Below are 115,343 nucleotides of genomic sequence, written 5' to 3' on the forward strand. Positions count from 1 at the left end.
TACGCGGCGAAGCCCGCGGTCTCGGTGGCCCGCTACAAGCTGACCCGTGAGGTGCCCACCCTGCGGGAGGCCGAGATCGCCTCGGTGGCCCGCTACGAGCGGCTGTTCACGCGTTATCTGCTGGGCCACTTCGACGAGCGCGACCACCATGTCGGCAACGACGACCCGCTGCTGGCGGAGGTCGCGGCGTCCGCCGTGGTCACCGCGCACAACCACGTGCTGCGGCGGTGGCTGCGGGTGGACGGCCAGGGCGATGTGGAGGCGCAGCTGGACCACGCGTTCGCCATCGTCCGCGACACCTTCGGCACCGGGATCGGCGCGGGCCGCACGGCGGGCAGCGAGCCGGCGAAGCCGCCCGCCGCCTCGGTGAGCGCCGAGGGAGAGGTGCTGGTCGCGGTGGCGCGCACGGACGCGCCGTTGGACGAAGTGATGCGCACGATCCAGCAGGCGCTCAAGGAGCGCTGAGCGGGGCGCACGGCTCCCGGCGGCCCTCAGAGCCACGGCGGCGGTGCGGTTCCGTCGTTCCAGGCCACGAGCGCCTCGCCGTCCACACAGAGGATCGCGCACTGCTCCGCGTACTCCAGGGCAGGAGTGGTGTAGGCGCTGGTGGTGACGCAGACGGCGATCTCGGCCTCGTGCACGGCGTAGCAGGTTCCGCCGAATCGCTGGAGGTCCTGTGAGCCGACCTTGTTGTCCGGCCCGTAGTACTTGCACTGGACGACCAGTCGCCGTCCGTCGGGGGCGGTCGCGATCACATCGGCCCCCAGGTCGCCCGCTCCGCCGACGACCTGCACGTCGGAGCAGCCGTCCCGCTCGCAGAGCGCGGCGATGGCGTCCTCGAACCCGGTGGCGTCCAGGGCCTCGTGGCCCTGCGTCTCCTCCTCGGGCCCGGCCGGTTCCCATTCCTGTTCCGGCAGCGGTTCCGGTTCCGGCAGGACTGCCGTGCGCCCCATGCCGTCGTCGTCATGGAGGGGCCGGAATTCCGGGCTCGGGGAGGTCCCGGGCTCCTGGGGCGGCTCGAAGAGCTCCTGGACGGCCTCGGAGAGCGGGCCGGGGCCGCCGCGCGGGCGGCGACGCGTCCGGCGGAGGTACAGGAGAAGGACGCCCGCCGAGGCGAGCACGACGGCGGCCGGATGCCTGAGCATCCCCTCCCAGGCGATGCGCACCATCAGTCCTCCACCGCAGATCAGCAGGGCCACGGCCCCGAATCCGCCGGCGGTCGTGCGTACGCTGAAAGCCTTCGGGGAGCCGCCGGAGCCCCGTCCTCGCACCGGTACCGTCATGCGCGCCGCCCCGATATGCCTCTTCCAAGATCATTCATGTCTGGCATCTGCCCCGCCCGGCCCGATCCAGCGGCCGCAAATCCGGTTGCCGGTGAACCGGCCCGGTGCTGTGGTGTGCGGATGAGCGATCAGACAGCCGCGCACCGTGAAGAACTACTGGCCGTCTTCGACCGGGAGATGCGCGAATTCGCCCGCCCCGACGGCCCCGGCGTCCGCGTCGAGCGCACCGGTGACGTCGTACGCCAGACCGGCGCGCCCCACGACTGGAACGCGGTCGTGTGGTCGTCCCCGGACCTGGACGCCGCACGGGCCGACGCGGCGATCGCCTCCCAGGTGGCCCATTGCGTGGAGCACGGGTACGACGAGTTCGAGTGGAAGCTGTACGGCCACGACCGCCCGGCCGATCTGGGGGACCGGCTGCTGGCGGCCGGTTTCGCGGCGGAGGAGCCGGAGACCCTGCTGGTCGCGCCGGTCGCGGACCTGCCCACGGAGGTCGTGCTCCCCGAAGGCGTACGGCTGCGCACCGTACGCGACGAGGCCGATGTGGAGCTGATGGCCCGCGCCCACGGGGAGGCGTTCGGCTCGGACTGGACCCGGCTGCGGCAGCAGGTGCTGTCCCGGCTGGAGGAGGACCCGGACCACTTCGTCGGGGTGCTGGCCATGGCGGGCGAGGAGCCGGTCAGCTCGGCCCGTATGGAGCTGTACCCCGGTACCGGCTTCGCGGGGCTGTGGGGCGGCGGCACGGTGGAGGCGTGGCGCGGCCGGGGCGTCTACCGGGCGCTGATCGCCTTCCGGGCCCGGATCGCCGCGAAGCGCGGCTACCGCTACTTCCAGGTCGACGCGACCGAGGACAGCCGCCCGATCCTCCAGCGCCTCGGGTTCACGGCCCTGACCACGACGACCCCGTACCTCTACCGCCCCGCCTCCTGACCTCCCACGACGGCGCACAACACAACGGGGCACAACGCACCAAAACACCCCTCGTGTTGCTCATGCGTGGCACCCGGACGACAATTGAGGGAAATTGCTGGCACCCAGTGCCTTGCCAGCTGTCACGGAGTGCCATACGTTGAAGTCGTCCGGGCGGCCGGCGTGCTGAGACCTCACGTACGCCGGCTGTCCCCGCAAGCCAGGTGCCTGCGTGCCCGGAAGCCTGCGTCACAGGCAAACCCTTCCGCTCCACAGAGCGAACAGCCGAAGCACCACCAGCCGAACCGACGGCACACCTCCACGCAACACCGCTCCCCCTGCTTCGCAGGACCCTCAAGCGTTCCCTCAAACGCAGCTCCATCGGAGGCACACCGTGAAGGAAATCCTGGACGCGATCCAATCGCAGGACAGCAGCGCCGCGGACTTCGCGGCCCTGTCCATCCCCGAGTCGTACCGCGCGGTCACCGTGCACAAGGACGAGGCCGAGATGTTCGCCGGCGTCGACAGCCGCGACAAGGACCCCCGCAAGTCCCTCCGCATCGAGGACGTGCCGGTGCCCGAGCTCGGTCCGGGCGAGGCGCTGGTGGCGGTCATGGCCAGCTCGGTCAACTACAACTCCGTGTGGACGTCGATCTTCGAGCCCGTCTCGACCTTCGGCTTCCTGGAGCGGTACGGAAAGCTCAGCGACCTCAGCAAGCGCCACGACCTGCCATACCACGTCATCGGCTCGGACCTGGCGGGTGTCGTCCTGCGCACCGGCCCCGGCGTCAACTCCTGGAAGCCCGGAGACGAGGTCGTCGCGCACTGCCTCTCGGTCGAACTGGAGTCCTCCGACGGCCACAACGACACGATGCTCGACCCCGAACAGCGCATCTGGGGCTTCGAGACCAACTTCGGCGGGCTGGCCGAGGTCGCCCTGGTGAAGTCGAACCAGCTGATGCCGAAGCCGGACCACCTCAGCTGGGAGGAGGCCGCGTCTCCCGGACTGGTCAACTCCACCGCGTACCGCCAGCTCGTCTCGCGCAACGGCGCGGGCATGAAGCAGGGCGACAACGTGCTGATCTGGGGCGCCAGCGGCGGACTCGGCTCGTACGCCACGCAGTTCGCGCTGGCCGGTGGCGCCAACCCGGTCTGTGTCGTCTCCAGCGACCAGAAGGCGGAGATCTGCCGGAAGATGGGCGCGGAGGCGATCATCGACCGCAACGCCGAGGGCTACAAGTTCTGGCAGGACGAGCACAACCAGGACCCGCGCGAGTGGAAGCGGTTCGGCAAGCGCATCCGCGAACTGACCGGCGGCGAGGACGTCGACATCGTCTTCGAGCACCCCGGCCGCGAGACCTTCGGCGCCAGCGTCTACGTGACCCGCAAGGGCGGCACGATCGTCACCTGCGCCTCGACCTCGGGCTACACCCACGAGTACGACAACCGCTACCTGTGGATGTCGCTCAAGCGCATCATCGGCTCGCACTTCGCCAACTACCGCGAGGCGTGGGAGGCCAACCGCCTGATCGCCAAGGGGAAGATCCACCCGACGCTCTCGAAGGTCTACTCGCTGGAGGAGACCGGCCAGGCCGCGTACGACGTGCACCGCAACCTCCACCAGGGCAAGGTCGGCGTCCTCGCGCTGGCGCCGCGCGAGGGCCTGGGCGTGCGCGACCACGAGATGCGGGAGCGGCACATCGACGCCATCAACCGATTCCGGAACATCTGACATGACCGGCCGTCAGAAGGACCGCCCCTGGCTCATGCGGACGTACGCCGGTCACTCGACCGCGGAGGCGTCCAACGAGCTCTACCGGCGCAACCTCGCCAAGGGCCAGACGGGCCTGTCGGTCGCCTTCGACCTGCCCACCCAGACCGGGTACGACCCCGACCACATCCTCGCCCGAGGCGAGGTGGGCCGGGTCGGCGTGCCCGTCTCGCACCTCGGTGACATGCGCCGGCTGTTCCAGGACATCCCGCTGGAGCAGATGAACACCTCCATGACGATCAACGCCACCGCGATGTGGCTGCTGGCGCTCTACCAGGTGGTCGCGGAGGAGCAGGGCGCCGACGCGGACAAGCTCCAGGGCACCACGCAGAACGACATCGTGAAGGAGTACCTCTCGCGCGGGACGCACGTCTTCCCGCCGGGCCCCTCACTGCGGCTGACCACCGACATGATCACGTACACGGTCAACCGCATCCCCAAGTGGAACCCGATCAACATCTGCAGCTACCACCTCCAGGAGGCCGGGGCCACCCCGGTCCAGGAGATCGCGTACGCCATGTCGACGGCCATCGCGGTCCTCGACGCCGTGCGCGACTCCGGGCAGGTGCCGCAGGAGAAGTTCGGCGCCGTCGTCGCCCGGATCTCCTTCTTCGTGAACGCGGGCGTCCGGTTCATCGAGGAGATGTGCAAGATGCGCGCCTTCGGCCGCATCTGGGACCGGATCACCCAGGAGCGCTACGGCATCACCGATGCCAAGCAGCGCCGATTCCGCTACGGCGTCCAGGTCAACTCCCTCGGCCTGACCGAGGCCCAGCCGGAGAACAACGTCCAGCGCATCGTGCTGGAGATGCTGGCCGTCACCCTCTCCAAGGACGCCCGCGCCCGCGCGGTGCAGCTGCCCGCCTGGAACGAGGCGCTGGGGCTGCCGCGCCCCTGGGACCAGCAGTGGTCGCTCCGTATCCAGCAGGTGCTGGCCCACGAGAGCGATCTGCTGGAGTACGAGGACATCTTCGCCGGGTCCCATGTGATCGAGGCCAAGGTGGACGAGCTGGTCACCGAATCGCTCGCGGAGATCGACCGGATCCAGCGGATGGGCGGCGCCATGGCGGCCGTCGAGTCCGGCTACCTCAAGTCCGAGCTGGTCTCCTCGCACGCCGCCCGGCGGGCCCGGATCGAGGGCGGCGACGAGAAGATCGTCGGCGTCAACATCCACCAGGGCACCGAGCCCAATCCGCTCACCGCCGACCTCGACGCAGCGATCATGACGGTCGACCCGGCCAACGAGGCCAAGGTCGTCGCCGCGCTCCACGAGTGGCGCGACAACCGCGACGAGGCCCGCGCCACCGAGGCGCTGGCCGCTCTGAAGAAGGCCGCCGCGGGCACCGAGAACATGATGGAGGCCACCGTCGAGTGCGCCCGCGCGGGCGTCACCACGGGCGAGTGGTCCTGGGCGCTGCGCGATGTCTTCGGTGAGTTCCGCGCCCCGACCGGAGTGTCGTCCGCCCCGGTGGCGGTGACAGCGGAGGAGGGCACCCCACTGGCCCTGGTACGCGAGAAGGCCGCCCGGACCGCAGAGGACCTGGGCGCGGGCCGGCTGCGGCTGCTCGTCGGCAAGCCCGGTCTGGACGGGCACTCCAACGGCGCCGAGCAGATCGCGGTACGCGCCCGCGACGCCGGATTCGAGGTCGTCTACCAGGGCATCCGCCTGACGCCCGAACAGATCGTCTCGGCCGCCGTCGCCGAGGACGTGCACTGCGTCGGCCTGTCGATCCTGTCCGGCTCGCACGCCGAGCTGGTGCCCGACGTACTGACCCGGCTCCGCCGCACCGGCGCCGGTGACATCCCGGTCATCGCGGGCGGGATCATCCCGCCCGCCGACGCCGCGGCTCTGATCAAGGCCGGTGTGGCCGCCGTATTCACCCCGAAGGACTTCGGCATCACGGAGATCATCGGCCGTATCGTCGACGAGATCCGGAAAGCGAACAAGCTCGACCCTCTGGAGGTCCCCGCATGACAACCCCCGTGAACCGCCCTCCCGTCTCCCACCACCACCCTCAAGAGACGTCCCTGCGGGACGGCACCTCACGTCTGCGCCCGCGCCGCTCCTGTCTCGCGGTACCGGGAAGCAACCCCCGGTTCCTGGAGAAGGCCCAGGGCCTCCCGGCCGACCAGGTCTTCCTGGATCTGGAGGACGCCTGCGCGCCGCTCGCCAAGGAGGGCGCCCGGCGCCACATCGTCGACGCGCTGAACAACGGCGACTGGACGGGCAAGACCAGGGTCGTCCGGGTCAACGACTGGACGACGCACTGGACGTACCGCGACGTCATCACCGTCGTCGAGGGCGCGGGCCCCAACCTCGACTGCATCATGCTGCCGAAGGTGCAGGACGCCCAGCAGGTCGTCGCCCTGGACCTGCTGCTCACCCAGATCGAGAAGACGATGGGCTTCGAGGCCGGGAGGATCGGCATCGAGGCGCAGATCGAGAACGCCAAGGGCCTGGTGAACATCGACGACATCGCCGCCGCCTCGCCCCGCCTGGAGACCCTGATCTTCGGCCCGGCCGACTTCATGGCGTCGATCAACATGAAGACTCTCGTCGTCGGCCAGCAGCCGCCCGGGTACGGCGCCGACGCCTACCACTACATCCTGATGCGCATTCTGATGGCGGCCCGCACGCACGATCTCCAGGCGATCGACGGCCCGTTCCTCCAGATCCGCGACGTGGACGCGTACCGCGAGGTCGCGGGCCGTGCGGCGGCGCTCGGCTTCGACGGCAAGTGGGTGCTGCACCCCGGTCAGGTCGACGCGGCGAACGAGGTGTTCTCGCCCTCGCAGGAGGACTACGACCACGCCGAGCTGATCCTCGACGCCTACGACTGGTGCACCTCCGAAGAGGGGGGCAAGAAGGGTTCCGCGATGCTCGGCGACGAGATGATCGACGAGGCCAGCCGCAAGATGGCCCTGGTCATCGCGGGCAAGGGCCGCGCGGCCGGCATGGAGCGCACCTCCAAGTTCGAAGCTCCGGAGGCCTGATATGCAGTTCGGGCGCACATATGAGGAATTCGAAATCGGTGTGGTCTACAAGCACTGGCCGGGAAAGACCGTCACCGAATACGACGACCACCTCTTCTGCCTGCTGACCATGAATCACCACCCGCTGCACATGGACAGCAACTACGCCGAGAGCACCACGGATTTCGGTAAGAACGTTGTCGTCGGCAACTACATCTACTCGTTGCTGCTCGGCATGTCGGTGCCGGACGTCTCCGGAAAGGCGATCGCCAATCTGGAGGTCGAATCGCTGAAGCATGTCGCGCCGACCTTCCACGGCGACACGATCTACGGCGAGACGACGGTTCTCGACAAGACTCCGTCGAGGTCCAAGACCGACCGGGGAATCGTTTACGTGGAGACCAGGGGCTACAAGCAGGACGGCACGCTGGTCTGTGTCTTCCGTCGCAAGGTAATGGTCCCCACGGAGACGTACATCAAGGAGCGGGGCGGGGAACAGCCCGGCCGCCCGGAGCCGAAGCAGCCCTCGCAGAAGAACGTGGAGAAGTAGCCATGGCCCGACTCGCCCAGACCGCAGGCCTCAGCGATGTCCAGCAGGAAATTCTCTCCACGGTCCGCGATTTCGTCGATAAAGAGATCATTCCGGTCGCCACTCAGCTGGAGCACCGCGACGAGTACCCGGCCGAGATCGTCGAGGGTCTCAAGGAACTCGGACTCTTCGGGCTGATGATCCCCGAGGAGTACGGCGGGCTGGGTGAGTCCCTCCTCACGTACGCGCTGTGTGTGGAGGAGATCGCCCGCGGCTGGATGAGCGTGTCCGGGATCATCAACACGCACTTCATCGTCGCGTACATGCTCAAGCAGCACGGCACACAGGAGCAGAAGGACACCTTCCTGCCCCGGATGGCGCTGGGCGAGGTACGCGGCGCGTTCTCGATGTCCGAGCCGGCCCTGGGCTCCGATGTCGCGGCGATCACTTCGAAGGGTGTGCGGGAGGGCGACGAGTACGTCCTGAACGGCCAGAAGATGTGGCTGACGAACGGCGGCACGTCCAATCTCGTCGCCGTGCTGTGCCGGAGTGACGAAGGCCACCCCGAGGGCACCCCGCCGCACAAGTCGATGACCACGTTCCTGGTGGAGAAGGAGCCCGGATTCGGCGAGGTCCGGCCCGGCCTCACCATCCCCGGGAAGATCGACAAGATGGGTTACAAGGGCGTCGACACGACCGAACTCATCATGGACGGGCTACACATTCCAGCCAATCGTGTACTCGGCGGCACCACCGGCCGAGGGTTTTACCAAATGATGGACGGAGTGGAGGTAGGCCGGGTAAATGTCGCCGCACGTGGCTGTGGCGTCGCACAGCGTGCATTCGAGCTGGGCGTTTCCTACGCACAGCAGCGCCACACCTTCGGAAAACCGATCGCCCAGCACCAGGCGATCCAGTTCAAGCTGGCCGAAATGGCCACCAAGGTCGAGGCCGCGCATGCGATGATGGTAAATGCAGCGCGCAAAAAGGACTCCGGGCAACGAAACGACCTGGAGGCAGGGATGGCGAAGTACCTCGCCTCCGAGTACTGCAAGGAAGTCGTCGAGGACGCCTTCCGGATCCATGGCGGTTACGGCTTCTCCAAGGAGTACGAGATCGAGCGCCTCTACCGGGAGGCCCCGATGCTGCTGATCGGTGAAGGTACCGCCGAGATCCAGAAAATGATCATCGGGCGCCGACTCCTTGAGGAGTACCGGTTCCAGGGTTGATTGCCCCATTCGCGGTGATTTTACCGCGAAGAAGATCACACCCTGTCACCCTCATGCGGTGCCTTCCAGACGTCCGACTCGGCTGCTGGCTTGCCCAGTTGCGGTCCGCAACCGATAACATCGCCGGAAAAGCCGCCGTCCCCCGTTGCCAGCGCGGCATCATCCGCTACGAAGGTCATCCATGCCCGACAGCCATACCTCTGCACCACGCGGCGGGGTCCGCCTTGCACGCGGAGCTTCGCCGTGGCTCCTCCCGACCGTCGCCACCGCCGCACTCAGCCTGTCCCGGGCCCGCAGGTCCGGGCGCTGGGCGGCCGTGGCCGTGCCCACCACCGCGCTCGCGGCGGGCATGCTGTGGTTCTTCCGCGACCCCGAGCGCGAGATCACCCAGGGGCGCGTCATCTCACCGGCCGACGGCGTGGTGCAGAGCATCATGCCGTGGAAGGACGGACGCACCCGCGTCGCGATCTTCATGAGCCCGCTCAACGTCCACGTCAACCGCGCGCCACTGGCCGGCACGGTGACCTCGGTCGAGCACATCCCCGGCGGCTTCGTTCCGGCGTTCAACAAGGAGAGCGAGAACAACGAGCGCGTTGTCTGGCACTTCGACACCGAGCTCGGCGACATCGAGATGGTGCAGATCGCGGGTGCCGTCGCCCGCCGCATCGTCCCGTACGTCCCGCAGGGTACGAAGGTGGATCAGGGCGAGCGGATTGGCCTGATCCGGTTCGGCTCCCGGGTCGACATCTACCTTCCGGAAGGTATCGATGTCGCGGTCGAGGTCGGCCAGGCCACCACCGCGGGGGTGACTCGAATTGACCGTGATTGATCCTGAGACACAGGCGGGCTGGGTACCCGAGGCGGAGGCCGAGGACGACACCGAGGACATGCCGCTCTCAATGCGGCTGTCGATAGCGGACACCCTCACTCTCGGTAACGCCACGTGCGGTTTCATGGCGGTGTACTTCACCACCACGGGCATCCTCATCCCGCACCTCACCGGCAGCGACGAGAGCGGCATGGCGCGGCACTCCGCGGCCACCGCCGTGATCCTGATGCTCATGGCCGCGATCTTCGACCTGTTCGACGGACTCGTGGCCCGCAAGCTGCGCTCCTCGCCGATGGGTGCCGAGCTGGACAACCTCTCGGACCTCGTCAGCTTCGGGCTCGCCCCGGCGTACTTCGTCCTCGTGTACGGCATGGTCGCGGACGACGCACACCAGCGGGTCTCGGCACTGGCGGCGATCGTCGTGCTGCTGGCGGTGGTGCTCAGGCTTGCCAGATTCTCCTGCGTGACCTTGAAGGACGGCATGTTCCAGGGCATGCCGAGCCCCTTCGGAGCGCTCACGGTGATCTCCATCGTGCTGCTGGAGCTGCCCTTCGTACCGACGCTGCTCGCGATCGTCGGAGTGGCGTGGCTGATGGTCAGCCGGGTCGAGTACCCCAAGCCGCGAGGTGTCCTCGCGGTGGCGATGCTCGGCTGGATCGTGGCCGCGATGGGCCTGCTGGCCGCTTGGGCGTTCGACGCCCCCGGCGGTCAGCTGCTGCTCCAGACCGGCTGTGCGCTCCAGGTGGTCCTGGGTGCGGTCATCCCGCTCTTCGCGACCGCCCGCCGGGTGAACACCTTCCGTGACAACCGGCGCGAGGCACGGGCGGCGCAGCTGCCGTAACGGCTCACGCACGTCATGCACGAGGGCCCGGATGCTCCCCAGCATCCGGGCCCTCGTGCATGCCCGGGGACAACCCCGGGCTCTCGTGCGTGACCGGGTCATCCCCCGATGACCGAACGGATCCAGCCGAGCTGCCGGGAGATCTCCCCCGCCCCCGCCGTCCGCTCCCGGTCGGAGCCGTCGAAGACGCCGAGGAGGGTCTCGGTGCCGCGCGGGCCGATGCTCATCACCGGGCCGCCGGAGTCGCCGCCCGCGGGGATCCCGGACACCCTCGCCATGCAGAAGTCCGATCCGCCCGGCACGGTGTAGTTCTCGCAGCGCGGGTCGGCCGGGCGCAGGACCCGGAGAACCGACTGCTTGAGCAGGGGTGACTGACAGCTGTTCTCGTCCCCGGTGCAGGTGGCGCCCCAGCCGTACTGCCGCGCGAGCCGGCCGGGGTGCACCCCGGCCGTGGCGAGCCGCGCGGTGCGGATCTTCATCGGCGGCATCTTGACGAGCATCATGTCGGCCCGCGCGCTTCCCACCCGGCCGCGCGGCACGGGGTCCAGCGTGGTGCTCTTGCGCACGTCGAGACTGCCGACCCGGAACGAGATCCGCTTGTCCGCGACGGGCTGCCCCTGCTCGAAGAAGCAGTGCGAGGCAGTGATGATCCACCGGCGGGCGATCGCCGTACCGGTGCAGGCCGGGGCGCCGTCGACGAACGTGCGCACCGCCCACGGACCGTAGGCGCTTTTCGATCCGCCGATCACGGCGGAGGCGGACGGTGACGACATCACCGAAGCCGTCACCGCCAGTAAGGCGGTCACCAGCAATACACGCATGCGACGAACCATTCGGAACAGCTCCTCTGATCGGGACACGGGCCGTACTGCTGGTCAGATACCCGGCCGGGACGAAAGGTTCCGATTGGAACGAATGAATCGAATAAAGCGAATGGCCCGAATGAACTTTCGCATTCAATCTCCGATGCGAAACCCCTGATTCCAATTGCAAACACGTGGCCGAATATCACCCCGCATTACGGCCGTCCCCCATACGGAAACTCCGCCGATTTCCCGCCGCACCGAGCGGTACGGTGCAGCGCGGAAGCACCGTCGTGCCCCGGCGGGACGGGAAAGAGGGGGCGTTCAGCGGATGTCGGACTGGCCACTGGCGATCGGTGTGCTCGGCACATTGACGATGCTGTTCTTCTTCTGTGCCGGTGACCGGCTCATCGGCAGAGCGGGCGGCCGCACCCCCTGAGGCATCCTCGGTTTCGTCGTCTCGCAGATGGTGGAGAAAGGGATCTGGCTCTTCCCCGGCTCCACCCCCGCCTGATACGGGCCGTCGATCTACGTCTCCGCGATGGTGGCCGGTTTCGCGGGCGTCGCACGCCACCAGCTGACCAGCGCGGAGCAGCGTGCCAACCCGGACGACAATCCGTTGGCGGCGAACGAGCACGCGGCCGCCGGCGAGGACCGGCTGCGGAGCTACGCCGTATCCGACGATCTGGCGGTCCTCGACTCGGCCGTGGACGACTTCCGCACCGCCGCCCGGCAGAGCGTGGGACACGCCAACCACCTCGTCCACGTCACCGGCCTCATCCGGGCGGCCCGGATGAGGTACGCGCGGCTCGGACGGCTCCAGGACCTCGACGAGGCCATCGAAGCCGGTGAACGGGCGATCCCGGCCCGGGGCGCCGGCCAGGCCAGGGGCCGGATGCTCTGCCAGCTCAGCACCGCGTTACGGCTGCGCTACGACCACCTCGGCGCGGCGGACGATCTCGCGCGGGCCGTGACCACCGGGCACGAGGCCGTACGGCTCGTCCCGTCCCGCAGTCCGCACTTCCCCGGTACATGCGGCCAGTTCGGCGCCGCCCTGCACAGCGAGTTCCTGCGCACCGACGACATGGACGTCCTGGAACAGGCCGTCGCCCAGGTGTCGGCCGCGGTGGACTGGTCCGACGGACGCGGCTACCGGCGCGCGGCGGACCGGGCCGCCCTCTGCTACCTGCTGGTGCAGCGCGGGAAGCGCACCGGGAGCCTCGTGGACATCGACCGGGCCGTGCGGACGGGGCGGGAGGCGCTGGAGACGATCGCGCCGGGCGAGGCGCTGTACGGGACGTGCCTGAGCAACCTCGGCCTGGCGCTGCGCACCCGGCACGGGCTGCGGGCGGGCACGGAGCGGGAGCCGGCCACGGACGATCTGGACGAGGCGATCAGCCTGAGCGAGCGCGCCCTGAGCACGGCGCCGACGGATGCCCCGGAACGGGCGGTGTACCAGGTCGTCGCGGCACTGGCCCTGCGCGACCGAGGCCAGTACGACACGGCCCGCGCACCGGGCCCAACGGCCGGTGGCGGCGCGGGTCCCACGGCCGGTGACGGCCGCACCGGAAGGCTGGACCTCGCCCTCGACGCGGCACGGGCCGCGGCGACCCACCCGAGGGCCGATGTCCCGACACGGATGCGGGCCGGACTGCTCTGGAGCGATATCGCGGCCTCCCGAGCCCGCTAGCGGGACGCGATGACGGCGTTCGGGACCGTCATCGATCTGCTCCCCCGGCTGGCCGGCCGCGAGCTGCGCAGGGCGGACCAGGAGGACCGGCTCGGCCGGTACAGCGGTATCGCGGCGGACGCCGCCGCGTGTGCCCTCTTCGAGGGGGCGCCCAGCGGGCGGTGGCGATGCCGGAGCTGGGGCGCGGGGTGCTGCTGTCGCGGGAGCTGGATCTGCGCTCCGACATCGGTGAGCTGCGGGACCGCAATCCCTCGCTGGCCGGGGAGTTCGAGGAGCTGCGGGCGTCCCTCACCGAGGGGCGCGCCGAGCGGCCCGCCGGCGACGCGGCGGACTCACGGTCCCGGCGGCGTGCGGAGGGCGAGCGCTGGGATGAGCTGCTGCGCGAGATCCGTGCGCTCGACGGGCTCGCGGACTTCGCGGGGCCGCCCTCCCCGCAGCGCCTGCTCGCCGGCGCGGCCGAGGGCGCCGTCGTGTATCTCAACGTGAGCCGGTTCCGCTCCGACGCGGTCATCATCGCCCCCGACGGGATCCGCTCCGTCCCGCTGCGGGTCACCCCGGACGAGGCCGAGCACCGGCACCGCACGCTGGACGCCGCCCTGGCCGCCGGGCACGGTGGCGAGGCGGAACGGGCGGCGGCGTTGCACGAGGTGCTCGGCTGGCTTTGGGACGCCCTGGCCGAGCCGGTGCTGAACGCCCTGAAGGACCTGCACGCGGCACATCGCGGGCCGGGGCTGCCGCGTGTGTGGTGGGTGCCGACCGGGTCGCTCGCGCTGCTGCCCGTCCACGCGGCGGGGCACCGCGACGGTGCCCGCTCACTGCTCGACCGGGTGATCTCGTCCTACACGCCCACGATGCGCTCCCTGGCCACCGCCCGGACCGCCGGAGCCGTTCCGGGCCGACGGCCGGTGCCCCTCGCGGTCACCATGTCCAGCACTCCCGGAGCGGGGCCGCTCACCGGGGCGGAGGCGGAGGCGCGGATGGTGCGGGGGCTGTTCCCGGGGACCGTCCGCCTCACCGACGCGGACGCGACCCGGGAGCGGGTCCTGAGCGCGCTCCCGCAGCACCCCTGGGCGCACTTCGCCTGCCACACGGCAACCGATCCCGACGTCCCCTCACGCAGCGGGCTGCTCCTGCACGATCACCAGCGGCGGTTGCTGACCGTCGAGGACGTGTCGCGGCTGGAGCTGGGCAGCCCGGAGCTCGCCTATCTGTCCTCGTGCGACACCGCCCGCACCGCGCCCCGCCACGCCGATGAGGCCATCCACCTCGCCTCGGCCTTCCAACTGGCGGGCTACCGGCGGGTCATCGCGACTCTGTGGCGGGTGGAGGACGAGGTCAGCTCCGTGTTCGCCGAGAACGTCTACGCGGAGCTGGCGCGGGCGGTACGGACCGGCGCGCCGGTCGACGCCGCGGCCGCGGTGCGGCGCGCCACCCTGGCAGTCCGTGAGCTGTGCCCCAACCTGCCTCGGTTCTGGGCGAGTTATCTGCACGTCGGATGCTGAAGGGCACCGGCCGGCCGCTCAGGACCCGGCCGGCGGCGCACCGGCCGGGTCGGCCGGTGCCGGGGCCCGAGGGTCCTCCGGGGGCTGCGACGGCCGCGCGGGCGCGACGGCCTCCCCGGCGCCCGCTCCGGTCCGCCGGACGAAGCGCACCAGCCGGGGTCCGGCCGCGACCAGGTACAGGGTGTCGAGCACGACGGACGCCGCCACGGCGCGCAGCACCCGCTCCCCCAGGTCGCGTTCGCCGGGGACCGGGCCCCGCCAGCGCTCCCGCAGGAACTGGTAGGTGACACCCGGCAGGACGAACAGCACCAGCACGGCGATCTGGAGCGGGGTGGACGGGGACTGCCCCATCACATGCCCCGCAGGCCCTCGGACGGATCGTGTGCGATCAGCCTGGCCCGCCGCGCGCGGAGCGCCAGTACGGCCGCCGCCACCAGTGACGAGATCGCGGCCCAGGGTCTCGCGTGCACGATCAGCGCGGCGGTCTCCGACAGCCGCGCCGCGGCCAGCGCGACCAGCAGCCCGCCGACCATCCACAGGGTCCCCGACAGCCGCCTCGGCGCGGTCATCTCCGCGAGCAGCAGCAGCGCTCCGAGCAGCGCGGTGACCGCCACCACCAGAGTGAACGGGTCACTCGCCACGAGCACCCGGTACTCCCCGATGTTCAACAGGCTCAGCACGGCAAGCCACTTGGTCCGGCCGAAGCCCAGGAGGGGCGACAGGACCACAAGGCCCAGCACCAATCCGTACACCACAGACTCCGGTACCCGCATGAACCGACTCTGCCCGCCCGGCTGTACGCCCATGAGCGTCCTGCCCTCGAATGCTAGTCACGCCCGGGGAACATCGCGGTCCCTCGTTCGGGTGATCGCGCCGCCGGAGGGTCCCGGTCCACCACGACCTGCGCGTACCGCTTTTTACGCATGGATGCAAATCTTTTACACAGGAGCCACGACCCGTGAGCCACCTGGGAACCCGCCACCTGAGCCTCGCGCGGCCCTTCGCGCCACGGGCGACCAAGTACCGCATGTCACACCCTATTCACAGGTTTGAGTCACAAAATTAAGTATCTCAAGCAGAATTTTGCGCACCAGCATGGACTTCCTTGCGGCATCGCTCCTAGCCTGTGGCACGTCCGCAGAGCCCCCACGAGCCGCAAGGACGATCCCTCAGTGACGCCACCACCCAGACGCCAGTTGCTCAGACGCTCCATATCCGCCTCTCTCTCGCTGGCACTCGCCGCGGTCGGCACCGCTGCCGCCGTGGTCCTGTCCAGCGCTCCGGCCGCCCAGGCGGCGGGGGTCCCCGCCCCCTCCCCCGTCGCGGTCCCCGGTCGCGGTGCGACCGTCCCGTTCAAGGAGCAGGAAGCCGAGTACGCGGCCACCAACGGCACGCTGATCGGCCCGAACCGGCTGTACGGCACGCTGCCCTCAGAGGCTTCCGGCCGGCAGGCGGTGACGCTGGACGCGGTCGGTGAGTACGTGGAGTTCACGCTCACCGCACCCGCCAACGCGATGTCCTTCCGCTACTCGCTGCCGGACAGCGCCGCAGGATCGGGCCGGGACGCCTCGATCAACGTGCTGGTGAACGGCGCATCGCCGAAGTCGGTACCCGTCACCTCCAAGTACGGCTGGTACTACGGCGGTTACCCCTTCAACAACAACCCGGGCGACACCAACCCGCACCACTTCTACGACGAGGCCCGGACGATGTTCGGGTCGACCCTCGCCGCCGGGACGAAGGTCCGGCTGCAGGTCTCCTCCACCTCCGCGTCGCCGTCGTTCACCATTGACCTGGCGGACTTCGAACAGGTGGCCGCGCCCACCGCGAAGCCCTCCGGCGCACTCGACGTCGTCTCCGACTTCGGCGCCGACCCGACCGGAGCCGCGGACTCGACCGCCAAGATCCAGGCGGCCGTGGACGCGGGGAAGGCGCAGGGCAAGGAGGTCTACATCCCGCAGGGCACCTTCCAGGTCCGCGACCACATCGTCGTGGACAAGGTGACGCTGCGCGGCGCCGGTCCCTGGTACTCCGTGCTGACGGGGCGCGATCCCTCCAACCGGAGCAAGGCCGTCGGCGTCTACGGGAAGTACGCCAGGGACGGCGGCAGCAGCAACGTCACGCTCAAGGACTTCGCCATCATCGGTGACATCCAGGAGCGGGTGGACGACGACCAGGTCAACGCCATCGGCGGGGCCCTGTCGAACTCCACCGTCGACAACATCTGGATGCAGCACACCAAGTGCGGCGCCTGGATGGACGGCCCGATGGACAACTTCACCATCAAGAACAGCCGCATCCTGGACCAGACCGCCGACGGCGTGAACTTCCACTACGGCGTCACGAACTCCACCGTCACCAACACCTTCGTCCGCAACACCGGTGACGACGGACTGGCGATGTGGGCGGAGAACATCCCGAACGTGAAGAACAAGTTCACGTTCAACACGGTGATCCTGCCGATCCTCGCCAACAACATCGTGACGTACGGCGGCAAGGACATCACGATCTCCGACAACGTCATGTCGGACACCATCTCCAACGGCGGCGGTCTGCACATCGCCAACCGCTACCCAGGTGTCAACTCCGGCCAGGGAACGGCCGTCTCCGGCACCACGACGGCGGCCCGCAACACCCTGATCCGCACCGGGAACAACGACTACAACTGGCAGTTCGGCGTCGGTGCCGTCTGGTTCAGCGGTCTCAACGAGCCGATCAACGCCACCATCAACATCACCGACACGGAGATCCTGGACAGCTCCTACGCCGCGATCCACTTCATCGAGGGCGCGACCGACGGAGTGCACTTCAAGAACATCAAGATCGACGGCGCCGGTACCTACGCGCTGCAGGTCCAGTCCCCCGGCACGGCGACCTTCGACAACGTCGTGGCCACGCACATCGCGCAGTCCAACCCGATCCACAACTGCGTCGGCAGCGGCTTCCAGATCACCCGGGGCGCGGGCAACTCCGGCTGGTACTCCGACCCGCCGGCCTGCACCGGCAACTGGCCGGCCCCGGTGTGGACCAACGGCGGTGTGCCGCAGGGCGGCAGCGGCCCGACGGATCCCACGGACCCGACAGATCCGACCGACCCCACCGATCCGCCCACCGACACGGGCAACCTCGCCCAGGGCCGTAGCGTGACCGAGTCCGGCCACGCGGACGTGTACGGCGCGTCCAGGGCCGTGGACGGTGACGCGAACACCTACTGGGAGAGCACCAACAACGCCTTCCCGCAGACCATCACGGTCGATCTGGGCGCGGCCAAGGCGGTCAAGCGGCTGGTCCTGAAGCTGCCGCCGGCAGCGGCCTGGGCCCCCCGTACGCAGACCCTGAGCGTGTCGGGCAGCACCGACAACAACACGTTCAACTCACTGAAGGGCTCTGCGGGTTACACCTTCAATCCGTCGAGCGGCAACAAGGCGACCGTCACCCTGCCCGGCACGTCGGCCCGCTATCTGCGGCTGACGTTCACCGGCAACACCGGGTGGCCGGCGGCGCAGCTCTCCGAGCTGGAGGCCTACACCACCACCGGCTGAGCCGTAACAGGCCGGCCGCCGGACGGACGCGTGAGACGTCCGTCCGGCGGCCGGCGCGGCGGTAGCGAGGCCCCTGCGGGCGGGTCAGCGCAGGAAGTCCCGGGCGATGTTCTCCGCCGCCCGCTCCAGCAGCGGCCCCGCCTCCGCCATGCACACCGCCGGATCCGGCTCCAGCTCGGTGAGCGCATACGCACGCCGGATCCCGGCCCGGCCGAGCGCCTCCGGGGGCAGCGCGAGGCGGCCGCAGACCGCGACGACCTCGATACCCGCCGCGCGGGCCGCCGCTGCGACCCCCGCCGGGGCCTTGCCGTGCAGGGTCTGCTCGTCGAGCGAGCCCTCGCCGGTGATGACCAGCGTGGCGCGGGCCAGCGCGGGGGCGAAGCCGAGAACGTCGAGCATCACCTCGATGCCGGGCCGGAACCGCGCGCCGAGGGCGACCAGCGCCCCGTACCCGATACCCCCGGCCGCACCCGCGCCGGGCAGCCGGGCGTGGTCCGGTCCCAGCACCGACGCGTAGTGGGCGAGCGCCGCGTCGAGGACCGCGATGTCCTCCTCGGTGGCGCCCTTCTGGCGCCCGTACACCTCGGGGGCGCCCTTCGGCCCGGTCAGCGGGTTGTCGACGTCACTCGCGAGGATCAGGTCGACCCCGGTGAGCCGCGGGTCGAGCCCGGAGAGGTCCGCGGAGGCGAGGTCGGCGAGCCCGCCGCCGCCCGGACCCACGGGCTTGCCGTCCGCGTCCAGGAACCGCGCGCCGAGCGCGGCCAGCATGCCCGCGCCGCCGTCCGTGGTCGCACTGCCGCCGACCCCGAACACGAGGGTCCGCGCGCCCGCTTCGAGCGCGGCGAGCAGCAGTTCGCCGGAGCCGTACGTGGTCGCGGTGAGCGGGGCGAACACCCCCTCGGGAAGGTGCTGGAGGCCAGAGGCCTCGGCCATCTCCACCACAGCCGTGGTGTCGCGCAGGGCGTACGCCGCCGTCACGGGGTCACCGAGCGGCCCGGTCACGCGCGCCTCGCGGCGCTCGAATCCGGCGGCCACGGCGGCGGCCACCGTGCCGTCGCCCCCGTCGGCCACGGGAAGGGTCTCGACGGGCACCTCGGGCGCGATGCGCCGCAGCCCCGCCGTCACCCGCTCCGCGACCTGTACAGCCGTGAGCGAGCCCTTGAACTTGTCCGCCGCGACGAGCACGCGTGCGGTCTCCATCACTGCTCCGTCCGTCACCTTGTATCCCTTTGCTTTCGAACAGGCAGTCGCGCCGCCCCGACCTTATCCGGATCACCCGCTCCCTGCCCATGGATGTCCGTGCCCTGGACCTGCGCCCGAAAGAACCTAGGCTGCTCTTGTGACCACCGATGACTACGCCACGTATATCGACGGACTCCCCAAGGTGCTCGCGGGCGCCGCCTGCGTCTTCCGGGACGCGGAGGGCAGGCTGCTGCTCGTCGAGCCGAACTACCGGGACGGCTGGACCCTGCCGGGCGGCACGATCGAGTCGGCCGACGGCGAGACCCCCCGGCAGGCGGCCCGGCGCGAGTCGGCCGAGGAGATCGGCCTCGATCTGGAGCCGGGCCGGCTGCTCGCGGTCGACTGGGCGCGCGGCACCGCGCGGCCGCCGATCGTCGCCTACGTCTACGACGGCGGCGTGCTCGACGAGGAGCAGTTGAAGGCGGTGCGCGTTCAGGAGGACGAGCTGCTGTCGTGGAAGCTGGTCGACCGGGCGGAGCTCGGCAGCTATCTGCCCGCCGGGCTCCTGCGGCGGGTGCGGGCGGCACTGGAGGTGCTGGATTCGGGCGCGGGCGCGGCGGAGCTGGAGGACGGGCTGCCCGCCGGCTCAAACGGGTGATCGCCCCCGCTGCCGGTTGAGGTAGTGTTGATGGCTGCGAAGGGGAGTAGCCCCGCAAACCGGTCGTCGACACACTGGAACCTCCGGGTTCCCGGTGGCCGGGTCCGTGGAAGGTCACGGACGGGCGAGACCTTCGGTCAGGTATGACACACCCGCGTCCCGCGGGTGGTGCCGTCATGCCGGGCCGAGTGGTCCTCCGAAAAGCCCGAGTGGCACTTCGCGGAAGATCCGGGGCCCGGCTCTTACAGAAAGCCACCCGGAATGCATCTCGATCCCCTGGCGATCCTCACCGCTTTCGGGCTGATCTTCCTCGCGGAGCTCCCCGACAAGACGATGTTCGCGTCGCTGGCCATGGGCACCCGCATGCGCCCGCTCTACGTCTGGTTCGGTACGTCGTCCGCGTTCATCGTCCATGTCGCCATCGCGGTCGGTGCGGGAGGTCTGCTCGGGCTGCTGCCCGACTGGATCGTCAAGCTCGTCTCGGCCTCGCTCTTCGCGTTCGGGGCGTTCATGCTGCTGCGGGCCGGCGGGGGCGACGACGATGACGGGGACGCCCCGAAGACCGTGACCGGTTTCTGGCCGGTGTACTCGACCGCGTTCATGGCGGTGTTCATCAGCGAGTGGGGCGACCTGACCCAGATCACGACGGCCAACCTGGCCGCGAGCAACGGCGCCTGGTCCACCGCGATCGGGTCCGCGGCGGCCCTGATGTCCGTATCGGCGCTGGCGCTGCTCGCCGGGCGGTTCATCGCCAAGCGCGTACCCCTCAAGACGGTCCAGCGGATCGGCGGCCTGTGCATGCTGGGGCTGGCGATCTGGACGGTCGTCGAGATCTTCACCGGCTGACCCACCCACACCCAGAGGAGCGCCGGGGTGGTGTCCCGTCCAGAAGAGCGTCGGGGTGGTGTCCCGCGTGCCGTTCTCGAACGCCAGCAGCCGCTGTTTGCGGTCGAGTCCGCCGCCGTAGCCGATGAGGCTCCCCGACGCTCCGATCACCCGGTGGCAGGGCACGATGATGCCGACCGGGTTCTTGCCGTTGGCCAGCCCCACCGCCCGCGAGGCCCCGGGCTTGCCGAGGATCTCCGCCAGTTCCCCGTACGAACGCGTCTCGCCGTAGGGAATGCGCTGGAGCTCGGCCCAGACGGTGCGCTGGAACGGGGTGCCGGCGAGGTGCAGCGGGAGGTCGAACTCCCGCAGCTCACCGGCGAAGTAGGCGTCCAGCTGCTGGATCGTCTCGTCGAAGAGGCCGGGATCGGGCGTGCCGAAGGTCTCCTCGGGCGGACGGTGCCGCTGACCGGTCATGTAGAGGCCGGCGAGGACCCCGTCGGTGGCGACGAGGGTCAGCGGGCCGTAGGGGCTGTCGGTCACGGTGTACCGCCGGGCCGCCGCGACAGTGCTGGTGCGTGCTGAGGTCACGATGAACTTCCCTGTGCCGGAAGGTGGTTGATGGGGTGGTCGTCGACGGTCCACAGGTACTGGACCGCGTACGCCCGCCAGGGGCGCCAGCCCGCCGCACGGGCGGTGAGCGCGGCCGGTGTCGAGGGGCGGCCGAGCCGGTGCGCGGACCGCCGGATGCCGAGGTCCGTCGGCAGGAACGCGTCCGGGTCACCGAGTGCCCGCATGGCGATGACCTCGACCGTCCACGGCCCGAATCCGGGCAGCGCGCCCAGTTCGGCCCGCGCCTTCTCCCAGTCGGTGTCGGTGCCGAGCCGCAGCGAACCGTCCGCCGGCGCCCCGACGAGCGTGGTCAGCGTCCGGCGGCGGCTGCGCGGCAGGGCCAGCTGCTCCGGGTCGAGTCCGGCCAGCGCGTCCGGGGCCGGGAAGAGATGGGTCAGGCCGCCCTCCGGGTCCTCGACGGGGGTGCCGTGGGCGGTGACCAGCCGGGCCGCGTGGGTGCGGGCCGCGGCGGTCGACACCTGCTGGCCGAGGACGGCCCGTACGGCGAACTCCGCGCCGTCCACGGTTCTCGGCACCCGCCGTCCCGGTGCCTTGTCGACCAGCGGGGCGAGCAGCGGATCGGTGCGCAGCTGTTCGTCGACGGCGACCGGGTCGGCGTCGAGGTCCAGCAGCCAGCGGCAGCGGCTGCTGGCCCGAGTGAGATCGCGCGGGTCGGTCAGCGAGAGCCGGCAGGCGATGTGGTCGGGGTGCGGGGTGAGGGCGACGACGCCGTGTCCGTACGGCAGGTCGAGGGTGCGGCGGTAGGCGCCGTCGCGCCACTCCTCCACGCCGGGCACGGCCGTCGCGGCGAGGTGTCCGAAGAGGTTGCTGGGGTTGAGCGGGGCGCGGTAGGGCAGCCGCAGCGCTATCACGCCGGGGGTGGCAGGGGGTTTCGCGGACCTGGCGGCGCGGCCGCACAGTTCGCCGTGGGCGAGGGCGAAGACTTCGCAGACGGTGTCGTTGAAGGTGCGGATCGAGGAGAATCCGGCGGCGAACGCCACCTCGGCCATGGGCAGCGCGGTGGTCTCGATGAGCACCCGCGCGGTCTGTGCCCGCTGCGCCCTGGCCAGGGCCAGCGGCCCCGCCCCCAGTTCGGCGAGCAGCTGCCGCTCGATCTGGCGGGTCGAGTAGCCGAGCCGGGTGGCGAGACCGGTCACCCCTTCGCGGTCGACGACCCCGTCCCGGATGAGCCGCATCGCACGGGCGACGGAGTCGGCGCGGGCGTTCCACTCGGGCGATCCCGGGCTGGTGTCGGGCCCGGCAGCGCTTGCAGGCCCGTAATCCGGCCTGCTGGCAGGCGGCGGAGCTCGGGTAGAAGGTCATGTTCTCGACCTTGGGCGGCACGACGGGACAGCTCGGCCGGCAGTAGATCCTGGTGGTCAGGACCGCCGTGAAGAACCAGCCGTCGAAGCGGAAGTCCTTGGAGCGGACGGCCCGCACGCAGCGCTCGGTGTCGGTGTGCATGGTCCAAGCATGGGGCACCGGGACTGTCAGGGCTGGCGAGAATCCGACATCAGCCTTGAGCTGCCTGCGCCGCCGCGATCCGCCCCTGCCCGCCCCGCTCAGCGCTCTCCCCTCGCCCCGTTCCGCACTTCGCACGAGAATGGAACGGGGCCGCTGCGGGGAGCGACGAGAAGGAGGCCGACGATGACGGACGAACAGGCGGCGCCGCCGCTCTGCTCCCACCTGGACCAGGTGCGGCGGGTCGCCCCGGACAGTGCCGACTCCTGCACGGAGTGTGTCGCGATGGGTGACACCTGGGTGCATCTGCGCGTGTGCCCGACCTGCGGCCATGTCGGCTGCTGCGACTCCTCCCGCAACAAGCACGCCACCGCCCACCACTCCGCCACCGGACACCCGCTCATCCGCTCCTACGAGCCGGGCGAGACCTGGTGGTGGTGTTACGAGGACGAGCTGACCTTCGACGTCGAGGGCGCGGGCCCAGCGCGGGCGCTTCAGTAGACGTCCCGGACGTACCGCTTGTCGGCGGCGAGCTGCTTGACGTACAGGGCCGCCGCCTCCTCGTCGAGGCCGCCGTGCGCGGCGGCGATGTCGCGCAGGGCCTGGTCGACGTCCTTGGCCATGCGCGCGGCGTCGCCGCAGACGTGGAAGTGGGCGCCGTCCTGGAGCCAGGACCAGAGCCGGGCGCCGTGTTCACGCATTCGGTCCTGGACGTAGACCTTGGCACGCTGATCACGCGAGAAGGCGGTGTCCAGGCGGGTGAGGGTGCCGTCGGCGAGGTAGTCGGTCAGCTCCTGCTCGTAGGTGAAGTCGGTGGCCCGGTGCTGTTCTCCGAAGAAGAGCCAGTTGGGTCCCCGGTGGCGGCGGGCCCGGCGCTCCTCCAGGAAGCCGATGAAGGGGCCGACGCCGGTCCGCGGGCCGACCATCACCAGCGGGGTGTCGGGGCCGGCCGGGGGCCGGAAGTCCGGGGCGCGCCGCACGGTGACCGAGACCGGGGCGTCGGGGGCGGCGTCCGCGAGGAAGGGCGAGCACACCCCGTGGCGGGGGCGGCCCCGCAGGTTCTCGTAGCGGACCACGGAGACGGTCAGGGACACCAGGTGGGGGTCGGTGAGCGGGCTGGACGGGATCGAGTACAGGCGGGGCTGGAGCCGCCTGAGGATGCCGGCCCACTCCTGCGGTGCGGCGCGGACCGGGTACTCGGCCAGCACGTCCGCCGCCTGGCGGCCCCAGGACCAGCGGGCGAGTTCGCCCTTGTTGTCGGGGCGCAGCATCTTCTTCAGGGCCCGGTCGCCGGTCCGTTCTGTGATGAACCCGAGCAGGGCGGGGGTGAGGGCGGTGATGTCCAGCCGGCGGTGCAGGGCTTCGGCCAGCCGCATCTCGCCGAGCCCCGCGACCTCGACGGGGGCGTCGGCGTCGAGGCCGGTGACCGCCAGCCTTTCGGCCACCAGCTCGGTGCTGTTGACGGGGTGCACGGCGAGGGCGTCACCGGCCTCGTAGGCGAGGGGCCCGTCCGGGCCGCGGGTGTCGAAGGTGAACCGGCGGACCTCCTTGCCCGCGCCGGGGAGGCTGAGGAGCCGGTTTCCGACCAGCCGGGCCGTGACGGGCACCGGCTTGGTGCCGGGCTCGGTCACGGGTGTGGGTGCGGGTGTGGGTGCGGGTGTGGGTGCGGGTGCGGGTGTGGGTGCGGGTGTGGGTGCGGGTGTGGGTGCGGTGCCTTTGCCGGGCGCCGCGGCCTGCGGCGGGGCGGCGGGTGCCGGGGCGGCGGGTGCCGGCTGGGCGGTGAGGCCGGTGAGCACCTGGTCCAGCCGGCGGCCGTGGCCGCAGAAGTCGTCGTACGAGGAGTCCCCGAGGGCCGGGACCGCGTACCGCATGCCGTCCAGGGTCGGGGTGTCGGCGGCGGTCAGGGCCTCCCAGAACCCGGACCCGTTGTCGGGGGCGTCGCCGTCGCCGAAGGTGCTGGTGATCAGCAGGAGGTCGGCGGCGGGCGGGAGGGCACGCGGGTCCGCGTCGGCCATGCCGACGAGCCGGGCCCGGTGGCCGCCGGCGGTGAGCCGCTCTGCCGCGGCCGTGGCGAACTCCTCCGCGTTGCCGGTCTGCGACGCCCACAGCACGACCACCTCGCGGCTGCCGGAGGGGTCCGCCGCGGCGGGTTCGTCCGTGGTCCGCGGAGCGCGTGAGTACATCCCGGCGAGCACACCGTTCACCCATCGCGCGTGCTCCCCGGTGAACGGCGCACCGGCCGGCAGCACCGGGACGCCGGGCGTGCCCGCACGGAGGCGACCTTCGCGAGCGTCACCGCGCACATCTTGAACTCCGGCTGGAAGGAGACCGGGTCGACCGCGTCGCTGGTCACCGCGTTGACACAGCGGTACTCCCCGAACAGGTCGTTCCAGTGGAAGGGCGCGAAGCAGCAGCCCGGCCGCACCCGGTCCGTGACGACGGCCGGGAGCACGGCCCGGCCGCGCCGGGAGGCGACCTCGACGGAGTCACCCCCGGCGATCCCGAGGCGTCGCGCGTCCTCGGGGTGGAGTTCGACGAACGGGGCCGGGTCGAGCCGGGCAGCACCACATCGGCGTAGGCGTTGGTCTCGGTGTCCGCGAACACGTCCTGGGTGATGACGAGGTCGGCGGTCTCCAGGGCCTCGATGACGGTCCGGCGGTTGGCGACGGAGGCGACGGGGTTGGTGCAGATGATCCAGCAGGCCTTGATCTCGCCCGCCGCCATCCGCCGGCACATATCGACGGTGCCCTCGCCGGAGCCGTCCTCGCGCACGGTGCCGGGTTCCAGGCCCCAGAGCGCGTCGGCGAAGGCGCGGTCCTCGTCCACCAGCACCGACCGCTGCCCCGGCAGACCGGGTCCCATGTAGCCCATCTGGCGGCCGCCCATGGCGTTGGACTGGCCGGTCAGCGAGAAGGGTCCGCTGCCTGGCCGGCAGATCGCCCCGGTGGCCAGGTGCAGGTTGATCAGCGCGTTGGTGTTCCAGGTGCCGTGCGTGGACTGGTTCAGCCCCATCGTCCAGCAGCTCATCCACTCCCCCGCCCCGCCGATCCACTGCGCCGCCTGCCGGATGTCCGCCTCCGGGATGCCGGTGATCTGCGCGACGGGCGGCGGGCCGGTAGTCCGTGAGGAACTCCGGCATCGCCTCCCAGGCCTCGGTGCGCTCCGCGATGAACGCGGTGTCCGTGTGGCCGTTCTCGTGGAGGAGGTACAGCAGTCCGTTCAGGAGGGCGAGGTCGGTGCCGGGTCTGATCCGGAGGAAGAGGCCGGCCTTCTCCGCGGTGGCGGTGGGACGGGGGTCGACGACGATCAGCCGGGCGCCCGCCTTCACCCGTTCCATCATGCGCAGGAAGAGGATCGGGTGGCAGTCGGCCATGTTGGAGCCGATGACGAGGAAGACGTCGGCGTTCTCGAAGTCCTGGTACGAACCGGGCGGCCCGTCGGCGCCCAGGGAGAGCTTGTAGCCGCTGCCCGCACTGGCCATGCACAGCCGCGAGTTGGACTCGATGCGGTTGGTACGGACGAAGCCCTTGGCCAGTTTGTTGGCGAGGTACTGGGCTTCCAGGCTCAGCTGCCCCGATACGTAGAAGGCGACGGCGTCGGCTCCGTGTTCGTCGATGACCGCCCGCAGCCGCCGGGCCGTGTCGGTGATCGCCTCGTCCACGCCCGCCGGTACGGGCTCGGCGCCGCGCTCGGGCCGGATCAGCGCGGTGGTCAGCCGTCCGGGGGCGGCGAGCATGTCGGCGGTGGTCGCGCCCTTGGTGCACAGCCGGCCGCGGTTGGCGGGGTGGGCCTTGTCGCCGGACGCCTTGAGGACCTTGCGGCGGCCGTCGGGCCCTGAGCCGATGTCGAGGACCATGCCGCAGCCCACCCCGCAGTACGAGCAGACCGTCCGTACCTGGGTGACGGCGGCCGACGAGCTCTCTGGGGGCACCGGGGGACCTTCCCGTGGATCGGATCGTGGTCCCGACGGTACGAATGGCCCATTACACCGGTGTGACCCGGGCGGATCACAGGCGGTAACGCTCGCCGCACAGCCGCAGGCCCGGTGCTGTGAGACGGGTGCGGTGCCTCAGGCGCGGGAGCGCAGCCGGCGCCACACCGCCTTCGCCGCGTGGTGCCCGGACATGCCGTGCACACCGGGTCCGGGCGGGGCCGCGGAGGAGCAGATGAAGACCGCCGGATGCGCCGTCGCGTACGGCACCCGGGCGAGCTTGGGGCGGATCACCGTCTGGAGTCCCGCGAACGCGCCGCAGGCGATGTCCCCGTCCACGTAGTTCGCGTTGCGCGCGGCGATCCCGGGTGGTCCCGCCACGCAGCGGGCCAGCACCAGATCGCGGAAGCCGGGGGCGAAGCGCTCCAGCTGGCGTTCGATGACCTCGGTGGCGTCGCCCTGCCAGCCCGCCGGTACGTGCCCGTACACCCAGAACACCTGCTTGCCCTCGGGGGCGCGGGACGGGTCGACGAGGCTGGGCTGGGCGGTGATCAGGAACGGCACGCTCGGGTCGCGGCCGGTGACTGCGGCGTGCAGGGCGGAATCGATCTCGCCGGCCGTGGGGCCGATGTGCACCGTGCCCGCCCGGCGGGCCTCCTGCGCGGTCCAGGGCACAGGGCCCGACAGGGCGTAGTCGATCTTGAAGCAGGAGGCGCCGTAGCGGTAGCCGCGGTAGGCGTTGCCCAGTCCGGCGATCCGGGCCAGCGCGGTCGGTGAGGTGTCGAAGATGTAGGCGCGGGCCGGCGGGAGCTCGTCCAGCCGCTTGACCTCCGTACCGGTGTGGATGACCCCGCTCTGCTCCCGCAGGTAGGAGGCGAGGGCGTCGGCGATGGACTGGGAGCCGCCGCGCGGCACCGGCCAGCCCTTCTCGTGCGCGGCCAGCGCGAAGAGCAGGGCGATTCCGCCGGTCGCGATCCCGCTGGTGGGGGCTATGGCATGGGCGGCGAGCCCGGCGAAGAGGCCGCGCGCCTTCTCGTCGCTGAAGCGGCGGGACAGCAGGGTGGCGGGCTGGATGGCGTTCAGCCCGAACCGCACCCAGCGGTACGGGTCGCGCGGCAGGCCGTCCCACGGGGTGCGCAAAAAGTCCTGGGCGAGGCTGTCCCAGTGGCCGAGGAACGGTGCGACGAGCCTGCGGTACGCCCCCGCGTCACGCGGCCCGAGGGACATGGCGCTCTCCCCCACCGAGTCGGCCAGCACGGCGGCGGAGCCGTCCGGGAAGGGGTGGGCCAGGGCCAGCCGGGGCTGGATCCACTCCAGGCCGTGCCGGGCGAGCGGCATCGCGTCGAAGGCGGGTGAGCCGATGCCCAGCGGGTGGACCGCGGAGCAGGGGTCGTGGCGGAAGCCGGGGAGGGTGAGCTCCTCGGTACGGGCTCCGCCGCCGACGGTCCGCCCGGCTTCGAAGACCTCCACGGCGTAGCCGCGGCGGGCCAGTTCGGCCGCGGCGGTCAGCCCGTTGGGGCCGGCCCCCACGACGACTGCGTCAAGCATCGACGGCACCTTCGGACTCCTTTGTCAGCCGACGGTCGGAGGCCCCAGGATATTCACAGGCGCGGCCGGTCCGGGCGCGGGTAGGGTTCCCGCTCGATGACCACTCCGAACCCCGCGCGGCCTCCGCACCCCGGCCCGCGCCCGCAAGCGCCCTCCGGCCCGCCCGCCGCCCCCGGGGCGGCCCCGGAGGATTCCGGGACGCGGCGGCGGATCGACGCCATGGCCGAACGGCTCGTCGCCGTACCAGGGATCCACGCCGTCGCCCTGGGCGGCAGCAGAGCCCGGGGCACCCACCGCCCGGACTCCGACTGGGACCTGGGCCTGTACTACCGAGGCGCCCCGGACCTGGCCGCGCTGAGCGCGCTGGCGCGTGAGGTGCAGGGTTCAACGGTCGAGGTGGCCGGGCCTGGCGGCTGGGGGCCGTGGGTCAACGGCGGGGCGTGGCTGCGGGTGGACGGCACGCCGGTGGACTGGATCCTGCGCGATCTGGACCGGGTGGAAGCGGTCTGGTCCGACTGCCGCCGGGGGCGCTACGAGGTGGGCGTCCAGCCCGGCCACCCGCTCGGCTTCTGGTCCCCCGCCTATCCGGGCGAGGTCGCTCTCGGCCACGTACTCGCCGATACCCGGGGCGAACTGACGAAGCTTCGGGCCGAGACGCTCGACTATCCGGAACCGCTGCGCAAGGCGCTTGCCGACGCGGCCTGGGAGGCGGACTTCTCGGTGGTGTCGGCCCGCAAGTCGGCCCCTTCCGGTGACCGGCTGCACGTGTCGCTCTGCCTCTCCCGGGCGTTCGGCATCCTCGCCCAGTCGCTGCACGCCCACCATCGCACCTGGTGCCTCAACGAGAAGGGCGCGCTGGCGGCGGCCGCCGCCCTGCCGGACACCCCGGCGGGCTTCGCGGACCGGGCCGGCGAGGCGCTGTGCGGTCTGGACGCGGCGGCGGTGGAGACGGCCGCCGAGGTCGTGAACGACGTACGGGCGGTCCTGACCGGCACGTCAGCGGCCTGAGGGAGTTCAGTCGCGCCGAATGGCCGCGACGCAGCGGCTGAGCAGATCCCGCAGGGCGTCCCGCTCCTGCGGGGTGAACTCGTCGGCGATGCGGCGTTCGATCCGCACCGCCTGCTCGTCGGCCCGGCGCAGCGTTTCGGTACCGGCCTCCGTCAGCCGGGTCTCCAGCATCTTCTGGTGCCACGGGTGCGCGGTCCTGACGACCAGTCCGCGCTCCTCCAAGTGCTTGAGCACCGCCGCCATGGCCTGCGGGGTGACCAGGCAGGCCCTGGCCAGCGCGGCACCCGGCATTCCGGGGTGCTCTGCGAGGGCGAACAGCGCCGCGTACTGGGCGACGGTGAGGTCGGTGCCCTTCAACGCGGCGCTCTTGGCTGCCATGAGGGCTTGCTCCGCGCGCTTGATGTCCGCGCCGAGACGGTCGCCGGCGGTCATTCCCATGCTCGCGAGCGTACAGCCACGGGCACCTGACAGAACACAGGCTCGTAACAGACATAGAAGCTGAATCAAGGTCTTGATATAACTCAACAAATGGATACTCAAGATGTGTACAGCGCTGCGCCTTCCGCGTTCGAGCGGACCGTTATCGTCACCGGCGCCACCCAGGGGCTCGGCATCCACCTCGCCCGCGATCTGGCCGGACGCGGCGCGACGCTGATCCTGCACGGGCGGGACCGGGGACGGCTCGACAGGGCCGCCGACGAGGTGCGTACGGTCTCGGCCGGCCGCGGCGAGGTCCGCACCTGTCTCGCCGATCTGTCCGATCCGGACCAGGTACGGTCCATGGCAGCCGCCCTGCGGGAGGCCGAGCCCCGGCTCGATGTCCTGGTCAACAACGCGGCGGCCGGCGGGGGCGCGGACCCGCTGCTGCGCGAGGTGAGTACCCAGGGACACGAACTGCGGTTCGCCGTGAACTATCTGGCGCCCTGCCTGCTGATCAGGGAACTGCTTCCGCTGCTGTCTGCGTCGGCCCCGGCGCGGGTCGTCCAGGTGGCGTCGATCGGACAGTCGGCCGTCGACTTCGACGACGTCATGATGGAGCGCGGCTACGAAGGCCTTGAGGCCTACTGCCGGAGCAAGCTCGCCATGATCATGTCGACGTTCGATCTCGCCGCTCAGGAGACGTCCGGCAGCGGGGTCACGTTCAACGCCCTGCGCCCGGCCCATCTGATGGACACGCGAGGCGTCCGGGAGTACGGCTTTACCCCGGAGGTCTCCGTCGAGGAGGGCGTACGCCCCACGGTCCGGCTGATCACCGATCCGCGCGCCCGCGAGCGCCTCGCCGCGCTGACCCGCGACCTCCTGGCCTGAGCGGCCGCCGGGAGCGGCCGATGCCCGGCCCGGCCTGTCAGGCCCCGGCGCGGAGCGCGGTCAGGACGGTGTCGGCCGTCGCCCGGTCGCGGGCCGCCGTGAAGGGCAGGTCGTTGCCCCCGGCGATCCGGAACGGCGCACCGGACAGCGTGGCCTGGGCACCGCCCGCCTCCGTGACCAGGAGAAGCCCCGCCGCGTGGTCCCACGCGAACTCCCAGTTGAAGGCGGTCGCCTCCAAAGCACCGCGGGCGACGGCGAGGTATTCGAGGCCGGCCGATCCGCAGGGGCGGGCGTCGATACCTTCGGTGCGCAGGCCCAGCAGGGCACGCTTCTGGGCGTCGGTGGTGTAGTCGGGGTGCGACATCGCGACCCGCAGGACATCGCCGGGCACGGGCGAACCGGCTTTCAGGGGTACGCCGTTGAGGGTCGCTCCCCGGCCCCGTACGGCCACGGCCATCTCGTCCAGGGCGGCGGCGTACGTCCAGGAGGCCAGGGTCTCGCCGTGGTGCGCGAGCGCGACCAGGGTGCAGAAGCCGGGCTCGCCCCGGACGAACTGCCGGGTGCCGTCGACCGGGTCGACGATCCATACGGGTGCGTCGCCGCCCAGCGCCCCGTACACCTCCGGATCGGCGTGGACCGCCTCCTCGCCGACGACCACGGAGCCGGGCAGGAGCCGGCTCAGGGAGGCGGTGAGGTGTTCCTCTGCCCGCCGGTCCGCCGTGGTCACCAGGTCGTGCGGGCCGTTCTTCTCGACTATCTCGTGCGCGGCGAGCTGCCGGAAGCGCGGCATGATCTCGGCGGCGGCCGCTGCGCGGACCGCCGCCTCGACCTCGGTCAGGTCCCCGGCGAGGAAGTCATCGATCATGCCCCCAGCTAAGCACGGCCGGCCGGAGCGCCGACGACCCGGTCGTGACGGGAAGGTGGCCGGTCAGCGTCCGACCGCGTACCCCTGCATTCCGCGCGGGTTCGCGGCGGCGGACAGCACCCCGGTGCGCGGGTCGCGGGCGACCGCGCACATCCGGCCCTCGGACCACGCGTCGCCCACCGTGACCTCATGGCCGCGCTGCCGCAGCCCGGCCACCACCTCCGGGTCCATGCCCGCCTCGACGGTGACGCTGCCCGGCCGCATTCCGCGCGGGAAGAAGGAGCCGGGGAAGCTGTCGTTGTGCCAGTTCGGCGCGTCGATGGCGCCCTGGAGGTCGAGGCCGCCGCGGACCTCGGCGCGCAGCGCGACGGCGAGGAAGAAGTGCAGCTGCCACTGGTCCTGCTGGTCGCCGCCCGGCGTGCCGAACGCCATGACGGGGACGCCGTCGCGCAGGGCGAGGCTCGGGGTGAGGGTGGTGCGGGGGCGGCGGCCGGGGGTGAGGGAGTTCGGCAGGCCCTCGTCCAGCCAGGCCATCTGGAGACGGGTGCCGAGCGGGAAGCCCAGCTCGGGGACGACCGGGTTGGACTGGAGCCAGCCGCCGCTGGGCGTGGCCGAGACCATGTTGCCCCAGCGGTCGACGATGTCCACGTGGCAGGTGTCCCCTCGGGTGGCGCCGTCCGCGCCGACGGACGGCTCTCCGGTACGGTCCGCGGTCGCCGTGGGCTCCCCCGCGCCTTCCTTCGCGACCGTAGGCTCTCCGGCACCGACGACGGGGAGACCCGTCACGTCGAAGCCGTCGGCCACGGCGCGGGCGTGCTCGCTCAGGACGGGGACCCGCCCGTCGGGGCTGCCCGGCCGCAGCTCGCGCGAGGCCTCGTCGGTGATCAGGGCGCGACGGGCGGTGTTGTACGGCTCGGAGAGCAGGGCGGCGAGCGGGACCTCCTCCGCGTCGCCGTACCAGGCCTCGCGGTCGGCCATGGCGAGCTTGCAGCCTTCGATGAGCAGGTGGACGTACTCCTCTGAGCCGTAGCGGGGCAGCTCGGCGGGGAGCAGGGCGAGTTGCTGGAGGAAGGCGGGGCCCTGGCTCCAGCCGCCGGCCTTGGCGAGCGTCCAGCCGTTCCAGTCGTACGTGGCGGGCGCCTCGTAGGACGCCGACCAGCCGGCCAGGTCGGCGGCGGTGAGGGTGCCGGTGTGGCGGTTGCCGCTGGTGTCCATGGTGGGGACGGCGGACTGGCGGACCAGCGCCTCCGCGATGAAGCCCTCGCGCCAGATCGCGCGGGCCGCCTCGATCTGCGCGGTGCGGTCCTCGCCGCCGGTCTCCTCCGCCTCGGTTATCAGCCGGCGCCAGGTCGCGGCGAGGGCGGGGTTACGGAAGAGCTCGCCCGGCCTCGGGGAGGCGCCGCCGGGCAGGTACACGGCGGCGGAGGACGGCCACTGCGTCCCGAAGAGCTCGCGGACACTCTCGACGGTCCGGCCGACCCGCTCCACGGGCGGGTGACCGTCCTCCGCGTAACCGATGGCGTACCGCAGCACCTCGGCGAGGGTTCGGGTGCCGTGGTCCCGCAGCAGCAGCATCCAGGCGTCGAAGGCGCCCGGCACGGCGGCGGCGAGCGGCCCGGTGCCGGGGACCAGTCCGAGGCCGAGCGAGCGGTAGTGGGCGATGCTGGCCCCGGCGGGGGCCGGGCCCTGGCCGCACAGCACCTGGACCTCGCCGTCCGCGGGCGCCAGGATCACCGGCACTTCGCCGGCCGGTCCGTTCAGGTGCGGTTCGACGACGTGCAGGACGAATCCGGCGGCGACGGCTGCGTCATAGGCGTTGCCGCCGTCCTCCAGGACCGCCATCGCTGACTGCGAGGCGAGCCAGTGGGTGGATGACACCATGCCGAAGGTGCCCTGGAGGGTGGGCCGGGTGGTGAACATACGGGGTCTCACCTCGTTGTATACGTGCGCCGAACGGTCGCCTAGCAGGTAGCGAGGGTACCCGTGACGCTGTCCCTCGACCGGCCCGCCGGCCCGACGCCGGAACGGCGGGCCGGCGATGGCGAGGGGCGCCACAGTGTCCGGCCCCGGATCAGCCCGAGACGCTCGCCCGGCCGTTCTCGATGTGCCCCATCAGCCGGCGCCGGAAGGCATCGTCCCCGTCGACGGTGACGTCCAGGTCGTACCAGCCGTGCGCGTCGGCCGCCGAGTGCACCACCGTGCGGCTGCGCCCCGGCTTGACCTTGATGGTCCTGGTCCAGTCGCGCAGGTCCGCCTCGTCGACGTACCCCCTCGGCCGCACCGTGAAGGTGAGCACCGTCCGCCCCGTGTTGCGCAGCGTGAGATGCAGGTCGCGCTCACGGGCGTCGACCCGCGACGCGACCTCGGCCGGGGCGCCGTCCTTCGCCGACCCGGCGAACTCGCGCCGGAAGCCGTTCGGCCCGGTCACCGTGAACCGGTACGCCGGGCCGGTGAGGGGCACCGTCCACCGCGCCGTGCCCTTCACATCCCGGTGCTGCGGTACGGGGAACTCGCCCGCGTACGGATACAGCACGAAGTGCGCCGACGAACGCCCCGTGTTGCTGAGCGCCACCCGCACCGCGCCGTCCGCCACCTTCGCCTGCGCGTCCGGCTGGTACGGCAGGGCACGGGCCGAGCGCGTCCCCGGCTCCTGCACGGGCATGTGCTGCACGAGCGGCGGCACCGGCGACCAGCGGCCGCTGAACGGCGGAATGGCGCCCGGCTGCTCCGTCTCGGGCCGGCGACGTGCTCGCGAGAAGTCGAAGGCGGAGGTCAGGTCGCCGGTGACGGTGCGCCGCCAGTCGCTGATGTTCGGTTCCCTCACCCCGGTCCAGCGCTCCAGGAAGCGGATCACGGAGGTGTGGTCGAAGACCTCGGAACAGACGTAGCCGCCGATGGTCCAGGGCGACACGACGAGCATCGGCACCCGCATGCCGAGACCGGTGGGCTTGCCCTCCCACTGCTCCTCGGTCACCTCCGGCGGGGCGACCGGCGGCGGCACGTGGTCGAAGAAGCCGTCGTTCTCGTCGTAGTTGATGATGACGGCGGTGTGCCGCCACACGTCGGGGTGCTTGCCCAGCGCGTCCAGGACCTTGTAGACGATCGTCGCGCTGTGGACCGGCGAGGAGACGCTCGGGTGCTCCGAGTCGACGGCGGAGGGCACCAGGTAGGAGACCTCCGGCAGCGTGCCCGCCGCCACGTCCTTGGCGAACTCGTCGGCCAGCGTCCCGGTCTCCACCCGGCGCAACGCCCGCTCGAAAAGCCGGCGTTCGGCCTTGTCGAGGGTGGCGACACCCTCCTCCAGCAGGCCGAACAGCCGCTCCCGGCCGGCCGCGTCCGCATCCCGCACGGCGGAGTAGAACGACTCCATGTACGTGTGCCCGCCAGTCTTCGTCAGCACCTTGCGGGCGACGGCCTTGAAGGTGGCGAAGAACTCGATCTGGTTGTCGGTGAAGTTCTCCCACTCGGTGTACGTGCGCCAGCTGCGCCCGGCCTTCTCCAGCCGCTCCGCGTAGGTGCCCCAGTCGTACCCGGGGTGGGTGCCCTCGTCGTAGGCGTCGTTGCCGACGGCCCGCTTGCCGTTCGGCTCGTTGCCCGTCTTCCCGCTCCACAGGTGGTTGCGGTTGGGGCTGGTCGAGGAGTGGATGGAGGAGTGGTAGGCGTCGCAGACCGTGAAGGTGTCGGCCAGCTCGTAGTGCAGCGGGATGTCACGGCGGTCGTAGTACGCCATGGTGGCGGCCGTCTTCGCGGATACCCAGCCGTTCATCCACCCGTCGGCCCACGCCTTGCCGCCGCCGCTCCAGGAGTGGTCGAGCGCACCGATGTACTGGAGATCCTTCTTCTGCGTCTCGGCGGCGCCGCGCACCGGGAACGGCAGGACGGAGGTGCCGCCCAGCGGTGCGGGCTGCTCGAAGACCGGCTTGCCGGAGGGCAGCTCGACGGCGTTGCGGTCGCCGAAGCCGCGTACGCCCCGGAGCGTCCCGAAGTAGTGGTCGAAGGAACGGTTCTCCTGCATCAGGATCACCACGTGCTTGATGGCTCCGAGCCCGTCACGGCCTCCGGACCCCGCCGCGTGTGCCGGCTGCGCGGCTATCGCGGCCTGCAGCGATGGCGGCAGCAGCGACCCCGCCGCCGCAGCGCCGAGCGCACCGCCGCCGAGCGCGAAGAGCCGCCGCCGTGAAATGTCCGTGGTCAAGTTGAGCCTCCCGAGTTCTGTCGTACAGCGGGGAAGCTAATCAATCAGGGTGGCGCGGGGAAGGATTTCGTACGGCTTCGCGGTGAACCTCCAACAGGTCGTACGGGAAAGTCCAACCGCTCAGCACACAGCCTGCGAGATCAGGTGGCCGGGGCCTCGGGTGCTCCGAAGGGTCGGCCGGGTGGTGAACACCGGTCACGCTCCCGGCAGGAAGAGGCAGAAAAGGTGGCCCTGGGGATCGCGGAGGACCCGGACGCCCTCCTCCGGCTGGTGTTCCTCCACCGTCGCGCCCAGGGCGCAGGCCCGCCCGGTCTCCACGTCCAGATCGTCGACCTGGACGTCCAGGTGTGCCTGCATCTGCTGGGTGCCCGGCTTCGGCGGCCGTACGGGAGCGGTGTGGTCGGCCTCCAGCTGGAAGCTCAGGCCCGGCCGCTCCTGTTCGAGGGACCGCAGCCGGACCCACTCCGCGCCCCGCTCGACCTCCTCCCAGCCCAGCAGGGCGCGGTAGAAGTCAGCGAGGGCGGGCGGGTCCGGCGTGCCGAGGACAAATGCACCGAGCGATGTCGTCATGTCCTTCGCCTTCCCCGAAACGCACCGCACCGCACGCGCCCATCGGTGTGCTGTCGGGCGGTCAGGCGGTCGGAGCGCCCGGCACCCTGCGCTCGCCGCCGTTGCCCTCCTGCCAGAGCCGGTAGACCTCGGTCGCCCCTTCGTGGGGCGCGTGTGTCATCGGCAGCCGCCGCTCGTCCCAGTTCTTGGCGAACTCACCGTAGAAGGAGTCGAGTTCGAAGTACTTGCGGTCGTCCACGTAGTACGGCTCGTAGGCGTCCCGGGTGGTGAGGAAGACGACCTCGTCCGGCGAGCAGTAGTACAGGGAGCCCAGGCACATCGGGCAGGGGTGGGCGAGTACGTAGATGGTGGTGCCGGTCAGGTGCTCGGTGCCCAGCTTCGTGCAGGCCTCGCGGATGGCGAGGATCTCCGCGTGGGCGGTCGGGTCGTTGGTCTGGGCGACCCGGTTCGGGCTCTCGGCCAGGATCTCGCCGTCCTTGACGATGACGGTGGCGAAGGGGCGGCCGCCCTCCGCGACGTTGCGGCGGGCGATGTCGATGGTGCGCTGCGCGAAGTCCATGGGGTCCCTCGGGGTGGTGCGGTGTGTGTGGGTGTGGGGGGCTGGGAGGCGGGTTGGTCAGAACGGCTTGGTCGGCAGGTACTTGCCGTCCAGGGTGATGACGGCGCGCTCGCCGCCCTCGGGGTCGGAGACCTTCTTCACGTCCAGCCGGAAGTTGATCGCCGAGATGATGCCGTCGCCGAACTGCTCGTGGACCAGGGCCTTCAGGGTGGTGCCGTAGACCTGGAGCATCTCGTAGAACCGGTAGATGGTCGGGTCGGTGGGAATGCCGCCCGGGATGGAACCGCGGGTCGGGATGGTCTGGAGCAGCATCACCGCGTCCTCGTCCAGGCCGAGGAGTTCCGCGACCGCTTCGGCGGAGGCCTTGGGCAGGGCGTGCTGGCCGAGCACGGCGGCGGTGACGAAGGCGACGGAGAAGCCGGCCGCGTCGGAGATCTGCTGCCAGGACAGGTCCTTGCGCGTCTTGGCCTCGACGGCCGTGATGGCGAGCTGCTGGCGGGCGGTGTTGTCGAACTGGGCGTGCTGGGCGTGCACCATGGCGGTGGGGACCTTTCGTGGGGTGCCGCTCCGGGCCGGAGCGGCGGGCTTGTGGGCGTCCGGGGGTGAAGCGATAGCGGGTCAGGACACTCCGGCCGGTGCCGGGGTGTCGGACGCGTCGAGTCGGGTGACCGCGCCGGTGGGGATGTCGTAGACCCAGCCGTGCAACGTCACCTTCCGCGCCGCCAGCGCCCTGGCCACCGAGGGGTGGGTGGCCAGGCCGGCGAGTTGCGCGAGGACGTTGGCCCGGACCAGCGCGTCCACCCCGGACTCTGCGGCGCGGGCCACGGAGGCGTCCGCGTGACGCAGCCAGCCGGCGACGGTCGGCAGGGCGCTCAGGTCGTGGCCCTCGGCCAGGGCCGTCATGGCGCCGCAGGCGGAGTGCCCGCACACGACGATGTCCGTGACGCCCAGGACGGCCACCGCGTACTCGATGGTCGCCGCCACTCCGTCGGCGCCGGGGGTGTAGGCCGGGACGAGGTTGCCGGCGGTCCGGATCACGAACAGCTCACCCGGCTCGCTGCCGGTGATCAGCTCCGGCACCACACGGGCGTCGGAGCAGCTGATGAACAGGGTCGTCGGTGTGTGCGTGCCCGCCAGGTGGGCGAAGAGTTCCGCCTTTGCCGGGAAGACATCCCGGCGGAAACGAGCGACGCCTGCTGCGAGGTCGTGCACGGTGACTCCCTTCGGTGACTGTCGGCCCGTCGGGCTGACGAGATCCACCATGCATGACCTGTACCTATAGCGTCCAAGACGCTATAGCCATACCTGTCATAGATGTGATCTATGGTTGGAGGTATGGCCCCGGAACTCCGTCATCTCCGCTATCTGCTCGCCGTCGCGGAACACGCCAACTTCACTCGGGCGGCCGAGGAGCTGCACATCTCCCAGCCGACCCTGTCCCAGCAGGTCAAGCAGTTGGAGCGGGCGGTCGGCGTCCAGTTGCTCGACCGTTCCGGCCGCTCGGTCCGGCTGACCGACGCGGGCGAGTCGTACGCGCACTACGCCCGCCGCGCCCTCCAGGACCTCGCCGCCGCGGAACGTGCCGTGCTCGACGTGCGGGACCTGTCCCGCGGCGCCCTGCGGCTGGCCATGACGCCGACCTTCACGGCGTACCTGATCGGCCCGCTGGCCGAGCTGCTGCACACCCGCCATCCGGGAATCACACTGGATGTCCGGGAGCTTCCCCAGGACCGCATCGAATCGGCGCTGCTGGCCGACGAACTCGATCTCGGCATCGCCTTCCACGGCCCGCATCTGCCCGGCATCAGCGCCACAGAGCTGTTCACCGAGACCCTGAGTCTGGTCGTCGGCCCCCGCCACTCCCGCGCGGGGAGCACCCGCGCGCTGTCCGTGACGAGCCTCACCGGGCAGCCGCTCGCCTTGCTCAGCGGCGATTTCGCGACCCGCGGCCACATCGACGCCTACTTCACCCGGCACCGCACGACGCCCTCGGTCGCGGTGCAGGCCAACTCCATCAGCGCCCTCACCGAGATCGTCCGGCGCACCCCACTGGCCACGGTCCTGCCCGACGCGCTCACCCGCGACCACCCCCACCTCAGCCCCGTACCCCTGGCCCCGGCCCTCCCCTCGCGCATGGTCACGCTGCTGCGCCGCGAAGCCGCCTATCGGAGCTCCGCGGCGCAGGAGTTCACCCGGCTCACGCGTGACTGGGTCAGCAACACCCTGGACGCCTGAGGGCCGGGCGGGGTCGGTGGTCAGCGCCGGGCGCCTCCAATGGCGGACGCGCCGCCGAGCCACTTCAGCCCGTCCACGACGAACCGGTTCTGGGTCTCACTCGCGAAGGTCGAGGACAGGGTCGTGCCGGAGCCGTAGTCCATGGCGTTGTGGCCGAAGTTGGCGTACAGCATCCGGTAGCCGGTGTTGGTCCACAGGATCGGGTAGTCGCCGCTGTACCAGGACTGGTTGGGGTCCGTGCCCAGCGGGAAGCTGACCGGGTCGACGGAGGCGAGGACCTTGATGTCCGGGTTGTCCCGCAGGTTGTTCGACCATGAGTACCACTCGCTGACCGACGAGGTGAAGGTGGCGGGCAGGCCCGTGGTGGCGGGGTGGGTCCGGTCCTCGGTGCGCAGCACGGAGGTGGTCGGGCCCCAGGTGTTCGACCTGAAGTTCCCGCTGCCGAGGAACTGGTCGTAGTACCAGGGCCAGTTCTGGGCCTCCGTGGTGAACGCGGAGACGTGGAAGCCCATCCAGGCACCGCCGGATCGCATGTACCGCTCGAATCCGGAGCGCTGGGACGCGGTCTGCGGGGCGTCGTCGAGGAACAGGACGACCTGGTACTGGTCCCGGGTGATGGTGTCCAGCCGGGACCAGTCGTTGGTGGAGGTGTACGAGAAGTCGTTGGCCGCCGCGGTGGTGGGGAACCAGCGGTTGGCCTCCTGGACGAAGCTGATGTGCGCCGCGTCCCAGGTGCCGTTGTAGAAGGCGATCACTTTGAAGGCGGGGGCCTTCGCCGCCGAGTGCGCGGGGGCGGCGGTGAGTCCGAGCAGGAGTGCCGGGAGCAGGAGCAGCCGCAGGAGCAGGCGGCCGATGCCGCCGCGGGACCGGGCCTTCGGCCTGGCGGTGTGGGTGTTCATTCGGGTCGTCCTTTCCGAACCGGTGGGGGGCCGGGCCGGATCCGGTGGTGTCCGGATCCGGCCCGGTGTGTCATGAGGACGTCGCGCGGAACTGTCGGGGGCGGGGCCTGGTCAGGGCTGGCTGACGAGGTTCGCCACGTTGGAGGAGGAGTTGGAGGGGCCGCCCCGCCCGTTGATGACGTGCCGGATGGTCCCGGTGCCGCCGAGCGAGACGGTCACCATGCTCTGGAACCGGACGTTCGGGTTGTTCGGGACCTCGAAGGCGTGCTCCGCGGTCACGCCCGGGTTCGAGCTGAAGAAGCAGTAGCTGCCGAGCCCGTACGCCTGGTGGCTGGTGACGGAGTCCGCGACCTTGTAGGCGGCGTAGCCCTGGGTGGAGCCGTTCATCCAGGACGCCTGGTCGGGTACGTCGTAGGGCATCTCGTTCTGGTAGAAGTACGTGCGCCCGCCGTTGCCGTTCCAGATCGTCTGGTGCTTCTGGTAGTGCTCGACGAAGAGCCCGTACATCGTCACGTCGTCACCGTTGACGACGAGGCCGGTGTCCGCCTTGTTGCTGTTCCAGCCGATGCCGCTGCCGTGGTCGCCGCGCCAGATCCACATGTGGTCGCCGATGACGTGGTCGCTGTTGACCACCAGGCTGGTGGTCGCCCGGCCCACCGCGGCGCCGCCGACCCGGAAGAAGACGTCGTGCAGCGAGGTCGGGTCCGCCGCGTGCGAGGCCGAGGATCCGGCCGGGCCGACCTCCATCAGGGTCGACGAGTTGGTGGTTCCGGCATCGAAGAGGATGCCCGCGACCTTGACCCCGTCGACGTCGGCCACCGTCATCGCGGTGACCCCGTTGTCGGGGATGAACGTGGCGAGGCCGAGCCCCAGCACGACGGTGTCGGGCCTGGTCACCTTCAGGGTCTGGTCGAGGTGGTAGACGCCCGGGGTGACGAGCAGGTTCTTTCCGTCGGCCAGCGCGGCGTTGATCTGCGCGGCGGTGGTTCCCGCCTTCACGACGAAGAACTTGTCCATGCCGATCGAGGTGCCCGCGGCGTTGCCGCCCGCCCAGGTGGTGCCCGTGGCGTTACTGCGGACGGCCGGTACGAACACCTGGTAGGCGCCGTTGCCGTCCACGTACAGGAAGGGCTTCTCGCGGACCACGGGTGCCTGGTTGACCGTGGTGTAGGGCGGGTTGGGGAAGCTGGTGGCCGGGACGCCCTGGCTGCCGACGAAGACCATGTTCCAGTTGGAGCCGGTCCAGCTGCCGAGCGTGGAGTTGCGGGTGATCCACTGCTGCTGCGTACCGGACCGCACCTGGCCGTCGATCTTGGTGTCGGCCATGAAGCCGCCGCTGGCCCAGCCGCCGTCGTCCAGGGCCAGATTGCCGCGCACATGCATCCGCCGGTACGGGGCCGCCTGGGAGACGGCCCAGCGGTCGGTGCCGCCGGTCGGGTTCACCGAGAGGTTCTCGGCGCCGCGCCAGAAGTTCTGGGTGGCGTTGTTCGGCGGGAACCAGTCCGCCTCCGCGTGGACGGCCCCGTTGATCGTCACCGAGTCGGGCGACTGCCCGAGCCCGAGGACCTGGGTGTAGAAGCCCACGTTGACGTCGTTGCTGTACGTGCCCGGCTTGAACATGACCGCGTAGCGCTGGTTGCCGAACTGGTTGGTCTCCTGCTGCCGGAAGATCGAGTCGAGCCTGCTCTGGATGGTGGCGGAGGGCATCGACGGGTCGAAGACCACCACGTTGGGGCCCAGGTCCACATCGCCCGGCGCGGTGCTCACCGGGGTGACCTGGAAGCGCTGGGCGGCGGAGTTGTTGCAGGTGTACTGGACGAGCTGGACGCTGTCGGCCGTCGAGGCGGCGGGCACGTCCAGGCACTTGCCGCTGTTGCGGTTGACGAAGTGGTAGGCGCCGCCGCCCTCGTCGACCGGCTGCCACTGCTGGTTGGCGCCGTTGCTGTACGTCCAGAGCTGGACGGCTGCGTTGTCGGCGGTGGACACGTCGGTGACGTCCACCGCCTGGTTGGCGTCGTTGCGGTTGTTGATGCGCACATAGCCGCCGCCGGTCGCGGTCAGGCTCCACTGCTGGGCGGTGGAGCTGTTGCAGGTGTACTGCTGGACGGCGGTGCCGTTGACGGTCGCGGCGGCGCGGGCGTCCAGGCACTTGCCGCTGCCGCTGTTGACGACGGTGGCCCAGCCGGTCGGGAGCGCGGCGGCGGCCGGGGCGGGCGCGGCCCGGACCGCGGCCGGGGCGGGGGTGGCGGCGAGGACGGAGCCGGCCAGCGCGCCGGCCACCAGCACCGAGGTCAGCGCCCGCCGCCGACGGCTCCGCGAGGGGCCGGGCAGGTTGACGGCGGGGCTTCCTGGGGTGGCTGGTCTTCCTGGGGTGGCGGGTCTTCTTCGGGCGGATCTGAGCACGGGTTCTCCTGTGCGGGTGAGGCGGGCGCGGTGAGGGAACGGTCCGGAAGGTCAGCCCGCGTACTGGGCGAACACCTTCGTGAAGTCCCAGGGCTGCTGGGAGACGCCCGAGCAGGTGTCGGCGCCGCCTCCGGTGCACGGGCGGTCCCGGTTGACCGACCAGAAGGTGAGCCGGGCGAGATGGCGCTGCTGGGCGTAGGCCAGGATGGTGCGGAAGTCCGCGACCGTCACCGTCTCGTTGTCGTCGGTGATGCCGTTCATCGAGGAGATCCCGGTGTGTCGGTACGCCTGGTCGTCCGAGTACCCGTAGGCGCTCTTGACCACGTTCTTCAGCCCCTCGGCGGCGCTGACGGTGAGGTTGCCCATGTTCTTGCCCGCCCCGCCGAAGTCGAACGGCATGATCGTCCAGCTGTCCACGGTCAGTCCGGAGGCCGACGCCTTGCGGATCATGCTGTCGTCGGGCCCGCTCTGGCCGGTGCCGAAGGTGACGTACACCTTGATGCCGGGGTTGTTGGCCTTGACGGTCTTCAGCGCGTCGACCGTGCGCTGCTGGACCGTGGCGCTGGCGTAGGCGTCGGCCTCGATGTCGATGTCGATGGCCTTGAGCCCGTAGGCGTTGATCACCTTCTGGTACGCGGCCGCCAGCTCACCGGCGCTGGAGCAGGAGCTCTCCAGCTTGTTGCCGCTCCAGCCGCCGAAGGACGGGATGACGTCGCCGCCCGCCGCCCGGACGGTGTTCACCGTCTGCTGGTCGACCCCGCCGGTCAGCGGCCTCCCGCCGTCCCACTGCGGGTTGCAGTAGCCGTTGCTGAGGACGAAGGCGAGGGTGAACCACTTGACTCCGGTGGCGTTCATGACGGTAGTCGGGCTGGGCGGGCTGCCCCAGCCGTTGTAGAGGTACGGTGCGACCGCCATCGCCCCGGGGGACGCCGGGTCCTCGCCGCCCCCGCCGGCCGCGGGCGCGGTCCACTTCTGGTTGGAGGCGCCGGTACAGGTCCAGATCTGGAGCCTGGTGCCGTTCGCCGAACTGTCCCCCGTCGCGTCCAGGCACTTGTCCGCCTGCGGATTCACGATGTCGTGCGCACCACTGACACTCCAGCGCTGGGCGGCGGAGCCGTTGCAGTCCCACAACTGGACGACGGAACCGTTCGCCGTACCACCTGACGCAACGTCAAGGCACTTGCCCAGCGCCTTGACCGTGCCGTCGCTGCCCAGGCTCCACTGCTGGGCGGTACTGCCGTTGCAGTCGTAGAGCTGGACGGGGGTGCCGTTGGCGGTGGCCCCCGCGGCGACGTCGACGCATTTTCCGCCGGTTCCGGTGATCTGACCGGTGGCCGCGGCCGCGCCCAGCGCGGGCGAGCCGGTCAGCCCGGCGAGGAGCGCGGCGGCGGCCACGACTCCCAGCGCGCTCCGTACGGCGGGGGCGTGCCCGCGCAGCAGGTCTCGGCGCATCAGCTGTTCACCGTCCACTTCTGGTTGGTTGCTCCGGTGCAGGTCCAGATCTGGAGCCGGGCACCATTGGCCGAACTGTTCCCCGTGACGTCCAGGCACTTGTCCGCCTGCGGATTCACGATGTCGTGCGCACCACTGACAGCCCAGCGCTGGGCAGCGGAGCCGTTGCAGTCCCACAACTGGACGACGGAACCGTTCGCCGTACCACCTGACGCGACGTCAAGGCACTTGCCCAGGGCTCTGATCGTGCCGTCCGCGCCGACGCTCCACTTCTGGGCGGCGGAGCCGTTGCAGTCGTAGAGCTGGACGGGGGTGCCGTTGGCGCTGTTCGCCGCGGCCACGTCGACACACTTTCCGGCCAGGCCGGTGATGGTGCCCGAACCCGCCGGGGGCTGGTTGTCGTTGGTGGTGACGCGGACGTGGTCGACGACGAGTTGCTGGGGGAAGGTGGTGTTGCCGTCGGGGTCGCCGGGCCAGTAGCCGCCGACGGCGAGGTTGAGGATGAGGAAGAAGGGCTTGTTGAAGGCCCAGGTGTTGCCGTTGGTGTCGGCGGGGGTGCGGTGCTGGTAGACGTTGCCGTCGACGGACCAGGTGATGGAGTCGGGGGCCCAGTCGATGGCGAAGGTGTGGAAGTCGTCGGCGAAGGCCTGGCCATCGGGGAGGGTGTATCCGGCGCCGATGCCGGCGGAGCCGGAGTAGCCGGGTCCGTGCAGGGTGCCGTGGACGGTGCCGGGTTCGAAGCCGACGTTCTCCATGATGTCGATCTCGCCGGAGTTGGGCCAGCCGACCTGCCCGATGTCGTCACCGAGCATCCAGAAGGCGGGCCACATGCCCTGGCCGCGCGGGATCTTCATCCGGGCCTCGACATGACCGTAGGCCTGGGTGAACTTGCCCGAGGTGTTCAGCCGCGCCGACGTGTACTGACAGGTGCCGTACCAGCACTGGTAGTTGTTCGGGTTCTCCTTGCGCGCGGTGATCACCAGATGGCCCTGGCCGTCCAGCGCCGCGTTCTTGTTCCCGGCGGTGTAGTACTGCCGCTCGTGGTTGTTGACGTTGTCTCCGGTCTCGATCTGCCATCTGGCGCCGTTGACCGCCGAGCCGGCGGAACCGTCGAACTCCTCGTCGAACGTCATGGTGGCCGAGGCCGCCGCGTCCGAGAGGGCGGGTGACCGCTCCTGGGCGCCACCGCCCACGAGGGCGGTCGTGACCAGGGCAAGGGTCAGGGCCGAGAGTGCGGAGCGCAGCAGGCGCCGCGACAGGCGTGGGGAGTCCATGACTCTCCCTTCCGGTGCATGAGGGGGAAAGCGGGCCTGTCCTGTCATGCGTATGACAGGACAGGCGCAGGGCGCGTTGGGGCATGCCGAAGCTGCGCCGACCGGGGGGGTGCCGTTCAGGAGGTGGGGCGGAATCGCGGGTGCGAGTGGGGGTGGCAGGCACGTGCTGTGGAACTGATGTGGGGGCACTGTGGGGCTGCTGTGCACGAGGCTTAATTCACTACGTGATTTAAGAAGTGAACCAATGGACTGTCAAGACCCTGGTCTGTACCAGTGCACGTCCGCGCGCCCACCCCGTCCGGCTTGGGCGGACATGCCTCAGGTGTCCATGCCGTCACACACGGCGATGCGCCGAAGGGTGCCGCGCGAACAAGAGTCAAAGGCGGCAGGCCAGATCCGGGGCCGTGAGCGTCGGCCTCATGACGCCGGAACCGTCGCGTCCCGGGTACCCCGCAGTCGGGATCAGGCCGGGGAGCCGGCCTGCCGCACATGCAGATGGCCGGGCCCGGGGAAGGCAAGCGGCTGGGCCGGAAGGACCTGGCGGAACTCGTAGCGGGCCTTCTCCGCGCCCCGGCACGAGGCCGGATTGTCCACCTGGTGGAGCAGGTTGACGCTCTCCAGGCCCTCGGCCGCGAAGGTCTCGAAGATCTCGAAGGTCCAGCGGGTGACGGCCTCCAGAGCGCGCGGGGCAACTCCCCGGCCTCGGGCGTGCGCCGCGGTCCAGTAGCCGGCCTCCGCGGGCCCCTGGCCGGAAACGCCCCTCTTGATGACGACGCTGCCCGCCAACCACCCCTCGCCGGGGCCCGGGTGACCCTCCAGTACGGCGAAGGCGAGCCGTTCCCCGGTGATCCAGCCGCGCTCCTGGAGCTCCAGCCAGGCCCGTACGTCCTCGGCACTCTCCATGGGGCCTCTCGCCCCCCGGCGCAGCGCGGGGTCCCGGAACGCCTCGACCAGCGGCCCGATGTCCGGCTCACCCCAGGGGCGCAGCAGGAGTGCGGGGGCGGACGGCGTCGCGTCCGCCCGCAAGGTGATGTTCATCGGAGCCCTCCCCGGCCGGTTCACCCGATCGCCCCTCATCCGGCGAACGGTAGTGCGGAGGGTCAGCCGGTCGCGAGACGCGACCCACAAGCTAAGGTTAGGCTTACCTAACTCAAATCCGTTTCACCGGGAGCCCCCTTTGAACACCGACGCCGACGCAGACACCGTCCCGGCCGGGCCGACCGACGCGGAGCAGGTCCGCACCGTACTGTCCCGCGCGACCTCGCTCTCCCTCACCACGACCGGGCAGGCCTACGACCTGATCGGGCTCCACTCGGTCAGCGCCGCCGGCCAGATCACCCTCCACCCCAGCCCGGACAGCCCATTGGCGCGGGAAGCCGCCGACGCCCCCATGGGCAGCCTCGCCGCCCTGCTGCAGTTCACCGACATCGCCCCCACCCCGCTGCGCGACCGGGTCCGCGCGAGGGTGACGGTGTCCGGCTGGCTGGCACCGGAGGCCGACGGGGCGCTCCGGCTGGATTCGGCGCGGGTCTCGCTGCGGACCCCGGCGGGCGCGACGGACGTCGGACTGGACGAGATCGCGCTCGCCGGGCCCGACCCGCTGGCCGTCGAGGAGGCCGACATGCTGACCCATCTGGCCGACTCGCACGAGGAGTTGATGGCCGATCTGCTCGGGCTCGCGGGCTCCCGGCTGCCGCGCGGCATGGTCCGCGCACTCCCCCTCGCCCTGGACCGGCACGGCATCACCCTGCGCTGCGAGTACGAATCCGGCCACTGCGACCTCCAGTTGCTCTTCCCGGCGCTCGCTCGCGACGCCACCGATGCCGGCGAGCAGATCCGACGCCTCCTCACCGCGCCCCGGGGCTGCGCGCACCAGCGGCACCACTCCCACCCCTGACACCTCCCACCGCAAGAAACTTAGGTTAGGCTTCACTAAGTCACAGTGCATCCTCGCGCCACGGCCGGATCGCCGGATCATCAGGGGAGGGGCCGGTCATGGGCCTGCCAGTCATCGAGTCCTACGACATGCCCGACGGTGCGGCCCTCCCCCGCTCCTGGCCCTCCTGGACCATCGACCCCGGCCGGGCCGCACTGCTCGTCCACGACATGCAGAACCACTTCGTCCGGGCGTTCCCGCCGGGACGCTCCCCGGTCGTCCAACTGGTCGAGAACATAGCCGCGTTGCGGGAACTCGCGGGAACGCTCGGAATCCCGGTCGTCTTCAGTGCCGAACCCGCCGCCCAGTCACCGGGCAGGCGGGGGCTCGTCGCGGACGTCTGGGGTCCCGGCGTCGGCGACGGACCCGGCGACTCATCGATCATCGAGTCCCTGGCACCCCGGCCGGGCGAGCACGTGCTGCCCAATGTGCGCCCCAACGCCTTTCTGCACAGCCACCTCGGCCGGCTGCTGCGCTCGACAGGGCGCGATCAGCTGATCGTGTGCGGTGTGCACGCCCATCTGGGAGTGCTGCTGACCGCCGCGGACGCCTTCATGAACGACATTCAGCCCTTTGTCGCCGCCGACGCCGTGGCCGACTTCACCGCCGAGGAGCACGCGATGGCGCTGCGCTGGGCGGCTCGCAGCGCGGTGGTCCGCACGACGGACGGCCTGCTGCGCGATCTGCTGCTCGGCCGGGTCCGCCACGATGCGTGACGGCGCCCCACCTCAGGAGAGACGGAAGAAGATGACCGTACGGGTCGCGTCGGCCGGAGCCGGCGTCCATGAACAGTCACCGCAGCACCGGAGACGGATACAGCCGGAGTCCCGATCCGGCCCGGCCCTGTCCACCGAGACCCGGGGCCGGGTGGTGGTGATCAAGTTCGGCGGCAACGCCATGGTGGACGGATCGCTCCAGGAGACGTTCGCGCGCGATGTCGTGGAGCTGTGGCACTCGGGCCTGCTCCCGGTGGTGGTCCACGGCGGGGGCCCGCAGATCAGCGCGATGCTCGACCGCCTCGGCCTGGAGGTCCGCTTCGAGGCGGGTCTGCGGGTGACCACGGAGGAGACCCTCGACGTGGTGCGGATGGTGCTGACCGGCCGGGTCCAGCGGGAACTGGTCGGCGCGATCAACGCACACGGCCCGTTCGCCGTGGGGCTGTCCGGCGAGGACGCCCACACCATGACGGCCGTGCGCCGGTCCGGCCGGGTGAACGGGGTGCCGGTGGACATCGGCCTGGTCGGTGACATCGTGAACGTGGCCCCGGACACCGTGCGTTCACTGCTGGAGCTGGGCCGCATCCCGGTGGTGTCCCCCCTCGCGCGCGGCACGGAGGGGGAGGTCTACAACGTCAACGCCGATCTCGCGGCGTCGGCCCTGGCGGTCGCCCTCGGCGCCGAGCGGCTGGTGATGCTGACCGATGTCGAGGGGCTGTACGGAGACTGGCCGCGCAGCACGGAGGTCATCGAGCGCCTGACGGCCGCCGAGCTGGCCGGACTGCTTCCGGGGCTGGCGAGCGGGATGCTCCCGAAGATGGAGGGCTGCCTGCGGGCGGTCCGGGCCGGGGTGGGGCGGGCTCAGGTGCTGGACGGCCGGGTCCCGCATGCCGTGCTGCGCGGCGTACTTGACGAGCGGAGCCCCGGGACGACGGTCCTCCCGGACGCGTGAGGCGTGAGGCATAACGTGTGAGGCGTGGCGTGCTCCGGCGTACGGGGCACGCCACCGTCGTCACAGCGCGCGGGCCAGGACGCGCGCACCCCGGCGGGGATCCAGCGTGCGCGCCCAGGCGCGCGGGGCGAGCCCCGGCGGGACCGGCGCGAATCCGTGGCGCAGGAAGAGCCGCCCGCTGCCGGTCGTCGCGGTGAACAGGGCCGCCAGCTGCTGGGCCCGCGCCCCGGCGAGCGCCGCACCCAGCAGCCGTGCGCCCAGGCCGCCGCCCTGCCGCTGGCGGGCGACACAGAAGTTGTAGAGGACGCCCGCGCCCTCGGCCGCCGTGCCGGGTTCCACGCCGGGTTCCGCGTCGGGATGGACCCGCAGCGCGAGGCAGCCGTGCAGGGTGCCACCGGGCTCCTCGGCCACCAGGAAGTCGGCCGCTCTGGCGGCGTAGACGTCGAAGGGCCGACGGCGCAGCGCTCCCGAGCCGACGAACGGCTCGGAGAGTGCGACGAGGGCGGCGGCGTCCCCGGAGCGCGCCCGGCGTACCCGGAGCGTGTCGGGGAGGGCGGCGTCCGGGGTGTGCGTCGACGCGGCTGGGAGGCGCGGTGCGGCCGTGATCAAGGCGTTCCTTCCTCGGGTTCCACCGTGCGCGAGGAGCGGCGGGATCGCCGCGTGCCCCGGTGAACCATCAAGAGTTAGGTTAGCCTTCCCTAACTAGAATGGCCAAGTCGACACTCCAGGGTGGGTGTTGCCCCGGTGCGGGAGTGCTCAGCGCACGCGCACGCCGGTCTCGGCCATCACGGGGCCGCCGCTCTCCGCACCGGCCGGGGCGTCCTCCGGCACGTATCGCCGGGGCGCGGCCGGCACCATCAGGGGTGTGCCGGTCTCCGGGTCGGAGATGATCCGGCAGGGCAGCCCGAACACGTCCTCGACCAGTTCCGCGGTCATCACGGTGGCCGGATCGCCCTCGGCGGCGATGGTGCCGCCGGGCCGCATGACGATGAGGTGGGTGGCGTAACGGCAGGCCTGGTTGAGGTCGTGCAGCACCGCCACGACGGTGTGCCCCTTGCGGGCGTGCAGGTCGGCGCAGAGGTCGAGCACCTCGACCTGGTGGGCGATGTCGAGGAAGGTGGTGGGCTCGTCCAGGAGCAGGATCGAGGTCTGCTGAGCCAGCACCATGGAGAGCCAGACCCGCTGCCGCTGACCGCCGGAGAGGTCGTCGACCGGGCGGTCGGCGAGATCCAGCACGCCGGTCTGCCGCATGGCGTCCAGCACGGCCGTCTCGTCGTCGGCGGACCACTGCTTCAGCATTCCCTGGTGCGGATAGCGGCCCCGCGCCACCAGGTCCCCCACGGTGATGCCGCCGGGCGCGGTCGAGGACTGCGGGAGCAGGCCCAGCCGCCGGGCGACCTCGCGCGAGCGGTACGTGGCGATGCCCGCGCCGTCAAGATAGACCTGCCCGGAACGGGGTTTGAGCATCCGGGCGAGCGCCTTCAAGAGCGTGGACTTGCCGCAGGCGTTCGGCCCGATGATCACCGTGAAGGAACGGTCGGGAATCTCGACGCCGAGCGAACTGACCACGGTCCGCTGCTCGTAGGAGAGGGTCAGGTCCTCGGCCCGCAGTCGCGCGGCGGGCGCCGGGTGCGTCCCGTTCATGTCTGTCCCCTCCGCCGTCGCGGTACGTGTCGTGTCCGTCGTGTGTGTCGTCTTTCGGGTCATGCGCGGCTCTTTCGCGACTCGGTGATCAGCAGCCAGATGAGGTACAGCCCGCCGATGGTCCCCGTCGCCGTGCCCACCGGGAGCAGTGAGGGGGCGAACAGGCGTTGCGCCAGCAGGTCGCTGGCGGCGAGCAGCAGGGCGCCCATGAGCGCGGCGGGGACCAGCGCGGGGCCCGAGGCCCGGGTCAGCCGCCGGGCGAGCTGGGGCGCCGCCAGCGCGATGAACCAGATGGGTCCGGTGACCGCCGTGGCGAAGGCGGCGAGCGCGACGCTGATGACGAGCAGCAGCGCCCGGGTGCGGGCCACGTCGACACCGAGCGCCATGGCGGTGACGTCGCCCATCTCCACCATGGAGAGCCGGCGGGCGAGGAAGAACGCGGGCGGCAGCAGGACGAGGACGGCGATGCCGATGGTGTTGGCCTGCTGCCAGCCCCGGTTGGTGAGGCTGCCGATCAGCCAGGCCTGCGCCTCCAGCGCCTCCTGCCAGGTCGCCCGGGTGATCAGGTACGAGTTGACGGCGAGCAGCAGCGCGCTGACCCCGATGCCGACGACGACCAGCCGGAAGCCCTGGAGTCCCCTGCCCAGCATGAGGAGGTACATCGCGGCGGCGGTGGCGAGGCCGCCGATCAGCGCGCCCACCGCGATCTGGGTCATACTGCCGTGCAGCACGATGATGACGAGGAGCGCCCCGACGGCCGAGCCGTTGGTGAAGCCGATGATGTCCGGGCTGCCGAGGGAGTTGCCGGTCAGGCTCTGCAGGATGGCCCCGCTGACCGCGAGGGCCGCCCCCACGCACATGGCGGTCAGCAGGCGCGGCATGCGCAGGGTGTTGACGATGAAGTCGGCGCCGCCCGAGCCGTGGCCCAGTACGGCCCGCAGGACCTCGCCGACGGAGAGTTCGAAGTCGCCGGTGGTGAGGGTGACGAGCGCGACCGCGACGAGCGCGACGAGCATCACGGCCGTGACCACCAGGACGCGGCCCTGGACCCGTACGGACAGCCCGCCGGGCCGGGTGCGCAGGACCAGTCCGCTGACGACCCGCGGCAGCTCGGTCTCCGTACCGGCCCCGCCGGAGCTCTTCTCCCGTACGGCGCTCACAGCATGACCAGCTTTCGACGGCGGCACAGGGCGATGAACAGCGGCGCTCCGAGGAACGCGGTGATGATGCCCACCTGGACCTCGCCCGGCGACCCGAGCACCCGTCCGAGGACGTCCGCGCCGATCAGCAGGACCGGGGCGAGCAGCATCGAGTACGTCAGTACCCAGCGCTGGTCGGGGCCGACGACGAACCGGGCGACGTGCGGCACCGCGAGGCCGACGAAGCCGATCGGTCCGGCGGCGGCGGTGGCGGCGCCGCACAGCAGCATGACGGCGACGGCGCCCAGCACCCGGGTGCGGCCGACGTTCAGACCGAGGGCGCGGCCGAGCTGGTCGCCCATCGCGAGGGCGTTGAGCGAGGGTGCGAGGCCGAGGGCGATCAGGAGGCCCACCGCGATGAACGGCAGGATGACCCAGATGACGTCGTAGTACCGGCCGGACAGCGAACCCACCGTCCAGAAGCGGTACTGGTCGAAGGCGCGCGGATTGAGCAGCAGCACCGCCGAGTTGAAGGCGTACAGCACCGCGGTCATCGCCGCCCCGGCCACGACGAGCCGGTCCGGTGTGGCCAGGGTGCGGCCCGATGAGCCCAGCAGGTACACGGCGACGGAGGCGACGGCCGCGCCGATGAAGGCGAACCACACATAGCCGAGGACCGAGCCCACTCCGAGGAAGGCGATGGCCACGACGACCCCGGCGGAGGCGCCCAGGCTGATGCCGAGGATTCCCGGGTCGGCGAGCGGGTTGCGGGTGAGGGCCTGCATCAGGGCGCCGGACAGGCCGAGGGCCATGCCCACGAGCAGCCCGAGGAGCGTCCTGGGGATGCGGTAGTCATGGATGATGATCGAGGTCTCGGAGCCGTCCGGGTGCCAGAGCGCGCTCCAGGTGGCGGTGAACGGGATGCCTCGGGTGCCCACCCACACGCTGAGCAGTCCGACGAGGACGAGGGCGGCCAGCGCCGCGATCAGTCCCAGGGCGCGCAGGGTGTTCGCGGTCCGGGCGGGTGGCGCGGCTCCGGGTGCGACGGCCCGGTCCTCGGGAGCCGTCCGGGTTTCGACCGACAACGACAACTCCCCCTGACGGCGGTTCGGGTACACCGCGAGCGATAGGGCGCCGGAACGTGACGCAGGACCCGGGATGGAACTTAGGTGAGGCTAACCGAACGGCGCCGGATGGTCAACGCGCGCCCCCCGCAGGCGAAATGGCCCGCGCCGCTGTGACCGGGGACATTGCGGACGACGTACCACCCCGGCCACCCATTTAGAGTAGCCTTACCTAACTTTTAGCCTTACTCACATTCCCGGACTCGCAAACCAGACTCTTCGCGGAGGCCCGCATGCCAGGTGGAGGACCGACCGGGGGGCACGTCCTCCGCAGGGCGATCAGGGGGCAGCGGCGGCGCGTCGTCACCGCCTCGCTGCTCGGCACGGTGCACCAGGGGTGTGAGGCCCTGGTGCCCGTCGTCATCGGCGCGGCCATCGACACGGCGGTGGCCACCGGCTCCTCCTCCTCGCTGCTGCGCTGGCTCCTGGTGCTCGCGGGGCTGTTCCTGGTGCTGTCGAACTGCTACCGCACCAGCGCCCGGCTCGCCGAAGGGGCGGGGGAACGTGCCGCGCACCGGCTCCGGATGGAGCTCGGCGCCCGGGTGCTCGACCCGCGCGGCGGCGCCGACGCGGACCGGCTGCCCGGCGCGCTCACCAGCATCGCCACCAATGACGCCCGCCGGGTGGGTTCGGTGGCGACGGTCCTGGCGTACGGGGTCGCGGCGACCTCCGCGCTGGTGATCAGCGCGGTGGCCCTGCTCAGGATCTCCGTCCCGCTCGGACTCCTCGTCCTGCTGGGCATCCCCCCGCTGCTGTGGCTGGGACACCGCATCAGCCGGCCGCTCGAACGCCGCAGCGAGACGGAACAGGAACGGGCCGCGCACGCCTCGGGCGTCGCCGCCGACCTGGTCGCCGGACTCCGTGTCCTCAAGGGCATGGGCGCCGAGTCGGCCGCCGTCGCCCGCTACCGCACCACCAGTCAGGACTCGCTCGCCGCGGCGCTGCGGGCGGCCCGCAGCCGGGCCGGTCACGAGGGCGCCGTCCTCTCCCTCACGGGTGTGTTCATCGCGGTCATCGGCATCGTGGGCGCCTACCTCGCCATGCGCGGCAGCATCAGCATCGGTGATCTGGTGGCGGCGGTGGGGCTGGCGCAGTTCCTCCTCGGCCCGTTCCAGCTGCTCACCTACGTCAACGCGGAGTTCGCCCAGGGCCGCGCCTCCGCCCGCCGGATCGCCGAGGTGCTGGACTCGCCCCCGGCCGTCGAGGGCGGCGAGTCCGCGGTGTCCGACGACGTGGCGGGGCAGCTGCGCCTGAGCGGGGTCCGGCTCGGCTCGCTGCGCGGGATCGATCTGGACATCCGGGCCGGCGAGCTGCTCGGAGTGGTCACCGGCGATCCGGCCGCCGCGGCCGACCTGCTGCTCTGTCTGGCCAGGGAGCGGGACCCGGCCGACGGGCTGATCGAGCTCGACGGCGTACCGCTGACCGAACTCGCCCCGGACGCGCTGCGCCGCGCCGTCCTGGTCGCCCACCACGACGCCGACCTGTTCGAGACCAGCCTGCTGGACAACGTACGGGCGGGAGCCCCCGACGACACGGCCCCGGTCGACGAGGCCCTCGCCGCCTCTGCCGCGGACGAGGTGGCCCGGCTGCTGCCGGAGGGCGGCGACACCGTGCTCGCCGAACGCGGCCGCTCCCTCTCCGGCGGCCAGCGGCAGCGCGTCGCACTCGCCAGGGCGCTGGCCGCCGACAGCCCCGTACTGGTGCTGCACGACCCGACCACCGCCGTGGACACCGTCACGGAGTCCCGGATCGCCGCCCGGCTGCGCGAGGTCCGCGACGGGCGCACCACCGTACTGATCACCACCAGCCCGGCCCTCCTCGCGGTCACCGACCGGGTCGTCGTCCTCGACGGCGGCACCGTCGGCGCGACCGGCCACCACACCGAACTCGTCGCAGGTGACGAGCGGTACCGGGCGGCGGTGCTCGCATGACGTCCGCATACGAGGACCGGGCTCAGGACACAGACACAGACACGGCCACGCACACGAGGGAAGAGAGGGAAACGGTCATGAGCACACCCGGCGCGGACCGCGCGCTGCTGCCGACCGCGAGCGGTGCGGAGAGCCTCGCGGCGCTGCGCACCATGCTGCGCGGCCACCGGCGGCTGACCGCGGCCGCCGTCACGGTGCTGGTCGCCGGGACCGCGATCGGGCTGCTGACCGCTCCCCTGCTCGGCCACATCGTGGACCTGGTGGTGGAGCGGCGGGGGTCGCGGGCGCTGACGGTGCCGCTGGTGCTGCTCATCGTGGTGGCCCTGGTGCGCGGCGCCGCCGCCGCGGTCGGCTCCACGCTCGTGGCCCGGCTCGGCGAGACCGTACTCGCCGCCGTGCGCGAGCAGTTCATCGAGCGGGCGCTGCGGCTGCCGCTGGAGCGCGTCGAGGCGGCCGGCTCCGGGGATCTGGTCTCCCGGGTCACCAGCGATGTCTCCATGATCGCGAAGTCGGTGCGCCAGGCGCTGCCAGAGTTCACCCGCTCCGCGCTGACCATCGTGCTGACGTTCGTCGGACTCGCCGTGCTGGACTGGCGGTTCCTGGTGGCCGCGCTGCTGGCGATGCCGGTGCAGGTGCTGTCTGTGCGCTGGTATCTGCGCCGGGCGGCTCCGGTCTACGCCGAGCACCGCGTCGCGACCGGTGCGCTCCAGCACCAGTTGCTCGACAGCGTCGGCGGGGTGCGCACCGTACGGGCCTTCCGGCTGAACCGTGCGCACACCGGGCTGCTGGAGCAGCGGTCCGCGTCCGCGCGGGATCTCGCGCTGGGCGGCATCCACATCGTCACCGGCTTCTTCTCGCGGCTGAACCTGGCCGAGTACATCGGCCTGGCCGCCGTGCTCGGTGCGGGCTTCGTGCTGGTGGACAGCGGTTCGGTGAGCATCGGTACGGCCACCGCCGCCGCGCTCTACTTCCACAGCCTCTTCAACCCGGTCAACGCCACACTGTTCCTCATCGACGACGCCCAGTCCGCGGGCGCCAGCTTCGCCCGGCTGGTCGGGCTGTCCAAGCTGCCGGCCGAGCAGACCGCTCCGGGCGGAGGCACTCCGGCGGACGGTTCGGTCGGGGTGAGCGCGGTCAGCTACGCCTACGGCACCGGGGCGCCCGTGCTGCGGAAGGTCGATCTGGAGGTGCGCAGCGGGGAGCGGGTGGCGCTGGTGGGTGCCAGCGGCGCCGGCAAGACGACACTGGCCAAGGTCATCGCGGGCGTCCATCAGCCGCACGGCGGGACCATCTCGCTGGGCGGGGTCGACGCGGCCGAGCTGGGTGCCGCCGGGGTACGCCGCGCGGTGATGCTGATCAGCCAGGAGGTGCACGTGTTCGCGGGCCCGCTGGCCGAGGACCTGCGCCTGGCCCGCCCCGAGGCCACCGAGGAGGAGGTGTGCGCGGCGCTGGATCGGGTCGGTGCCCTGGAGTGGGCGCGGGCGCTGCCGGACGGCCTGGACACGGTGGTGGGCGAGGGCGGTCACCGGCTGACGGTGACCCAGGCGCAGCATCTCGCGCTGGCCCGGCTGGTCCTGGCGGACCCGCCGGTCGCGATCCTCGACGAGGCGACCGCCGACGCGGGCAGCGCGGGCGCGCGGGTCCTGGAGGAGGCGGCTGCGCGGGCGCTGGAGGGGCGTACGGGTCTGGTCGTCGCGCACCGGCTCCCCCAGGCGGCGACCGCCGACCGCGTCGTCGTCCTCGACGAGGGCCGGGTCGTGGAGACCGGCAGCCATGACGAACTCGTCGCGGCGGGCGGCCGGTACGCGGCGCTGTGGGAGGCGTGGTCCGACAGCCGCCGGGAGCCGGTGGACGTGCGGTGACCACGCACTGACCCGTTACACAAGTGACCGCCCCCGGTGAGGAGTTCTCACCGGGGGCGGCCGCTCGTGTACGGGTGTCAGCCCTGGAGGGCGACGAGGCTCGCCGGTCGCAGGTCCGTCCAGTTCGCCTCCACGTGGGCGAGGCACGCCTCACGGGTGTCCGCGCCGAAGACGGTCCGCCAGCCGGCCGGCACCTCGGCGAAGGCGGGCCACAGCGAGTGCTGGTTCTCGTCGTTGACCAGGACCAGGAAGGTGCCCTGCGGGTCCTCGAACGGGTTGGTCGTCATGCGTTGTCACTCCTCTTGGACGGTGCGGTGAACAGCTCGGACAGCGGCTGTTCCGGATGAGCTGTCGCGCGGTGCAGCAGCTCCAGGTACGCGGCGGACAGTTGCCGGGCCTTCGCGGTGCCCAGCAGGCCGGTGGCGTGGATCAGCGCGCAGTGCACCGGTCCGTCGCCCTGTGGCTCGTAGAAACTGAGGGTCAGGTCTGCCCGGGTGACGCCGGTCGGTACGGCCGAGAGCACGCCGATGCCGCCCTCCAGCTGTTCCGCGTCGGCCTGTTCGTGGTGGATCACCATCACCTGCGGTCCCCCGGACGGGAGTCCGGCGGCCCGGACGACGGCGTCGAACGGGACGTCCTGCCGGTCGAGGGCGCTCAGCGTCGTCTCCCGTACCCGGGTCAGCAGCTCCGTGAAGCTCGGGTCGCCCGCCGTGCCGGTGCGCAGCACCACGGTGTTGAAGAAGCAGCCGACCAGATCGCTGAGCTGCTCGTCGGTGCGTCCCGCGACCATCGTGCCGATCGGCAGATCGGTGCCCGCGCCGTGCCCGGTGAGCAGCGCGGCGAGCGCCGAGTGGAGCACCATGAACATGCTGGTGCCGGTTGACCGCGCGAGCCGGTCCACGGCGGCGTGCAGTTCCTCGTCCAGGACGAACCCGACGTGGGATCCGGGCCGTACGGAGATGTCCTGGCCGGCCGGGTGCGGGCCGTCGGCCGGCAGGGGGATCCGGTCCGGGAGTCCGTCGAGCGTCCGGCGCCAGTAGACGAGCTGCTGGCCGCCCCTGCTGTCGGGGTCGGAGAGGTCGCCGAGGGTCTCGTGGGCCCAGTGGGCGTAGTCGGCGTAGCCGACCGGCAGCGGCTCCCAGTCGGGTGCGTGGCCTTGGGCGCGTGCCGTGTGGGCGGTGACCAGGTCACGGAAGAGCGGGACCACCGACCATTCGTCGACGGCGAGGTAGTGCATGGTCAGCAGCAGTGCCTGGCCGCCGTCCGGTGCGGTGAGCAGATGCGCCCTGAGGGGTGCCTCCACGGCCGGATCGGGTGCCAGGGCCGCGAGTTCGGCCAGCCGGGCGTCCAGCTCCGCGCACCGCTCCACGGTCAGTTCGGGGGCCGGGGCGGGCCGCTGGTACAGCACGCCGTCCCGCTCGGTGAACGCGGTGCGCAGCGGCTCGTGCCGGGCCACCACGTCCGCGAGGGCGGCGGCCAGGATCTCGGCGTCGAGCCCACCCGTGGAGCGCAGCGTCAGCGCGTGGTCGACGCCCCGCGCGTCGCGGCAGGACTGCCACTGCCAGTCCTGGACGGGCGCCGCCCGCAGTTCCCCGGCCCGTTGCCCGGCAGGACGCAGCGCGGGCAGGGCCGGGGCCGCGCTCCCGGAGGCCGTCCCCGCGCCCTCCAGCGCGCCGGCGATACCGGCGACGGTGAGCGCGTCGAAGACGTCCCTGATGCTGAGTTCGACGCCGAACTCGGCGCGGATGCGGCCGAGCAGCCGCATCGAGGCCATGGAGTGGCCGCCGAGCGCGAAGAAGCTGTCGTGCACGCCGACGTCGTCCAGCTTGAGGATCTCGCAGAACAGCGCGGCGACCCTGCTCTGGACCGGGGTGGCCGGGCGGGCGTCGCCCGTCATCGCGGACCAGTCGGGCGCGGGCAGGGCGGCGCGGTCGAGCTTGCCGTTGAGCGTGAGCGGCAGCGGCCCGTCCAGCGGTACGACCAGGGCCGGGACCATGTACTCGGGGAGCAGCCCGGCCATGTGGGCGCGCAGCTCCCGCGGGTCGGGTTCGCCGGACTCGGGCACCGCGTAGGCGATCAGCCGGACGATGTCGTCGTCCCGCTCTGGGACCACCGCGGCCTGGGCGACGCCGGGGTGTGCGGCGAGTGCCGCCTCGATCTCGCCCAGTTCGATGCGGAAGCCCCGCACCTTCACCTGGGTGTCGGCCCGGCCGAGGAAGTCGAGGTTGCCGTCGCGGCGTCGGCGGGCGCGGTCTCCGGTGCGGTACATCCGGCTGCCCGGCGCCCCGAAGGGGTCGGCGACGAACCGCTCGGAGGTGAGTGCCTCCTTGCCGAGGTAGCCGCGGGCGAGCCCGCGCCCGGCGACGTACAGCTCGCCCACCACACCCACCGGTACGGGCCGCAGCCGCTCATCGAGCACGTAGGCGCGGGTGTTGGGGTCGGGCCGGCCGATGGGCACCCGGCCGGCCGGGCTGCCGCCGTGCTCGCGGGCGCGCCACAGCGTCGAGTTGACCGTCGCCTCGGTGAGCCCGTAGGCGCAGATCAGGTCTGCGGTGGCGCCGAAGCGGTCGAACAGGTCCGGCGGCACCGTCTCGGTGCCGACCAGCACGGTCGATCCCTCGGGCAGCTCGCAGCCGGGCGGGAGCGCGGAGACCAGCGACGGCGGAAGGATCATGTGAGTGATCCGCCGGTCCGCGAGGAAGTCGGTCAGGGCCGGCCCCGCGACCCGTGCCTCATCGGTGATGAGTACAAGGCTGCCGCCGTGGCACAGCGCCATGGAGAGCTCGAAGACGAAGACGTCGAAGCCGGTGGAGGCGAACTGGAGCACCCGGCTGTCGCGGCGCAGGCCCATCCGGTCGACGGCGGTGGCCACCAGGGACGAGATGCCCTCGTGGGGCACGATCACGCCCTTGGGGCGGCCGGTGGAACCGGAGGTGTAGATGACGTACGCGGCCTGGTCCAGGCCTGCGGGCCCCTCGGGTACGGCGGCCTGGGGCGGCTCCTGGAGTGCCTCCGCGGTCTCGGGGGCGTCCAGCAGGACCACCGGGACGCCCGCCACCCCGGGGATCTTCCCCGCGACGGTCTCGGTGCCGACGACCAGGGCCGCCCCCGAGTCCTCGATCATGTAGCCGAGCCGGTCACCGGGGTGGATCAGGTCGAGCGGCAGGAACGCGGCGCCCAGCTTCATCGCGGCGAGCACGGTGGCGATCATGTCCACGGACCGGGGAACGGCCACCCCGACCACGCTCTCGGCGCCCACCCCGTGCGCGGCGAGCAGCCCGGCGATGCGGCGGGCCCGGTCGTCGAGCTGGGCGTACGTCACCGAGCGGTCCCGGTCCACCACCGCGACGGCGTCGGGCCGTTCGGTGAGCCTGCGGGCGAACAGGGCGGGCAGGGACTCCTCCTCGACCTCGCGGGCCGTGTCGTTGAAGCCCTCCAGGAGGCTCTGCCGCTCCTGCCCCGAGAGGATCTCGGCCCGGGACAGCGGCTGTCCGGGCGCGGCGACGAGCGCGGCGACCAGCGTACGCAGCCGCTCGCCGATCGCCTCCGCGGTCTCCCGGTCGAACAGTTCGGTGGCGAACTCCAGCCGGCAGCCGAGCGAACCGGGGTTGCCGTCCGGCGCGGTGTGCTCGGTGAAGCTGAACACCAGGTCGAACTTGGCGGAGCGGATCCGGAACGGCACGAACTCCACGCTCAGGCCCGGCAGTTGGATCTCATCCCCGGTGCGGGCGTGATAGCCCACCATCACCTGGAAGAGCGGGTTGCGGGAGAGCGAGCGGGTCGGGTTGAGGGCCTCCACGACCGATTCGAAGGGCACGTCGGCGTGGGAGAACGCCGCCAGGTCGGTGTCGCGGACCCGGGCGAGGAGTTCGGTGAAGCTGGGGTCGCCGCCGAGGTCCGTGCGCAGCACCAGGGTGTTGACGAAGAAGCCGACCAGTTCGTCCAGCGCCTCTTCGCCGCGCCCCGCGATGGGCGAGCCGAGCGGGATGTCCGTCCCGGCGCCCATCCGGTGGAGCAGCGCGGCGACGGCGGCGTGCACCACCATGAACATGCTGGCGCCGGTCTCCCGGGCGAGCCGCTTCAGCCCGGCGTGCACCGGGGCGTCGAAGGCGATGTCGAGTTCGGCCCCGGAGAACGTGGGACGGGCGGGCCTGGGCCGGTCGGTGGGCAGTTCGAGCTCTTCCGGGGCGCCGGCCAGGGCCGTACGCCAGTGGTCCAGCTGCCGGGCGGCCAGGCTGGTTCCGTCGGCGGGGTCGCCCAGCAGCCGGTCCTGCCACAGGGCGTAGTCGGCGTACTGGACGGGCAGCGGCTCCCAGTCGGGTGCCCGGCCTCCGAGGCGCGCCGCGTAGGCGGTGGCGAGGTCGCGCAGGAACGGCCGGTCGGACCATTCGTCGGTGGTGATGTGGTGCAGCAGCAGCACGACCACATGGTCCTCGGGCGACAGCTCCACGACGGTGGCGCGCAGCAGCAGTTCGGTGGCGAGGTCGAACGGCCGGTTGACGACCGTGTCGATGATGCCGGGCACCTCGTCCTCGGTCGCCCGGAGGTGGTCCACCACCGGGTGCGCCTCCTCGGCGGGCAGCACCCGCTGGAACACCTGGCCGTCGGAGGCGGTGGAGAAGACGGTGTGCAGGGCTTCGTGACGGCCGGTCACATCCGCGAGCGCGGTACGCCAGGCGGCCGGGTCGAGCGGACCGCGCAGCCGCATGGCCAGCGAGAAGTTGTACGCGGCCGAGGTGCACTCGATCTGCTGGATGACCCACAGCCGCTGCTGGGCGTAGGACAGCGGAAGCCGGTCGGGCCGCTCCCCCGCGGTCAGCGCCGGACGGGCCGCGCCATCGGGGCGGGCGGTACGGGCGGTGCGGTCCACCAGTTCCGCGACGGTCGGTGCCTCGAAGAGGTCCCGGATCGCCAGTTCGGCGTCGAGCGCGGTACGGGCCCGGCTCACCAGCCGGGTGGCCAGCAGCGAGTGCCCGCCCAGGTCGAAGAAGTCGCTGTCGATGTCGACGCTGCCGGCGGGCAGTCCGAGCACCTCCGCGAACAGGGCGCAGAGCGTCTCCTCGCGCGGGTCGCGGGGAGCGCGGCCGGTGCCCGCGGCGGCGAGGTCGGGGGCGGGCAGCGCCCTGACGTCCAGCTTGCCGTTGACGGTCAGGGGCAGCGTGTCGAGGGTGACGAGCGCGGCGGGGACCATGTAGTCCGGCAGCCGGGTCTTCAGGTGGTCGCGCAGCCGCCGGGTCAGCGCGTCACCGTCCCCGGCGCCAACCTCGGGTACGACGTAGCCGACCAGGCGTTTGCCGCCCGCCCGCTCGGAGACGACGACCGCCGCGTGTGCGACCTCGGGGTGCGTGGACAGGGCCGTGGAGATCTCGCCCAGCTCGATGCGGTAGCCGCGGATCTTCACCTGGTCGTCGGTGCGGCCGAGGAAGTCGATCAGGCCGTCGGGGCGTTGGCGCACCAGGTCGCCGGTGCGGTACATGCGCTCGCCCGGTTCACCGAACGGGTCGGCCACGAACCGCTCGGCCGTCAGCGCGGTCCGGTCGTGGTAGCCCCGGGCCAGTCCGGTACCGGCGATGTACAGCTCACCCGGGCTGCCGGGCGGCACGGGGCGCAGCATCGAATCGAGCACATGGGCACGCGTGCCCCGGATCGGTACCCCGACCGTGGAGGTCGCGCTGTCCGCGGTGGAGGCGCCGAGTGTGTTGATCGTGTACTCGGTCGGCCCGTAGAGGTTGTAGCCGTAGGTGCCCTCGGTGCGGCGCAGCCGGGTCCAGACCGTGTCCGGGACCGCCTCGCCGCCGAGCAGGACCAGTGCGGGACGGTGTTTCCCGGCGGCCGCGTCCTGGTCGAGGAGGCCCTCCTCGATGAGGAGCTGGGCGTAGGTGGGCGTCACGTTGACCACGTCGATGCGGTGGCTGTCGCAGTACGCGACCAGCGCCTCCGCGTCGCGGCGCAACTCCTCGTCACAGACGTGGACCTCATGGCCCTCGACGAGCCAGAGCAGTTCCTCCCAGGACATGTCGAAGGCGAAGGACACGGTGTGCGCGATGCGCAGCCGCCGTCCGCCCGCCGAGGCGATGGCCGGGTCGAAGATCTCCTTCTGGTGGTTGTACTGCATGTTCGTCAGCCCCCGGTACGGGGTGACGACGCCCTTGGGGCGGCCGGTCGAGCCCGAGGTGTAGATGACGTACGCGGGGTGGTCGAGCCGGCCCGGCACCCCGTGCGCGAACGCGGGACGCTCCGCGTCGGTGATCTCCTCGCCCGGCAGCGCGGCCAGTTCGGCGGCCACGGCCGCGTCGTCCAGCAGGAGTTCGGGAGCGACGGAGCCGTCCGCGTCGCGCAGGGAGGGCGCGACGGCGGTGGTGGACACCAGGCACAGCGGTCCGCAGTCGCGCGCCATCAGGCGCAGCCGGTCCGCGGGGTGGTCCAGGTCGAGGGGCAGGTAGGCGGCTCCGGTGCGCAGTACGGCGAAGAGCGCGGCCACCATCTCGATGGAGCGCGGCAGCGCGAGCGCCACGACCTTCTCCGGACCTGCTCCCCTGGCCAGCAGCAGCCGGGCGAGCCGGTTGACCCGGGCGTCCAGCTCCGCGTAGCTGAGGGCCCGGTCGCCGAAGACGAGCGCCACCGCGTCCGGGGTGCGGGCGACCTGGGCGGCGAGCAGGTCGGCCACCGTCTCGTCGGGCACCGGTTCGCGGCCGGTGCGATGTGCGGCGGCCATGGCGGTCCGCTCTGCGGGCAGCAGCAGGTCGAGACCGGCGGTCCGCGCCCCGGCCGGGCCCGTGGGGTCGCCGTCGAGGTGCTCGGCCAGCCTGCCGAGCACCTCGGTGAAGCGGTCGAGGATGGTGGTCGCGGCCTCGGCGTCGAACAGGTCCGGCCTGGCCGCCAGGGTGATCCGCAGCCGGCGCCCCGGGGTGACGATCAGGGTGAGCGGGAAGTGCGTGCCGTCCACGTTGGACATGGCGGTGATGCCGTGCCGCCCGCGCAGTTCGGCCGCGCGGTCCTCGCCGTCGGCCGAGCGCAGCACGAACAGGGTGTCGAAGAGCCGGCGGTGCCCCGTCTCCTGCTGGAGGGCGCCGAGTCCGACGTACTCGTACGGCATGACGGCCGCGCGCTCGGACTGCATCCGGCGCAGCAGGGCGAGGAGCGGCTCGTCCGGGGTGAACGCGACCCGGGCGGGGATGGTGTTGAGGAACATCCCGATGATTCCGGCCGCGTCCGGGACGTCGGCGGGCCGTCCGGCGACGGCGGTGCCGAAGGCGACGTCGGCCCGGCCGGTCGTCGCGGAGAGCACCAGAGCCCAGGCCGCGTTCAGGACGGTGTTCAGGGTGAGCCCGTGGCGGCGGGAGGTGGCCCGCAGCAGTTCACTGGTCTCCGGGCCGAGCAGGATGTCGTGGTCCACCGGGATGACCGGCCCCGTGTCGCGACCGGAGGGGGCGAGCAGGGTCGGCTCGTCGAATCCGGAGAGCGCCCGGCGCCAGGCCGCGAGCGCGGCCCCGGTGTCCTGCCCGTCCAGCCAGCCGAGGTAGTCGCGGTACGAGCCGGGGGCCGGAAGTCCGGTGGCGTCGCCGGCCCGCTCGTACAGCGTGAACAGCTCCTCCAGGAACAGCCACGCGGACCAGCCGTCCCACAGGATGAGGTGATGGGTGATCACGAGCCGGTCCCGGCCGTCCCCGAGCCGGATCAGCAGCAGCCGGCAGAGCGGGGGCGCGGACAGGTCGAAGCGCTGTCGCCGGTCGGCGGCCAGCAGCTCCCGGGTCCGGCTGTGCCGCTGCGCGGCGGGCAGCCCGGAGAGGTCCTCCTCGACGAGCGGGATCTCGGCGCCGTCCACGATGAACTGGACGGGGCAGGGCAGTCCGTCGGCGGTGAATCCGGCCCGCAGGCCGGTGTTGCGGGCCAGCAGCGTCCGGCAGGCGGCGCGCAGCCGGTCCGCGTCGACGCGGTGGTCGAAGTCCAGGGTCTCCTGGGAGAGGTAGACGTCGAGCGCCTCGCCCGCGTCGTAGGTGGCGTGGAAGTACATGCCCTCCTGGAGCGGGGAGAGCGGCCAGATGTCGTCGACCGGGAGCCCGGCGGTGGTGGCGACGCGGTCGGTCTCCTCCGCCGAGAGCACCAGTCCGCCGAGCGGGGCGGGCTGCTCCGGCTCCGGCGACTGCTCGGTGCCCGTGGCGGAGGCTGAGGTCAGCTGGGCGAGCAGGGCGCGCAGGGCGGGATCCACGTCCGCGCCGGACTGCTCCTGGAGAGCCAGCACGGCCTGGAGGGCGGCGGCCGCCGGTCCGGCCTCTGCGGCGGACACGGTCACGGCGTCGGTGACCGGCTCAGGCAGAGCGGGCGCGGAGGAGCCGGGTACCGCCGGCTGCGCGGCGGCGGCCAGGGCGGCCGGGGTCCGGCACTCGAACACGTCGCGCGGGCCGATCACCAGACCCCGCGCACGGGCCCGGGTGGCGACGGTGATCGAGCTGAGGCTGTCGCCGCCGAGGACGAAGAAGTCGTCGTCCACGCCGGTCCCGGGCACGCCGAGCACCTCCGCGAAGATCTCGCACAGGGCGCTCTCGCGCTCGTCGCGCGGGGCCCGGCCACCGGTCAGGGGGGCGGGCGCGGCGGACGGCAGGGCGTTCTGGTCGAGCTTGCCGCTGGGCGTCAGCGGCAGGGCGTCCAGGGCCAGGACGGTGCCCGGCACCATGGGCGCGGGCAGCGCCTCCGCCAGCGCCGCGCGCAGGGCGTCGGTGTCCAGGACCGTGCCGGGTACGGGCACGGCGTAGCCGGCCAGCGCGCCGTCACGGACGATCACCGCTGCTCGGGCGACGCCCGGCAGCGCTGCCAGGGCGGCCTCGATCTCACCGAGTTCGATGCGGTTGCCCCGGATCTTGACCTGCCGGTCGGTGCGCCCGAGGTACTCGACGGCGCCGTCGGCGCGGCGCCGCACCAGGTCACCGGTGCGGTACATGCGCTCGCCCGGTCCGCCGAAGGGGTCGGCCACGAAGCGTTCGGCGGTCGTGCCCGGCCGGTCGTGGTAGCCCCGCGCCAGCTGAACCCCGGCGAGGTACAGCTCGCCCGCCACCCCGCCGGGGACCTGGCGCAGGAACGGGTCCAGTACGTGCAGCCGGGTGTTCCAGACCGGGCGGCCGATGGGCACGGCGGGCCCGGATTCAGCGTCGTGGCGGTAGGCGAAGGAGGTCACGTCCACCGCCGCCTCCGTGGGCCCGTAGAGGTTGTGGAGCGGCACGTGTGCCGCCCGCCCCGAACGCGCGGTCAGCTCGGACCAGTTGGCGGCCTGGGCTCCGGTGAGGGCCTCGCCGCTGCAGAACACCCTTCGCAGGCTCGCCGCCCAGTCCGGGTGCTCCGTGTCGGACTCCAGGGCCTGCGTGAAAGCGGCCAGCATGGACGGTACGAAGTGCAGCGTGGTGATCCGCCGTGCCCGGATCAGCCCGGCCAGGTAGCCGGGGTCGCGGTGGCCGCCGGGGCGGGCGAGGACGACGGTCGCACCCTCCACCAGGGGCCAGAAGAACTCCCAGACGGAGACGTCGAAGGCGGCCGGGGTCTTCTGGAGGACCCGGTCGTCCGCGCCGAGCCCGTACTCCCCCTGCATCCACCCGAGCCGGTTGACGACGGCGCGGTGGGTGACGGTGACGCCCTTGGGGCGGCCGGTGGAGCCGGAGGTGTAGATCAGGTAGGCCGGGTCGTCCGGACCGGCGTGCCGCACGGGGGTCTCGGTGACTCCCGCGTCCCCCTCTGCATCGTCCCGCTCGACGAACAGCAGGTCGATGCCGGGGACGCCGGGCAGCCGCCCGGCCGCCTCCGCCGTGGTCACGACCGTACGGGTGCCGGAGTCACCGAGCACGAAGGCGACCCGCTCCGCGGGGTAGTCGAGGTCGACCGGCAGATAGGCGGCGCCGGTCTTCAGGACGCCCAGCAGCGCGACCATCAGTTCGGCGGAGCGGGGCACGGCCACCGCGATGTACTGCTCAGGGCCCGCCCCGCGCGACCGCAGCCGCCGGGCCAGCGCCTCCGCGCGCCGGTCGAGTTCGGCGTAGGTCAGCGTGGTGTCCTCGAAAACCACGGCCGGGGCGCCGGGGGTGCGGGCCGCCTGCTCGGCGAAGAGCGAGGCGAGTGTGGCCTCGGGGACGGGCCGTGCGGTGGCGTTCAGCCCGGCGAGGTGCGCGTGTTCGCGCTCGGACAGCAGGCCGGTCCTGGCGACGGTACGGCCGGGCTCGGCCACCAGGGTGCGAAGCAGTGCGGTGAACCGGTTGGCGAGGACGGCCACGGTCACCTGGTCGAAGCGGGCCGCGTCGTGCTTGAGGCGTAGCAGCAGCCCGTCTCCGCCGGGCTCGACGACGAGCGCGAGGGGGTAGTGGACGGCGTCGGTGACGTCGTTGCCGGTGATGCGCAGCGCGTCCGGGCCGTGGTCCGCGGGCGTCTGCGGGGCCGGGTGGTTCTCGAACACCACGAGGGTGTCGAAGAGTTCACCGCCGCCCGCGATCCGCTGGATGTCCGCCAGGCCGAGGTGCTGGTGGTCCAGGAGCGCCGTGTGCTCGTCCTGGACGCGGCGCAGGAGTGCGGTGAGCGACTCCTCCGGCCGCAGGGCCACCCGGGCGGGGACGGTGTTGATGAACAGGCCCACCGCGGAGTCCAGGCCCGCGACCTCGGTGGTCCGGCCGGAGACGGTGGTGCCGAAGACGATGTCGTCGCTGCCGGTGAGGGCGCCGAGCAGCAGCGCCCACGCGCCGTGCATGACGGTGCTCAGGGTGAGGCCGTGGGTGCGGGCGTACGCGGTGAGGGCGTTGGTCAGCTCCTCGGGCAGCCGGGTGTCCACCTGCTCCGGACGGGCCGGGGCCCGCTCGCCGTCCGCCCCGGCGGCGAGGGCGGAGAGCCGGGTCGGCCCCGCCAGCCCGGACAGCGCCTGCCGCCACGCCTCCCGCGCGCTGTCCCGGTCCCGGGTGGCCAGCCACGCCAGGTACGGGTGGGGTGCGGCCGGTGCGGGGAGCTCCTCGCCCCGGTAGGCGGCGGTGAGTTCGCGCAGCAGTACCGAGACGGACCAGCCGTCCGCGACGATGTGGTGCAGGGTGAGCAGCAGCCGGTGCCGGTGGCCGTCCCGTACGAGAGTGGCGCGCAGCAGCGGCGGCTCGGCCAGGTCGAAGGGCCGGGCGCGGTCGGCCCGGAGCACGTCGTCGAGGGTGGTGTCCGCGGTGTCGGCCTGCTGCCAGGGCAGGGTGACGTGGCCGGCGAGGCGCTGGACGACCTCTCCGCCGGGGAGCTGGCGGAACGAGGCGCGCAGCAACGGGTGCCGTTCCAGCAGTAGTTGGAGTGCGCCGCGCAGCCGGTCCGGATCGACGGGCCCGTCGAGTTCCAGGAGCTCCTGGACGAGGTAGAGGTCGGCGGTGCCCGCGTCGAACGCGGCGTGGAAGAAGAAGCCCTCCTGGAGCGGGGAGACGGGCAGCGCGTCCTCGTCCAGCCCGTGCGCGGGTGCCGGCGGGGCGGGCGCCGTCCCGGCGGCGCGGGCCAGGGCCTCGACGGTGCGGAGCCGGAAGACCTCGCGCGGGGTGATCGTGAGACCGGCGTCGCGGGCCCGGTTCACCAGCTGGATGGCGACGATGCTGTCGCCGCCGAGCTCGAAGAAGCTGCTGCGGACGCCCACGGCGGGCAGGTCGAGCAGTTCCGCGAAGAGAGCGGCGAGCACGGTCTCGGCCGGGCCGGTGGGCGCGTCGGTCCCGCTGACCTCCGTCCACCGGGGCTCGGGCAGGGCGCGGGTGTCGAGCTTGCCGTTGGGCGTGAGCGGGAGGGGCCCGTCCAGGACGACGGCGGCGGTCGGCACCATGTGGTCCGGCAGGGCGCCGGCCACCTGGGCGCGTGCGGCGGCGACGGCCGTCTCGGTGGTGGCGGCGTCGTCGCCGTCCCCGACCAGGTAGGCGACGAGGCGCTTGACGCCCCGGTGGTCGTCGCGGACCAGCACGGCGGCCTGGGCGATCCCGGGGGCGGCCATGAAGGCGCTCTCGATCTCGCCCGGTTCGATCCGGTGGCCGCGGATCTTGATCTGGCCGTCGGCCCGGCCCAGGAACTCCAGATTGCCGTCGGCGCCCCAGCGGACCCGGTCGCCGGTGCGGTACATCCGGGCGCCGGGCTCGCCGTACGGGTCGGCGACGAAGCGTTCCGAGGTCAGGGCGGGTCGGCCCAGGTAGCCGCGGGCGAGGCCGCGTCCGGCGACGTACAGCTCGCCCTCGACGCCCACCGGCACCGGCCGGAGTGCGGCGTCCAGGACGTAGGTGCGGGTGTTGGGGTCGGGCCGGCCGATGGGCGTGGGACCCGGCCGGCCGGAACGGGCCAGCCACAGCGTGGAGTTGACGCTAGCCTCGGTCAGTCCGTACGCGACGACGACCTGGAGCCGCCCGGACCAGCGGGCGATCAGCTCGCTCGGGACCGCTTCGGTGCCGACGACGAGGACGGCGCCCTCGGGCAGTTCGCACTCCGGCGGCAGCGCGGAGACGAGCGAAGGGGGCAGGATCATGTGGGTGGCGCGGTGGCGGGCGATGTAGTCGGTGAGGGCGGGCCCGGCGACCCGCCGTTCGGCGGGGACGACGATGATCCGGCCGCCGACGCACAGCGACATGATCAGGTCCCAGACCGTCACGTCGAAGCCGACGGAGGCGAACTGCACGACCCGGCTCTCCGAGGTGACGCCGATCCGGTCCGTGGCCGTGGCGATGAGGCTGCCGACGCCGTCGTGGGTGACGATCACGCCCTTGGGGCGGCCGGTGGAGCCGGAGGTGTAGATGACGTAGGCGGCCTGGTCCAGGACGACCGGGGTGCCCGGGTCCGTGCTGTCCTGGGCGGCGAGGGCGGCGGCGGTCTCCGGCTCGTCGAGCAGCAGGTGGCCGGCGTCAGAGGCCGGGAGGTGGGGCGCGAGTTCCCGGATGCTGAGCACGGTGGTGGCCCCGGCGTCGGACAGCATGTAGGCGGTCCGGTCCCGGGGGTGGTCGGCGTCCAGCGGGAGGTAGGCGGCGCCGGCCTTCATCACGGCGAGCAGCGCCACCACGAGTTCCGGGGAGCGCGGGAGTGCCACGGCGACGACGTCGCCGGCGCCCACGCCTCTGGCGGCCAGCAGCCGGGCGAGCCGGTTGGCGGCGGCGTTGAGTCCGGCGTAGCCGAGTTCGCGGTCCTCGCAGACGAGCGCGACGGCCTCGGGTGTGCGGCGTACCTGTGCTTCGAAGGCGGCGGGCCAGGAGAGTTCGGCCACTTCGCGCGGGGAGACGGCCAACTCCCCTATCAGGCGGTCGCGTTCGGCGCCGGAGGTCAGCTCGATCCGGCCCACGGGCCGCCCGGGGCGGTCGATGAGGGCGCTGAGCACGGTGCGGAAGCGGCGTTCGTGGTCGCGGAGGGCCTCCGCGTCGCAGAGGTCCGCGTCGGCGTCGAGGTGGACGGTGACGGCGTGGCCGTCGCGGCTCTCGGAGAAGGCGAACGCCAGGTCGCTGACCGGGCCGAGCCACTCGGGGCGGAGTTCGGTCCGCAGCCCGTCGAAGCCGAACTCCTCGCCCCTGGGCAGGATGTTGACGGTGGGGCCGACGAGTTCCCGGACGCCGTCGACCAGTCCGAGGTCCCTGGCCAGGTGCTCGGCGCGGTGGCGTCCGTGCTCGGCGGCCTCCGAGATCCCCCGGTGCACGTCCGCGACGAGGTCCGCGCCCTTGGTGCCGGGGCGGACGGTCAGCCGCAGCGGGACGACGTTGGAGACCATGCCCGGGACGACGGCGGACACGGGGTCCCGGCGGGCGGCGACCGGCAGTCCGAGGACCACGTCCTGTTCGCCGGTGGCCCGGTGCAGATACGTGGCGACGGCCGCGACCAGCAGCCGGGACGGCCGGACCCCGGCGTTCCCGGCGGCGGTGTGCAGCCGCTCGGCGTCCTGGCCGGTGAGTTCGACGGTGCGCCGCAGCCGCCGGGCCGTCAGGGAGTGGCCGCGTTCGACGAGGCGTACCGGCTCCGCCCGGCCGGTCAGGCGCTCCTGCCACCAGGCGCGGTCCGTCTCGTGCGCCGCTGAGGCGCGGTACTCCCGGTCGGCGTCCACCAGCCGGGCGAGGGAGGGGCCAGGGTGGGCGGGGGCCCGTGTGCCCAGGGTGTAGAGCTCACCGGCCCGGCGGGTGATGAGTGTGACGCCGATGCCGTCGAGCACGATGTGGTGGTAGCGCTGGTACCAGCGGACGTGGTCGTCCGCGAGCCGCAGCAGTGCCTGGGCGAAGAGCGGTGCCCGGTCCAGGGGGGCTGGCCGTTCGCGTTCGGCCGTGGCCCAGTCGGCGGCGGCCGTCTCGGGGTCCGGTGCGTCGCGCAGGTCGACGACGGGCACCTCGAAGGAGACGGTGACGGCGCTCTGGCGCGGGCCGCCGTCACCGTCACCGGGGGTGAACTCGACGTGCAGGCAGTCGGCTTCCGTGACGGCCTGCCGGACTGCGGCGGCGAGCCGGCCGAGATCGGTGGAGCCGCGCAGGTCCAGGGCGAAGACGATGTTGTAGGCGGCGCTGTCCGGCTCGATCTGCTGGGCCGGCCAGATCCCGGCCTGCCCGCCGGTCATGGGGATCCCGGTAGCGGATGTGCGGTCCGACTCGGCGTCAAACATCGTACGAAATGGCCTTTCCCTGATGATGTACGGCAAGGAGAGGACGTCCCGTCCGATGGCGCGCCGGGCCGGCGCACCATCGGACGGGCACCCCTGTTCGGTCCTGCTGAGGTGGGGCGGTGCGCTACTTGACGGCGGTCAGCAGCGGCACGATCTGGTCGATCGCGTAGGGGATCGAGAGGACCGTGTTGAAGGAGAACGCGGCGCCGATGTCCGGGTCCTGGTAGGGCACGAACAGATCGCGCTTGTCCTTGCTCACCTCGAGGTTCTTGTAGAGCGGCTCGGCCTTGATCCGGTCGTTGGCGTCGGTGCTGGAGGTCACCCAGACCAGGCGGTCGACGTCGAGCACGTTCAGCTTCTCCGAGCTGAGTTCGGCGGCGTTCCAGCCCGGCTTGGCCAGCTTGTCGATCTCCGGCTTCAGCTTGAAGCCCAGCTCGGAGAAGAAGATGGACTTGGGGTCGGTCTTCGTGAACGCCGAGTACTTCCCCGCCTCGAAGCTGTCGGCCACGGCGAGGGTCTTCGTGGCGAACTCGGGGTGCTCGTCACGGACCTTCTCGAAGTCGGCGTCGATGCCGGTGATCAGCTTCTCGGCCTGCGCCTTCTTGCCGAGCGACGCACCGATCTGCCGGGTCATCACCTGCCAGGAGGCGCCGTAGTCGGGCAGGTCCTTGGGCTGGGCGACGACCTTGGTGAACTTGGAGAGCGTGTCGTACTGCTCCTTCTTCATCCCCGAGTACTGGGCGATGACCAGGTCCGGCTTGAGTGCGGCGATCTTCTCCATGTTGTACTCGTCGCGCTCACCGACGATGTCCGGCGTGTCCGAACCCCACTTGGCCTTGGTCCAGGGCCACTTGCCGTACGGCTTCTCCTTGAACCAGTCCACGGAGCCGACGGGCTTGACGCCGAGCGCGAGGACCGCGTCCTGGTCCGAGAGGCCCAGGGTGACGATCCGCTTGGGCTCCGACTCGATCGTGGTGCTGCCGTACTTGTGCTGGACCGTCACCGGGAAGGCACCGGACTTCGCGCCCGCCTCTGCCGAGGTGCTGGACGATGCCTTGTCGTCGCCGCCCCCACAGGCGGCCAGAGCGACGGCGGCGACGGCCGCGACTGCCACTCGGGGTGCGAATCTGACGAGCCGCGTCAGCGCGGGGCGTGTACCTGTGGACACGGATGTTCCTTTCAAGGGGTTTTTCACTGTGCGTGCCCGGCCCGCCGCGTACTGCCGTACGAGCGGCGGGCGGGGCGAAAATGTGGGGGGCGGGCCGATGACGGACCGGGAACGGAGGTGATCAGGGTGCGGCTACGCCGCCGGCGAGCGGGCGGGGGCCTTCAGAGGCGCCCTTCAGGCCGCGCTCGACGATCGAGTCGAGGATCTCACCGACCCTGATCGCGGTGTTGGACAGCAGCGAGGAGGTGATGCCGTGGGTGTGCTCGGTGCCGCCCTGGAGGTAGATACCGCAGCGCAGTTCGTCGTCCGTCGCGATGCGGTAGTCACGCTCGACCCGGACCCGGCCCTCCTCGTCGCGGTGGCAGTGCCGCGCGACGTCACCGAGGAGGCTCAGGGGCTCGACGGGGCTGTAGCCGGTGGCGAGGACCACGACATCGGCCTCCAGCGTGCTCTCCTCGCCGGTGACCAGGGAGGTGACGGTGGCGCGGACCTTGTCCGCGGCCTCCTCGACACCGGTCAGCCGGGAGATGTTGATGAAGCGCAGCCGCTCGGTGCCGAGCACCTTCTCCTGGTACGCCTGGCGGTACAGGTCGTCGATCAGGTCGATGTCCACCACGGAGTAGTTGGTGTTGCCGTGGTAGCCCATCAGCTTGCGCTTGACGTCGTCCGGGGCGGTGAAGTACTCGTCGACCGCCTCCGGGTCGAAGATCCGGTTGGCGAAGCTGCTGTCGTCGGCCGGGCTGTAGCCGTAACGGGAGAAGACCGCGCAGACCTCGGCGCGCGGGAAGCGGCGGTGGAGGTAGGCGACGTTCTCCGCGGCGCTCTGCCCGGCGCCGACCACGACGAACCGGGCGGGCTCCGTGCCCTCCAGCGCGTCGACCTTGGCCAGCAGGTCGGAGTTGTGCCAGACCCGGTCTGTGCGCTCGACGCCCTCCGGCATCAGCGGTCGCAGCCCGGTGCCGACGACGAGGTTGCGGGCGCGGTGGACGACGGTCTCGGTACCGGAGCGGGACGTCACATCGACGTACTCCACCACTCCGTCACGCAGGACGGGTTCTACGGAGATCACGTCGTGGCCGTAGCTGACCATGTCGTCGACCTTCGCGGCGGCCCACTCGAAGTAGTCGTGGAACTCCACGCGGAGCGGGAAGAGGTTCTTGCCGTTGACGAAGTCGATCAGCCGGCCCCGGCTCTGCAGGTAGCGCAGGAAGGTGTATTCGCTGGACGGGTCCCGCAGCGTCACCAGATCCTTGAGGAACGACACCTGCATCGTCGCGTCGTCGATCAGCATGCCGCGGTGCCAGCCGAAGGCGGGCTGGCGCTCGAAGAAGTGTGCCGTGACCGCCTCCTGCCTGCCCACTCGCGCGTTGTGCTCGCTGAGCGCGATCGCCAGGGCCACATTGGACGGCCCGAAGCCGATTCCTATGAGGTCGTGGATCAGAGGTGCGTCGCCAGGATCAACCTGTGACATGTCACTCCCATCGTGCGGGACAGCCGCCTGTCAGGCGTGGACGAAAAGAACGGGACGCGGGCACGCCGAGAGCGACGGCCAGTGGAACTTAGGTAAAGCTAACCTGACTTCAACAGGTCTGTCGACCAGACAAAACCGGACTAATCACCAAGTGCCCTACCTAACACGCCAGAAAACAGGGTCCGTTGCGTCATTAGGTAAGGCTTGCTTTACTTGGCGTCGATCAGTCGCTCACCTGAGGAGGAACCCATGCGGGTCGCCATGTTCGGTTACCAGACCTGGGGCCACCGCACCCTGCGAGCCCTCCTGGAGTCCGAGCACGACGTGGTGACAGTCGTGACGCATCCCAAGAGCGAGCACGCGTACGAGAAGATCTGGAGCGATTCCGTAGCGGACCTGGCCGAGGAGCACGGCGTCCCGGTGATCATCCGCAACCGGCCCGACGACGAGGAGCTGTTCCGGCTGCTCCAGGAGGCCGCTCCCGACATCATCGTCGCCAACAACTGGCGCACCTGGATCCCGCCGCGCATCTACGACCTGCCGCCGCACGGCACGCTCAACATCCACGACTCGCTGCTGCCGAAGTACGCCGGGTTCTCGCCGCTGATCTGGGCGCTCATCAACGGTGAGACCGAAGTCGGCGTCACCGCCCACATGATGGACGAGGTGCTCGACGCCGGCGACATCGTGGACCAGCGCGCGGTGAAGGTCGAGCCCGGCGACACCTCCGTGGACCTGTTCCACAAGACCGTCGACCTGATCGCCCCGGTCACCATCGGCGCGCTGGACCGGATCGCCTCCGGGGAGACGGAGTTCACCCGGCAGGACCGCTCGCAGGCGACGTTCTTCCACAAGCGCGCGGAGGAGGACATCCGCATCAACTGGGACTGGCCCGCCGAGGTGCTGGACCGGCTGGTCCGCGCCCAGACGTCGCCGTACCCGAACGCCTTCACCTTCCACCGCGGCAAGCGGCTGGAGGTGGTGTCCGCCGTCGTGTCCGAGGGCCGGTACGGCGGCACGCCCGGCCGCGTCTTCTACCGCGAGGGCGAAGGAGTCGTGATCGTCGCCGGTGTCGACGCGCGCACCGGGCTCAACCACGGTCTCGCCATCACCCGGGTGCGCACGGAGGACGGCCGGGAGCTGCCCGCGACCGAGTACTTCACCTCCATGGGCGGATACCTCACCAGCCGCCCCTGAGCACCCGCGGCAGCCGGGCAGGCCGGAGCCCCGGCGGGCCCGGGAGACGGCTCGAAGAAACGATCCGGGCAGCGAGGCGCGCGTGCGGCCGCTGCCCGGACAAGAGCCCCAGGGGTCAGGGGCCGGCTGTAGCTCTTCGAAGCAGGCCGCCCAGCGCTGGTCCGCGGGAAAGCCCGGTGCTCGCCCGCACGGCCGTGCACGACGAAACCATTCCGACACAGCCTGTTTACAGGCATCACTCCGACGGTAAGCAAGCACCAGCACTGTGCGAAGTCGTCCGGTGCTGTCGGTAGTTGGTCGGTTTCGATACGGAGGACCGGATGAGACGGCGACACCTACGTGCCGGCCCCATGGCCCTGATGGCCGCGGCGGTCAGCGCCGCACTGGCCCTGGGTTCGGCCAACCCGGCGAGCGCGTTTTCCGACAACGTTGTCAGTCCACATTCCGGCGGCGCTGCCACGTCATGGACCGTGCAGCGCGGCGGGCCCACCGCGGTCGTCACTCTCGACCGGGCCGACGGCTCGCTCGACTTCTCCGTCCGGCAGAGCGGACGGACGGTCCTGGAACCCGCGCCCGTCGGCGTGGTCACCGACCGGGCGGACCTGACTTCGGGGCTGCGCCTGCTGCACCGTGACAGCCGGGCGGTCGACGAGAAGTACACGACGACCGTCGGCAAGCGGCTTTGGCGGTCCGTCCACATGAACGAGTCGCGGTTCGCCTTCGAGGGGAAGGGCGGTGCACGCCTCGACCTGGTGGTCCGGGCCTCCGACGACGGCGTGGCCTACCGCTATGTGCTGCCCGGCGGGAACGGCGTGACCGTCGAGCACGAGGCCTCCGCCTTCCGGCTCCCGGCCTCCTCCCCGGCCTGGCTCAGCGCCTACGCCGCCCCGCACGAGAAGCCCTACGACCGGACCACGGCCGCCTCCGCGGGCAGCGGCGAGTACGGCTACCCGGCACTCTTCCAGGTGGGCGCCCAGAACGTCCTGCTCGCCGAGTCGGACCTCGACGGCAGGTACTCCGGCAGCCGTCTGGTGCACGAACAGGGCACCGGCAGCTACGAGGTGGCCCTGGCCGACAAGGAGGTCCACTCGGACGGACCGCTCACCACCCCGTGGCGCACCGCCGTGATCGGTGATCTCGCGACCGTCACCGAGTCCACCCTCATCGACGACCTGGCGCCGCCGTCCCGGATCCGCGACACCTCCTGGATCAGACCCGGGAAGGTCGCCTGGTCATGGCTGGCCGGGTTCGGCGAGGCTCAGCGCAGCCTGGAGACGCAGGAGAGGTTCGTGGACTACGCCGCGGCGCACGGGTGGGAGTACGCCCTCGTCGACGACGGCTGGAAGACCACGGATTGGATGCCGCAGCTCATGGACTACGCGAAACGGCGCGGAGTGAAGATCCTGCTGTGGATGGCCTGGACGGACCTCGACACCGCCGCCAAGCGTGACGCACAGCTGGACAAGGTCAAGAAGTGGGGCGCCGCCGGTCTCAAGATCGACTTCATGGACTCCGACACCCGTGCGCGCTATCAGTGGTACGACGAGATACTCGAAGCAACGGCCGAACGCGAACTCCTCGTCGACTTCCACGGCTCCACGATCCCGAACGGCATCCAGCGCACCTGGCCTCAGGTGATGTCGATGGAGGCGGTGCACGGCGCCGAGCAGGGCGACGTCCGGGCCGACAACATCGCGACGCTGCCGTTCACCCGTAACGTCGTCGGGTCGATGGACTTCACCCCGATGGGTTTCCAGTTCGGTCAGCGCAACACGTCCGATGCGGCGGAACTGGCCCTGTCCGTCATCTTCGAGTCGGGTCTGCAGAACTTCGCGGGCGGCATCGAGGAGTACCGGGCCCGTCCCGAACTGGCCCGTTTCCTGGAGCAGGTACCGGCGGTCTGGGACGAGACGGAGCTGCTCAAGGGCAGCGCGCCCGGTCGGAGCGCCGGCTTCGCACGACGCAGTGGCGCCCGATGGTTCCTGGGTGAGATGACCGCGGGCTCGGCTCGCACCCACCAGGTGCCGCTGGACTTCCTGAGCGGCGGGAAGTGGCGGGTCGACCTGGTCCGCGACGGCTCGGACGGTCTGGTCCGGGAGAGCCGGCTGCTCACCCGCCACGACACCCTCAAGGTACCGGGCGTCGAGAACGGTGGATTCGTCGCGATCGCCTGTCGTGCCGTGCCCGGCCGGGCCAGTTGTGACGAGCCCGTACGCCGTGTCCCCTCGGGCACGCTGACGGTGGACCCCCGGCAGGTTTCGGCGGATCCGGGCACGGAGGTGACACTCGACGGCAGCTTCACGATCGACGAGTCCGGTCCGGTCACCGATGTCACGCTCAGCGCGAAGGCCCCGGAGGGCTGGAGCGTCGAGGGGCCGGGGGCGACCGCCGCCGAGCTGTCCACCGGTCAGCCGCTGACCGCGGACTGGCGGATCACTGTGCCGGAGCAGCCCGCCTACGGCTGGACGGACATCCCGGTCACCGTCACCTACCGGGACCCGGCCGCGGGGGCGGCAGCCCCGAAACTGAGTCTGCGGAGGCAGGCCCGTGTCTTCGTGTCACCGCCCGGCATCGACTACGTCAGCGATCTTCCCTTCTCGGCGGAGAGCAACGGCTGGGGCCCGGTCGAACGGGACACGTCCAACGGCGAGTCGGCCAAGGGTGACGGGGGCCCGCTGCGGATCGGCGGCCGGACCTACGACAAGGGGCTCGGCACGCACGCGCCCTCCGAGGTGACCGTCGACCTGGGCGGTGCCTATGACCGTTTCAGCGCCGACGCCGGCATCGACGAGGAGAAGCCGGACAAGGGTTCCGTGGTCTTCGAAGTCATCGGAGACGGGAAGGCACTGGGCACGAGCGGGGTGATGGGCCCGGATGACGCCGCCCACGCCTTCGACATCGACGTCACCGGCGTGCGGCAGCTGACCCTGCGCGTGACGGACGGCGGCGACGGCAACGACTCGGACCACGCGGACTGGGCCGACGCACGGCTGCACATCGCGGCCGGCTCCGCCCGCCGGTAACCGGACGGGCCCGGGAGACGTCCCTGCCGTGAGCCGCGGAACCATCCGCGGCTCACGGCGGCGCGCCGCTGAAGCACGCGATCGGTCCGCGGTGGCCGCGCCCAGCACCGCCCGAGGCGCGACCTCCTCCGGGCGCCGCTCACAGCGCGGCCACGCCACGGACCCGGCAGCCGCCCGCCGCGTTCCGGGGGCGGGGGCGTGCGCCGTCCGCACCCGGGGCGGCGCCGGAGCCCTCAGGAGTGCCGCGAGTCGTTGGCGCCACGGGCGTAGCGGGCGAGCATCGTCGCGACCGCCTCCTCGACGGCGTGGTCGACGTCGGCAGGCGCGGGGCTCCAGTCGGCGAGCAGCATCCGCGGCCACAGCACGTAGTTGGCGATCATTCCGAGGAACTGGTTGGTGGCGCTCTCCGCGTCGGGTACCACCGCGGTGCCTGCGGCGTGCTCGGCCTCCAGGTAGTGCTGGACGGAGATGAAGTAGGGCAGCTTGCCCAGTTCGAACTGGGCCCGTCCCAATTCCGGGAAGCGCGGCAGTTCGGCGATGACGATGCGGAAGAGGGCCGCCATCTCGGGCCGGCCGATCAGAGCGGCGTACTGGCGGCCGATCGCGTGCAGGCCGGCGCGCAGGTCCCCGGACTGCGTCGCGGGCGCCGTCGGGTCCGGCCCGCCCTTCCAGTACTCGGTGACGATGGCCTCGAAGAGCGCCGCCTTGGTAGGGAACTGCTTGAACAACGTGGACTTCGAGACAACCGCTTCCTGCGCGATCTTCGCCAGCGAGGTCCCGTCATAGCCCCGTTGCAGAAACAGCTTCGTGGCCGCTGCGGCGATCGCCTCGCGCTTGCGCTGAGCGAGTTGTTGATGGTGCGCGGAGAGTCCTGCGGTCATGGGCCCAGTATGACCCACCCCGGGGCGAGTCACTTGACTCGCCACTACGCAGGTGTTTACGTGGACAGGGAGGCGAGTCGACCGACTCGCATTCGGTCGGCGGGAGTACTCCCCGTCGGCGTCGTTCCGTCACCGCATGGAGAAGCACTCATGGAGTCAGGCAGGATCGCATTGGTGAGCGGCGGCAATCGCGGGCTGGGCCGGGCCACGGCCCAGTCGCTGGCCCGGCATGGGCTGCGCGTCATCGTCACCCACCGCGGCGACGCGCAGGAGGCCGAGGAGACGGTCAGGAGCATTCAGGACACCGGCGCCACGGCCGCCGCACTGCGGCTGGACATCAGCGACGTGGCCTCCTTCCCCGCCTTCGTCTCCCAACTGGCCGCACAGTTGGAGCGCTGGGAGGCGACCCGGCTGGACGTCCTGGTCAACAATGCCGGGATCGGGCTGTTCGGACCGCTGGAGGCGGTCACGGTCGACGACTACGACGCGGTGATGGACACCAACGTGCGCGGCACGTTCTTCCTCATCCAGGCGGTCGCGCCCGTGCTGGCCGACGGGGGCCGGATCATCAACGTCTCCTCCTCCCTCAGCCGCCACACGAGTGCCGGCACCTCGGTCTACTCGGCCTCCAAGGCGGCGGTCGAGGTCCTCAGCCGGACCTTGGCCATGGAGCTGGGGGTGCGCAAGATCCGCGTCAACGCCATCGCGCCGGGGCCGACCGCCACCGACTTCAACGGCGGCGCCATGCGGGACGACGCGCAGATGCGCGAGGGCTTGAGCGCGCAGACCGCGCTCGGCCGCGTCGGCGAACCACAGGAGGTCGGGGACGCCATCGCCGCGCTCGCCTCCGAGGACCTGCGATGGGTCACCGCCCAGCGGCTCGAAGTGTCCGGCGGCGCCCTGCTGTAGCGCGTGGACTCGGACTCCGAGGCCGCCCGGAAGACCGAAGAGGACACGCGGCGTACGTACGGGCGAAACGAGCACGGGGCTCAGATCCGGAAGAGCGACGTCCAGGTCTTCCCACCGAGTAACGCGGCGGTCGTCCGCCGGTCCGGAAAGGGATTCCGGCGCGGTTCGGTGGCGCCTCCTGCGTCCTTCGAGAGGCAAAACCGCAGGTAAGAGCAGACGAGTCGGGCTGTACGCCGGGTTCAGTCCGGCCCGCGGGCGTATGACAGGTCCGGCGGTCGCGCGTCCGGTGTCACTCCATCCGCACCGAGGCTCCGCACCGCTCGTCGGGCGCGAGCATTAAAATGCGATGCGAAGTACGTGCGCGTCTATCCGGATATCGGAGCAACAGGCTCAGGGTCCACTCCGCGCACGGGAAGGGAACGAAGCCGTGCACGGTGAGAACAAGGTCCCCGGCGGCAAGCTCGTCGTCGTGGACCTGGACGTCGAGGGCGGCGCCCTGCGCGACGTACGCGTCGCCGGGGACTTCTTCCTGGAACCGGACGAGGCGATCCTCGCCATCGACACGGCGCTGGAGGGGGCCCCGGCCAACACCGGTACCGCGGACCTCACCGCCCGGATCGACGCGGCGCTCCCCGCCTCGACCGTGATGTTCGGCCTCACCTCCGAGGGCATCGCCGTCGCCGTACGCCGGGCACTGGCCCACGCCACCGAGTGGAGCGACTACGACTGGCAGCTCATCCACGAGCAGCCGCAGTCCCCCGCCCTGCACATGGCCCTCGACGAGGTCATCACCGCGGAGGTCGCGGCCGGACGGCGTCCGCCGACGCTCCGGGTCTGGGAGTGGGACTCACCCGCCGTGATCATCGGCAGCTTCCAGTCGCTGCGCAACGAAGTGGACGCCGAGGCCGCCGCCCGGCACGGGGTGAGCGTCGTACGCCGGGTCTCGGGCGGCGGGGCGATGTTCGTGGAGCCGGGCAACACCATCACCTACTCCCTCTCGGTCCCCGACGCCCTCGTCTCCGGGCTCTCCTTCGCCGACAGCTACGCCTATCTGGACGACTGGGTGCTCGAAGCCCTCGGCGACATGGGCATCAAGGCCTGGTACCAGCCGCTGAACGACATCGCGACCGAGGTCGGGAAGATCGCCGGGGCGGCCCAGAAGCGCGTCGTGGGCCACGACGGCGGACCGGGCGCGGTGCTGCACCACGTGACGATGTCCTACGACATCGACGCCGACAAGATGCTCGACGTCCTGCGGATCGGCCGCGAGAAGATGTCCGACAAGGGCACCAAGAGCGCCAAGAAGCGCGTCGACCCCCTCCGCCGGCAGACCGGTCTCCCCCGCGGCGTCGTCATCAACAACATGATCGAGTCGTTCCGCACCCGCCACGGGCTCACCACCGGCACGGTGAGCCAGGACGAGCAGGACCGGGCCGAGGAGCTCGTCCGCACCAAGTTCGGCACCGCCGAGTGGACCGCCCGGGTGCCGTAGGGGCGGCCGTTCCGGTCAGGCCGGGGACGGCCCGCGCCCCGGTTCGCCGGGCGTGACGAGCCCCGACTCGTAGACGAACAGGACGAGTTGGGCGCGGCCCCGGGCGCCCAGCTTGATCATGGCGCGGCTGATGTGCGTCTTGGCCGTGAAAGGGCTGATCACCATGTGCGCGGCGATCTCCTCGTTCGTCAGCCCGCGGGCCGCGAGGGCGCTCACCTCGCGTTCCCGGCGGGTCAGGGTCTCGAATCCGGGGGCGGTGGACCGGTCGGGAGGCCGGGCGACGAACGCGCCGATCAGTCTGCGGGTGATGGCGGGCGACAACAGCGCGTCGCCGCTCGCCGCGACGCGGATGGCCCGGAGCAGCTCGGCCGGCTCGGTGTCCTTGAGCAGGAAGCCCGCCGCCCCGGCACGCAGCGCCTCGAACACGTACTCGTCCAGGCCGTAGTTGGTCAGGATCACGACGCGGACGCCGCTCAGCAGCGGGTCTGCGGCGATGGCCCGGGTCGCCTCGATCCCGGTCATCACCGGCATCTGCACGTCGATGAGTGCGGTGTCGGGCGTGTGCAGCCGGGCCAGTTCAAGGCCCGCCCTGCCGTCCGCGGCCTCACCGACCACCTCGATGCCGTCCTCCGCGTCGAGCAGCGCCCGGAAGCCGGCCCGCATCAGGGCCTGGTCGTCGACGATCAGCACCCGTACCGGGCCGCCGGTCTCCTCGCTCATGCGGTGGTCTCCGCGGTGCGCAGCGGCAGTTCGGCGCGTACGGAGAAGCCGCCGGACCGCCTCGGCGCGGCGTCCAGCGTGCCGCCGAGGGCCGTGACGCGTTCACGCATGCCGGTGAGACCGGTGCCGGCGGTGACCGCGTCGCCCGGCGCGCAGGGCCCGTGGTCCTCGACGCGTACGGTCAGGGCCCGTTCCCCGTAGCCGAGTTCGACGGTGGTACGGGCACGGCCGGCGTACCGGGCCACATTGGTGAGGGCCTCCTGCACGATGCGGTACGCGGCCCGGTCCACGGCCAACGGCAGTGGGCGCTCGTCGCCGCTGACGGTGACCGCGAGGGCGATGCCCCCGCTGCGGGCGCGCTCGCCAGCTCACCGATCCGGTCGAGGCCGGTGCCGGGCTCGACCACGTCCGTGCGCAGCACCTCCAGCGTGGCGCGCAGCTCGCGCATCGCCTCGCCGCTCGCCTCCTGGATGGCGAGGAGGGCGGGCTCCACCTCGGTGCCGCGTTTGCGCGCGAGGTGGACGGCGACTCCCGCCTGGAGCTTGACGATCGAGATGGAGTGGGTGAGGGAGTCGTGCAGTTCGCGGGCGATCCGCAGCCGCTCCTCCCCCGCCCTGCGCAGCGCGATCTCGTCGCGGCCGCGTTCGGCGTCGAGGGCGCGCTGCTCGGTCTGGCGCAGGTAGGCCTGCCAGTTCTTGTCGATGAGCCCGGTGACCCCGGCGCACAGGAACCAGCCGAGCAGCAGCAGGGTGCGCTCCACGGTGTTCTCCGCTGCGGGCGGCCGCGTGCACCGCGGCCGGCACGGGGAACGCCGCCCAGCTGCCCGGATGCGCGTGGAGCACGTAGCCGGACATGGCCAGCGTGGTGACGACGAGTACCGTGCGGGGCGCCCGGCGGTGCCCGGCCAGCGCCGGCGCGCCGGTCGCGACGAGCAGCAGATCGAGGGGGCCGGGCGCCGACGCGGCCGAGGCCGCGCCGATGACCGCCGCCCCGGTCGCGACCGCGAGCGCCGCGTCCAGCAGCAGGGCACGCCGGCCGCTCTCCCCCGTTTCGCCGTTCATGTGACGCACCCTAACTCCCGTACGTCCACGGCGGCATCGCCCGCGAGGACCGGCCCCGCACTACTCCCCGGGCAGTAGTGCGGGGCCGGCCGGCGTCGGGCCGCAGCAGCGGAAACGGCCTTCGGCGGTACGACGACCGGGGGCGGGTCCACGGGTCAGCATCGGTGCCATGACCGGACCTTTCCGCTACACCTCACCCGCCCCGACCGAGTCGGCCACCGGAGTGGTCGCCGATGTGTACGCCCAGATGGCCACGGACTTCGGCATCGAGCGTGCCTCCACCTTCGTCGTGCTGTCCGCCTCCCCGCCGCTGCTGACCGGTGGCTGGGCGCTGCTGCGCGAATCCTTGCTGGCCGGGAGGGTGTCCCGGACGGAGAAGGAGGTGGTGGCGGCCGGAGTGTCGCTCGCCAACCGCCGCCCGTTCTGTGTGGACGCGCACACGGTGCTGCTGAACGCCACCGGTGACCACCGGCTGGCCGAGACGATCGCCCGCGGCGATCAGCCGCAGGACCCCGCCCACCGTCAACTGCTGGCCTGGGAAAAGGACATGAGCACCCCGCAGCCGTTCCCTCCGGCCGACGCGCCCGAGCACATCGGGACCGCGCTGTCCTTCCACTTCATCAACCGCGTCGTCTCCTCGCTGCTGACCGAGAGCATGCTGCCGTTCGGTCTGCAGCGGCTCCGTGCCGTACGGAGCGCGGCGGGCCGCACCCTGGCCAGGACCGTGCGCCAGGAGCTGGCGCCGGGGCTGAGCCTGCCGCTGCTCGAAACCGAGGGCGAGCCGCCGTCCTGGGCGGCCGGGCGCCCGGCTGGCGCTGCTCGCGGCGCGCGCCCCGTACCGGATCACGGACGAGGACGTGGCGGCCTGGCTGGCTCCGCCGTTCACCGATCACTGCCTGGTCCATCTGATCGCGTTCGGAGCGATCTGCGCCGTCGGACGCGTCGAGGCCACCCTGACGACCCAGGCCGCGTGACGGCCGCCGAATCTACGGGACGGCGGGCGGGCGGTGTTCGTACCAGCGCCGGTCGGCCTCCAGCTGGGCGGCCAGCGAGATCAGCCGCTCCTCGCTGCGGGAGGGGCCGAGCAGCTGGGCGCCGACCGGGAGGCCGTCGGAGGTGAACCCCGCGGGGACGTTGATACCCGGCCAGCCCAGTACGTTCCAGGGCCAGGCGTACGGGCAGGCCTCCGTGATCGCCACGTCAGTGCGCCAGGCGCTCAGCCCGTCGAAGCTGCCGATCCGGGGCGGCGGGACGGCGGTGGTCGGGGTGAGCAGCACGTCGAATCCCGCTCCGACCCGGCCGCGCGCGGGGTGGAACAGCGCGCCGATCCGCCGGTGCTGGCGCAGTTCGCGCTCCCGGGCCGCCCGTACCACCCGGCCGCCGAGCCGGGTGCCGGTGCGCAGGGCGCTGCGGGTGCGCGCGTCCAGGAGCGCGGGTTCGGGATGCCGCGCGGCGAGTTCCGCGATCCCCGCGGTGGCGCGGGGCACGAAGCCGAGGCCGATCAGCCCGTAGCGAGGCCGGGCCTCCTCGACGTGGTGGCCGAGCGCGGCCAGGGTCTCCGCGAGGGCGGCGACGGCGCGCCGTACCTCCGGGTGGGGCGCGGTCCTGGTCAGAGTGAGCGGCGGCCGCCAGGCGACGGCGATGCGCAGCCGGCCCGGGTCGCGGCGGGCTGCGGCGCGGGCCTCGACGGGCGGCGGGCGGTGCGGGTCGTCGGGGTGCGCCCCCGCGACGGCGTCCAGGAGGAGCGCGGCGTCCTCGACGGTCCTGGCCAGCGGCCCGTTGACGGTGAGGCCCTGGAAGGCGTCGCTGTGGGGGTGGACGGAGATCCGGCCGCGCTGCGGTTTGATGCCGACGAGGTGGGTCCAGGCGGCGGGGATGCGGACGGACCCGGCGCCGTCGGAGCCGAGCGCGGCGGGTACGAGACCGGCGGCGACGGCGGCCGCGGAGCCGCCGGAGGAGCCGCCGGGGGTGTGGTCGGTGTTCCAGGGGTTGCGGGTGGCGCCGAAGGCCGGCCCTTCGGTGAACGGCCACTGGCCCAGTTCGCAGGAGTTGGTCTTCCCGACGATCACCGCCCCGGCGGCGCGCAGCCGGCGTACGGCCTCGCTGTCGGCGGTGGCGGCGGGCAGCTCCCCGGCGCAGCCGAAGTAGGTGGGCATCCCGGCGACGTCGGTGTCGTCCTTGACCGCGACGGGCACTCCGAGGAGCGGCAGCCGCTCCCCGGCCGCCAGCCGGCGGTCGGCCTCCGCCGCCTCGGCGAGTGCGGCCTCTGCCCGCAGGTGCCGGAAGGCGTTCAGGGTGCCCTGGCTCGCCTCGATCCGGGCGAGGGCTTCGGAGACCAGCCGGGTGGCGGTGGTCCGCCCGTCCGCCAGGGCCCGTGCGCTGTCGGAGAGCCCGGCCGGGACCGCCGCGTCCGTCTCGATGGACTCCGCTGAGGACATCTGCTGCCCGCCTCCCTCGTGCCATCAGGTGCGCGCACCTGTCCGCCCGGTCGCTACTGGAGGGTAACGAGTCGTGGCGGTGCGCTCAACTGTTCGGCGGGGAGTGTCGGGTACGGCTTGCGGGAGCCGCGGTGCGGCCCTCGGCTCCCGGGCTCCGGGCGTGGAGCCGACCCGTGCCGGCCCCACGCCCTCATGGCCTCTGCCGGCCTACGGCTGCACCGTGATCTCACCGATTCCGGTGCCGAGCCCGGCGCAGTGCGCGGTCGACTGACCGGACTGGCCCGGGTTGAGCGTGACGTGTTCGCCGTCCACGTCAGGGGACCAGCCGCAGACCAGGTGCACCCAGAAGGTCTGCGTCGCGCCGCCGTTGTTCCGGCACAGCGCGTAACCGGTGTAGTCGTCGATGGCGTGCTTGCCCGTCTCGCAGGACAGCCCGGGGGGCGTCGCCGCCGGGGCCGCCGCCGTCGCCGTCGTGGCCAGGCCGGTGGAGGCCGCGAGCGCCGCGGTCAGGCCCGCGACGGCGGCGCTCCGCAGCATGGTCACGGACAGATTCCGCATGGTCTTCCTCATGGTTGCCTCTCGGTCGTGACGAACCGGCTGCCCTCGCAGCCGCCCCTCACCCCCATAACCGAAATCGCTCCGGGACGTCACGCCGGGTACTCGTCCGGGTGCCGTTTTCTCCGTCGGGCGGCCGTCCCTCCCCCGGCGTACGCTCGGAAGACCCGGAGCCGCGGGCCCGGACCCGCGCACCCCCGCCATGACCCTTCGAGGAGGCGACGTGACCGGTTCACACCTCGGCACACGCCCGGCCGCCTGGACCGCGGCGATCGTGCTCTCCGTCACCGGCGGCGGCCTCTTCGGCGGCGGCGTGGCACACGCGGACGACATCGACACCCTCACCGCCCAGCAGATCGCGGACCGCGCCCGCGACGCCCTGCTCGACGCGCACTCCATGCACCTGAGCACCCGGGGGGACCTCGGCAGGGGCAGTACGCCCTCGTCCCTGGACCTCACCCTGGACCGGAGCGGCAACTGCGACGGCTCGGTGGACCTCGGCGACAGCCAGGGCTCGGTACAGATCGTCAAGCGCGGCAACGACGTCTGGGTCAAGCCCGACGCGGACTTCTGGAAGAACCAGGTCCCGGACGGCGGCCAGGCCTTCGCCGCGATCCTGAACGGCCGCTACATGAGGGCCTCCGCCACCGATTCCCGGCTCCTCCCGCTGACGAAGGCCTGCGATCTGGACACCTTCCAGAAGCTGGTCAGCGACAACGCGGACGACGAGGCCGGCACGCTCAACAAGGGCACGAAGACCACGCTCGGTACGACGACGGTCGTACCGCTGACCAGGATGCGGGACAACCAGACGCTGGTGCTGTATGTGACGGCCACCGGAAAGCCGTACCCGCTGCGGCTCACCCTCCAGGGCGACGGGGCGGACGCGACCGTGAACTTCTCCGACTTCGACAAGCCGGTGCCCACCTCCACCCCGCCGCCGGACGACACCTTCGACATCAACGCCCTGCTGGGCCGCTCGACGGGGACGGCCTGACGCCACGGTCTCCTGCGGCTGGGTACGGAGCCCTTGAGGAATCGGCGGGTGACATGAACCGACACGACCCCAGGAATCGACGCGGAGAATCGTCCGCGATCCATGTGTGTGGGGTCCGGAATGCAGGGCACCCGACCTTTTGAGAGCGCGTCACCGAATATTTCGGAGACGCCGGCCGACTCCACGGTTCTGGCGGTGGAGCGGCGAAGGATCTCAAATGAGGGAGCAATTCATGAGTGACAGCATCTGGGGCTATCAGCCGACCGCGGGCCACACGGCGGGCAGCGACCTCATCGGTTACAAGGTCGAGGCCACCGACGGAAGCATCGGCAAGGTCGACAAGCACTCGGACGATGTCAACTCCTCGTACATCGTGGTCGATACAGGCGTCTGGATCTTCGGCAAGCACGTCATGCTGCCCGCCGGTACGGTACGCACCGTCGACCAGGCCGAGCGCAAGATATTCGTCGAGCTGACGAGGGACCAGATCAAGGACTCCCCCGAGTTCGACAAGGACAAGCACGTCGGTGACGCCGGATACCACGAGCAGGTCGGCGGCCACTACGACAGCTACCGCCGCCCCTGACCCCGCGGCATCACCCTCACGCCAGGGCCGGCCAGCAGATTCTGGCCGGCCCTGGTGTGCGCAGACGCCAGATTCCTCAGAAACCCCTGTCTCCGTAACGGGAATCCCGCAGTTCACCGATATGTCGACGTCTATTGAAGCGGGACACCTATTCCTTGACCGCCCCGATAAACGCGAGGTTCCCGCTCCGGCGGAATGAATTCCGTCGGCCTCACGTGCGGCCAACCGAAAGGAGCGGCCGGACGTGATAACCACCACCGGTGCGGTCTACGCCTGCCTCGGCATCGGCGTCCTGCTCGCCGCGGTGCTGCCCAGACTGCTCTTCCGCCTGCCGGTCTCCGTTCCGATGGTGTTCCTGGCGGCGGGTACGGCCACGTACCTGCTTCCGCTGCCTCTTCCCTCGGTGGACCCCGTCACGGACCGGATCTGGGTGGAGCACCTCACCGAACTGTGCGTCATCACTTCGCTGATGGGCGCGGGGCTGGCCATCAACCGCCCCTTCGGGTGGCGGCAGTGGTCCACCACCTGGCGGCTGCTCGGACTGGCCATGCCCCTGACGATCGGTGCCACCGCGCTCGCGGCCTGGTGGCTGCTCGACTGGCCGCTGTCCGTCGCCCTTCTGCTGGCCGCCGTGCTGGCACCGACGGACCCGGTACTCGCCTCGGAGGTGAGGGTCGGCGAACCGACGGACGCCGAGTACGACGAGGACGAGGTGCGCTTCGCGCTGACGAGCGAGGCCGGCCTCAATGACGGCCTCGCCTTCCCCTTCGTTCTGGCCGCCGTCGCGCTGGCGGCGGCGGGCGACGGCTGGTCCACGGGCTGGATCTCGCACTGGGTCCTGAGCGACGTCCTCCTCAGGATCGGCGTGGGCCTGGCAGTCGGCGTGGGCGCCGGCCTGCTGCTCGGGCGGATGGTCTTCCGCTCCGACACGCGATCCTTCCGGCTCTCCGAGAACGGCGGAGGCTTCGTGGCGCTGGGAGCGACGTTCGCCTCCTACGGCATCACCGAGTCCCTGCACGGCTACGGCTTCCTCGCCGTGTTCGTGACTGCCTGCACCCTGCGCAGGTTCGAGCACGGCCACGGCTATCACCAGGTCCTGCACGAGTTCACCGACCAGATCGAGAGGCTGCTGATGGCCGTCCTGCTCTTCGGAGTGGGCGCCTTCGTGTCCACGGGTGCCCTGAGCCACCTCACCTGGCGGGGCGCCGTCGTGGGCCTGCTCCTCCATCTGCTGATACGACCGGTGTCGGGGTGGTTCGCACAGTTCGGCGGGCGGGGCGGCCGAAAGGAGCGCCTGGTCACCGCGTTCTTCGGGATCCGCGGAATCGGATCCCTCTTCTATCTCGCCTACGCCTGCGGCAAGGGCGACTTCGGCACGTACCAGAACGAGATGTGGTCAGTGGTGGTCTTCACCATCCTGGTGTCGGTCCTCCTCCATGGCGCCTCCGCGCCCCCGGTGATCGCCCACCTCGACAGGCTGGGCGACAACGCGCCGCAGAGCCGGACCGGGTGACGCGCCATCGGTTCCCGACGACCGCTACGACGCCTCACCACGGGCAGGGGCCGGGACCGGCCGCCACGCCTTCATCCGCGTCGCGGGCTCAGACGTTCTCCCTCGGAACGCTCTCGTTCCAGGTGCGGGAGAAGACCCTGCGGCCTCCCTCGTAGCCGTCCAGCGTGGCATCGACGTGGAATGCGTGCTCGTCCGACGTCAGGGAGGTGCGCGTCTCCACCCGGATGTCCCACGCGGGGCGCCTGAACCGCATCGTCCACGCGGACTCGCCGCTCACCGAACCGAAGTCGTCCGCGACGGACGTGTACTTCTCGACGGCTCGCAGCCCGACCTCGATGCCGTTCTCCTCGTACCGCTGAAGGCCGCGGTCCTTGATGATGTCGAGCGAGGAGTGGTAGTCGACCAGATTCCTCGACACGTTCCAGGCCTGTTCGGGCTCGGTCAGCTGGGTCACGTCCGCCGGTGCGCAGCCCTCGGGCTCGCCGAAGGGCTGCGAGGTCTCGCCGTCCGGGGTGTCGGTGGGCCGGATCGGCAGGGTGAGGGAGCTGCCGTCCTCGTGGACGCTCAGGAGGGCGGGTTCGGGCGCCGGCCAGACCAGCGGCCAGTACGAGGTGGAGAGCGAGAGCCGGATGCGATGCCCGGCCGGGAAGACCTGGGCGACCCCGTTGAGGGGAATCCGCACGCGGTACACCCGGCCCGGTTCCAGCGGTTCCGGGCTGTCACCCGCCAGGTGCGCGGGGTTGAGCACCCCGTAGGTCACCCTGGTCGCCCGGCCGTCGGTCGCCACGTCGGAGAGCCGGACAGTGATCTGTGCCGTCTCCTTGGGCGAGGACACCAGGAGTTCCACGGCGGGCGCGCCGAGGATCTCCACGCGCTCGGTCAGCGGCTCGGTGTCGAAGACGAGTGAGCCGCCGTCCTCCTCGCGTTGGTCGTACGGCAGATCCGGTGGAGCGTTGTACGAGGCCCACTTCCCCGCGAACTGCCCGACCGAGAGCGGCGACTGCACCGTGTGGACCCGGCCCCCGGGTTCGCCTTCCTCCGATGACGCGGGTTCCTCGCCGGCGCGCACGATGGTGCGGTCACGCAGCGGGTGCGCCACCTCCTGGATGTGCGGCGAGGGCCAGCTCGGCTCCCCCACCCAGCGGCCCGGCCGCTCCTCGTAGGAGGTGGACGGCGGCACGCTCTCCTGCATCCAGGCGCGGATCATGGGTCCGTCCATCACGCCGTTGTCCACGCCCTTGAGCCAGTGGTCCCACCATCGGACCACCTCCTGCAGATAGCCGATGGCCGGTCCCGGCTCACCGAGGTGCGGCATCTTGTGCGACCAGGGCCCGATCAGGCCCTTGCGGGGCACCTGGACACGGCTCAGCAGCCGGGTGACGGCATTGGAGTACCCGTCCGCCCAGCCACTGGAGGCCAGCACGGGGCAACGCAGGTCCTGGTAGTTCTCGTTGAGCGAGGCATGGCGCCAGTACTCGTCGCGGTGCTGGTGGCGCAGCCATTCGAGAACCCAGGGGTGGGCGGACGCCAGCCGTTCGTGCCACATGTCCCGCCAGCGCTCACCGACCACGGCCGGATCGGGAGGGCAGGTGGCGTAGGCGAACATCGTCCCGGCCTCGGCCAGGTTGTCGGACAGCATGGCACCGCCGACATAGTGCATGTCGTCCGCGTACCTGTCGTCCGTGAAGGACGCGATGACGATGGCGCCCAGACTCGGGGGCTGCCGGGCGGCGACCTGGAGCGCGGCGAACGCGCCCCAGGAGATGCCCATCATTCCCGTGGTTCCGTCGCACCAGTGCCGCGCAGGTCAACGCGTACGCAGGCGTAGCCGTGCCCGGCGATGTAGGGGTGGTGGATCGCGTCGCGAGTGGAGGTCAGATCGTTCTTCCGGTACGGAATGGCCTCCAGGATCGCCGGTACCGGCTCCCGGTCGGAGGTGGTCGGGCGCCAGATCCTCGCTGACAGCCGGACCCCGTCCGACATCCTGATGGTGACGTGGTCCTCTCGCCCGACCTCATGGGGAAGCCGGTCGACGTATCGCATACCGATGGTGTGCTCCTTTCCTCTCCGGGGCCTCTTCACGACGTCTTCTGGTCCCGGCCGCCCGGGGCGGTGTCGTCGAACGTGAGGCCCAGCGCCGCGAGCTCCTCGGGGGTGGGCACCTGGTGCACCGTCCCCTCCCCGAACCACCTGTAGTACCACTTGGCGGCCACACCGTACGGGCCCTGTCCGCCGGGAAGGGCGGGGTCGTCTCCGAGTGCGAGGCTGATCATCCGGTGATGGTTGGGGGCGCCGTCGACGTAGTCGAACAGCTCCGCGTGGGACTGGGAGTGCCGAGGATTGATCTCCAGCAGGCTGATGTCACCGGTCTTGGGGTCATAGAAGTACTCGATGCTGAAGGTGGCGGAGTCCATGCCTATCTGTCGCATGGTCCGCTCGCTCACCTCGTGCAGTTTCCGGATCACCGACGTCGGCAGAGCGCTCGGGTACTGGTGACGCAGGAAGCAGGAGGAACCGGAGTAGTTGATCGAGTCGAGTACTCCGTAGACGGTCACCTCCCCGTCCTTCACATATCCCTCGACCGCCACCTGGATGCCGGTCATCGCTTCCTCTGCCAGACAGACCTGGCCGCCCACTCCCGCCATCTCCGGCGGAAGTTCCAGCAGCTCCAGCACCTCGTTGAACGGCCTTCCGACCCGGTCGATGCCCTCCCGGATCTTGTTCACGGCGGTGCGGAACTCCGCCATGTCCGAGACGCCGTAGGCCAGTTCCGACGAGTACGCGAGGGCGGGCTTGAGACACATGGGGAAGCCCACGCCTTCGGGCGGCTGAGGATCCGCGCTGTCCAGATCCACCATTGCGAAGTTCGGGTGTTCATCGATCACCTTCTGCTGTTCCAGCCGGCTCCAGTACTTGTGCTCACATTTGACGACGGACTCAAGGCTCGTGGTGCGCGTGCCGTACTCGCTGCCGAGCATCGGCACGAGCGTGCTCACGGGGAAGTCCCAGTAGCCGACGATCGCGTCGATGCTGCCCTCGTGCGCGTCCAGGATCTCGCGGGCACGGCTCATCAGGCCGGCCACCGAGACCTCGCCCTCCTGCAGCTCGCTGATGCTCAGCAGAGGATGGAACCGGTACGTATCGGCGTCGGGGACGGATTCCAGAGTCGGCAGATTCGCCTCGTCCAGGCCGAGTATGAAGATGTTCTTCCGCTGTACGGGCACGGCGTGGTCCTTTCGTGGGGTCCACGGCGCGTACCCACCGCACAGCTTCCAAACCGACCCGCCCGGCCACCGCCGTCGAGGCGGTCAGCCGGACATGGCGGGGATGATCTCGGCGCCGTAGGCGTCGATGGTGGCCTCGCGGGCGTCGTGCATGTTGTAGACGGCGAACTGGTCGACGCCCAGATCACGCAGGGCCCGGAGCTTCTCGATGTGCGCCGCCGGTGGCCCCAGCAGGCAGAACCGGTCGACGATCTCGTCCGGCACGAAGGTCGTGTCGGGGTTCCCGGCGCGGCCGTGGTGGCTGTAGTCGTAGCCCGCGCGTCCCGCGATGTACGCGGTCAGCGCCTCCGGGACGAGACCGGAGTGCTCGCCGTACCGGCTGACCAGATCGGCCACGTGGTTGCCGACCATGCCGCCGAACCAGCGGCACTGCTCGCGGGCGTGGTCGAGATCGTCGCCCACGTACGCGGGCGCGGCGACGCAGATGGTGACGGAATCGGGGTCACGGCCCGCCTCCGCGGCCGCCTCCCGGACCGCTTTGATCATCCATTCGGTGAGGAAGGGGTCCGCGAGCTGGAGGATGAAGCCGTCGGCCTTCCGCCCGGCCAGGGCGAGCGCCTTGGGTCCGTACGCGGCCATCCAGACGGGCAGCCGGCCGTCCTTGACCCAGGGGATCTGGATCGGCTGCCCGTCGACCACGGCCTCGCGCCCCTCCGCGAGGTCGCGGATGGCGTCCATCGCCTCGCCCAGCCTGGCCAGCGTGTTGGGGCTGCGGCCCGCCACCCTCATCGCGGAGTCGCCGCGGCCGATGCCGCAGACCGTCCGGTTGCCGTACATGTCGTTGAGGGTGGCGAACGTGGAGGCGGTGACCTCCCAGGTGCGGGTGGCGGGGTTGGTGACCATGGGCCCGACCACGAGCCGGTCGGTGTGTTCGAGGATGCGGCTGTAGATGACGAAGGGCTCCTGCCAGAGCACCGCCGAGTCGAACGTCCAGCCGTAGCGGAAACCGTTGCGCTCGGCGCGGCGCATCAGCCCGACGACGGCGGAGGCGGGCGGGTCGGTCTGCAGGACGAGTCCGAAGTCCATGCCGGATGCTCCTAGTTCAGGTACTGGCAGGTGGCGCGCGGGGTGTACATGCCGTGTCCGGCGCGGCCGGTGAAGGTGCGGCGGTCGATGACGACCTCACCGCGCGAGAGCACGGTCTCCACCTGTCCGGTGAGCCGCTTTCCCTCGTACGCCGAGTAGTCCACGTTCATGTGGTGGGTCTCGGCGGAGACGGTCTGTTCGGCGGCTGGGTCGTAGATGACGATGTCCGCGTCGGCCCCGGGCGCGATGGTGCCCTTCTTGGGGTAGAGGCCGAACATCCGGGCCGGTGAGGCGCAGGCGATCTCGATCCAGCGGCGGCGCGAGATGTGGCCGTCGACGACCGCCTGGTGCAGGAGGTCCATCCGGTTCTCGACGCCCGGCATGCCGTTGGGGATCTTCGAGAAGTCACCGCGGCCCATCTCCTTCTGCCCGGAGAAGCAGAAGGGGCAGTGGTCGGTGGAGACGACCTGGAGCTCGTTGTTCCGCAGGCCCCGCCAGAGCGCCTCCTGGTGCTCCCTGGGCCGCAGCGGTGTGGAGCAGACGTACTTGGCGCCCTCGAAGTCCGGCTCCGCGAGGTTGTCGGTGGAGAGGAAGAGGTACTGCGGGCAGGTCTCGCCGAAGACGGGCAGTCCCTTGTGGCGGGCTGCGGCGACCTCGGCGACGGCCTCGTCGGCGGAGACGTGCACGATGTACAGCGGGGCTCCCGCGACGCGGGCGAGCTGGATGGCGCGGTGGGTCGCCTCCGCCTCCAGCGCCACCTTGCGTACGTCTCCGTGGTAGCGCGGATCGGTGCGGCCCTCCGCGAGCGCCTGCTCGACCAGGACGTCGATGGCGATGCCGTTCTCCGCGTGCATCATGATCAGGCCGCCGTTGGACTCGGCCCGCTGCATGGCGCGCAGGATCTGGCCGTCGTCGCTGTAGAAGACGCCGGGGTAGGCCATGAACAGCTTGAAGGAGGTGACGCCCTCCGTCACCAGCAGGTCCATCTCCTTGAGCGAGGACGCGTTCACGTCCGCGAGGATCATGTGGAACGCGTAGTCGATGGCGCAGTTGCCGTCCGCCTTCGCGTACCAGGCGTCGAGCCCCTCGCGCAGGGAGCGCCCCACGGACTGGATGGCGAAGTCGACGATGGTGGTGGTGCCGCCCCAGGCCGCGGCGCGGGTGCCGGTCTCGAAGGTGTCGGCGGCGTAGGTGCCGCCGAACGGCATCTCCATGTGGGTGTGCGCGTCGACGCCGCCCGGGATGACGTATTTGCCGGTGGCGTCGATGGTCCGCTCTGCGGTCCAGCTCGCTGCGGCGTCGGTGCCGTGCGCGGCGAGGGCGGCGATGCGGCCGCCCTCGACGAGTACATCGGCGTGGATCTCGTCGGATGCGGTGACGACGAGGCCGCCGTGGATGACGGTGCGGCTCATGTACCCCTCCTCACTGTGGCGGAACGGGTCTACGCACGTAGACCCGTGCGTGGTGAAGAACGTAGAAGTGGGCTGCCCACTGTGGCAATACCGCTGCGGTCAACCGCTGAAGACGTTTCCGTTTCATCAGTCCGGCACCCCACCGGCCCAGCACGGTGCCCCGCGCCGGGCGCCGGACGGGCGAGTGGAGCGAGTCCGTGCGGGGGAACCCACCGGGCGGCGGGCGGCAGTTCGTCCCGGTTCCGGCAGCCGGTCGCCTAGCTTCGCTCCATGATCAGAAACGCAGTCATCGCCTCGGCCACCGCCCTCTGCGCCTTCCTCGCCGCCGCTCCCCCGTCCACCGGGGCTCCCGGCCCGTCCGACGGCTGGCAGCGGGTCGGCTCCGGCATCCTGGGCGGAGTGAGCGGCATGGCGCTCGTCGAGGGCGCGCCGGTGGCCCAGGACCTGGCCGACGCGGTTGTCGTACGGGACAACAAGGGGGACCACGAGAGCCGGGTGGCGACGCTGCGTCTGCGGCCCGGCCAGGCACCGGCCGTCCGCGAACTCCCCTGGCTCGGCGCGCTCCCCGCGGACCTGGAGGCGCTCGACGCCGTGCCCGGCCGCCCCGGTCACTACCTCGCCGTGGCCAGCAGGGGCGAGGCGTACCACATCGTCGTGGCGGACGGCCGGGCAGTGGCCCTGGGCGGCCCCGTCGCGCTGCCGGGCCGGCACGACGGGGACAACTACGAGAGTTTCGCGCTGTACCGCAACCGGACGGGCCGGACCTTCGCCGTATGGGCGACGCGCGGCAGCGGCCCCCGCGAGGCCGTCGTGAGCGCCGCGCCGGTTCGCGTCGGTGCGTACGGTCCGGAATTCGGCACCGTCACGGCCAGGCAGGAGTTCAGCGTGCCGTTCCCGAACGAGGACGAGGTCCGGCACGCCAGCGACCTGAAGATCCTCCCCGACGGCACCGTCATGGTGTCGTCGGCCTCTGATCCCAATGTGGACGACGGGCCGTTCGCCTCCGCCGTCTACGAAGCCGGCCGGCTCACCGTGAACGCGGCCCATGACGCGGTGCTGCGTCTGAAGCCCAGGAACGACCTCGTCCCGTTCGCCCTCTTCACCAAGCGGGACAACCGGAAGATCGAGGCCATCGCCTTCGCGCCGGGTGGGCAGGCCGTGTGGGGCACCGACGACGAGAACTACGGGGGCTCCGTGGAGTTCGGCCGCGTCGGGCGGTAGCCGGCGGTCCGGTGAGGGGCCACGGGGGGCGCCGGACCGGCGCCCCCTCACGGGATCACCCCGCCGCCCGCAGCACGTCGGCGAGGATCGCGGCGCCCTCCTCCGCCTCCGCGACGGAGAGCGAGAGGGGCGGGGCGATGCGCAGCACGCTGGTGTTGTGGCCGCCGCCCTTGCCGATGAGCAGGCCGCCCTCGCGGGCCGCCTCCAGGACGGCCGAGGCCGCTTCGGGGTTCGCCTCGTCCGTGCCGGGCTTCACCAGTTCGATGCCGATCATCAGGCCCCGGCCGCGTACCTCCCGGACCGACTCAGAACCGGCCGCGATCGCCCGCAGCCGCTCGGTGAGGAGTCCGCCGACCCGGCGGGCGTTGCCCTGGAGGTCGTGTTCGAGGAGGTACGAGAGGTTGGCGAGTCCGGCGGCCATGGTGACCGGCGAACCGCCGAACGTGGAGATGGAGTTGGCGTCCAGGCAGTTCATGACGTCGGCGCGGGCGATGACGCCGCCGATCGACATGCCGTTGCCGATGCCCTTGGCGAACGTGACGATGTCCGGCGGACCGTTCTCCGCGTGGGCCTGCCAGCCCCAGAAGTGCTCCCCGGTCCGCCCCCAGCCGGTCTGTACCTCGTCGGAGATCCACAGGATGCCGTGCCGGTCGAGGACTTCGCGGAACGCCGCGTACAGGCCGTCGGGCGGTGAGGTGAACCCGCCCACGCCCTGGATGGGCTCCGCGATCAGTGCGGCGGCGTCCCTGGTGTGGCCGAGCAGGTCCTCCAGGTCCGCCACGCAGGCCGCGATGAACTCCGCGTCGCCCAGGTGCGCGTACGGTCCCCGGTCGCGGACGCCCCCGTGCACGTACAGCGTCTGGAGCGGGGAGAGGGCGGTGGGCGACCAGGCGTGGTTGCCGGTGATGGACACGGCGGAGAACGACCGGCCGTGGTAGCTGTTGCGCATCGCGAGGATCTGGTTGGACCTGCGGTACGCGGTGGCGAGCAGCAGCGCCGTGTCATTGGCCTCGGTGCCCGAGGTGGTGAAGAAGACGCGGGCGTCCGGGATGCCGGAGAGGCTGACCACGCGCTCGGCGAGCTCGACCATAGGCCGGTTCAGGTAGAGCGTGGAGGAGTGGATGATCCGCCCGGCCTGCTCGGTGACCGCCTTGGTCACCTCGGGCAGCGCGTGGGCGGTCATGGTGGTGAGGATGCCGCCGAAGAAGTCGAGGTAGCGGTTGCCGTCCGCGTCCCAGACGTGGCGGCCCTCGCCGTGGGTGATCTCCAGCGGATGCCGGTAGTAGAGGGCCAGCCAGTCCGGGCTGACGGCGAGATGGCGGTGGTGCAGGCTGCTCACGGCTCGACCAGTCCCTCGTACGCGTCGGGGCGGCGGTCCCGGTAGAACGCCCACTGCTGACGGACCTCGTCGATCAGGCCGAAGTCGAGGTCTCGGACGAGCAGTTCCTCTTCCTTGTCACTGGCCACATCCCCGACGAACTGGCCCCGGGGGTCGACGAAGTAGCTGGTGCCGTAGAAGTCGTTGTCGCCGTACTCCTCCTGGCCGACGCGGTTGATCGCGGCGACGAAGTACTCGTTGGCGACGGCGGACGCGGGCTGTTCCAGCTGCCAGAGATAGCCGGACAGGCCCCGTGAGGTCGCGGACGGGTTGTACACCAACTGCGCCCCGTTGAGTCCGAGTTGCCGCCAGCCCTCGGGGAAGTGCCGGTCGTAGCAGATGTAGACGCCGACCTTGCCGACCGCGGTGTCGAAGACCGGCCAGCCGACGTTGCCGGGCTTGAAGTAGTACTTCTCCCAGAACCCCTTGACCTGCGGGATGTGGTGCTTGCGGTACTTGCCGAGGTACGAGCCGTCGGCGTCGATCACGGCGGCGGTGTTGTAGTAGAAACCGGACTGCTCGACCTCGAAGACCGGGACGACGATCACCATGCCGGTCTCCCGGGCCAGCTCCCGCATCCGCCGCACGGTCGGCCCCTCGGGCACGGCCTCGGCCCAGCGGTAGTGCTCGGGTTCCTGCACCTGGCAGAAGTAGGGGGCGTTGAACACCTCCTGGAATCCGATGATCTTCGCCCCCTGCCGGGCTGCCTCGCGGGCATGTTCCTCATGCTTGGCGATCATGGATTCGGTGTCGCCGGTCCAGGTCGCCTGGACGAGTGCGGCGCGTACGACGTGGGACATGAGCTGCTCCTTCGACGCGGCGTCAGAGAGCCTCTTGGCAGTTTCTACGCCCGTAGACACGTGCGTAGGAGGAGAACGTAAGCCCCGTCACACAGCGGGGCAAGACCATCGCCGTGAACCGGCGGAGTCGATCACGTTTCGCACCCGTGCGGTCCAGCCCGGGGAGCGCGCGGGAATCGGCCGGGTGGTCTACGAGCCGCACGCCCCCTAACCGATCCCCGCGACCCTCAGCGCGTGAACCACGTCCCGCTCCCGCGCCTGTGACACCCCCCGGGCCGCCGCCAGCAGCCGCGGTACGAGGCGGCGCGGATCGCTCTCCGCGACCCTGGCCGCGTCCTGCGGTGTCCGGACCCGGACGAAGGCCCCGAGCAGCGCCTGTGCCTGGGGGCCCCGGCCGGCCCGGTCGAGGGCGGTCACCGCGTCGGCGATCTCGGCGGCGGGACGCGCCACGCCCTGGCGCAGCAGCCGGTCGCAGTCCTCCGGCCGCCCCGCCTCCGACAGCGCGGCGGCCGCTGCCGCGAGTGCGGCCGGAGCCAACGAGGAGACCTCCCACAGCAGGATGGCCCAGTCCGCGTCGAGCCCCGCCCGCTGGAGCTCGGCCGCGAGTACCGGCAACCGCTCTGCGGGCCGGCCGGCCGCCTCGCAGAGCACCCCGTGCGCCTCCCCGCTGCGACCCTCCGTCCGCAGCCGGAGCAGCGCCGCGACGGTGTTCCGGGCGGCCTGCACCGCCTCGGGGTCCACGGGTGCCTGGGCGGGGCCCGCCTCCACGCCGGGCGCGCCGCCGAACCGGGCGCCGCGCGGCACGGCGGCCGCGACCGGTGGCACGGGCAGGACGGGCGCCACGGAGGCGGGGCTCTCCTCATCCACGTCCAGACCGGCGAACCGGGCCCCGCGGAGGCGTCTGCGCACGGGCGCGCCGGGGCTGGGGCCCGATGCGGGCGCGGCGGGATCCGGAGCGGGGGCGGCGGGATCGGGCGGGGCGGGCGCGGCAGCGGCGGGGCCCGGGGCGGTCGGCAGCGGCGGGGTTTCCGGGGCCGCGTCCCGTACCGCTGCCAGGCGTCGGCGCAGCTCCGCGCAGCGGGCCGTGGCGCGTTCGTGGTCGTCGTGGGCCCAGGCCGCCGCCTGGGCGTCCTGGGTGCCCGCCGCCCCGCCCTCGTGGACCGTACGCAGCCGTTGGGCGGCGTGTGCCTGCTCCCGCAGCATCAGCTCCAGCCGCTCCACGAGCTGCTGCCGCCCGCCGGGGCGCCGGTCGTGGGCGGCGGCCGAGGTGGCGTGGAGCTCGGCGGCCCGCACCGACTCCCGTCCGGCGAACACATCGCCGCGTACCGCCGCGAGATCCCCCAGGAGCGAATCCACCACATCCCAGGGCGGGATCTCGGCGCCCTCCAGACAGGCCCGCATCCCTTCCGGGTCCCGTTCGCAGAAGACGCCGTACCAGCCCCGGGCGGGATCGAGCAGCCGTGTCAGGTACCGCAGGTAGTGCGCGAAATCGCCCAGGGGCACCGCATGCTGATGCACTGTCATTTCCGCCTTCGGCCGCCGTCGGCTGGAACCTTCCAGTCCGCAGGCATTCGACCGCAGGCGTGTTACGGGACGGCTACGCGCTCTTTTCGGTCCGGGTGCGGGCCCGCCGAGCGTCCGGCGTTCAGAAGGTGACGGCGATCCCGGTGTGCGGCCGCTTGCCGAGCCGGAAGATCAGTGCCGGGTAGTCGAGCAGCCAGTACTTCCAGGTGTACTTGCGGCCGATGGCCTTGCGTACGGCGCTCATCTCCTTGCCGTCGACCAGCCGGCCGGTCCCCTCGGCGCTCGGGGCGCCCTCCGCGATCCGGCCGCGTACGTCACAGACGGTGACGAGGACGCGGGGGTCCTTGCGCAGCCGCTTGACCTTCCATGAATCGGCCTTGGTCCAGATGAGCAGTTCGTCCCCGGCGACGGCCGCCCAGACCGGGGTGGCGACGGGCGCGCCGTCCTTCCGGTACGTGGTGAGGCTGACGTACTCACTGCGCGCGAAATCCTGGAGACTCATGGCGCAACCTTACGCACCTCGCGCCCCGGTCCGCCGCACGGCCGGGAATCCCCAACAGCCCCCGCCCGTAGCGGGTTCGGTCACGGAACAGCCCTCAGCTCGCCAGCGGGACGACGGCCGGTTCCGGTGCGCAGCGCAGGAGCAGTTCGTCCATCGAGAGGCCGAGCGCACCGGCCAGCGCCGCGACGGTGAAGAAGGCGGGGGTGGGGGCGCGGCCGGTCTCGATCTTGCGGAGCGTCTCGGCCGAGATTCCGGCGCTGCGGGCGATGTCGACCATGCTGCGGCGGCCGCGCGCCTCGCGGAGCAGGCGGCCGAGCCGCTCGCCACGCAGGTGCTCTTCCGGGGTGAGGGGTGTCCGTACCATGCCGTCATTCTAATACCGCCCGAACCGGTATAGTAATTGGCATGGTGCAACTCAAGACGGACACGTCCATCGAAGCCATGCGTGAGGCCGGGCGGGTCGTGGCGCAGGTGCTCACAGCCGCCCGGGACGCGGCGGCACCGGGCGTCTCGCTGCGTGAACTCGACGAGGTGGCCCGCGACGTGCTGCGCGGGGCGGGCGCCGGATCCCCCTTCCTGAACTACCGGCCGGACTTCGCCCCGGTCCCGTTCCCCGGCGTGATCTGCACGTCCGTCAACGACGCGGTCGTGCACGGAATCCCGACGGACCTGCGGCTGTGCGACGGCGACCTGGTGAGCGTCGACGCGGGCGCCACGCTCGACGGCTGGGTGGGGGACTCGGCGATCAGCTTCACCGTCGGCCGCGCACGGCCCGCGGACACCCGGCTGATCGAGACGGCGTTCGCGGCGCTGGACGCGGGCATCGCGGCGGCCGTCGTCGGCAACCGGATCGGGGACATCTCACACGCGATCGGCCGGGTCTGCCGCACGGCCGGCTACGGCATCCTGGAGGGGTTCGGCGGTCACGGCGTGGGCCGATCCATGCACGAGGACCCGGGCGTCCCCAACGAGGGACGGCCGGGCCGCGGGATGCCGTTGCGGCACGGCATGGTGCTGGCCATCGAACCGATGCTGCTCGGCGGCGGCCTGGACACCTTCCGCACCGACCCGGACGGCTGGACGCTGCACACGTCCGACGGCAGCAGGGCCGCCCACGCCGAGCACACGGTGGCGATCACGGACGACGGCCCCAGGATCCTGACCGCCCCGTGACGACCGCCACAGGACGATCACGGGGGACGGCCCCGGACAGCGCCCTAGTTGTTCTGGAGGAACTCCTTCGCGAGCGCGTCCCCGGCGGTCACGGCGGCGTCATGGCTCTCGATCGGTGACACCTTCGAGTTCTTGAACAGGATGTACGTGACGCCGGACTCGGCGCCGCCGGTCTCCGGATCGGGGTCGATTCCGAGGGCCTTCGCCGTGGCGTACGAGGCCTCACCGATGATCTTGTCGGGGCCGGTGTCACCGACGACGGCGTACTCCACCTTGCCGCCGTAGATGACGGCGACGACGCCTCCGCCCTTGATCCCGGCACTGCTGTAGTTCCAGATGGAACTGCTGCTCGGCACGACCACGTACGGCAGCTTCTCGGCGCTCAGCGGCTTGTCGCCGGAGGTGTGGAACGCGGTGTCGTCCTGGAACCAGGGGTCGGTGTCCTCGTTGCAGGCGGTGGTCACCTGCCCGTCGCAGTCGATGTCCATGTCGGCCTTCCAGAACACCGCACCGTTCGCGCCGCAGACCGGCACCGTGGCCGAAGTCTCCTCGTCCGTGCGGTACTTGCCGTTCGAGATCTGCGAACAGGACGAGACCTTGGCCAGCAGCTCCGCCGCACCGACGGAGCCCTCCTTGATACCGGCGGAGGAGCCGTCGTGGGACAGCCGGGCGGTGTGGGCGGCGGGCGCCAGGCGCACCGTGCCCGGGTGCGCGTTCCGCGCTGCCGCGGGTGCGGCGGAGGGGGTGGGTGTCAGCGATCCGGCCGCGAGGAGTGCGGCGCCGGAGGCCGCGGCGAGGGCAAGCGCTTGCATACGCATGGTGGGGGTGCCCTTCTGTTAGGAAAGTTTCCTTACCGAGATGCCAAGATGCTCCCCCAGTCATGTTCGCGTCAAGACCCCCGGGGCCGGCCACCGCGGCTCTCGCGCGGTCGGCCGGCCTCCTGCGTACGGTTATTGACGACCCGTCATTGCCGCCCGGCGGGCCTCACCACCATCGCTGAACCGCCGCCCCGGCGCTCCGTCTCCGCAGCCGCGAGCCACCGCCCGTCCGGCAGCCGCTGCACACCCGTCGCCGCCCCGATCTCCGGATTCGGCGTGAAGACGTGCCCGAGCGCTTCGAGCCGCGCCCGCACCGGGCTGTTCCACAGCCCCGGTTCGAGCTCCGTCTTCGCGGCGTTGCGCTGACTGGCGCGGGGCGCCGCGATGGCGTCCACCAGCGGAAGCCCCCGGTCGACCTTGCCGATCAGCGACTGCAGCACGGTCGTGATGATCGTGGCGCCGCCCGGCGAGCCCAGGGCCAGTACGGGCTGTCCGTGCTTGAGCACGATGGTCGGCGAGATCGACGACCTGGGCCGCTTGCCCGGACCCGGCAGGTTCGGGTCGTGGACGGCCGGGTCCGCGGGCGCGAACGAGAAGTCCGTCAGCTCGTTGTTGAGCAGGAACCCGCGCCCCGGCACCGTCATGCCGCTGCCGCCGGTCTGCTCGATCGTCAGGGTGTACGCGACGACGTTGCCCCACTTGTCGGCGGTCGTCAGGTGAGTGGTGTTCTCCCCTTCGTACGTCGTCGGCGCGGCCTTGCCGCCCCTGGCACAATCGGCCGGATGGCGGGGGTCGCCCGGCGCGAGCGGGCTGGTCAGCACCGCGTCGTCCTTGATCAGGCACTCCCGCGAGTCGGCGAACCGCTGGCTGAGCAGCTCCTTCGTCGGAACGTCCTCGAACTTCGGGTCGCCGACCCAGCGGCCCCGGTCGGCGAACGCGATCCGGCTCGCCTCGATGTAGCGGTGCAGGTACTGCGTCTCGCTCGCCTTCGAGAGGTCGGTCGGCTCAAGGATGTTCAGCGCCTCGCCCACCGTCGTACCACCGGAGGAGGACGGCGCCATGCCGTACACGTCGAGCCCCCGGTAGCCGGTCTTCGTCGGGGCCTGGCGCAGCGCCCGGTAGGAGCGCAGGTCCTTGGTGGTCAGATCGCCCGGCCGCACCACCCGGGACGAGCTGGGGTCGACGGGCGGATTGCGTACCGTCCGCACGACGTCCTCGGCCAGCTTGCCCCGGTAGATCTCGTCGAGCCCCTTGCGGCCGACCTCGTCATAGGTGCGGGCCAGGTCGGGGTTCTTGAACACCGATCCGACCACCGGAAGCCGGCCGCCGGGCAGGAAGAGCTTCCGGGTCGCCGGGAAGTCCGCGAACCTGGCCTGATTGCCCTCCGTCTGGGACCGGAACGTGTCGTCCACGACGAAGCCGTCCCGGGCGAGGCGCTCGGCCGGCTTCAGCACCTGCCGGAGCGACTTGCTGCCCCAGGTGTCGAGTGCGGTCTGCCAGGTGGCCGGGGTGCCGGGCGTGCCGACGCCGAGTCCGCTGGTGACGGCGTCGCCGAAGGCGAGCGGCTTCCCGTTCTCCAGGAACAGCGAGGAGTCCGCGCTGTGCGGTGCGGTCTCCCGGCCGTCGATGGTCTGCACGGTCCGGGTCCTGGCGTCGTAGCGGACGAAGTAGCCGCCACCGCCCAGCCCTGCCGAGTAGGGCTCGGTCACCCCGAGCGCCGCCGCGGTCGCCACCGCCGCGTCCACCGCGTTGCCGCCCTTGCGGAGCACCTCGATACCGGCGGCGGTCGCGTCGGCGTCGACGCTGGAGACCGCTCCCCCGTACCCGGCTGCGACGGGGGACTTGGCCGTCGGCGCGGCCGGTGGCGCGGATGAGGACGGGGCGGCCGCCCCGATCGAGACAACCGCGGCCAGAACACCTAACAACGACACATTCCGCGCGACGGAACGTCGCATGCGCACCTCCAGTGCAGGATCGTCCGCGCAGGGTAGCGCTGCCCCGGCCGCCCCGTCAGGACCGCCTCGAACTTGAGGCCGAATGCGCGCCGACATGCCCGCCCGTGACTGACGGCGTACGCGACACGGCGCCGGGCGTGCTGACCGTCGGCCTCCCCCGTACCGGGGGCGGGCCCGTACCGCGCACTCGTGCCGCACTCGGCGCTGGGGCCAGTGCGCTGTTCCGCGCCGAGCGGCGCCCTCCTGTCGAAACGCACACCGCGCGCTCGCTCGGTCAAGTGAATGCGCAGGCCAGCAAGTTGCAGCTCATGTGACGTGGGCACATTCCAATCAGCGGTTCCCACCGTCGAGAGGGAGAGTGATGACGAGCCACGCAACTGAGGTCGGGCTGGCAAGCCTTCTCCGCGAAGCGCTGCACGCGACGGACACCATGGCACGCTGGACGGCCGATGCGGACGAGATGTGGTGCCGTGTCGTGCCGTGGTCGGGGAGCCGGCGCGCCCAGGGCTGGAAGCTCCATGTGTCGGCGACGGTGGCCTCCGCGCCCGCCGTCCTCGCGAAGTCCCTGGACGTGCTGTTGCGCGACGAGTCGGCGTTCAAGTTCGCCCGGTCGCTCGACCAGGTGAGTGCGCTCAACTCCCGTTCCACGCCGCGCGGAAGCTCGGGAAAGTTCATCACCGTCTACCCGCGCTCCGACGGCGACGCGACCCGGCTCGCCCAGGAGCTGCACCGGGTCACGGCAGGGCTGACCGGCCCGCGCATCCTGTCGGACCGGCCGTACGCCGCGGACAGCCTGGTGCACTACCGGTACGGCGCCTTCGCCGGACGGCAGCGGCTGTCGGAGGCGGGGCTGCTGGTCTGGTGCATCGAGGACCCCGACGGAAACCCCGTGGAGGACGAGCGCACCGGCCATTACGCTCCGCCCTCCTGGGCGGCCTGCCCCTTCCCCGCCTCGGTGCCGGAACCGCCGCGCACGGCGGAAGCGGCGGGCGAACCGGTGCTGCTCGGCGGCCGTTTCGCGGTACGTGAGGCGATCCGGCAGACCAATAAGGGCGGCGTCTACCGGGGAACCGATGTCACCACCGGCTCCCCCGTGGTGATCAAGGAGACCCGGCCGCACGTGGAGGCCGACGCCTCCGGCCGCGACGTCCGCGACTGGCTGCGCGCCGAGGCCCGCGCGCTGGAGAAGCTCGCCGGCACCGGGCTGGCACCGGAGGCCCTGGCGCTCTTCGAGCACGGCCGGCATCTGTTCCTGGCCCAGAGCGAAGTCCCGGGTGTCCCCCTGCGGGTCTGGGTCGCCGAGCACTTCCGTGATGCCGGCAGCGAGCGCTACCGCGTCGACGCCCTGGCCCAGGTGGCACGGCTGGTGGAACTGGTCGAAGCGGCGCACGCCCACGGCTGCGTCCTGCGGGACTTCACCCCGGGCAACGTCATGGTCCGGCCCGACGGCGAGTTGCGCCTGATCGACCTCGAACTCGCCGTCGTCGCGGACGGCTCCGCGCTGCCCACCCGGGTCGGAACCCCGGGCTTCAGCGCCCCCGAACGCCTGGCCGACGCGCCCGTCGCCACGACGGCCGACTACTACAGCCTCGGCGCCACGATCTGCTTCGTCCTGGCCGGGAAGGTCCCGAACCTGCTGCCGGAGGAGCCTGCCGCCAGGTCCGACCAGGAACGGCTCGCCGGATGGCTGACCGCCTGCGCCGAATCCCTTCAACTGCCCGATGTGCTGGTGGACATGGTCCTGGGCCTGATGCGGGACGTGCCCGCCGAGCGCTGGGATCCCGCCCTGGCACGTGAGGCGCTCCAGCAGGCCGGTGCCCCGGCCCGCCCCGGGCCCCACGCGGCGGCCCGCACGATCCGTACCGCGCTCACCACCTGGACGGGCTCCCCGCAGGACACGGTGACCGGGCTCGTGGACCACCTCGTGGAGTCGATGACACCGGTGGACGACCGGCGGCTCTGGCCGGTCTCCACCAAGGCCGGAGAGACCGACCCCTGCACCGTTCAGCAGGGCGCGGCCGGTGTCCTGGCCGTCCTGACCCGGTACTGCGAACACGTCAAGGACCCCCGCGTCCCCGCGCTGCTCGCCACCGCGGGCCACTGGATCGCGGACCGCACCGACACCCGCTCCACCCGCCCCGGCCTGCACTTCGGCGGCCGCGGCACCGCCTGGGCGCTGTACGACGCAGGGCGTGCCATTGACGACCGGGCCCTTGTCGACCACGCGCTGGCACTGGCGCTGGCTCCGCAGGAACCGACCCTTCACCACGACATCACCCACGGCACCGCGGGCAGCGGCATGGCCGCCCTCCACTTCTGGCACCGCAGCGGGGACCCGCGCTTCGCCGAACTGGCCGTCGACGCGGCCGACCGGCTGGTCCGCGCGGCACGGCGCGAGCCGTCCGGGGTGAGCTGGGCGATCCCTGCGGAGGCCCTCTCCGGAGAGGCCGGCAAGCGTTATCTGGGCTTCGCCCACGGCTCGGCCGGCATCGGCTGCTTCCTGCTCTCCGCCGCACTCGTCTCGCGGCGCCCCGAGCACCTGGACCTGGCCGTGGAGGTCGGCGAGCATCTGGCGGCCAACGCCGTCCTCGTCGGCCGGGCCGCCCAGTGGCCCGCCCAGGCCGGGGACGTGCCCACGGCACCGTACTGGTGCCACGGAGCGGCGGGCATCGGTACCTTCCTCGTCCGCCTGTGGCAGGTCACCGGGGACCAGAGGTTCGGTGACCTCGCCCGTGGCAGCGCGCGGTCCGTGATGGAACGCGCCTCCCGCGCCCCTCTCAGCCAGTGCCACGGGCTGGCGGGCAACGGTGACTTCCTGCTCGACATGGCCGTCGCCACGGGCGACCCCGACTACCGCGCGAAGGCCGAGGAGCTGGCCCGCCTCATCGCCGCGGAGGGGGCCCGCCGCCAGGGACACATGGTCTTCCCCAACGAGTACGGGGACGTCTCGACCAGTTGGAGCGACGGGTCCGCCGGGACCCTGGCCTTCCTCCTGCGGATCCACCACACAGACCTCCGGCACTGGATGGTCCAGTTGCCGGACTGAGCGGCAGGAACCCTGCCGCTCACCCCTCAGAGAAGAAGGAGAATCCCATGGAAATCCAGGACCTCGAACTGCTGGCGCACCTCCACGCCCTTCCCGAGACGGACCCGGTCGGCGTCGACGGAGCGTCGTTCTCCGGGACGTGTGAGTGCGTCGGTCTGCTGACCGTGCTGAACACGGTGTGTATCGGCATCAGCTGCGCCTAGGCGTGGTAGCACCACCCGGCCGGCATGGCTGTCCCGGGACAGCCGCCGGCCGGATCAGCGTCTGGACCATGCCTGGTTCGCGGGGGTCGAGACGAGAATCCCAAGAGGAGGGCCGGACCACATGCAGCTTCACGCCGGTGATGACGATCTCTCCAGAGCAGCCCTCATGACAACCACCCGCACCGGTCCGGAGGTCACCCGCCCCGTTCCGGTACCGGGCCCCGGTCCCGTGTACGCGATCAGGACGCGGGGTCTGGCCAAGAGCTACCCCGGGCCGGACGGCACCACCACCCACGCGGTGCGCGAACTGGACCTGGACGTGGAGGAAGGGGAGACCTTCGCCTTCCTCGGCCCCAACGGCGCCGGGAAGTCCACCACGATCGCCATGCTGTGCGCCCTGACCCGTCCCACCGCCGGTGACGCCACCGTCGCCGGAGCCGATGTGCGCACCCAGGCCCATCAACTGCGGCGCCAGGTCGGCATGCTGTTCCAGCACAGCGCTCTGGACCCCGACCTGACGGCCGAGCAGAATCTGCGCATCCACGCACGCCTCTACGGGCTGAGACGGGACGTAGCGCGCCGCCGCGCCGCAGAGGTGCTCGCGACGGCCGGGCTGACCGACCGGCGCCGCTCCCCCGTGAGCACCTTGTCCGGCGGTATGCGCCGCCGCCTGGAGATCGCCCGTCAGTTGCTGCACGCTCCCGCCGTGCTGTTCCTGGACGAGCCGACCACCGGCCTCGACCCGCACGCCCGTGCGCAGATCTGGGAGCATCTGCTCGCCCTGCGCGAGCGGCACGGCAGCACGCTCTTCGTCACGACGCACTACCTCGAAGAGGCGGAGAACTGCGACCGCATCGCCATCATCGACCACGGCGGACTGGTGGCGCAGGGCTCTCCGCTCGCGCTGAAGGTCGCGATCGGGGACGACCGGGTCGTGCTGCGCACCAGCGAGGACGCCACGGCGCACCGGATCGTCCGCCGGAGCGCGCCGCCGGGACACTCCGTCACGGTGGACGCGGACGGCGTCTGCCTCCGGGTCCCCGAGGGCAGCTCCTGGATTCCCCGCCTGTGCGCGGAGCTGGCGGGCCACGGCATCGCCGTACACGCCGCGTCGGCGACCCCGCCCACGCTCGACGACGTCTTCTTCCACCACACCGGCCGCAGCATCCACACCACGCGCCCCGGCCAGTCGTCCGCCACTGCCGGCCCGTCCGAAGCGGCGGCGGAATCCGGCGGCGGCCAATGACCACGCTCCCCCTGCGCCCTTCCGCGACCGCCCCGGGCACCGAACGGGTGAGCCGCTCTCGGCACGAACTCCGCGCGGTGCACGGTCTGGTCTACCGCGATCTGCTCCGCCTGACCGGCCAGCGCGCCCATGTCGCGCTGATGCTGCTCCACCCGGTGCTGTACCTCCTCGTCCTCGGAGGCGGGCTGAACACCCTCATCCCCACCGCGTCCCTGGGCGTCGGCTACCAGACGTACCTCTTCCCCGGCATGCTGATGATGACGGTGCAGACACCGGCCATCATGGTCGGCATCCGCCTGATCCTCGACCGCCAGAGCGGCTACCTCCGCGAACTCCTGATGGCCCCGGTCCGCCGCTCGACCCTCCTCCTGGGCAACTGTGCCGGTGGAACGCTGGTCGCCACGGTCCAGGGCGCCGTACTGCTCGGGCTGGCCGGCCTGGTCGGGCTGCCCTACGACCCGCTCCTGTTGGTGCTGCTGCTCGGCGGGATGATCCTGATCTCGTTCACCATCACCTCGCTCGCCCTGGCCCTGGCCGTGAGCCTCCGCAGGGCCGAGACGTTCCACACGCTGCTCGGCGTGGTGATGACCCCGCTCCTCTTCCTCTCCGGCGGATTCTTCCCGCTCCAGTCCCTGCCCTCCTGGACCCACACCCTGGCCGCCGCCAACCCGCTGGCCTACGGAGTGGACCTGCTGCGCCGCTGCATCGCCCTGCGGGCACCGGGCCGGGCGGCCGTCGGCGGGATCGACTGGGCCGGGCGGCAGCCCTCTCTCCTGCTCGAAGCCGTCCTGCTCCTCGCCTGCGGTGCGGGGGCTCTGCTGTGGGCCGGTCACCGCTTCAACCGCCTGGAGTAGCCCCGTAGTCCCTGCGCGGGTCCCGGACTCAGCCCCGGCGCAGTCGGCCCCGGACGGCGGCCAGCGCGGTGCTGACCTCGGTCAGCCGCAGCGGGCCCGCCAGCAGCGCCACCACCAGGAGGAGGACCGCCATCCCGGTGCCCGCCGCGCCGAAGTCCTCCAGCCCGGAGCCCACCGTGTCCACGGCGCGGGCCGCCGCGTACGCCAGCAGCCCCGCCGGCACCAAGGCGGCCACCAGCCGCGCATGCGCCCGCACTCCGGGCGAGCGCGACAACGAGGGCCGCTCCGCGCCGCTCCCGGAGACCCTGCGGTGCAGCACGTACGCGGTGACGGCGAAACCGGCGAACAGCGCGACGGAGTACGCCCCGGCCATCCCGGTGACCGCCCAGCGCGCGGGGAGCAGCAGGTAGGCGGCGACCGCGAGGCCGGCGTTGAGCGCCGCGATGACCAGGTTCAGGAGGAACGGGGTGCGGGTGTCGCTCATCGCGTAGAAGCCGCGGGAAAGCACGTACTGCCCGGAGTAGGCGATGAGCCCCGGTGCGAAGGCCGCCATCATGCCCGCCATCACGGTGATGTCGGCCGGGCCCGTCTGCCCGTAGCCGAACACCGCTCCCATCACCCACGGCGCGAGCGCGAGCAGCGCGGCGGCGGCCGGAATCACCACGGCGGCCGAGGTCCGCAGCGCGTACGAGACGTCCTGCCGCACCCCGGCCAGATCGCCCTCGGCCGCCGCCCGGCTCATCCTCGGCATCAGCGCCGTGACGAGGCTGACGGTCACGATGCCCTGCGGCACCACCCACAGCTGGAAGGCGTAGCTGTACGCGGTGTACCCGGCGCCGCCGGCCACGCCCTGGTCCACCGCGTGCTGGCCTGTCGCGGTGGAGAGCCGGGTCACCACCCAGTAGGCGGCCTGGTTGGTCAGCACCAGCATGACGAGCCAGCCGGCCGCGCGCAGCGGCCGGGTGAGACCGCTGCCGCGCCAGTCGAACCTCGGCCGCCAGCGGAACTTCGCGGCGCGCAGGGCGGGTACGAGGGCGAGGGTCTGTACGGCGATCCCGGCTGTGGTCCCCCAGCCGAGCAGCTGGGCCTGCGCGGAGGTGAGGCTGCCGTCCGAGTCGGCCGCGGTCCAGAGGTAGAGCCCGAACACGGCGATGATCACGACGTTGTTGAGGACCGGGGTCCACATCATCGCCCCGAACCTGTTGCGGGCGTTGAGCACCTGTCCCAGGAGGGTGAAGAGCCCGTAGAAGAGGATCTGGGGCAGGCAGTAGCGGGCCAGGGCGATGGTCAGTTCGGCCTGGTCGCCGTCGTAGGTGGGCGCGTACAGGGAGATGATCAGCGGGGCGCCGACGACGGCGAGTGCGGTGAGGGCGAGGAGTCCGGCCGTGCAGAGGGTGAGGAGCCGGTCGGTGTAGGCGGCCCCGCCGTCGGCGTGTTCCTTGGCGACGCGGACGAGTTCGGGGACGAAGACGGCGTTCAGGGCGCCGCCGATCAGCAGCATGTACAGGATGTTGGGCAGGGTGTTGGCGACCGTGTAGCCGTCGGCCCGCAGTCCGGTGCCGAGCGCGGCGACGACGACCGCCGAGCGTATGAATCCGGTGGCCCGCGAGACGACGGAGCCGGCGGCCATGACGGCGCCGCTGCGCAGCACCGAGCGGGATCCCTGCTGCTCGTGCTCCTGGGTGGCGGCCCCGGTGGTCGCGTCCGCGGCCGTCACCGGCGCGCCGGGCGGGCCCGGTCCGTCCGGGGCGGGGTGGTGTTGCCGTCTGCTGCGCGCACCGATGTCTCCCACTCTCCGAGGGTCTCGACGACCTCCTCGCCGGTGCCGGACCGCGGCGCGGCGGGGGCGAGGGGGTGGTCGTCGGGATCGAAGGGGGGACGGTACCGGACGCGGGGAGGGCGTTTTCGCGGCGGTGCGCGCCGAGGTGCCGTGGGCCGCCGGGAGCGTCACGGCGGACGCCGGGCCGGCCGTTCCCCGTGGGCCCGGAGTGGTTCTCCGGCTCCCACGGCGACCCGGCCGGTCACCGACGCGCCCCGATGGCCGACACCGTCGGCCCGTTGCGCACCGAGCACAGCCCGGCCGGCTCACAGCTGACCTTCCCCTCGCCGGTGCGGACCGTCATGCGGTCCGTACCGTTGCACGAGAAGTGATCACCGGCTGCTACCGGGCGGGCACCGCTCCCGGGCACCGCCTCACGGCAGTTCCCGGCTACCGCGCTCCCGGCTGGAGCGTTCCTGGTGGGGCGGGTGCGACGTCCACCGCCTCCGTCCTCGGATTGCGCCGCTGCCGCTTCGCCATCCAGGTCGCGAACCAGGAGAGCAGCATGCACATCCCGATGTAGATCGGCGAGATCACCATCACCACGGGGATGAAGGGAAGATCGTAGTCGAGGTTGGACGCGATGAGCTTCCCGGCATGAAGGAATTCCTCGTAAGTGATCAGATAGCCGAGCGAGGTGTCCTTCAGCGCCACCACCAGCTGGCTGATGATGGTGGGCAGCATCGCGCGCACCGCCTGCGGGGCCAGCACGAAGGTCGTGACCTGCGTCTTGCGCATGCCCAGCGCGAACGCCGCCTCTTGCTGGCCGCGTTCGACCGAGTTGATGCCGGAGCGGAACACCTCGGCGAGCACCGAGCCGTTGTACAGGGTCAGCCCGGCGACCAGCGCCGGCAGCGGCTGTACCTTCAGCGCGACGAAGATGAAGAAGATCATCACCAGTACGGGCATGGCGCGGAAGAACTCGACGAGGACGGTGGCCACCCAGCGCACCGGCCGGTGGTCGGAGAGCCGCCCCACGGCCAGGAGCGCCCCGAGGGCCAGCGAGAGCACCGCGGCGTACGCGAACGCCTTGAGGGTGTTGCCGAGGCCGCGCAGCAGCAGTTCCTGGATGCCCTTGTACTCGAAGGGCGTCCATTTGGCGCTGGTGAACTGGTCGGTGTCGAAGAGCAGGTAGATGACCCAGCCGACGAGGGCGAGGATCAGGACCGTCGCGACGACTCCGTAGACGAGGTGCCGTCTGCGGGTCAGCGGTCCGGGGATGTCGTAGAGAGCGGTGGCGGAGGGCGCGGAGTGACTGGTCATCGGCCGACTCCCCAGCGCTTCTCCATCACGTTGAAGACCGCGCTGATGGACAGCGTGATGATCAGGTAGCCGACGGCGATCCAGACGAAGGTCCAGATGATGCTGTATCCCAGCTCGTTGAGGGTCTTGTAGGTGCCGAGCAGTTCGGTGACGCTGAACGCCCCGGCGATGGCGGAGTTCTTGGCCAGCGCGATGAGCGTCGAGCCGATCGGCGGGATCACCGAGCGGAACGCCTGCGGGAGCACCACGTTGCCGAGTGTCTGCCCGAAGGTCATGCCGAGGCTGCGGGCGGCCTCACCCTGGCCCGTGGGCACGGTGTTGATGCCGGAGCGCAGCACCTCGCAGATGAAGGCGGAGGTGTAGCAGCCGAGTGCGATGACCGCGAACACCTTGAACGGCAGTACCAGGCCGAAGCGTGGCAGTCCGAGCAGTACGGCGAAGAAGAGCAGGGTGAGCGGGGTGTTGCGCAGCACCATGACCCAGACCGTGCCGATCGCCCGGAACGAGCCGACCGGTGCCACCCGGCAGGAGGCCATCACGAAGCCGAGGACCATCGCCAGGATCGAGGCGTAGACGGTGAGTTCGAGGGTGCTGAGGAAGCCCTTGCCGTAGAGCGAGAAGTTCTCGGTGAGTACGTCCATGGTTCTGGTCGTCCTCTCAGGTCGCCGGGTAGCGGTCGATGGGCGGCGGCTTCGGTGCGGGCGCCCCGGAGAGACCGAGCGTGGCCTCGTAGGCCTTCTTCCAGTTGCCGTTCTTCTCGTTGGCCTCCAGCGCGTTGTTCAGCGCGGCCCGCAGGGCGTTGTCGTTGCGCGGGACGCCGATGCCGTACGGCTCCTCTGAGAAGGGCTTTCCGACGACCTTCATCTCGTCGGACGCCTTGGCGGCGAAGCCGAGCAGGATCGCGTCGTCGGTGGTGACGACGTCGACCTGGTAGGTCAGCAGGTTGTCGACGCAGATGGAGTACGTGTCGTACGAGACCAGGTCGGCCTTCGGGTAGTCGGCGGCGATCCGCTGGTACGGGGTCGAACCCGCCGCGGAGCAGACCGTCTTGCCCGCCAGGTCCTGCGGGCCGTGGATGTCGTTCTCGTCCGTGCGGACCAGCAGCCCCTGTCCGGCCATGTAGTAGGGGCCGGCGAATCCGACGAGCTTCTTGCGCATGTCGTTGATCGTGTAGGTGCCGACGTAGTAGTCGATCTGCCCGTTCTGCAGTGCCGTCTCGCGGTTGGCGGAGGCGATCGTCTTGAAGCGGATCGTCTTCGGGTCGAAGCCGAGCGAGGCCGACATCATCCGGGCGATCTCGATGTCGAAGCCGGAGTAGACGCCGGTGGCGGGGTCCTTCTCACCCAGGTAGGGCTGGTCCTCCTTGGCGCCCACCCGGAGGTATCCGCGCTTCTTCGCCTGCGTCCAGGTCCTGGAGTCCGGCAGCCGAAAGCCGGTGTCGACCCGGTACACGGGCAGCGCCCCGGCCTTCGGCCCCTTCACCGGTGGGCTGCCGTCCTTGCCGCAGCCGGCGGCGAGGAGAGCCAGCAGCAGGACGGCACAGACGGCCAGTACTTTTCTCGTACGCAACACAGGGCCTCCCGTCAGTGCTTGAGGATCTTGGACAGGAAGTCCTTGGCGCGGTCGCTCTCCGGTGCGGTGAAGAAGTCCTCCGGGACGCGGTCCTCGACGATGCGGCCGTCGGACATGAAGACGACCCGGTTGGCGGCGGACCGGGCGAAGCCCATCTCGTGCGTGACGACGACCATGGTCATGCCCTCCCGGGCGAGCTGCTGCATCACTTCCAGCACCTCGTTGATCATCTCCGGGTCGAGCGCGGAGGTGGGCTCGTCGAAGAGGAGCGCCTTGGGGTCCATGGCGAGGGCGCGGGCGATGGCCACCCGCTGCTGCTGGCCGCCGGAGAGCTGGGCCGGGTACTTGTCGGCCTGCGAGGCGAGCCCCACCCGGTCCAGCAGTTCCCGGGAGCGCTGGTCGGCCTCGTCCTTCTTCCGCTTGCGGACCTTGAGCTGGGCGAGCGAGACGTTCGCCAGTACGGTCTTGTGCGCGAACAGGTTGAACGACTGGAAGACCATGCCGACTTCGGCCCTCAGCTCGGCGAGCCCCCTGCCTTCCTCGGGAAGGGATCTGCCGTCGAGCGTGATGTGGCCCGACTCGATCGTTTCGAGCCGGTTGATCGTCCGGCAGAGCGTTGACTTGCCGGAGCCCGAGGGGCCGATGACCACCACCACCTCTCCGCGTCCGACGGTGAGATTGATGTCCTGCAGTACGTGCAACTTTCCGTAGAACTTATTGACGTCACGCAGCTCGATCAACGGATCGACGGCCATACGCTGCCCTACCCACTTGTCCGCTTGGTCCAGGTCAGCGCAAACTATCCATCGCGGCAAGGGACTTCACACCCGACACGCGTAAATGGGGCATAAGGCGTTTTATCTAGCCGGCCGCGGAACGGCTCGGGGACGGGCTGGGGACCGGCCGGGGAAGCGTCCCGGTCCGGACGCCGGACCCCTCAGCCCTCGGCCGACTCCGAGTAGATCTGGGACAGCTCAGGACTGCCGGACATCGCCCAGCTCAGACCGGCCTCGACCACATCGATCTCACGCCCGGACGCGAGCCGCACCACGGGCTGACCACTCGGCCAGATGTGCCAGTGCGCGCCGGGAACGTTGCGCACCAGTACCGTGCCCAGGTAGAGGCCCGCGTCGTTGCCCAGCCAGGGCAGCTCCTCCGGGTCGTCACGCCAGCGCGGCGGAAGCTGATCCAGCGCCGCCAACGAGACCGGGCTGTCGTCGAGTTCGAGCCCGCGCTCCCCCGCCCGGACGCGGAGCAGGTCACATTCGGCGAGCAGCTGGGCCACGCCTTCCGGATCGGCGTCGACAGCGGCGGCGAGCCCCGTCTCCGGCGTACCGTCGTGACGCTTACGCCAGTTGTCCAAGAAAGGGATGTTCATACCGCTCAGGGTCGCATCCCGGCCCGTGCCCGCACCACAGGACGCGCGGCCCGCCGTTCGAGCGCTGAACACCTG

General features: G+C 71.4%; 82 protein-coding genes and 7 pseudogenes (1 of these 89 only partly in view). 37 read left to right on the forward strand and 52 right to left on the reverse strand.

Annotated features, from left to right (window positions below; translation table 11 throughout):
- Window positions 1-465, forward strand: partial view of a TetR family transcriptional regulator gene (locus tag RLT59_RS04690; RefSeq protein WP_311302195.1) — the 3' portion only. It extends 351 nt beyond the left edge of the window; 465 of the gene's 816 nt are visible here — the last part of the coding sequence; its start codon lies beyond the left edge, outside the window; its stop codon occupies window positions 463-465.
- A 26-nt stretch (window positions 466-491) separates the two neighbouring features.
- Here RLT59_RS04690 and RLT59_RS04695 read toward each other — a convergent pair whose 3' ends face one another.
- Window positions 492-1,283: a restriction endonuclease gene (locus tag RLT59_RS04695; RefSeq protein WP_311302196.1), complete on the reverse strand. Its 792-nt coding sequence runs from the start codon at window positions 1,281-1,283 to the stop codon at window positions 492-494.
- 120 nt (window positions 1,284-1,403) lie between these two features.
- Between RLT59_RS04695 and RLT59_RS04700 the strand changes: the two genes are divergently transcribed.
- The 8 genes from RLT59_RS04700 to pssA all read left to right on the forward strand — a co-directional run bounded on the left by RLT59_RS04700 (window position 1,404) and on the right by pssA (window position 10,364).
- Window positions 1,404-2,213 carry a GNAT family N-acetyltransferase gene (locus RLT59_RS04700; RefSeq protein ID WP_311302197.1) on the forward strand — a complete coding sequence of 270 codons (810 nt, stop codon included), beginning with the start codon at window positions 1,404-1,406 and terminating at the stop codon, window positions 2,211-2,213.
- 373 nt (window positions 2,214-2,586) lie between these two features.
- Window positions 2,587-3,924: a crotonyl-CoA carboxylase/reductase gene (gene ccrA, locus RLT59_RS04705; RefSeq protein ID WP_311302198.1), complete on the forward strand. Its 1,338-nt coding sequence runs from the start codon at window positions 2,587-2,589 to the stop codon at window positions 3,922-3,924.
- A 1-nt stretch (window position 3,925) separates the two neighbouring features.
- A complete protein-coding gene (locus RLT59_RS04710) occupies window positions 3,926-5,938 on the forward strand; it encodes an ethylmalonyl-CoA mutase (protein WP_311302199.1) in 2,013 nt (670 codons plus the stop codon).
- Window positions 5,935-6,957 (forward strand): HpcH/HpaI aldolase/citrate lyase family protein, encoded by a 1,023-nt coding sequence (locus RLT59_RS04715; RefSeq protein WP_311302200.1) that lies wholly within the window; start codon window positions 5,935-5,937, stop codon window positions 6,955-6,957. The genes RLT59_RS04710 and RLT59_RS04715 overlap by 4 nt, the downstream gene beginning before the upstream one ends.
- Window position 6,958: 1 nt before the next feature.
- Window positions 6,959-7,486 (forward strand): MaoC family dehydratase, encoded by a 528-nt coding sequence (locus tag RLT59_RS04720; RefSeq protein ID WP_311302201.1) that lies wholly within the window; start codon window positions 6,959-6,961, stop codon window positions 7,484-7,486.
- Between the two features lie 2 nt (window positions 7,487-7,488).
- Window positions 7,489-8,694, forward strand: a complete 1,206-nt coding sequence (locus tag RLT59_RS04725; RefSeq protein ID WP_311302202.1) for an acyl-CoA dehydrogenase family protein — start codon at window positions 7,489-7,491, stop codon at window positions 8,692-8,694.
- Window positions 8,695-8,875: 181 nt separating this feature from the next.
- Window positions 8,876-9,523, forward strand: a complete 648-nt coding sequence (locus tag RLT59_RS04730; RefSeq protein ID WP_024489890.1) for a phosphatidylserine decarboxylase — start codon at window positions 8,876-8,878, stop codon at window positions 9,521-9,523.
- Window positions 9,510-10,364, forward strand: a complete 855-nt coding sequence (pssA, locus tag RLT59_RS04735) for a CDP-diacylglycerol--serine O-phosphatidyltransferase (protein WP_199884337.1) — start codon at window positions 9,510-9,512, stop codon at window positions 10,362-10,364. The genes RLT59_RS04730 and pssA overlap by 14 nt, the downstream gene beginning before the upstream one ends.
- A gap of 98 nt (window positions 10,365-10,462) precedes the next feature.
- Here pssA and RLT59_RS04740 read toward each other — a convergent pair whose 3' ends face one another.
- A complete protein-coding gene (locus RLT59_RS04740) occupies window positions 10,463-11,197 on the reverse strand; it encodes a S1 family peptidase (protein WP_311302203.1) in 735 nt (244 codons plus the stop codon).
- A gap of 511 nt (window positions 11,198-11,708) precedes the next feature.
- On the opposite strand from RLT59_RS04740, the gene RLT59_RS04745 reads away from it, so the two are divergent.
- Together RLT59_RS04745 and RLT59_RS04750 are read left to right on the forward strand one after the other, a co-directional pair.
- Window positions 11,709-12,857, forward strand: a complete 1,149-nt coding sequence (locus tag RLT59_RS04745; protein ID WP_311302204.1) for a hypothetical protein — start codon at window positions 11,709-11,711, stop codon at window positions 12,855-12,857.
- A gap of 128 nt (window positions 12,858-12,985) precedes the next feature.
- Window positions 12,986-14,359, forward strand: coding sequence for a CHAT domain-containing protein (locus RLT59_RS04750; RefSeq protein ID WP_311302205.1), 1,374 nt, complete (start codon window positions 12,986-12,988; stop codon window positions 14,357-14,359).
- Between the two features lie 18 nt (window positions 14,360-14,377).
- On the opposite strand, the gene RLT59_RS04755 is transcribed toward RLT59_RS04750, so the two are convergent.
- A complete protein-coding gene (locus RLT59_RS04755) occupies window positions 14,378-14,710 on the reverse strand; it encodes a DUF6338 family protein (RefSeq protein WP_311302206.1) in 333 nt (110 codons plus the stop codon).
- Window positions 14,710-15,132 (reverse strand): hypothetical protein, encoded by a 423-nt coding sequence (locus RLT59_RS04760; protein WP_311302207.1) that lies wholly within the window; start codon window positions 15,130-15,132, stop codon window positions 14,710-14,712. Before RLT59_RS04760 ends, RLT59_RS04755 begins: the two co-directional genes overlap by 1 nt.
- A 399-nt stretch (window positions 15,133-15,531) precedes the next feature.
- Between RLT59_RS04760 and RLT59_RS04765 the strand changes: the two genes are divergently transcribed.
- Window positions 15,532-17,901, forward strand: a complete 2,370-nt coding sequence (locus tag RLT59_RS04765; RefSeq protein ID WP_311302208.1) for a discoidin domain-containing protein — start codon at window positions 15,532-15,534, stop codon at window positions 17,899-17,901.
- Between the two features lie 84 nt (window positions 17,902-17,985).
- Here RLT59_RS04765 and RLT59_RS04770 read toward each other — a convergent pair whose 3' ends face one another.
- Window positions 17,986-19,101: a glycerate kinase gene (locus RLT59_RS04770; protein WP_311302209.1), complete on the reverse strand. Its 1,116-nt coding sequence runs from the start codon at window positions 19,099-19,101 to the stop codon at window positions 17,986-17,988.
- A 139-nt stretch (window positions 19,102-19,240) separates the two neighbouring features.
- On the opposite strand from RLT59_RS04770, the gene RLT59_RS04775 reads away from it, so the two are divergent.
- Window positions 19,241-19,741: an NUDIX domain-containing protein gene (locus RLT59_RS04775; RefSeq protein WP_311302210.1), complete on the forward strand. Its 501-nt coding sequence runs from the start codon at window positions 19,241-19,243 to the stop codon at window positions 19,739-19,741.
- Window positions 19,742-20,002: 261 nt separating this feature from the next.
- Window positions 20,003-20,587, forward strand: coding sequence for a TMEM165/GDT1 family protein (locus RLT59_RS04780; protein WP_311302211.1), 585 nt, complete (start codon window positions 20,003-20,005; stop codon window positions 20,585-20,587).
- A 42-nt stretch (window positions 20,588-20,629) separates the two neighbouring features.
- Here the strand turns inward: RLT59_RS04780 and RLT59_RS04785 are convergent.
- Both RLT59_RS04785 and RLT59_RS04790 read right to left on the reverse strand, forming a co-directional pair.
- A pseudogene (locus RLT59_RS04785) lies at window positions 20,630-21,157 on the reverse strand (methylated-DNA--[protein]-cysteine S-methyltransferase); the annotation flags it as partial.
- A pseudogene (locus RLT59_RS04790) lies at window positions 21,154-22,642 on the reverse strand (AlkA N-terminal domain-containing protein). The pseudogenes RLT59_RS04785 and RLT59_RS04790, both read right to left, overlap by 4 nt.
- A gap of 183 nt (window positions 22,643-22,825) precedes the next feature.
- On the opposite strand from RLT59_RS04790, the gene RLT59_RS04795 reads away from it, so the two are divergent.
- Window positions 22,826-23,140, forward strand: a complete 315-nt coding sequence (locus RLT59_RS04795; RefSeq protein ID WP_311302212.1) for a UBP-type zinc finger domain-containing protein — start codon at window positions 22,826-22,828, stop codon at window positions 23,138-23,140.
- Here RLT59_RS04795 and RLT59_RS04800 read toward each other — a convergent pair.
- Together RLT59_RS04800 and RLT59_RS04805 are read right to left on the reverse strand one after the other, a co-directional pair.
- Window positions 23,134-26,495: pseudogene (locus tag RLT59_RS04800) on the reverse strand (molybdopterin-dependent oxidoreductase). The gene RLT59_RS04795 and the pseudogene RLT59_RS04800 overlap by 7 nt on opposite strands.
- 213 nt (window positions 26,496-26,708) lie before the next feature.
- Complete coding sequence (locus RLT59_RS04805; RefSeq protein ID WP_311302213.1) at window positions 26,709-28,127, reverse strand: phytoene desaturase family protein; 1,419 nt, start codon at window positions 28,125-28,127, stop codon at window positions 26,709-26,711.
- 210 nt (window positions 28,128-28,337) lie between these two features.
- Between RLT59_RS04805 and RLT59_RS04810 the strand changes: the two genes are divergently transcribed.
- Complete coding sequence (locus tag RLT59_RS04810) at window positions 28,338-29,126, forward strand: nucleotidyltransferase domain-containing protein (RefSeq protein ID WP_311307616.1); 789 nt, start codon at window positions 28,338-28,340, stop codon at window positions 29,124-29,126.
- Between the two features lie 6 nt (window positions 29,127-29,132).
- Here the strand turns inward: RLT59_RS04810 and RLT59_RS04815 are convergent, their stop codons facing one another.
- The gene (locus RLT59_RS04815) at window positions 29,133-29,564 is read right to left on the reverse strand and encodes a MarR family winged helix-turn-helix transcriptional regulator (RefSeq protein ID WP_311302214.1); all 432 of its coding nucleotides are present in this window, start codon (window positions 29,562-29,564) and stop codon (window positions 29,133-29,135) included.
- A gap of 90 nt (window positions 29,565-29,654) precedes the next feature.
- Between RLT59_RS04815 and RLT59_RS04820 the strand changes: the two genes are divergently transcribed.
- Window positions 29,655-30,434 (forward strand): SDR family NAD(P)-dependent oxidoreductase, encoded by a 780-nt coding sequence (locus RLT59_RS04820; protein WP_311302215.1) that lies wholly within the window; start codon window positions 29,655-29,657, stop codon window positions 30,432-30,434.
- Between the two features lie 37 nt (window positions 30,435-30,471).
- On the opposite strand, the gene RLT59_RS04825 is transcribed toward RLT59_RS04820, so the two are convergent.
- From RLT59_RS04825 to RLT59_RS04855, 7 genes are all read right to left on the reverse strand, one after another.
- Entirely contained in the window at window positions 30,472-31,299 is an 828-nt protein-coding gene (locus RLT59_RS04825) for an inositol monophosphatase family protein (protein ID WP_311302216.1), read from the reverse strand.
- A gap of 63 nt (window positions 31,300-31,362) precedes the next feature.
- Window positions 31,363-33,219, reverse strand: a complete 1,857-nt coding sequence (locus RLT59_RS04830) for a gamma-glutamyltransferase family protein (RefSeq protein ID WP_311302217.1) — start codon at window positions 33,217-33,219, stop codon at window positions 31,363-31,365.
- Window positions 33,220-33,370: 151 nt separating this feature from the next.
- Window positions 33,371-35,494, reverse strand: a complete 2,124-nt coding sequence (locus RLT59_RS04835; protein ID WP_311302218.1) for a phosphocholine-specific phospholipase C — start codon at window positions 35,492-35,494, stop codon at window positions 33,371-33,373.
- A 195-nt stretch (window positions 35,495-35,689) separates the two neighbouring features.
- The gene (locus tag RLT59_RS04840; protein WP_311302219.1) at window positions 35,690-36,064 is read right to left on the reverse strand and encodes a VOC family protein; all 375 of its coding nucleotides are present in this window, start codon (window positions 36,062-36,064) and stop codon (window positions 35,690-35,692) included.
- A gap of 61 nt (window positions 36,065-36,125) precedes the next feature.
- Complete coding sequence (locus RLT59_RS04845; protein WP_311302220.1) at window positions 36,126-36,623, reverse strand: nucleoside deaminase; 498 nt, start codon at window positions 36,621-36,623, stop codon at window positions 36,126-36,128.
- A 57-nt stretch (window positions 36,624-36,680) separates the two neighbouring features.
- Window positions 36,681-37,160: a cyanase gene (gene cynS, locus RLT59_RS04850; RefSeq protein WP_311302221.1), complete on the reverse strand. Its 480-nt coding sequence runs from the start codon at window positions 37,158-37,160 to the stop codon at window positions 36,681-36,683.
- Window positions 37,161-37,241: 81 nt separating this feature from the next.
- The gene (locus RLT59_RS04855) at window positions 37,242-37,835 is read right to left on the reverse strand and encodes a carbonic anhydrase (protein ID WP_311302222.1); all 594 of its coding nucleotides are present in this window, start codon (window positions 37,833-37,835) and stop codon (window positions 37,242-37,244) included.
- Window positions 37,836-37,958: 123 nt separating this feature from the next.
- Here RLT59_RS04855 and cynR point away from each other — a divergent pair, with 123 nt between their 5' ends.
- Window positions 37,959-38,858, forward strand: a complete 900-nt coding sequence (cynR, locus tag RLT59_RS04860) for a transcriptional regulator CynR (RefSeq protein ID WP_311302223.1) — start codon at window positions 37,959-37,961, stop codon at window positions 38,856-38,858.
- Window positions 38,859-38,902: 44 nt separating this feature from the next.
- On the opposite strand, the pseudogene RLT59_RS04865 reads toward cynR, so the two are convergent.
- The 5 genes and pseudogenes from RLT59_RS04865 to RLT59_RS04885 form a co-directional block, all read right to left on the reverse strand.
- Window positions 38,903-39,757, reverse strand: a pseudogene (locus tag RLT59_RS04865) (ThuA domain-containing protein); the annotation flags it as partial.
- Window positions 39,758-39,868: 111 nt separating this feature from the next.
- A complete protein-coding gene (locus RLT59_RS04870) occupies window positions 39,869-42,052 on the reverse strand; it encodes a pectate lyase-like domain-containing protein (RefSeq protein WP_399126834.1) in 2,184 nt (727 codons plus the stop codon).
- A 159-nt stretch (window positions 42,053-42,211) separates the two neighbouring features.
- Window positions 42,212-43,612, reverse strand: coding sequence for an RICIN domain-containing protein (locus RLT59_RS04875; RefSeq protein WP_311307618.1), 1,401 nt, complete (start codon window positions 43,610-43,612; stop codon window positions 42,212-42,214).
- Window positions 43,612-44,886: a ricin-type beta-trefoil lectin domain protein gene (locus RLT59_RS04880; protein WP_311302224.1), complete on the reverse strand. Its 1,275-nt coding sequence runs from the start codon at window positions 44,884-44,886 to the stop codon at window positions 43,612-43,614. The genes RLT59_RS04875 and RLT59_RS04880 overlap by 1 nt, the downstream gene beginning before the upstream one ends.
- 462 nt (window positions 44,887-45,348) lie before the next feature.
- Window positions 45,349-45,924, reverse strand: a complete 576-nt coding sequence (locus RLT59_RS04885) for a GNAT family N-acetyltransferase (RefSeq protein ID WP_311302225.1) — start codon at window positions 45,922-45,924, stop codon at window positions 45,349-45,351.
- 139 nt (window positions 45,925-46,063) lie between these two features.
- Here RLT59_RS04885 and RLT59_RS04890 point away from each other — a divergent pair, with 139 nt between their 5' ends.
- From RLT59_RS04890 to argB, 3 genes are all read left to right on the forward strand, one after another.
- Complete coding sequence (locus tag RLT59_RS04890) at window positions 46,064-46,783, forward strand: DUF2470 domain-containing protein (protein WP_311302226.1); 720 nt, start codon at window positions 46,064-46,066, stop codon at window positions 46,781-46,783.
- 98 nt (window positions 46,784-46,881) lie between these two features.
- Window positions 46,882-47,538, forward strand: coding sequence for an isochorismatase family protein (locus RLT59_RS04895; protein WP_311302227.1), 657 nt, complete (start codon window positions 46,882-46,884; stop codon window positions 47,536-47,538).
- A gap of 31 nt (window positions 47,539-47,569) precedes the next feature.
- Window positions 47,570-48,490, forward strand: a complete 921-nt coding sequence (gene argB, locus RLT59_RS04900; RefSeq protein ID WP_311302229.1) for an acetylglutamate kinase — start codon at window positions 47,570-47,572, stop codon at window positions 48,488-48,490.
- Window positions 48,491-48,550: 60 nt separating this feature from the next.
- Here argB and RLT59_RS04905 read toward each other — a convergent pair whose 3' ends face one another.
- From RLT59_RS04905 to RLT59_RS04920, 4 genes are all read right to left on the reverse strand, one after another.
- Window positions 48,551-49,099, reverse strand: a complete 549-nt coding sequence (locus RLT59_RS04905; RefSeq protein WP_311302230.1) for a GNAT family N-acetyltransferase — start codon at window positions 49,097-49,099, stop codon at window positions 48,551-48,553.
- A gap of 147 nt (window positions 49,100-49,246) precedes the next feature.
- Window positions 49,247-50,134 (reverse strand): ABC transporter ATP-binding protein, encoded by an 888-nt coding sequence (locus tag RLT59_RS04910; RefSeq protein ID WP_311302231.1) that lies wholly within the window; start codon window positions 50,132-50,134, stop codon window positions 49,247-49,249.
- Window positions 50,135-50,193: 59 nt separating this feature from the next.
- Window positions 50,194-51,294: a FecCD family ABC transporter permease gene (locus tag RLT59_RS04915; RefSeq protein ID WP_311302232.1), complete on the reverse strand. Its 1,101-nt coding sequence runs from the start codon at window positions 51,292-51,294 to the stop codon at window positions 50,194-50,196.
- Window positions 51,291-52,358, reverse strand: coding sequence for a FecCD family ABC transporter permease (locus tag RLT59_RS04920; protein WP_311302233.1), 1,068 nt, complete (start codon window positions 52,356-52,358; stop codon window positions 51,291-51,293). The genes RLT59_RS04915 and RLT59_RS04920 overlap by 4 nt, the downstream gene beginning before the upstream one ends.
- Window positions 52,359-52,630: 272 nt before the next feature.
- On the opposite strand from RLT59_RS04920, the gene RLT59_RS04925 reads away from it, so the two are divergent.
- Window positions 52,631-54,328 carry an ABC transporter ATP-binding protein gene (locus RLT59_RS04925; protein WP_311302234.1) on the forward strand — a complete coding sequence of 566 codons (1,698 nt, stop codon included), beginning with the start codon at window positions 52,631-52,633 and terminating at the stop codon, window positions 54,326-54,328.
- A 77-nt stretch (window positions 54,329-54,405) separates the two neighbouring features.
- Window positions 54,406-56,190, forward strand: a complete 1,785-nt coding sequence (locus RLT59_RS04930; RefSeq protein WP_311302235.1) for an ABC transporter ATP-binding protein — start codon at window positions 54,406-54,408, stop codon at window positions 56,188-56,190.
- 77 nt (window positions 56,191-56,267) lie between these two features.
- Here the strand turns inward: RLT59_RS04930 and RLT59_RS04935 are convergent, their stop codons facing one another.
- The 4 genes from RLT59_RS04935 to RLT59_RS04950 all read right to left on the reverse strand — a co-directional run bounded on the left by RLT59_RS04935 (window position 56,268) and on the right by RLT59_RS04950 (window position 73,422).
- The gene (locus RLT59_RS04935) at window positions 56,268-56,477 is read right to left on the reverse strand and encodes an MbtH family protein (RefSeq protein ID WP_123463937.1); all 210 of its coding nucleotides are present in this window, start codon (window positions 56,475-56,477) and stop codon (window positions 56,268-56,270) included.
- Window positions 56,474-70,783 carry a non-ribosomal peptide synthetase gene (locus tag RLT59_RS04940; protein ID WP_399124825.1) on the reverse strand — a complete coding sequence of 4,770 codons (14,310 nt, stop codon included), beginning with the start codon at window positions 70,781-70,783 and terminating at the stop codon, window positions 56,474-56,476. The genes RLT59_RS04935 and RLT59_RS04940 overlap by 4 nt, the downstream gene beginning before the upstream one ends.
- A 124-nt stretch (window positions 70,784-70,907) precedes the next feature.
- Complete coding sequence (locus tag RLT59_RS04945) at window positions 70,908-71,951, reverse strand: iron-siderophore ABC transporter substrate-binding protein (RefSeq protein ID WP_311302237.1); 1,044 nt, start codon at window positions 71,949-71,951, stop codon at window positions 70,908-70,910.
- 121 nt (window positions 71,952-72,072) lie between these two features.
- A complete protein-coding gene (locus RLT59_RS04950; RefSeq protein WP_311302238.1) occupies window positions 72,073-73,422 on the reverse strand; it encodes a lysine N(6)-hydroxylase/L-ornithine N(5)-oxygenase family protein in 1,350 nt (449 codons plus the stop codon).
- Between the two features lie 249 nt (window positions 73,423-73,671).
- Between RLT59_RS04950 and RLT59_RS04955 the strand changes: the two genes are divergently transcribed.
- Both RLT59_RS04955 and RLT59_RS04960 read left to right on the forward strand, forming a co-directional pair.
- The gene (locus tag RLT59_RS04955; protein WP_311302239.1) at window positions 73,672-74,619 is read left to right on the forward strand and encodes a methionyl-tRNA formyltransferase; all 948 of its coding nucleotides are present in this window, start codon (window positions 73,672-73,674) and stop codon (window positions 74,617-74,619) included.
- Window positions 74,620-74,939: 320 nt separating this feature from the next.
- The gene (locus tag RLT59_RS04960; RefSeq protein WP_311302240.1) at window positions 74,940-77,642 is read left to right on the forward strand and encodes an NPCBM/NEW2 domain-containing protein; all 2,703 of its coding nucleotides are present in this window, start codon (window positions 74,940-74,942) and stop codon (window positions 77,640-77,642) included.
- 233 nt (window positions 77,643-77,875) lie between these two features.
- Here the strand turns inward: RLT59_RS04960 and RLT59_RS04965 are convergent, their stop codons facing one another.
- Window positions 77,876-78,523 carry a TetR/AcrR family transcriptional regulator gene (locus RLT59_RS04965; protein ID WP_311302241.1) on the reverse strand — a complete coding sequence of 216 codons (648 nt, stop codon included), beginning with the start codon at window positions 78,521-78,523 and terminating at the stop codon, window positions 77,876-77,878.
- 150 nt (window positions 78,524-78,673) lie between these two features.
- On the opposite strand from RLT59_RS04965, the gene RLT59_RS04970 reads away from it, so the two are divergent.
- Window positions 78,674-79,432, forward strand: a complete 759-nt coding sequence (locus tag RLT59_RS04970; RefSeq protein WP_311302242.1) for an SDR family NAD(P)-dependent oxidoreductase — start codon at window positions 78,674-78,676, stop codon at window positions 79,430-79,432.
- Between the two features lie 427 nt (window positions 79,433-79,859).
- Window positions 79,860-80,924, forward strand: coding sequence for a lipoate-protein ligase LplAB (locus RLT59_RS04975; RefSeq protein WP_311302243.1), 1,065 nt, complete (start codon window positions 79,860-79,862; stop codon window positions 80,922-80,924).
- A gap of 15 nt (window positions 80,925-80,939) precedes the next feature.
- Here the strand turns inward: RLT59_RS04975 and RLT59_RS04980 are convergent, their stop codons facing one another.
- Both RLT59_RS04980 and RLT59_RS04985 read right to left on the reverse strand, forming a co-directional pair.
- Window positions 80,940-81,644: a response regulator gene (locus RLT59_RS04980; RefSeq protein ID WP_311302244.1), complete on the reverse strand. Its 705-nt coding sequence runs from the start codon at window positions 81,642-81,644 to the stop codon at window positions 80,940-80,942.
- Window positions 81,641-82,705 (reverse strand): annotated as a pseudogene (locus RLT59_RS04985) (sensor histidine kinase). Before RLT59_RS04985 ends, RLT59_RS04980 begins: the two are co-directional and overlap by 4 nt.
- Window positions 82,706-82,874: 169 nt before the next feature.
- Between RLT59_RS04985 and RLT59_RS04990 the strand changes: the two are divergent.
- Window positions 82,875-83,679: pseudogene (locus tag RLT59_RS04990) on the forward strand (carboxymuconolactone decarboxylase family protein).
- Window positions 83,680-83,691: 12 nt separating this feature from the next.
- Here RLT59_RS04990 and RLT59_RS04995 read toward each other — a convergent pair.
- Window positions 83,692-85,143, reverse strand: coding sequence for an amidase (locus tag RLT59_RS04995; protein WP_311302245.1), 1,452 nt, complete (start codon window positions 85,141-85,143; stop codon window positions 83,692-83,694).
- Between the two features lie 207 nt (window positions 85,144-85,350).
- Entirely contained in the window at window positions 85,351-85,713 is a 363-nt protein-coding gene (locus tag RLT59_RS05000; RefSeq protein ID WP_311302246.1) for a hypothetical protein, read from the reverse strand.
- Window positions 85,714-85,921: 208 nt separating this feature from the next.
- Between RLT59_RS05000 and RLT59_RS05005 the strand changes: the two genes are divergently transcribed.
- From RLT59_RS05005 to RLT59_RS05015, 3 genes are all read left to right on the forward strand, one after another.
- Window positions 85,922-86,695, forward strand: coding sequence for a hypothetical protein (locus tag RLT59_RS05005; RefSeq protein ID WP_311302247.1), 774 nt, complete (start codon window positions 85,922-85,924; stop codon window positions 86,693-86,695).
- Between the two features lie 232 nt (window positions 86,696-86,927).
- Entirely contained in the window at window positions 86,928-87,281 is a 354-nt protein-coding gene (locus RLT59_RS05010; protein WP_311302248.1) for a PRC-barrel domain-containing protein, read from the forward strand.
- Between the two features lie 247 nt (window positions 87,282-87,528).
- Window positions 87,529-88,794 carry a cation:proton antiporter gene (locus RLT59_RS05015; protein WP_311307619.1) on the forward strand — a complete coding sequence of 422 codons (1,266 nt, stop codon included), beginning with the start codon at window positions 87,529-87,531 and terminating at the stop codon, window positions 88,792-88,794.
- 88 nt (window positions 88,795-88,882) lie between these two features.
- Here the strand turns inward: RLT59_RS05015 and RLT59_RS05020 are convergent.
- The 4 genes and pseudogenes from RLT59_RS05020 to hydA all read right to left on the reverse strand — a co-directional run bounded on the left by RLT59_RS05020 (window position 88,883) and on the right by hydA (window position 94,516).
- Window positions 88,883-90,837: pseudogene (locus RLT59_RS05020) on the reverse strand (CocE/NonD family hydrolase).
- A 35-nt stretch (window positions 90,838-90,872) separates the two neighbouring features.
- Window positions 90,873-92,018, reverse strand: a complete 1,146-nt coding sequence (locus tag RLT59_RS05025) for an ATP-grasp domain-containing protein (RefSeq protein ID WP_311302249.1) — start codon at window positions 92,016-92,018, stop codon at window positions 90,873-90,875.
- 84 nt (window positions 92,019-92,102) lie between these two features.
- Entirely contained in the window at window positions 92,103-93,104 is a 1,002-nt protein-coding gene (locus RLT59_RS05030) for a TIGR03842 family LLM class F420-dependent oxidoreductase (RefSeq protein ID WP_311302250.1), read from the reverse strand.
- 11 nt (window positions 93,105-93,115) lie between these two features.
- The gene (hydA, locus tag RLT59_RS05035) at window positions 93,116-94,516 is read right to left on the reverse strand and encodes a dihydropyrimidinase (RefSeq protein WP_311302251.1); all 1,401 of its coding nucleotides are present in this window, start codon (window positions 94,514-94,516) and stop codon (window positions 93,116-93,118) included.
- Window positions 94,517-94,786: 270 nt separating this feature from the next.
- Between hydA and RLT59_RS05040 the strand changes: the two genes are divergently transcribed.
- Window positions 94,787-95,737 (forward strand): hypothetical protein, encoded by a 951-nt coding sequence (locus RLT59_RS05040; RefSeq protein ID WP_311302252.1) that lies wholly within the window; start codon window positions 94,787-94,789, stop codon window positions 95,735-95,737.
- Window positions 95,738-95,792: 55 nt separating this feature from the next.
- Here the strand turns inward: RLT59_RS05040 and RLT59_RS05045 are convergent, their stop codons facing one another.
- From RLT59_RS05045 to RLT59_RS05065, 5 genes are all read right to left on the reverse strand, one after another.
- Window positions 95,793-97,076: an aspartate aminotransferase family protein gene (locus RLT59_RS05045; RefSeq protein WP_311302253.1), complete on the reverse strand. Its 1,284-nt coding sequence runs from the start codon at window positions 97,074-97,076 to the stop codon at window positions 95,793-95,795.
- On the reverse strand, window positions 97,073-97,915 hold the full coding sequence (locus tag RLT59_RS05050) for a nitrilase-related carbon-nitrogen hydrolase (RefSeq protein WP_311302254.1): 843 nt from the start codon (window positions 97,913-97,915) through the stop codon (window positions 97,073-97,075). Before RLT59_RS05050 ends, RLT59_RS05045 begins: the two co-directional genes overlap by 4 nt.
- 207 nt (window positions 97,916-98,122) lie before the next feature.
- Window positions 98,123-99,439, reverse strand: a complete 1,317-nt coding sequence (locus RLT59_RS05055; protein ID WP_311302255.1) for a hypothetical protein — start codon at window positions 99,437-99,439, stop codon at window positions 98,123-98,125.
- 121 nt (window positions 99,440-99,560) lie between these two features.
- Window positions 99,561-99,941, reverse strand: a complete 381-nt coding sequence (locus RLT59_RS05060) for a PPOX class F420-dependent oxidoreductase (RefSeq protein WP_311302256.1) — start codon at window positions 99,939-99,941, stop codon at window positions 99,561-99,563.
- Between the two features lie 94 nt (window positions 99,942-100,035).
- On the reverse strand, window positions 100,036-100,305 hold the full coding sequence (locus tag RLT59_RS05065; RefSeq protein ID WP_311302257.1) for a helix-turn-helix domain-containing protein: 270 nt from the start codon (window positions 100,303-100,305) through the stop codon (window positions 100,036-100,038).
- A gap of 41 nt (window positions 100,306-100,346) precedes the next feature.
- On the opposite strand from RLT59_RS05065, the gene map reads away from it, so the two are divergent.
- A complete protein-coding gene (gene map, locus RLT59_RS05070) occupies window positions 100,347-101,114 on the forward strand; it encodes a type I methionyl aminopeptidase (RefSeq protein WP_311302258.1) in 768 nt (255 codons plus the stop codon).
- A gap of 44 nt (window positions 101,115-101,158) precedes the next feature.
- Here map and RLT59_RS05075 read toward each other — a convergent pair whose 3' ends face one another.
- A complete protein-coding gene (locus tag RLT59_RS05075; protein ID WP_311302259.1) occupies window positions 101,159-101,932 on the reverse strand; it encodes a glycoside hydrolase family 75 protein in 774 nt (257 codons plus the stop codon).
- 146 nt (window positions 101,933-102,078) lie between these two features.
- Window positions 102,079-103,887, reverse strand: a complete 1,809-nt coding sequence (ggt, locus tag RLT59_RS05080) for a gamma-glutamyltransferase (protein ID WP_311302260.1) — start codon at window positions 103,885-103,887, stop codon at window positions 102,079-102,081.
- A 361-nt stretch (window positions 103,888-104,248) separates the two neighbouring features.
- Between ggt and lanL the strand changes: the two genes are divergently transcribed.
- The 4 genes from lanL to RLT59_RS05100 all read left to right on the forward strand — a co-directional run bounded on the left by lanL (window position 104,249) and on the right by RLT59_RS05100 (window position 109,236).
- Entirely contained in the window at window positions 104,249-106,933 is a 2,685-nt protein-coding gene (lanL, locus tag RLT59_RS05085) for a class IV lanthionine synthetase LanL (protein WP_311302261.1), read from the forward strand.
- A 47-nt stretch (window positions 106,934-106,980) separates the two neighbouring features.
- The gene (locus RLT59_RS05090) at window positions 106,981-107,136 is read left to right on the forward strand and encodes a VenA family class IV lanthipeptide (RefSeq protein ID WP_311302262.1); all 156 of its coding nucleotides are present in this window, start codon (window positions 106,981-106,983) and stop codon (window positions 107,134-107,136) included.
- 121 nt (window positions 107,137-107,257) lie between these two features.
- Window positions 107,258-108,382, forward strand: a complete 1,125-nt coding sequence (locus RLT59_RS05095) for an ABC transporter ATP-binding protein (RefSeq protein ID WP_311302263.1) — start codon at window positions 107,258-107,260, stop codon at window positions 108,380-108,382.
- Window positions 108,379-109,236: an ABC transporter permease gene (locus RLT59_RS05100; RefSeq protein WP_311302264.1), complete on the forward strand. Its 858-nt coding sequence runs from the start codon at window positions 108,379-108,381 to the stop codon at window positions 109,234-109,236. The genes RLT59_RS05095 and RLT59_RS05100 overlap by 4 nt, the downstream gene beginning before the upstream one ends.
- A gap of 28 nt (window positions 109,237-109,264) precedes the next feature.
- On the opposite strand, the gene murJ is transcribed toward RLT59_RS05100, so the two are convergent.
- The 6 genes from murJ to RLT59_RS05130 form a co-directional block, all read right to left on the reverse strand.
- Window positions 109,265-110,953: a murein biosynthesis integral membrane protein MurJ gene (murJ, locus tag RLT59_RS05105; protein ID WP_311307620.1), complete on the reverse strand. Its 1,689-nt coding sequence runs from the start codon at window positions 110,951-110,953 to the stop codon at window positions 109,265-109,267.
- A gap of 492 nt (window positions 110,954-111,445) precedes the next feature.
- Window positions 111,446-112,318: an amino acid ABC transporter permease gene (locus tag RLT59_RS05110; RefSeq protein WP_311302265.1), complete on the reverse strand. Its 873-nt coding sequence runs from the start codon at window positions 112,316-112,318 to the stop codon at window positions 111,446-111,448.
- Window positions 112,315-112,959: an amino acid ABC transporter permease gene (locus RLT59_RS05115; RefSeq protein ID WP_311302266.1), complete on the reverse strand. Its 645-nt coding sequence runs from the start codon at window positions 112,957-112,959 to the stop codon at window positions 112,315-112,317. The genes RLT59_RS05110 and RLT59_RS05115 overlap by 4 nt, the downstream gene beginning before the upstream one ends.
- A gap of 16 nt (window positions 112,960-112,975) precedes the next feature.
- A complete protein-coding gene (locus RLT59_RS05120) occupies window positions 112,976-113,887 on the reverse strand; it encodes a glutamate ABC transporter substrate-binding protein (RefSeq protein ID WP_311302267.1) in 912 nt (303 codons plus the stop codon).
- A gap of 14 nt (window positions 113,888-113,901) precedes the next feature.
- Window positions 113,902-114,645 carry an amino acid ABC transporter ATP-binding protein gene (locus RLT59_RS05125; RefSeq protein WP_311302268.1) on the reverse strand — a complete coding sequence of 248 codons (744 nt, stop codon included), beginning with the start codon at window positions 114,643-114,645 and terminating at the stop codon, window positions 113,902-113,904.
- Window positions 114,646-114,827: 182 nt separating this feature from the next.
- Entirely contained in the window at window positions 114,828-115,268 is a 441-nt protein-coding gene (locus RLT59_RS05130) for a DUF6278 family protein (protein ID WP_311302269.1), read from the reverse strand.
- Window positions 115,269-115,343 lie beyond the last annotated feature (75 nt).

The organism is Streptomyces sp. ITFR-6, from assembly GCF_031844725.1.
Classification (GTDB): domain Bacteria; phylum Actinomycetota; class Actinomycetes; order Streptomycetales; family Streptomycetaceae; genus Streptomyces.

What these genes read in the sequence shown, in the direction of transcription:
- RLT59_RS04695 (WP_311302196.1), bottom strand. Translation starts at nt 1,283, where the DNA reads ATGACGGTACCGGTGCGAGGACGGGGCTCCGGCGGCTCCCCGAAGGCT.
- RLT59_RS04700 (WP_311302197.1), top strand. Translation starts at nt 1,404, where the DNA reads ATGAGCGATCAGACAGCCGCGCACCGTGAAGAACTACTGGCCGTCTTC.
- RLT59_RS04710 (WP_311302199.1), top strand. Translation starts at nt 3,926, where the DNA reads ATGACCGGCCGTCAGAAGGACCGCCCCTGGCTCATGCGGACGTACGCC.
- RLT59_RS04715 (WP_311302200.1), top strand. Translation starts at nt 5,935, where the DNA reads ATGACAACCCCCGTGAACCGCCCTCCCGTCTCCCACCACCACCCTCAA.
- RLT59_RS04720 (WP_311302201.1), top strand. Translation starts at nt 6,959, where the DNA reads ATGCAGTTCGGGCGCACATATGAGGAATTCGAAATCGGTGTGGTCTAC.
- RLT59_RS04725 (WP_311302202.1), top strand. Translation starts at nt 7,489, where the DNA reads ATGGCCCGACTCGCCCAGACCGCAGGCCTCAGCGATGTCCAGCAGGAA.
- RLT59_RS04730 (WP_024489890.1), top strand. Translation starts at nt 8,876, where the DNA reads ATGCCCGACAGCCATACCTCTGCACCACGCGGCGGGGTCCGCCTTGCA.
- RLT59_RS04740 (WP_311302203.1), bottom strand. Translation starts at nt 11,197, where the DNA reads ATGGTTCGTCGCATGCGTGTATTGCTGGTGACCGCCTTACTGGCGGTG.
- RLT59_RS04745 (WP_311302204.1), top strand. Translation starts at nt 11,709, where the DNA reads ATGGTGGCCGGTTTCGCGGGCGTCGCACGCCACCAGCTGACCAGCGCG.
- RLT59_RS04755 (WP_311302206.1), bottom strand. Translation starts at nt 14,710, where the DNA reads ATGGGGCAGTCCCCGTCCACCCCGCTCCAGATCGCCGTGCTGGTGCTG.
- RLT59_RS04760 (WP_311302207.1), bottom strand. Translation starts at nt 15,132, where the DNA reads ATGCGGGTACCGGAGTCTGTGGTGTACGGATTGGTGCTGGGCCTTGTG.
- RLT59_RS04770 (WP_311302209.1), bottom strand. Translation starts at nt 19,101, where the DNA reads ATGGAGACCGCACGCGTGCTCGTCGCGGCGGACAAGTTCAAGGGCTCG.
- RLT59_RS04780 (WP_311302211.1), top strand. Translation starts at nt 20,003, where the DNA reads ATGCATCTCGATCCCCTGGCGATCCTCACCGCTTTCGGGCTGATCTTC.
- RLT59_RS04795 (WP_311302212.1), top strand. Translation starts at nt 22,826, where the DNA reads ATGACGGACGAACAGGCGGCGCCGCCGCTCTGCTCCCACCTGGACCAG.
- RLT59_RS04810 (WP_311307616.1), top strand. Translation starts at nt 28,338, where the DNA reads ATGGCCGAACGGCTCGTCGCCGTACCAGGGATCCACGCCGTCGCCCTG.
- RLT59_RS04815 (WP_311302214.1), bottom strand. Translation starts at nt 29,564, where the DNA reads ATGGGAATGACCGCCGGCGACCGTCTCGGCGCGGACATCAAGCGCGCG.
- RLT59_RS04820 (WP_311302215.1), top strand. Translation starts at nt 29,655, where the DNA reads ATGGATACTCAAGATGTGTACAGCGCTGCGCCTTCCGCGTTCGAGCGG.
- RLT59_RS04825 (WP_311302216.1), bottom strand. Translation starts at nt 31,299, where the DNA reads ATGATCGATGACTTCCTCGCCGGGGACCTGACCGAGGTCGAGGCGGCG.
- RLT59_RS04830 (WP_311302217.1), bottom strand. Translation starts at nt 33,219, where the DNA reads ATGTTCACCACCCGGCCCACCCTCCAGGGCACCTTCGGCATGGTGTCA.
- RLT59_RS04840 (WP_311302219.1), bottom strand. Translation starts at nt 36,064, where the DNA reads ATGACGACATCGCTCGGTGCATTTGTCCTCGGCACGCCGGACCCGCCC.
- RLT59_RS04845 (WP_311302220.1), bottom strand. Translation starts at nt 36,623, where the DNA reads ATGGACTTCGCGCAGCGCACCATCGACATCGCCCGCCGCAACGTCGCG.
- cynS (WP_311302221.1), bottom strand. Translation starts at nt 37,160, where the DNA reads ATGGTGCACGCCCAGCACGCCCAGTTCGACAACACCGCCCGCCAGCAG.
- cynR (WP_311302223.1), top strand. Translation starts at nt 37,959, where the DNA reads ATGGCCCCGGAACTCCGTCATCTCCGCTATCTGCTCGCCGTCGCGGAA.
- RLT59_RS04875 (WP_311307618.1), bottom strand. Translation starts at nt 43,612, where the DNA reads ATGCGCCGAGACCTGCTGCGCGGGCACGCCCCCGCCGTACGGAGCGCG.
- RLT59_RS04880 (WP_311302224.1), bottom strand. Translation starts at nt 44,886, where the DNA reads ATGGACTCCCCACGCCTGTCGCGGCGCCTGCTGCGCTCCGCACTCTCG.
- RLT59_RS04885 (WP_311302225.1), bottom strand. Translation starts at nt 45,924, where the DNA reads ATGAACATCACCTTGCGGGCGGACGCGACGCCGTCCGCCCCCGCACTC.
- RLT59_RS04895 (WP_311302227.1), top strand. Translation starts at nt 46,882, where the DNA reads ATGGGCCTGCCAGTCATCGAGTCCTACGACATGCCCGACGGTGCGGCC.
- argB (WP_311302229.1), top strand. Translation starts at nt 47,570, where the DNA reads ATGACCGTACGGGTCGCGTCGGCCGGAGCCGGCGTCCATGAACAGTCA.
- RLT59_RS04910 (WP_311302231.1), bottom strand. Translation starts at nt 50,134, where the DNA reads ATGAACGGGACGCACCCGGCGCCCGCCGCGCGACTGCGGGCCGAGGAC.
- RLT59_RS04925 (WP_311302234.1), top strand. Translation starts at nt 52,631, where the DNA reads ATGCCAGGTGGAGGACCGACCGGGGGGCACGTCCTCCGCAGGGCGATC.
- RLT59_RS04930 (WP_311302235.1), top strand. Translation starts at nt 54,406, where the DNA reads ATGAGCACACCCGGCGCGGACCGCGCGCTGCTGCCGACCGCGAGCGGT.
- RLT59_RS04935 (WP_123463937.1), bottom strand. Translation starts at nt 56,477, where the DNA reads ATGACGACCAACCCGTTCGAGGACCCGCAGGGCACCTTCCTGGTCCTG.
- RLT59_RS04940 (WP_399124825.1), bottom strand. Translation starts at nt 70,783, where the DNA reads ATGTTTGACGCCGAGTCGGACCGCACATCCGCTACCGGGATCCCCATG.
- RLT59_RS04950 (WP_311302238.1), bottom strand. Translation starts at nt 73,422, where the DNA reads ATGTCACAGGTTGATCCTGGCGACGCACCTCTGATCCACGACCTCATA.
- RLT59_RS04955 (WP_311302239.1), top strand. Translation starts at nt 73,672, where the DNA reads ATGCGGGTCGCCATGTTCGGTTACCAGACCTGGGGCCACCGCACCCTG.
- RLT59_RS04960 (WP_311302240.1), top strand. Translation starts at nt 74,940, where the DNA reads ATGAGACGGCGACACCTACGTGCCGGCCCCATGGCCCTGATGGCCGCG.
- RLT59_RS04965 (WP_311302241.1), bottom strand. Translation starts at nt 78,523, where the DNA reads ATGACCGCAGGACTCTCCGCGCACCATCAACAACTCGCTCAGCGCAAG.
- RLT59_RS04970 (WP_311302242.1), top strand. Translation starts at nt 78,674, where the DNA reads ATGGAGTCAGGCAGGATCGCATTGGTGAGCGGCGGCAATCGCGGGCTG.
- RLT59_RS04980 (WP_311302244.1), bottom strand. Translation starts at nt 81,644, where the DNA reads ATGAGCGAGGAGACCGGCGGCCCGGTACGGGTGCTGATCGTCGACGAC.
- RLT59_RS04995 (WP_311302245.1), bottom strand. Translation starts at nt 85,143, where the DNA reads ATGTCCTCAGCGGAGTCCATCGAGACGGACGCGGCGGTCCCGGCCGGG.
- RLT59_RS05000 (WP_311302246.1), bottom strand. Translation starts at nt 85,713, where the DNA reads ATGAGGAAGACCATGCGGAATCTGTCCGTGACCATGCTGCGGAGCGCC.
- RLT59_RS05010 (WP_311302248.1), top strand. Translation starts at nt 86,928, where the DNA reads ATGAGTGACAGCATCTGGGGCTATCAGCCGACCGCGGGCCACACGGCG.
- RLT59_RS05030 (WP_311302250.1), bottom strand. Translation starts at nt 93,104, where the DNA reads ATGGACTTCGGACTCGTCCTGCAGACCGACCCGCCCGCCTCCGCCGTC.
- hydA (WP_311302251.1), bottom strand. Translation starts at nt 94,516, where the DNA reads ATGAGCCGCACCGTCATCCACGGCGGCCTCGTCGTCACCGCATCCGAC.
- RLT59_RS05040 (WP_311302252.1), top strand. Translation starts at nt 94,787, where the DNA reads ATGATCAGAAACGCAGTCATCGCCTCGGCCACCGCCCTCTGCGCCTTC.
- RLT59_RS05050 (WP_311302254.1), bottom strand. Translation starts at nt 97,915, where the DNA reads ATGTCCCACGTCGTACGCGCCGCACTCGTCCAGGCGACCTGGACCGGC.
- RLT59_RS05055 (WP_311302255.1), bottom strand. Translation starts at nt 99,439, where the DNA reads ATGACAGTGCATCAGCATGCGGTGCCCCTGGGCGATTTCGCGCACTAC.
- RLT59_RS05060 (WP_311302256.1), bottom strand. Translation starts at nt 99,941, where the DNA reads ATGAGTCTCCAGGATTTCGCGCGCAGTGAGTACGTCAGCCTCACCACG.
- RLT59_RS05065 (WP_311302257.1), bottom strand. Translation starts at nt 100,305, where the DNA reads ATGGTACGGACACCCCTCACCCCGGAAGAGCACCTGCGTGGCGAGCGG.
- map (WP_311302258.1), top strand. Translation starts at nt 100,347, where the DNA reads ATGGTGCAACTCAAGACGGACACGTCCATCGAAGCCATGCGTGAGGCC.
- RLT59_RS05075 (WP_311302259.1), bottom strand. Translation starts at nt 101,932, where the DNA reads ATGCGTATGCAAGCGCTTGCCCTCGCCGCGGCCTCCGGCGCCGCACTC.
- ggt (WP_311302260.1), bottom strand. Translation starts at nt 103,887, where the DNA reads ATGCGACGTTCCGTCGCGCGGAATGTGTCGTTGTTAGGTGTTCTGGCC.
- lanL (WP_311302261.1), top strand. Translation starts at nt 104,249, where the DNA reads ATGACGAGCCACGCAACTGAGGTCGGGCTGGCAAGCCTTCTCCGCGAA.
- RLT59_RS05090 (WP_311302262.1), top strand. Translation starts at nt 106,981, where the DNA reads ATGGAAATCCAGGACCTCGAACTGCTGGCGCACCTCCACGCCCTTCCC.
- RLT59_RS05095 (WP_311302263.1), top strand. Translation starts at nt 107,258, where the DNA reads ATGCAGCTTCACGCCGGTGATGACGATCTCTCCAGAGCAGCCCTCATG.
- RLT59_RS05100 (WP_311302264.1), top strand. Translation starts at nt 108,379, where the DNA reads ATGACCACGCTCCCCCTGCGCCCTTCCGCGACCGCCCCGGGCACCGAA.
- RLT59_RS05110 (WP_311302265.1), bottom strand. Translation starts at nt 112,318, where the DNA reads ATGACCAGTCACTCCGCGCCCTCCGCCACCGCTCTCTACGACATCCCC.
- RLT59_RS05115 (WP_311302266.1), bottom strand. Translation starts at nt 112,959, where the DNA reads ATGGACGTACTCACCGAGAACTTCTCGCTCTACGGCAAGGGCTTCCTC.
- RLT59_RS05125 (WP_311302268.1), bottom strand. Translation starts at nt 114,645, where the DNA reads ATGGCCGTCGATCCGTTGATCGAGCTGCGTGACGTCAATAAGTTCTAC.
- RLT59_RS05130 (WP_311302269.1), bottom strand. Translation starts at nt 115,268, where the DNA reads ATGAACATCCCTTTCTTGGACAACTGGCGTAAGCGTCACGACGGTACG.